Source organism: Bacillus sp. D7-8 (genome assembly GCF_052055895.1).
Taxonomy (GTDB): domain Bacteria; phylum Bacillota; class Bacilli; order Bacillales; family Bacillaceae; genus Bacillus; species Bacillus velezensis.
In genome coordinates this window covers 1,682,425-1,797,767 of the sequence record NZ_CP179922.1, presented here as the reverse complement: position 1 = coordinate 1,797,767, position 115,343 = coordinate 1,682,425, and the positions used below count along the sequence as shown (strand labels likewise).

The window sequence follows — 115,343 nt, the reverse complement described above, 5'->3', positions numbered from 1 at the left end:
CAGCGGGATCTGGAGCTTCTTTTTTCATTATACCTGTAAAATGTATTGGTTTAATATCGCTTTTAACCGCTCCTGTCTACCTGATTCGTTTTTAATTGGCTGATTGTTCAGCGCATATTGCTCAAGTGTCTTAAAATCAGCTCTTCCTTCTGCAATTTCAAGCCCAATCCCTTCAGTAAAGCTGCGGTAACGGTGTTGAATCACATCTTCAAACACACGATCTTCGATTAATTTGCGGGCGGCTTTCAATCCTCTTGCAAATGTATCCATCCCTGCAACATGGGCATATAGTAAATCATCAGGCTCAAAAGAAGATCTCCTGACCTTTGCGTCAAAGTTTAATCCTCCGCTTCCAAGACCGCCATTTTTCAGGATTTCGTACATTGCTAATGTCGCAGAATATAAATCTGTCGGAAATTCATCTGTGTCCCAGCCTAAAAGCGGATCACCCTGATTCGCGTCAACAGAGCCAAGAAGGCCATGCACTCTCGCCATGCGTAATTCATGTTCGAATGTATGCCCGGCTAATGTGGCATGATTGGCTTCGAGATTTAATTTAAAATGATTGTCTAAGCCATATTGCTTTAAAAAGGCAATAGTTGTTGCTGCGTCCGTATCATATTGATGGGTGGTCGGCTCTTTTGGTTTTGGTTCAATCAAAAACTGCCCTGTATACCCGATTTCCTTCGCATAATCCACTGCCATATGCATAAATCTGGCCATATTATCAAGCTCAAATTTTAAATCGGTATTTAACAAAGTTTCGTACCCTTCACGTCCGCCCCAAAATACATAGTTCTCCGCGCCAAGCTCTTTTGCTGTTTCTAATCCTTTTTTTACTTGGGCTGCGGCATACGCAAATACATCTGCGTTACAAGAAGTCGCCGCACCATGGACGAAACGGGGATTCGTAAACATGTTTGCAGTATTCCATAATAACTTAACGCCGCTGGTTCTCATGTAGTCTTTTATCATATCCACGATTAAATCCAGATTTTGATTTGTCTCTTTTAACGTACTTCCTTCCGGTGCGATATCCCGGTCATGAAAAGCAAAAAATGGCGCATCCAGTTTTTCAAACAGCTCAAACGCTGCATCTACCCTCGCTCTCGCCAGATCCATGCCTTTATAGTGATCCCACGGTCTCTGCATCGTAGCTGCGCCAAAAATGTCTGTGCCGTCAGCGGTAAATGTATGCCAATAGGCAATAGAAAATCGCAAATGCTCTTTCATCGTTTTTCCGCCAATTACTTCTTGAGAATTATAGTATTTAAATGCTAAAGGATTCGTGGATTCTTTCCCTTCGTAAATCACTTTGTTTGCGCTTTCAAAATAGTTGACCGAACCGGAATGAGAGTGAGCCATGTGTGATTTCCCCCTTAAAAATAAATTCTAAACATGATCATTCAAATACAGATGCTTTTATGTCATGTTGCACATTAGTTTGTTGCCCAAACAAACTAACTTATTTTCATCTTATATAACCTCATCAGTATTTTCAATATTTTTTTTAGTTTTTTACGAACACATTAGATATAATAAAGGTTGGATTTGCTATGTACTGCGTTTCGCACGATAACACAGAACGTTCAACTTAATTTAAAGATTATACAAATGGAGTGGATGAAGTGGATATCGCTGATCAAGCCTTTGTCAAAAAAGTTAACCAAAAGTTATTACTAAACGAAATACTTAAGAATTCTCCTATTTCAAGAGCAAAATTATCTGAAATGACCGGATTAAATAAATCAACTGTTTCGTCACAGGTAAACACATTAATGAAAGAAAACCTCGTATTTGAAATCGGTCAGGGACAATCAAGCGGCGGCAGAAGACCTGTTATGCTTGTTTTTAATAAAAAAGCAGGATACTCCGTAGGAATAGATGTTGGCGTGGATTATGTTAATGGCATTTTAACAGATCTTGAAGGAACGATCGTCCTTGATCAACACCACCATTTGGAATGCAATTCTCCAGAAATCACTAAAGATATTTTAATTGAGATGATTCATCATTTTATTGCAAAAATGCCGCAATCTCCATACGGTCTTATTGGTATAGGGATATGCGCGCCCGGGCTGATTGACAAAAATCAAAAAATTGTTTTCGCTCCGAACGCCAACTGGAGAGATATTGACTTAAAATCTTTCATCCAAAAGAAGTTCAATGTGCCCGTTTTTATTGAAAATGAGGCAAATGCCGGCGCATATGGAGAAAAAGTATTTGGTGCTGCAAAAAATCACGATAACATTATTTATGCAAGTATCGGTACAGGAATAGGGATCGGCGTTATGATCAACAATCATTTATATAGAGGGGTTGGCGGATTCTCTGGAGAAATGGGGCATATGACAATAGACTTTAAGGGTCCTAAATGCAGCTGCGGAAACCGAGGCTGCTGGGAATTGTATGCTTCAGAGAAGGCTTTAGTAACATCTCTTCAGACGAAAGAGAAAAAAGTGTCCAGCCAAGATATCATAGACCTTGCCCATCTGAATGATGTTGGAACTTTACAGGCATTACAGAATTTTGGTTTCTATTTAGGAATAGGCCTGACCAATATTTTAAATACATTTAATCCGCAAGCCATCATTTTAAGAAACAGCATCATTGAATCGCATCCTATGGTTTTACATTCAATTAAAAGTGAAGTGTCATCCAGGGTTTATTCCCAACTAGACAGTAGCTATGAATTATTACCATCTATCTTAGGAAAAAATGCACCCGCTCTAGGAATGTCCTCCATTGTTATTGATCATTTTCTCGACATGGTTCATAACTGAAATGTACATACTTCTATGTTTTACGCTCATCTTTAAAGATGGGTTTTTTTATTCTAGGAATATTTCTGAACCAATACTGACATGGGCACCTTCTAATATGAAAAAGGAGTTCTAAAATAGAAATCTCCTTTTTCATGTGCTAATTATTTTTCTTTATAACGGAAATATCTGAAGTCGGCCGGAATATGATGACCGCTCGTATCTTGGCATTGCATCCCTACAAAAGCTCCTGTAAAGAATCCCCCGCCGCGGATGTAATCATCTGATAATTTTTTCGATTCTAATGCAATGTCGATTTTGTGCCAATCTTCTTTGTTAAATGAATACAAATAATAATATTTTTCGTTTTCAATATTCACTTTTAAATAGACATACTTGACTTCACGAGGAATCACAATTTTATTTTTTAACGGTTGTGAAAAAGAAAAGTTATCACATATCGTTAATTCAAGAATACGGCCAAGTTCTTCATCATACGTGACTTGAAGAGCCGTCCAATTCTCTGTATTGTAATAGTTCACCAAACCAGCGGCTTGCTGAAAATTTTCCGGATAAAACGCAACAGCCGTTTCCGCTTCAAAATGGAGGCTTTGCCAGCGTCTGGCTACAAATGCCTGAGTAAATGTCGAAGTTAAGGATTCATGGCCGTATAATCGTAAATGATTTGGCACTTGAGTTAATGATCCTAATTTCTCCGTAAACGGAATTCTTAACGTTTGAAAATTAATATTTAATGTTGCATCCTCAAATTCATCAACTTCCGGATACGTGTCTTCAAACATTGTTTCAGGTATAGAAGGCGCATCCACTTCCAAGCTCCCTTCTTTTCCGCCTGCTACATAAGGCCAGCCATCTTTCCAATAGAGCTTTTGAATAGCTGTTTCTCTGCCCAGAGGACAATATCCTCTCTGCTGAAAAATTGAATCATCGTCCGGATGAATGGGACGTCCCGTTAAATGAGCTAAATACCACTCACCTGTATGTGTTTGTACAATGGATGCATGTCCGCATTTTTGCAGCGGATTTTCCGGCGCATGCCATGACGTTAAGATAGGATTATCAGGATGAACTTCATATGGACCCTCAATATTTGCAGAACGGGCAATTGTAGCAGCATGTTCGAACCGCGTTCCTCCTTCTGCGGTTAATAAATAATAATAGTTCCCGATACGGTAAAGGTGCGGCGCTTCTGTCAGCTTTCTTTCAGTTCCTTTAAAAATCACTTTCGGTTTACCGATTAGTTTTTGCTCCTTATCAGAATATTCCTGCATGACAATGCCTCCAAAGGAGTGCCGATCAATACGCTGATCCCATAACATATTTAATAAATATTTTTTCCCATCCGTATCATGGAACAAAGAAGCATCAAAACCCGAGCTGTTTAATGGTATCGGCTCCCCCCAATCACCATCAATCGTGTCACAAGTCACTAAATAATTGTGGCAATCTTTCCAGGCGCCATCTACAACCTTAACATCCGTATAGATCAGCCAAAACTTTCCGTCGCTGTAACTTAAACATGGCGCCCAGACCCCGCCTGAATTAGGATTTCCTTTCATGTCTAATTGCGAAACTCTCTGTAATGGATGTGCAACTAAGTGCCAATTGACTAAATCTTTTGAGTGGTGTATCTGGACTCCCGGAAACCACTCAAATGTAGATACAGCGATATAATAATCCTCTCCAACCCTGCAAATACTCGGATCGGGGTTGAATCCTTTAAGTACTGGATTGATAATCTTCATTTTGAACTCCTCCTCAGCTATTTTCTGTTGACTCATCATGTTTTAAGCTTTGAAATCGTCAATATGATCCAAATAAACTTTGTCTCTATTCTCTAATTCTCGAACCATGCTTTTGTATTTTTTCTCATCTAAGTTATAGAAATTAATATCAATCATGGCCAGAACCAGTAAGAACACGGGAATAATGGTTGTTGTAATTAAAATTCCCGTCAATGCCTCCGGCGTTTGCACCTGATTTGCCACATATCCAAACTGATCTAGAACCAAACCCGGTACAACCCCTCCCAAGGCCATGCCGAATTTAAAGAAAAATCCGATAATAGCGTATATGAGACCGCCCATTCTTTTCCCGGTCTTATACTCTCCATATTCTATTGTTTCAGGAATAAGCGCCCACATATATCCCCCGGCAGTGAGACTTCCTGCAGCGGCCAGCAATCGAAAGGAAAGTATCAGGAATACATTACTTGACGGAACGAAAAGTAAAGCTAAGAGGCCGATCATATTCAGTAATAATGCATAGTTTAATAATTTCTTCTTCCCTAATAATTGATGAAGCTTTGGAATAAACGGTAAAATGACCAAAGCAGGCAAACTCCCCAACAAACCGTACCACTTCACTAAATCCGCTCTTTCTAAATTATACGTTACGTAATAGATGCCAACCGAATTACTGATTGAATTCACTCCAAAAATAATAATAAAGAAAATACTTAATACAACTAGAGGCCGATTAACACGAAATTGCTCAAATATATCCGAAAATTTAATTTTTTCTTCCGATTTTTGAAGCGTGACACGCTCTTTTGTGCTTTTAAAACAAAAGATTAAAAGGCACCCGCCAATAACTCCCATAATACCCATGGTTAGCTGCCAGCCAAGAGATTCGCTGCCGGAATTATCGCTTAAATAAGCAGCCAGTAAAGGAACAAAAAATGCAACGACAAGTCCTCCAAGATTCGCAAATAACATACGGACAGACGTTATACTAACAACTTCTTGATTATTTCTGGTCATTGCAGATGTTAACGCGCCATATGGCACGTTTATCATGGTGTATGTAAGCGATAGGCCGACATAGGTGATATAGGCATATATTAATTTCCCCATATCCGAAAAATCCGGGGTTGTAAAACAGAGTATTGCCAATATGACAAAGGGAAAAGCTCCGAATAAAAGATACGGTCTGAAGCGGCCAAACCTGCTATTTGTTCTGTCAACGATTGTTCCGATAAAAGGATCAGCGAGAGCGTCGATGATTCTAACCACTAAAAACATCGTACCGGCTGCTGCTGCCGATAAACCAAATACATCTGTATAGAAGAACAAAAGATACGTAGACACTGTTGCATAAATTAGATTACAAGCAAAATCTCCAGACGCATATCCAACTTTTTCAACCATGCTGATCTTCTTTACATTTTCACCGAGCATGATTTCCTCCCCTTTTCGATCCTTTACATAAGGAACATGATGAAATGGTATAACATTTTATTTAAAATTATCGGCCAGTGAGCGGTGTATAAAAGCGCTTTCAAAAAATGATAGCGGTTTACTTTCACAGAGCATTTTCAACATCCAAATGGTGATCAGATAGCAGTGAACAGGATAAAAGCTTGGCTTTCGCTTTTTATATACCTCCAATTAAATCGAGCCTCTTATCCCCCTCCCATTTAAGACCTTTACATGATGGACAATTAAAGTGGTTTTATTAGTTTGTTGACCGAACAAACTAACTTGATTTCATATTATAAAATCTTTTCTGCTTTTTCAACTCTTTTTTCAGAGAATTTAAAACCGACCAAAGGACATACCATGTTGTAATTGCCGACTGCTTCGACAGACGTTAAGTAAACCCCCCTGTGTCACCTGACTGACTTATTAAATGATAAGAACTTCCATCATCTTTTGTTTAGAAAAACTTATTAAGAAACATGCACTAGAAAAAATGCGAATCATATATAAGTGATATCCCGTTTATTGGTTGAGGAGGATATGATGAAACCTATGCTGCCTTTTGAAAAATATTTTGGGGATTTAGAACTGGTTTATGCATTTTATGGAGCTATGCCTACTGGTGTTACTGTTTCAGAAACTGGTCGTATTTTCATTTGTTTTCCGAAATGGGGAGACGATGTTAAATTTACGGTGGCGGAAATAATTGGGGATAAATTGCAGCCTTATCCTGATTTACAAACCAATTTGGTTAACCCTGAGAATATCAAAATGACTTTCATCAGTGTCCAAAGTGTAGTTACTGATGGAAGAGGAACCCTTTGGGTACTAGATACGGCGGCACCCAATTTTTCTGAACCAATTAAAGGCGGGGCAAAATTAGTCGCTGTTGATTTAAAAACCAATACAATCAGAAGAGTTTATACCTTTACAGAAGATGTTGTCCTTCCAACAACTTACCTGAATGATGTCCGATTTGATTTTCGTGTTGGAACTGCAGGTTATGCCTATATAACGGATTCTTCTTCCAAAGGACCAGGAGCTATTATCGTCGTGGATTTAGAAACCGGAAACGCATTTAGACGGTTAAATGGAGCAAATCCAACTTCACCGGATTCCTATTTTATACCGAAAGTAGAAGGCAAAATTTTGATGAATCGTAACAGAGATGGTTCAACTTCCCCGTTTAGGCTGGCATCCGACGGTATTGCGATTTCTCCTGACGGAAAGGTATTATTTTTTTGTCCACTGACCAGCCGTCATCTGTTCTCGATCTCAACAGAAGCCCTGAGAGATAGAGATATACCGGACATGGATTTACTTTATCATGTGGCGTATTGGGGAGAAAAAGGCGCGTCTGATGGAATGATTACAGATGCAAAAGGAGCCATTTATGCCGGAGATTATGAGAACAATAGTATTCGAAAGATGCTGCCGAATGGCACAATGGAAACCATCGCACATGATCCGAGAATTTTATGGCCGGATACTTTTTCGATTGGTCCGGATGAATACTTATATGTCATCGTGAACCAATTACATCGGCAGGCTAGATTTCATTATGGAAAGGACTTACGACAGAAACCTTATAGTTTACTTCGTATCAAAATTGATGAATTTCCTGCTCCTGCTTTTTGAAATAAAAATGGCCGGTTCAATTTTTTAGAACATAATTGGCTTCATTTAGCCTTCATCCTAAAAGAAATCAAATTTCAAAAGAAAATGAAGGAAATCATATAATATCCTCATTTAAATATAAATGGTTTATTCGAGCCGTTTATAACGCAGTGTTGACGTATATAAGAAAAAAACAGACCTCCCTTGAGCCTCAGAACCTGAAGGAATAGGTCTATCAGGAATATCAGATGAGCAAGCCCTTTGATGGGCAGCTTTTATTACAGAGCCGGGGTGATACCCCGGTCTTTTTAATTAAGGGAAAAACACTGTAACCCGTCTGTATTTTACAGTTTGTCACGCTTTGCTTTTTTTGAATCTGGAGCAATATTGAAATTCGCACAGGGAATATTTGGACCTAAAAATATAACCATCACTTCCGACGTGTACTCCCATATCTCAGAGAAACTTGAAAATTCGTCAGTTGATTGTTATGAAGAATATATAGTCCCCCCTTTTCTCCCCCATTTTGTCCCCTGTTTTGTCGGGAATTTGTCGCTTATTTGTCGTTTTCACACCCAAATAAAATAAACAAAAAAGAGCAGACCGAAGTCTGCTCCCTTCAAAAGTTATGATTTGTCATTATCAGATAGCCTTAGAACCGTAATACTCAATAATATTAAGCCTATAAACGTGCCGTATTTTCCGGTATCTATATCTGTGAGTGGAGCTACAATATATTCAATCAGGAATATAATAATAGCTATTGAGACTAATATACGATTCATTTGACATTACCACCTTAATAATTAACCATTTCTCCAAGGTACAACAACTGGGGTACCAATTATCCAATTATAAGAAATTCCGTACTTTCCATTATCGGATACTTTTTTTATGGCATACTTACCAGCAAACATTGCCCCTGCAATTGCTCCAGCATATACTGAAATCCCAGGTATTTTTTTTATCAATGCTGCTATCCCGGCGATAGCCCCTGCCATACCGTCAGCATCCTCAACAATATCTAAGAATTTTTTAATTACACACGAATTCATGCTCACCTTGACTATAGGAATTGCTACCGAAACACCTTGTTTCCCTCTACATTTTGCTAGAGTTGACATCTCACTTGATTCATCGGAAATATTAACTGTAGCAGAATCGACTAGTGTTCGATGGCCATCAGTTAACAAATATTGATCAACTTTAATCGACTCTTTAGAGGTTCCTTTATCTAGAGTTTTTTGATCAATAAAATACTGTTTTCCGCCATATTCGATTGTATAAGATGCTTCACCTTCAGACTGACTTATAACATTCATTCCAGAAACATTGGTTTTTACCTTTTCATTCATCGATGTCTTAGCATAAGAAGGAAGTGCAAATCCGCAGACTAAACTCAATACAAGAAGCAAGCTTACTATTTTTGTTTTCAAATTATTATCCCTCCTTTAAGGAGACTAACATAGTCATAATGAAAAATACACCATATAACGTTAAAATAGGAAATCTCACCTATACAACTGCTTACTACAAAAAAGCACTCAGATTATTCCGAGTGCTGTAGCAATGCGTAAAATGGCACGCTGTTTCATAATAGGTGTCCTTCTTCATGCCGAGTTCCATATAAATATGAATGTCTTTCGTTTGGCTGGCTGCTAAGTATTTTTTCTCAATGATCATGCGTTCTTCATCGTCCAGGCTGTTTTCTAACGCCCTTTCCATCTGCTTAACCTTCAGTTCATTTAATATGAAAGAATCTCTGATTGAAGGAAACGGGCTGATACCAGCGTCAACCGATTCCTTCAAAAATTTAAAGAAGAGTCTAAGTGTGGTTTTTCCACAAAAAAGAGGTTCAATTGGCTGTAGCTAAAAAAGAAAAACGAATGGATCATCAACCCTACTATTTTAAAAATTATCTGCAAGACTGGTTAAAAGAGTATAAATTAGGATCAGTGCGTAAAAACACTTTTGAATTACATAAACGAAACATAAGTAATCATATCATTCCGTACTTCAAAGACATTCACATTAGACATAAAATCAATCCTCTACCAAAAATTTATCAACCACCTTTGCGAACAAAATATAGTAAATGAACCATCGAAATTATCCATGGAACAATGCGAAATACGATGGAGAAAGCAGTAATATTAGGAAAGCTTGAAAAACCCTTGTTATGGTATCGAGATTAAAACAAATAAAAAACGAGAATACAATATGGAGTTTATCAATAGCGATGACATACCTTTTTTTCGTGTAGCATATGAATGAGGATTATATCTCCAAATTATGGAGTAATTTTTTATTGTTTTGTGGGTGATACTTGATTTATATTAAGATGTTAAACTTGTTAAGAAACCAAAAAATCCCCTGACACCAATAGTGCCAAGGGATTGAGAGATTAATACTGAGACATGTATTGTTCGCGCTCCCACGGATGAACCTGTGTGCGGAACATATCCCATTCGATTTCTTTTGCTTCGATGAAGTGTTCGAACAGGTGCTCGCCGAGTGCTGCAACCATGACTTCGTTTGATTTGAATTCGTCGAGAGCTTCCGCCAGTGTCGCCGGAAGATCTACGATGCCGTTTTCCATGCGCTCTTCTTTGCTCATGACGTAGATGTTGCGGTCAATCGGAGCCGGTGCTTCAAGTTTGTTTTTGATTCCGTCAAGGCCTGCTGCAAGCAATACGCTTAACGCCAGGTACGGGTTTGCCGCCGGGTCTACGCTGCGGACTTCAACACGCGTGCTGATGCCGCGGGAAGCCGGGATACGGATCAGCGGGCTTCTGTTTTGCGCGCTCCATGCCACGTAGCAAGGTGCTTCATAGCCCGGAACAAGGCGTTTGTAAGAGTTCACTGTCGGGTTTGTGACAGCCGTAAAGCTTGTCGCGTGTTTTACGATACCGGCAATGAAATGTTTTGCTGTTTCACTCAGCTGAAGATCAGCGTCTTTATCAAAGAACGCGTTAACGCTATCTTTAAAGAGTGATAGGTTGCAGTGCATACCGGAACCGTTTACGCCGAACAGCGGTTTTGGCATGAATGTCGCATGCAGACCGTGTTTGCGGGCGATCGTTTTGACAACCAGTTTGAAAGTTTGGATGTCGTCACAAGAACGGATGGCACCGGCATATTTAAAATCGATTTCGTGCTGACCCGGAGCAACTTCATGGTGAGATGCTTCGATTTCAAAGCCCATTTCTTCAAGCTCAAGCACGATATCGCGGCGGCAGTTTTCTCCCAAGTCAGTCGGAGCCAGGTCGAAGTATCCGCCTTTATCGTTCAATTCAAGCGTCGGTTCGCCTTTTTCATCTAATTTAAACAGGAAGAATTCAGGCTCAGGTCCAAGATTGAAATCGCTGAAACCGAGTTCTTTCATTTCTTTCAGAATCCGTTTGAGGTTGTTACGCGGGTCACCTTCGAACGGCGTGCCGTCCGGATTGTAAATGTCACAGATGAAGCGTGCTACTTTACCTTTTTCAGCCGTCCATGGGAAGATTACAAATGTGTTCAGATCAGGATATAAGTACATATCAGACTCTTCGATACGGACGAAACCTTCGATGGAAGAACCGTCGAACATGCATTTATTATCAAGTGCTTTTTCAAGCTGGCTCACAGGAATTTCCACGTTTTTAATCGTTCCGAGAATGTCTGTGAATTGAAGGCGGATATACTTTACGTTTTCCTCATTTACTAATTTTACGATGTCTTCTCTTGTGTACTTTGCCATTTCGTAAAACTCCTCCTCTAAAAGGTAAATGTATATAGCAAAACAGTTGCTAACGGATTAATGAAAGAATCGGGACATGTCACCTTGGCGGAAAGTATTTCCCCGCTGGAAACGGCCTGCCTGCATCAGTTCGTTTTTCAGAAGCTTTCTGAGTTCGTCATCAGACAGATTGTGCTTCATCGGTTTGGCGGTTTTTTCGGATTTTTCTTCCGGTTCGGCAGATGCCTTATCCAGAATTTGTTTGATCCCCGCCATATTGACGCCTTGTTCAATCAGATTTTTGATTTCTAACAGTTTATCTACATCATGGAATGAAAATAATCGTCTATTTCCTTCGCTTCTCGCTGGAAATATCAATCCATTTTCCTCATAATATCGAATTTGCCGGGCAGAAAGTTCTGTTAACTGCATGACAATCCCAATTGGAAATAAAGGCATTGAGCGGCGAATGTTATCACTCATCTCAATTTCCTCCTTTTCTTATCTTAGTCTCATTATAGGTGATGTTATATTTTGTGTCAACACAATGTAAGGAATCTTAACATCAAATTCTTTGAAAATTGCAAACGGCCTAAATCAGCTCTTTTTCCATTAAAGCATTTACGGCGCTGCAAATCGCATTTTTCACGTGCGCGTAGGTTAATCCTCCTTGGACATACGCGACATAAGGCGGTCTGATAGGTCCATCTGCTGATAATTCAATGCTTGCTCCCTGTACGAAAGTGCCCGCTGCCATAATGACATCGTCTTCATATCCCGGCATATAGCTCGGATAAGGCGTCACATGCGCATTAATCGGTGAAGCATATTGTATCGCCTGGCAAAAAGCGATCATCTTATCAGGGTCCTGAAACTCAACTGATTGAATCAGATCCGTTCTCGGCGCATTCCATGCAGGGTTTGACGTAAAGCCGAGCTTTTCAAGAAAACGGGCGGTAAATACCGCTCCCTTCAAGCTTTGCGCCACTACATGCGGAGCGAGAAAGAAACCTTGATACATTTCCTGCAGTGAATAGAGCGAAGCGCCGGCTTCACTTCCGATTCCCGGGGAGGTCATCCGGTAAGAGCAGGCCTCAATCCACTTGGCTTTCCCTACAAGATAGCCGCCCGTTTTAGCAAGGCCGCCGCCCGGGTTTTTGATCAGGGAGCCGGCCATAAGATCCGCTCCGACGTGGCAGGGTTCCCGCTCTTCTGCAAATTCTCCGTAGCAATTGTCCACAAAAACAATGACATCTTCTTTGATTTCCTTTACGAAACGAATCATCTCTTCAATTTCATTTATTCTGAAAGACGGACGATTCGCATATCCTTTTGAACGCTGGATGCCGATCACTTTTGTATTCGGCTGGATTGCAGCCCGGACCGCTTCAAAGTCCACTCTGCCTTCTGATGTTAAATCGACTGCATTGTATCCGATTTGAAATTCCTTAAGCGAGCCTGAATACTCCCCGCCTCTTACTCCGACGATTTCCTCGAGTGTATCGTAAGGCTTGCCTGTGATATAAAGCAATTCGTCCCCGGGTCTCAGCACACCGAAGAGCGCGATTGAAATCGCATGCGTTCCGGAAATGATTTGCGGCCGCACGAGTCCCGCCTCTCCTCCGAACACATCAGCATAGATCTTCTCCAGTGTATCTCGTCCGATATCATCATAACCGTATCCGGTTGAAGGCGTAAAATGCGTATCGCTTACTTTATGTTTTCTGTAGCTTTGCAGGACTCTCCATTCATTCCGTTCACTGATTTCTTCTATTCTTTTATGAACGGCGGAGATTTCCGCTTCTGTTTCTTCGGCGGTTTTTTGTAAAAGAGCGCCGTGGGTCAGTGTGTCAAACATGTTGTGTATACCTTCCTTACATGAATTTCTTCAATTCTCCGAGTATGCTTTGTTCTTCCTGTACATAACCTGAGACTTCGTAGCGTTCATTTTCTTCATTAAAATAAAGGCTGTCGATCATGGTCTCTGATTTGATGCGTGACATCAATTTGCCTTCGGCGGCAGGCACATGAACTTCATACGGCGTCATCAGCTCCCGGCGCAAATAAGCTTCGATTTCCGCTTTTAGTTTTGCTTCATCCCCGGCGATTCTGGCGCTGATCATGATGTGGCCTTCTCCCGCTGTCGGGATGAAGTCAGGAAGTGTCTCATCACGTTTGTTATAAGCGGTCAGCACCGGAATATCATCTGCCTCAAGCTCTTTTAACAGACCGAGGACCGTCTGTTCATGCCCGGCATAATCTTCATTGGATGAATCAATGACATGAATGATCAAGTCTGCTTCCTTCACTTCCTCAAGCGTTGAGCGGAAAGCGGCAATCAGCGTCGTCGGCAAATCCTGAATGAAGCCGACCGTATCAGACAAAAGGACGCTGTAGCCGCTTGGGAGCGCCATCTTTCTCGTCATCGGATCAAGCGTTGCAAACAGCAGATCTTCTTCATAGCTGTCAGAGCTTGTTAATTGATTGAACCATGTTGATTTTCCGGCATTGGTATACCCGACGAGTGCAGCCTGAAGCACGCCGTTCTTTTTACGTCTCTCCCGATAACGGCTTCTGTGGCGGGTAACCGTTGACAGCTGCACGTTAATTTCGTGTATGCGGTTTCTAATGTGGCGCCGGTCTGTTTCAAGCTTTGTCTCACCGGGCCCTCTCGTCCCGATTCCGCCGCCTTGTCTTGAGAGATTGATTCCTTGTCCGCTCAGACGCGGCAGCGCGTATTGAAGCTGGGCCAATTCGATCTGAAGCTTTCCTTCTCTCGTCTTCGCCCTTTTTGCGAAAATATCCAAAATAAGCTGCGTGCGGTCGATGATCTTCGCTTCAATTGCAGTGGCGAGTGATTTAAGCTGGCTCGGTGACAGTTCATCATTAAAAATGATCAGATCTGCTTCAAGCTCTTCACACAGCGCCTTCAGCTCGTCTACTTTCCCCTTGCCTATATATGTAGCGGCATCCGCTCTGTTCCGTTTTTGCGTAATCCGGGTCAGCACCGTTCCGTCAGCCGTTTTTGTCAATGAAGCAAGCTCTTCCATAGAATGTTCAAAGTGCTCATCTGTCATGTGCGGAAGCTGGCAGCCGACCAAAATGACCGTTTCTTTTTTTCCTTCCTGTTCGTTCAAATGGATGTTCCTTTCTGTGTCGTATTGGGCAGTAGTACTATCATACCAAACCCGCAGGGCGTATACCACACATCCGGCGGGTTTTAAAGAGAGAAATAAAAAATAGACCCCTCAAACCGGCTGAGAGGTCTATTCGTGAGCTGCCGCCTCATCTTTTATAAGTAAATCCTGGCTCTTGATCGTCATTAAATCGTTTTTTAAGTATTGGTCTCCCATTAAAAGTCTCATGGCCTGAGCGCGGATTGATTTTTCAATCACGTTTCTGACAAAGCGCCCGTTGCTGAATTTAATGGGGCTTGTCGTGCTTTTCACTGTCATTAAGTAATCTTTTAACTTCCACTCGGCTTCCTGGCTTAATTGATACTCCCGCTCTGCTATCATGCGCTTTGCGATGTCCATCAGCTGAGTGACAGAGTAATCCGGAAAGTCGATGCTGATAGGGAAACGCGATTGCAGGCCGGGATTTAATGACAGGAAATGTGTCATTTCTCTCGAGTACCCTGCCAGGATCAGAATAAATTCATGCTGTTTGTCTTCCATATGCTTGACAAGCGTATCAATCGCCTCTTTACCGAAATCCTTTTCTCCGCCCCTTGCAAGTGAGTATGCTTCATCAATGAATAAAATGCCCCCGAGCGATTTTTTAATCAGATCTCTCGTTTTTTGCGCCGTGTGTCCGATGTATTCACCGACCAGATCAGCACGTTCCGCTTCGATCAGATGTCCTTTGGAAAGCACGTTCATTTCGAAGAAAAGCTTGCCGATCAGTCTCGCGACGGTAGTTTTCCCGGTGCCGGGGTTCCCTTTGAACATCATATGAAGAGCTTGTTTTCCGACTTTCAGCCCTTGTTCGGCCCGTTTTTGGTTGACGAATATCCACGCGTAAATTTCTTTAATGTTGCGTTTCATTTCTTCCATACCCACTAATGTGTTCATTTCTTTTTCAATTTCTTTCAGAATGCTGTGTTTGGCTTCATTTTTTTGCAGGGCGGCCTGATATTCCGCCTCAGCTTCCGCATTTGTCAGCACTTGCTTTTGGCCATTAAGAATGATGTTAATTTGTCCGTTATTTTTATAGGTTACAGCGCGCTCCAACATGCTCACCTCTCTGTTCTCTCTTTATCTTACTCATGATGAAGCGGTTCTGTGACATCCGCCTATCATCATGAGACCCGTTTTCCTCTTTATCTGTCACTTTTTCCGTTCTCTTCGGGAATGATGTTGAATCCTGCGCTTTCCCGAGAAATATTTTTCATTTCTTATTGTATTCAGCAGAAACGGGAGGACAAACCATTTATTTTTATTTTCCGGGAAATGTTGGGGATATTTCTCATTTTTTTTATGAATGACAGCCGTACAAGCACCATTTGAATATCATCATATGCTGTAATGAGGTGATGGAGAATGGTTAAAATTTTTATAGACCCCGGTCATGGCGGAACTGATTCAGGTGCAACCGGAAACGGACTTCAGGAAAAAGCGGTCACGCTGGAGATCGCGCTGGCTTTGCGCACGATTCTGACGAATGAGTATGAAGGAGTTTCTGTCACGATGAGCAGGACAAGCGATAAGACAGTCAGCCTGACGGAGAGAACGGATGCCGCCAACAGCTGGGGCGCAGATTATTTTTTATCCATTCATATTAACTCAGGAGGCGGAACCGGATTCGAAAGCTATATTTACCCCGGTGTCGGAGCGCCGACCTCGACTTACCAATCAGCCGTCCACACGCAAGTGATTCAAGCATCGGGTTTTAATGACCGAGGAAAAAAAACAGCCAACTTCCATGTGCTGCGGGAGACAAGTATGCCGGCGATTTTGACGGAGAATGGTTTTGTTGATACGTCAGCTGATGCAAACAAACTGAAAACAGCCAGTTTTATTGAAAGCCTTGCAAGAGGACATGCCAAGGGCTTGGAGCAAGCTTTCGGTCTAAAAAAAAAGGCTGACTTATATAAAGTGCAAATCGGTGCATTCAAAGTGAAAGCAAATGCTGATGCGCTTGCCGCCGATGCGGAGTCTAAAGGTTTTGACGCGATTGTGCTTCCAAAAGGCGGCTTATTTAAAGTGCAGATCGGCGCATTCTCTTCCAGAGATTACGCTGAAGCGTTGGCCGCGCGGGCCGAAAAAGCCGGATTTGATGCCTTCATTATGCAAGACTAAATGAAAAAACCCCTGCTTTCCCTTTTTTGGGACGAACGGGGGTTTTTTGTTATTGAAGTATATCGGCGACAAACTGAGACCAAGCTTCAAGACGCTGATACACATTTTCCTCTTTCAGTTCGCTCAGTTTCATCCAGCGCCCGGCGATTTGATCTTTTTCTTTCACTTCGACTTGTGCCGCAGACGCTAACTGGAGCGCAGAAAGGATGCCGATATGCACCTTCCCTACATCGTTTTCATCATCATTGATCAGGCCGAGTGTGACAATGTTTTGTTTGTCCTCCTCGCGAATGTACAGTTCTTCCGCCAGCTCCCGGTCGGTATTCTGTTTCAGCACTTCCGAAAATGAAGCCGCCCCTTCCATAGGGTTCATGTGTCCGCCGAAGCCGAGAGAAAGCTTATTATGGAGGCGCGATTCCCCTCCGCCCGCAAGCCGTTCATACACAAACACCTCATCATCGCGGCGGATGACGACATACGGAATCGGCTGTTTAAATCGCGGGTCCTCTTCCGCGTCGCCTCTTCTGATTTCAAAAAAATGCGCCTCAATTTGAGCCATAATGTTTACGATACGTTCATCCTCGCTGTTGACTCCCTGAAATGTCAGCATTTCGTTTTGAAAGACGTCACTCCGCGGTGCAGCCAAGATGATTTCATCCATTTTATTCATGCCCGTTCCTCCTGTCTTACCTCTCCACTCAAGCCAAAAGAGCAGATATTATATCTGCTCTTCATCTTGGCCAAAATAAAAATCTTCGTCCTTAATCGGTTCTACCGTCGCCTTTTTGTAGCCGTTCCCTTTCATGGAGAAGAAATCATGTGATTTTGTTTTGGTGTTTAATCCGTTTAATACGATCGGATTAATATCCTCTTCTTCAAAGTAAGGATCGAACCCTAAGTTCATCAAAGCTTTATTGGCGTTATAGCGGATGAATTTCTTTACATCGTGTGAGAGTCCGACTTGATCGTACAAGTCCTCTGTATATTCAAGCTCATTTTCATATAACTGATTCAGAAGGTCAATCGCAAATTCACGAAGCTCTGCTTTTTTCTCTTCTGTCTGTTTATTATAAATTTCCTGAGCAAGGAGACCGACATACACGCCGTGAATCGCTTCGTCACGAAGGATCAGGTTAATGATCTCACCGCTTTGCATCAGTTTTCCTTGTCCGTAGAAATATAACGGATAATAGAAACCGCTGTAGAAAAGGAAGCTTTCCAGATAGACGGAAGCAACCATCGCTTTGAACAGTGAAATTTCATCATCTTTTTGAATGGCTTTGTAAAGCCCGACAATCATTTGCGCTTTTTTCTGCAAATATTTATTTTGTTTAACCCATTCAAATACTTCATTAATCGTTTCAGTCGGAGCAAGCGTCATAAAAATATTTGAATATGATTTTGCGTGCACCGCGTTTTCCATCATCGCCATGAAATTAAGAACCGCTTTTCGCTGATGACCTTCGACGTGCTCGGCCACAATCGGCATGCCCGTGTTCCCCTGCTCTGTATCAAGCAGTGTCAGGCCGGCGAGCACCTTCATGTACGTATCCTGCTCATTTTTACCCAAATACTTCCAAGTAAGAAGATCGCCGTTTAATGCGATCTCTTCCGGAAGCCAAAACTGCTTTACGTTTTGGTTGTAAAACATTTGGGTGAAATCATCTTCATGCTTTGACCAGTTTGCTGCGTCATAAATTTTTGTCACTGTAAACTCTCCTTTAATCAAACGACACAAGAAAGACAGCTGTCCTGCCCGGTATCTTTCGTTCTTGCATAGTAAATGGTTTTGATGCCTCTATGGTGGGCATACAGATCAATACGGTTCAGATCACGAGTTGTCATCGTATCTTTCAAAAACAGGGTAAAGCTGATTCCCTGATCGATATGCTGCTGGATTGTCGCGATCATATCCACCACTTTGAACATGTCCATATCATAAGCTTCTTTGTAGAAGAACCAGTTATTAGACGCTAACCCCGGCATCGGGTAATACGTTTTTGAATTTCCGTATGTTCTTTCTTCGATCCGTTCCATGATCGGCATAACGGACGCCGTGCTGGATTGGACGTAGGAAATGGAACCTGTCGGCGCGATGCACAGTCTGTAGCTGTGGTACATGCCGTTTTCAGCGACAAACGCCTTCAACTCTTTCCAGTCTTCGATTGTCGGAATGTGCATGCCTTCAAAGAGCGCAGCGATTTTTTCGTATGCCGGTGAGAACTCTTTTTCGATGTATTTATTGAAATATTCTCCCGTTGCATAAGTGGAGCCTTCATAATGCTCAAACGTTTCGCCTTTTTCTTTCGCAAGCTCAGCTGAACGCTGGATGGAATAAAAGTTCACCATCATAAAGAACGTATTCGCGAAATCTCTTGCTTCCGGGCTTTCATACGCGATGCCGTTTTGGGCCAGGTAGCCGTGAAGGTTCATGGCGCCTAAACCGATCGACTTCATCGCTTTGTTCGCGCGTCTGACTGCCGGCGCGTTGCGGATATCCGTCGTCTCAGATACATGAGTCAGGGAATCCGTCGCGAGTTTCACCGTGCGCTCAATCGATTTATGTTTCATGACATTCAAAATATTTAATGAACCAAGGTTGCAGGAAATGTCCAAGCCGATTTCGTCTTCTTCATCATAATCTGTGTAAGCCGAAACTTGTGACGCCTGAAGCACTTCAGAGCAAAGGTTCGAGAATTTCACTTTTGATACGTGGTTATTCGCGTGCTCTTTGTTTACGTTGTCCTGGAACATAATGTACGGATAACCTGACTCAGAACGGAGAACGGCAAGCTTTTCAAGCAATTTGCGCGCATTCACTTTTTCTTTTTTGACACGAGGGTTGTCGACAAGCTCTTCATACATCGCCGTCATGTCCATTTCGTCCATATGCTGGCCGTATTCTTTATAAATCGTATGCGGATAGAATACATAAGCCGCTTTATCCTCACGTGCAAGCTCAACGAACTTATCCGGAATGACGACACCGATAGAAAGCGTTTTGACGCGCACATCTTCATCCGCAGAAATCTTTTTCGTATCAAGAAAATCATTGATATCGCGGTGGAAAATATTTAAATACGCCGCGCCTGAGCCTTGTCTTTGGCCCATTTGGTCAGCGTAACGGAACGCATTATCAAGAAGCTTCATGACGCCTACAACACCTTTTGTGGCGTTTTCAACATCTTTAATCGCTTCGCCTTTCGCGCGAAGCTTGGACAGATTAAGAGAAACCCCGCCGCCCAATTTAGACAGCTGCATGGAAATATCGATCGCCCGTGAAATATCGTTTAAGGAATCATTGACTTCGAGCAAGAAGCAGCTCACCAGTTCTCCGCGGCGTTTTCTGCCGGCATTCAAAAATGTCGGTGTACTCGGCTGATATTCCTGGTTGATCATCAGGTTTACATATTCTTTTGCTTTCTCAGTGTCGCCGTTTGCGAAGAACAGCGCGACGATTGAGATTCGGTCCTCATAACGCTCGAGGATTCTTTTCTTGTCATTCGTTTTCAAAGCATAGTCATTATAAAATTTAAACGCACTCATGAAGGAAGGAAAACGAAACTTCTTTGCGTAAGCTGTCTTAAACACTTCTTTAATGTCTTCAAAAGAGTAAAGGCTTAAGAATTCCTCTTCGTAGTATTGGTTTTCAATCAAATAATCCAGCTTCTCTTTTAAATCGTGAAAGTAAACTGTGTTTTGATTGATATAGTCAACAAAATAGCTATGTACAGCCTCTTTATCTTTATCAAACTGGAATTTTCCATCTTGTTGGATCATGATTTCGTTATTTAACTGGATCCATTTTGGCACTTGATTTTGTGACAACTCTTTCTACCTCCTGAGTAAACAATTCAACGTCTTTAGATGTGCCGCTGAGTTCAAATTTGTGCAAGATCGGCACCTGATATTGTCTTGAAATGGTATCGGCGCTTTTTGCAAAGTTATCGCCCCATACTTTGTTGCCGCTCGCAGCGACTCCTAATAAGAGATGGGCGTATTTTTCGAGAAATGATTGTGTTGATGCCGGTACCTGACCGAAGTTTGTCGTGTAGGTGACCAAAACAAACGGAGTGTCCACGTGGTCCGTTTCGTCCACCTTGCGGATCAGCTGAAAGTCTGTTTTATTCACAAAACGCTGAACATTCCCTGTCTTTGAATCAAATATGATTTGAACCATCCTTATCACGACCTATCAAAAATAATGAATCTCTTAACACTATATATAGTATACTAACCTCTCAGAAAAACACAACATATTGAGATCGATTTATAAAAAATTCATATTTTTGAAAGAGCGGACTTTGGCTCTGGCCCGATTAACGCCCAAAAAAGAGAGCAGAACGAGAATCATCTCTCATCCTACTCAAGGTGTCATGTGTAAGCCGATGTCTATCATAACATGAAAAAAAACTGCTTAGTAGTCTAGACTTTTATTCTTATTTTTTGTAAGAATCACATTTTTTTTCGCTTTCAACGGTTTCTTCAATCTCCACATCAGCACCGATTTCTTTCAGTACGGCTTTCAGAGCGCTTGTGATGGAAGCCTCTCTGATCAGTTCTTTGCCGTCAACGATGATGCTGGTTCCATATTCATAGCAGGAATCATCTTCACAGGTTTCTTCCCAATGGTTGATTATCACCTTGTGTTTCAATCGTCTCACCCTCTGCATGATCAATGTCAGTACTTAGTGTAGCTTGTGCGGCCCGCTTTGTAAATTCGAACGCTTGTGAAATTTATTCAAGCTCATCCAGCGCCGTTTCTTTTTTCAGTTCGATTTTATTCGTTTTTTCATCATAGCGGTATATTTTTAAGTAACCGTCCTCGACGATGCCGAACCGATTATGTTCCAGCTGCACCATGCCTTCTGTCTGCGGTTCGGCATCCGTTGAGCCGCCGTCATCATCCGTCACCACCGTCTCATGATTGCTGCAAGCTCCAAACAGCAAAAAAACAGCGATCCAAACGAGCGTAATCCTGATTCTTCTCAGTTCATTTTCACTTTCGAACACGATTTTCCGAACCCCCTTTTATGATTCCGATATACAGCCTGCAATATACAGAGATGCGCATAGAAAAAGACCATTGTTCATGGTCTTTTTCAAAAAGTCTATTCAAGCTCAAGCTGGACGTTTTTTTGCGGGGCGAACGTGGAGATGGCATGTTTATAAATAAGCTGCTGCTTCCCCTCCGTTTCGAGCAAAACGGTAAAGTTGTCAAAGCCTTTTACCTGGCCGCGAAGCTGGAAGCCGTTGAGTAAAAACACCGTGACGAACGTATTGTCTTTTCGGATTTGATTCAAAAACTGATCTTGAATATTAATCGGTTTCATGTTTCGTCCTCCTTGGTTCTCAATACAATACTGTTTCGATTAAATTTCCAGTTTTCCTGCTATGCACTCGAAAATTTCCTTTTTTTTCTGCTCAATATCAACAGGCGGCGTCATATCTGTCCATGAAACGGGCATTTTATTGCGAAACCAGGTCAGCTGGCGTTTCGCATATCGCCTAGAATTTTGTTTTAATTGTTCCACAGCCTGAGGGAGCGGGACTTTACCATCAAGATATTCATACAGCTCTTTATAGCCGATCGCCTGAATCGATTGGCTGTCCCGTATATTCATATCATACAGCCGCTTTACTTCGTCAAGAAGGCCGGTTTCCAGCATCAGGTCAACGCGCTCGTTAATCCGGCCGTACAGCACTTCTCTGTCCATTGTAAGACCGATAAGAACCGCATTGTAAAGCAGCTCCCGTTTTTGGGTTTTAAGATGCTCTGACATTGTTTTTCCCGATACATGCAAGATTTCGAGCGCGCGGATGACTCTTCGCGTATTGTTTTGATGAATGGCCGCCGCCGCTTCCGGGTCGGCTGCCGCAAGCTTGGCATGAAGCGCTTCCGCCCCTTCTTCAGCCGCCAGTTTCTCCATGCGCTCCCGGAATACAGGGTCGCCGGAGTTTTCCGTGAACGTATAGTCATACAGCACGGACTGAATGTACAGACCCGTCCCCCCGACAATCATCGGCAGCTTTCCTCTATCGGCAATCTCGGTGATTTTTCCCCTTACCATTTTCTGATAATCCGCCGTTGAAAAAGTGTCGGACGGCTCCAAAATATCAATCAGGTGATGCGGCACGCCTTCTGTCTCTTCTTCGGTGACTTTGGCCGTTCCGATGTCCATCCCTTTATATACCTGCATGGAATCTCCGCTGATGATTTCCGCATTCAGCATTTTCGCGAGTCCGATGCTTAGTTTTGTTTTTCCGACTGCCGTCGGTCCGACAAGTATGACGACAGGCTGTTTTTTATTTTTCAATATGTATCACTCTCTTTTATAAATCTCCCCCTAATTATAGCATTCATTTCTTCAGGCACCTATCCATTTTGCCCTTTTTCCTGAGCGCTAAACGTCCGCTACCACCCGATCGGCTCGTTTCCGACAACCTCTCTCGTTTTTCCTTTGAGTGTATGGCGGTGCGTTTTCCGTCCTTCCTCCCGCGGATCGTAAACGACGCCGCCGTGCTGGATCTGAATCGGCTCATTGTAGGCGGCAAAGGTGGTCTCTGAAAGCTCATGGTAATGTGTTCCGTCAACCCTCGGGATGGCAGGGCCGGAAATGCCGTAATACCTATGAAAATGGCCGTTTTCAAACGAGGTGATGCCCGTATAGAAATGTGTATGCTGATCTGTATTGCTGCCGTTCTCCGGCTGCGAAAAGCCTTCGATCAAATGGTAATGCCCCTGCACTACATCCGTAACCGCCCGGTATGCGTGTGTGTGCGGAGGTTTTTTTGACCAATCGGACTGATACAGGCCCACAAAAGCTCACTCCTTTATTTTTTTGATAAACGCCCAATCAAAAAGTGGTAGGCTGAATACTCTGTTATCATCTCAAATTTATTCTTGGAGGTACCTAAATTATGAATGAAGAATACGCATATGTTGCAGATAGTGATATGAGACCGTTTGGACGGCCCGGATTTGGGTTCGGACGGCCGGGCTTCGGGTTCGGGCGTCCCGGATTCGGATTCGGCTTTGGGCGGCCGGGTTTTGGATTTGGCCGGCCTTGGTTTGGCTATGGATTCGGACGGCCGTTTGGATTTTTCGGCGGACCGTTTGCCGGAGGGCTTGTCGGAGGTCTGGTCGGAAGCGCTTTATTCAATCCGTACCTGTACGGGGGTTACGGCTACGGCTATCCGTACGGAGGTTATCCGTATTACTATTGACGAATCAAAAAGGCTCCTCCCCGGGGGCCTTTTTATATAGGCCTAATGTCTTGACTTGGCGGGCAAAGTTCGGATATTATTTTATTTTACTGCCTTTAAACAAAAGGCATAAGGATTATGATGAGAGGGGGATTTGATATGATTCTGGGTTATATCTTCCTCACAATTGCTATTTTATCAGAGTCAATCGGCGCGGCCATGCTGAAGGTCTCCCGCGGATTTACGCGGTTTTTGCCGAGCGCGCTTGTAGTGGCAGGCTATTCATTGGCCTTTTATATGCTTTCACTGACACTGAATCTCATTCCGCTCAGCTTATCCTATGCAACATGGAGCGGAGCCGGAACGGTGCTCGCATCCATTATCGGAGCGAAATGGTTTCATGAAAAACTGGACAAGCAGGCCGTCATCGGACTCTTTTTCTTATTGGCCGGTGTCATTTTGATGAATTGGTAGAAAGGAGAGGCATGCTGATGAAAGGATTACTTTGCTTGGCATTAGCCATTGTATCAGAAGTGTTCGGGAGCACGATGCTGAAGCTGTCGGACGGTTTTACGCACCTGTGGCCCGCTCTCGGCGTCATTGCCGGAATCGGAGCCTCTTTTATGTTTTTGAGCTTCTCATTGAAAAGCCTTGATTTATCCGCCGCATACGCGACATGGTCAGGTGTCGGCACCGCTTTAACGGCAATTGTCGGCTTTTTTGTTTTTAAGGAGGCCATGACAGTCAAAATGATGATCGGGCTTGTTTTGGTCATCACGGGCGTCATCCTGCTGAACCGTTCCAAGTCTCAAAAAGCTAAAAAAAATCAAACGGCCCGGAGCTGACCGTTTGAACTCGTCAAGCGCGGGCAGCTTTTACTTCAACCTCAAGCTCCATCTCCACGTTTCCTTGGACCGCTCGTGAAATCATACATGAGGACTCTGCTTTATGCGCTAACTTCCTGGCGAGCGTAAAGTCCGTTTCGGCTGCATCCGGCTTTAATAATATAAACGGGCGGTGAATGATTTTCTGGTACGTGAACACACCGTTCGTGACGTCTACAATTCCTTCAGATTCCATATGTAGATCTTCTTTATCCAGGCCGCTTCTTTCCATCATCGCCGCAAGCGTTATAATATAACAGGTCGCGGCCGCTCCAAGCAGCATTTCATCAGGATTTGTGCCTTCTCCGGGTCCGTCCATTTCCTTAGGAATGGACACAGCCGTTTCCAGCCGGCCGCTTTTAATATCGCCGACGTCATTGCGATTTCCGGGCCAATTTGCCTTTAAATAAAAGTGATGTTTTGCCAAGGGACAAACCTCCTTTTTTTCAGTTTACTCATCTTTCACTCGTTTGTCTTTTTTTAAGCTTACGAATACTCTTGATTGATCACTCTTTTTATCGTACGGACAAACCGGTAAAATTCCTCCGTTTTTGTGAATTCCCTTTCGCGGTAATCAAAATTATCAAAAAACGCTTCCCGCTGTTCTCTGCTGATCTCAAGCTGTATGCTCAGCCCGGTTTGCGCCTGGTTATTGATATTTTCGGTGTCAACCCCGGCCAGACCGGTTTTTGTGGTTGCCAATTCTGCAGAAAATCCGTTTCGTTCGAGAGCTCTCACCAATTTTTTCGCCCGCTTCCGGTCGCTTCCTCCGACAAGAGTATTTTTCTCGTCGCCCTTATAACCGTGAACTGCGATAACATAATGGTGCTGCTTAATGCTTTCGACTGCTGAAGGCTCATCGAACCTGGTGCTCGTAATATGAAGAGTCTGGTTATCATGCGTTTTTAATCCCTCAAACAGATAGGTTGAGTAATCATCTCTGAAAGAGCGGACGATCTCGCTCACCCCGCCCTCAATTCTCCCTCCGTGCGGCGACATGATCAATACGGGGCTCCCCTTTCGCTTATTGTACGATATATGATAATCATCGGGGTCTTCATGTTCAGCCAAATCTTTAAAATCTGTGTATGTATCAGAAGAATTCGAGGGATCAGGGTCTGACGCATAATGAGCACATCTTATTAGTAAGACCATTGCTACGATAATGATGACATTAAGTAAAATTCTTTTCATCAGCTCTCCTTCTTTGCTCCTTTCTGAAAAATGACATGTTCATTATATGGATTTTTGTCAATAGGTCTTATCTTAACATTCTATTAACATTATCATCAGTGAAAAACTTCCCGGTTTCGAAAAATCAATGGATTGTCACGGTTCAAGCGCTCAAATGCCGGGCATCAGTGAAAAAAGGTTGAGAGAGGGCAAAAAAAAAGGGAGGAACGCCCGAATTTTCAGGGGCGGGAGATTCACGGCCGGAAACGGACGGCATCAAGAATACGCTTTTAAAAATGAATATCCGCCTCCCGAAGCAAATGCACAGGACAGAATGGAGCCAGTCAAAAAAGTTCTCATCTGCCTTTTTGTACAGCAAAATGCCGTTACAGCCCGCTCATCCCCTTTTTTTATCATAATGGTCCGTTTTGAAATGGAGCCGTCTTTTTTCATATATATAATATCAATCGGAAGCTGTTTTTCCAAGGAATGTCTCAATATTATGTTCATGTATATACCTCCTTCCGCCGGCTTCATTATAAACGAACAAAAGTTCCATCCCAACTCGATTTCTTCTCCTGAAAAAGCCGCAAGTAACCAGCGCTCCTGAAGGACAAACAAACTGACCGAACATACGGCCTGTTCATATGGTATAGAGAGAATCGCCAGAATGGGAGGAAAAGTATATATGTTTGGTTACTCAATGGTACAAATGGTGCGGTCAAATGCTCATAAGCTGGACTGGCCGCTCAGAGAAAACGTATTACAGTTATATAAACCTTTCAAATGGACACCTTGCTTTTTGCACAAGTTTTTCGAAAAAAAGGTGAAAAACAGAAAGAAAATGTCAGTCATCATTGAATTTGAAGAGGGCTGCCATGAATCCGGTTTTCACAGCACAGGACAGGTCTTATCAAAAGAAAAACGCTGCACCATAAAAAAGCAGTTTCAAACAATCAATTGCTGCAGCGCCGAAGTCACTCCGTCCGCCCTTCACATGCTTCTTTCGCAATGCCGGGATATCCGTAAAATCTATTTAAACCGTGAAGTAAAAGCGCTCCTTGATACGGCAGCTGAATCGTCTCATGCAAAAGAAGTGACCCGTAACGGCACCGTATTAACAGGAAAAGGCGTAACCGTCGCCGTTATTGATACCGGAATCTATCAGCATCCCGATTTAGAAGGCAGAGTTATCGGATTTGCGGACTTTGTCAACCAAAAGACAGAACCGTATGATGACAACGGACACGGCACCCATTGCGCCGGTGATATCGCAAGCAGCGGCGCTTCATCTTCCGGTAAATATCAGGGGCCGGCGCCGGAAGCCGATCTGATCGGAGTCAAGGTATTAAACAAATCAGGATCAGGAACCTTGGCTGATATCATTGAAGGTGTGGAATGGTGCATACAATATAATAAAGAACACACAAAGAATCCGATCAGAATCATCAGCATGTCACTGGGCGGAGATGCGCTCAGATATGATAAAGAAACGGACGACCCGCTCGTCAAGGCCGTTGAAAAGGCATGGAATGAAGGAATCGTCGTCTGCGTCGCCGCGGGCAACTCCGGTCCGGAAGCTCAAACGATTTCAAGCCCCGGTGTCAGCGAGAAGGTCATCACAGTAGGCGCCTATGATGACAATGATACGGCCGGCAATGAAGACGATACGGTCGCTTCTTTCTCAAGCCGCGGCCCGACGGTGTACGGAAAAGAGAAGCCTGACATTCTTGCGCCCGGGGTCGATATCGTATCTCTCCGTTCTCCGCGTTCATATCTTGACAAATTACAGAAATCAAACCGTGTAGGCTCCTTGTATTTCAGTCTGTCGGGCACGTCCATGGCCACTCCGATCTGTGCGGGCATTGCCGCCTTAATCCTTCAGCAGAACCCGCAGCTTTCGCCTGACGAAGTGAAAACACTGATCAAACAAAGTCCGGATCAATGGACAAATGAAGATCCGAACATTTACGGAGCGGGCGCAGTAAACGCTGAAAACGCCGTGCCGAAAGAGTAACCTTTTTATCATGAGAACGGGGTCGTCTGCACCGGCAGATGACTCCGTTTTTCAGGTGAACAGATGAAACATTTATAATGAAGGAACTCGGAACGCTTCAGAACCGGCTGTCAGAAAAAAAGATCAATGCAAGGCAGTGTATTTCTAAAAAAATAGGGAATAAGTATGGTGTAGATAAAAGGAGGAATCACAATGGCACTTACAAACACCGAATTGTCTGAATGGCTGCAAAAACAGATCGGACAAACGCTTGATATCAGAAAAGGAGAGCTGACAGACAGCCGAAACGAGATTTCTGATATGGATCAGATCATGCTTCACCTTGATGATGTTCTCGTCCGCCGGACAAACCATCCCGATGACTATGTAGCGGACGAAGAACTCGTCTTAAAAGGGCACGGCACAACCTATACGGAGGAAGGAAATGTCCCGCTTCCCCAAGATGCGTATGAAATCCCTCTGCTAGGCGACATTACCATCCAAAAGGAGCAAGACGGATTAAAGGTACATACAGATCGGGCCGTTTATACAATCGGGACCCGGAAAGAGCAATAAAAAGAAAAAACGCCCTGAATCAGCGGCGTTTTTTTATTGGTTTTTTTCTTCAGAATATCCGTGGAACATCGTGAATGCGCAAAGCATAATGCCTAAAATAATGATAATCGGGAGCCAGATCACGGCAAACTTATAATCCGGTTCGGCAAAAGCGCCTATAACCGCCCCAAAGCAATACAGCACCAAGGCAAGCGCGCGCAATACAGCATCTCTCGTAAACTGCTTCCGCTTGTCCGCTTTGTAAAACCTTGCGGTGAGATCTTCAAAAAAATTAGCGAGCGTTCCCGTTAATACGGTCGTGGAAATCCCCGCTACACCAAGTTTTCTCGCGGCTGTCGTCTGCATTCCCATTGCGAAGCTGAGCAGCATAATCAGCACATAAACAGAAATGGCATCTGCAAAAAAGCAGGAGAACAAAGCAAACAGCAGCAAAGCAGCTCCTTCAATAGCTAAAGCGGCAGTTACCGCAGGGGGCCAGAATGATTTCTTTTTATTGCCTACAAGCAGGGCCGCGGCAATAACGCCGGCAATAAATCCGATTAACGAGGTTAACGATTTGAGTACGGCAAGGTGCCATGAGTTGCCGACCGCCAGGCCGAACAGAACGATGTTCCCCGTCATATTGGCGGTAAAGATATGTCCCAGGCTTAAATAACCGATCACATCCACAATTCCCGCTGTTAAACAAAGAAGTAAAAGTGCAATATTTCGGTATGTAGTCACTGTCAATGTGATCCAATCCTTTCTCATGCTGATTCCAACATATAAGTTTACTCTTTGCCATTTCATATGTCCAGCCGGCGTGCCGCTTTTTCAGAGCATAAAAAAACTCCGGCGAACCGGAGAAGCTACTGAACGATAAATAATACTCTCGTGCCGTCGGAATATCCGCTCATTTGATTTCCAACCCATGAACCGGCCCCGCGGTTATCCGACGGGGTTACATATCTGATATCAGCCCCCGCCCCGCCTTCTGTGCAGACTGCCATGGGCCATTCATCACGGTCAAACCCGGGCTTTGTCGGAATTCCTTTCAATGATTCTTTCCTTCTATTTTCCGCTCCGCCCCGATCAATTGTACAAATCTCAGAATGACCTGCCGAAATGGCGTCTTTTATATGATTTCCCGTCTCCGGATATTTTGACAGCGGGAAATACAGCACCTGATCGTATCGGGATGCGGCACGAGCAGCACTGTCCGAATGGATGCCGGCGCCCGTAAAGCCGAACTGAAGAGAGATCACCAAAAGCAGACTTGCCGCCCATTTCATAAACGCATTCATTCACATCCTCCTTAAGAAGTTGATATGAAGCGTAAATATGTATATTAGCCGGATTTAACACACATGATGAAATGGCAAAAAAAGTTTGCTGTTTTGTTGATAATCAACGAAAATGGCGTCTTTACGATTTGTCTATTGAACCGGCTTCTGTTTCCTTATATATTTTAGACATACTTATGAGCCGTTGTGATCAGTGTCTTCGGCAGATAAAAGGAGGAATGCCGTCCGGTCGGCAGGCACCGGCTGTTTGTTATGTCGTTTCAAAAACATGAAGGCGGGGAAATCCAGATGGAAAAAACAATGTTTCACCCACACTCACCCGAGTTTCACGAAAACCCTTTTGCGGTTTTAAGCAGATTCAGAGAGCAGGACCCCATACATAAATTCGAACTGCAGCGTTTTGGAGGCACCTTTCCGGCTTGGCTCATCACGCGTTATGATGATTGTATGGCGTTTTTGAAAGACGGCAGAATTACGAGAGATGTAAAACGGGTCATGCCGAAGGAGCTGATCGCGAAGCTGAATGTCAGTGAAGATATCGATTTTGTCTCAGAGCATATGCTGGCAAAAGACCCCCCGGATCATTCACGACTTCGATCTTTGGTGCATCAGGGGTTCACTCCCCGGATGATTGAGCAGCTTCGCACCGGGATAGAGCAGATCACAGAAGAGCTGCTGGATGAAATGGAAACAAAAGCAGACCCTGATATCATGAGAGATTTCGCCGCACCGCTTCCGTTTATCGTCATTTCCGAACTGCTCGGGATTCCGAAAGAGGACCGCGCCAAATTTCAAGTGTGGACAAACGCAATGGTCGACACGTCAGAAAGCGGACAAGATGCGACCAACCAGGCTCTCAAAGAATTTAAACAATATATGAAAACACTGATCGAAGAAAAAAGAAAACATCCGGGTGAAGACCTGACGAGCAAGCTTATTTACGCTGAAGAGGACGGCCAAAAACTGAGTGAATCAGAGCTGTATTCCATGCTGTTTTTGTTAGTCGTTGCCGGGCTTGAAACAACGGTTAACCTTCTCGGCTCCGGCACCCTGGCGCTTCTTCTGCACAAAGACCAGATGGAGAAGATAAAGCGGCAGCCGGAAAATATTCAGACGGCGGTCGAAGAGCTTTTGCGTTATACCTCTCCCGTCATCATGATGGCAAATCGATGGGCGATTGAAGATTTCACTTATAAAGATGTTTCTATTAAAAAAGGCGATATGATATTTATCGGCATCGGTTCAGCCAATCGGGACCCGGAATATTTTGATGATCCTGATACATTAAATATAGCGAGAACACCGAACCGTCATATCTCTTTTGGATTCGGCATTCATTTTTGTCTCGGGGCTCCGCTCGCCCGGATGGAAGCATCCATTGCCTTTACTGCGCTTTTAAAACGGTTTCCGAATATAGAGCTGAAAGGCGCGGCCGAGGATGTAACATGGAGAAAAAATGTGTTTTTGAGAGGGCTTGAAACATTGCCTGTCAGATTTTAATATCGCCCCCCCTGTTTATCGGGGGTTTTTTTAATGTCTTATAAACAGAAATCAATATCACATTGAAGATTTAGTACATAGTTAATTTAGTTCTATATAGATAAAAAAGCGGCCGGATTGCTCCGGCCGTTCTCTATTACCGTTTTACCAACTCATTTGTTTCGTCCAGCTTTTTTCTGAAAGATTTAAGGAAATTTGCGCTGATCGTTCCTTTGTTTGCGTACAGTTTTTCGCAGAATGCCTTAATGGCGTTTTGCGGCTTCGGTTCCGACAGCATCGTGACATGATTGGAAGAGTGGACGTCCAGCAGGTGAAACTGTTTCATCTGGTGTTCCCATTCTTTCCAATACGCATCATGGTCTAACGGAATTTGTTCTTCCTCTGCCGTCAGATAACGTTCAAGATCTCCGAGGAACAAACCGCTTTTATTACGGAAGTAGTAGCATTGCAGCGCTTCCGGATGAGGCAGCGGCTTCATGTCATACTCTTCCATTCCGTAAGCGAGCTGCGTCTTCATCATTTGCTCCAGCTGCATCCGGATCGCTTCTTCGGATTTTGGCAGACCGCGCTTTTTGGCAAGGCCGATCAATTCTTTCAATACTTCTTCTTCCTCAGCCTGGACGGTAATGTCTTCTCTGCTGATTAATGCCTCTTCAAGGTTTTCAGGCTTAAGATATGCTGTAAGCATCGTATTGATCGTTTGCAGCATGACTGACTTAACAGATGGTTTTCTTTCTTTCCATTTTTCACTGTACGGAGTGTCGATCATGACGGCGCTTTTTACCGTATGACCTTCCTCCTGCAAGAGGCGCGCGGTTTCATATGCAAGCATTCCGCCCAAGGAATATCCGCCGAGATCATAAGGGCCTTTCGGCTGTACCGCTTGGATGATTCTCTTATAAGAAGCGGCCGTCTCTTCGATTCCTTGCAGCGGCTCTTTCCCTGTCAAACCTCTTGCCTGGATGCCGTAAAAAGGTCGCTGACTCTTTTTGGCGAATGGCTGGTATGCTTCCACGCCTCCCGTTCCGCCGTGAAACCAAAAAACAGGACGGCCTTTTTCTCTTTCATTCAGCTTGACGAGTTCGGGAAAATTCCGGCCCGTCTCCTGTGGTTGGTTCGTTTTTAACAGCATGCCGATCTCCTGAAGAGTGCTGCATTTCTGAAGAGCCTCCAGACTGATGCGGCTGTCTCCGTCCTCAAGTTTTTTCAACAGCTGAATAGAGGAGATTGAATCGAAGCCGTATTCAGTCAGCGGCTTATTTTGATCAATTTCCGCTGCCTTCATCCCCAGAATGTCAGCCACAATGTCAGCTGCGCTCTCGCGGCAGAGCTGAGGGTCCTGTGAAACCGGTGCAAGGCTGATGTCTTCTGGCTGACCGCCTTTCCAATACTTATGGTTTTCAAAAGGATATGTCGGAAGCGGCACTCTTTTAACAGATTTGCCTTGGTGGAGTCTGTCCCACGGTATATCCGCACCTTTCACCCAGCAAAATGCAAGTTTTTCGAGATTGTTTTCAGCCAACAGCGTCTCCGTGACGACTGTACCGAGAGTCCCTTCCAGTAAAATGCCGATATCTCCTGATCCAGTCTGCTGACTGCCTGTAAAGAAGCTTTTCATTCCATTGCTTTCTTCGGAAAATGCTCTGTACTCTTTCAGTTTTTCCAGCAATTCATCTTGATTGCGGGCAACGAGTGCCAGGCGGCCGTTCATCGCCTCACGGCCGGTCTGAAGCGTATAAGCAATATCCCGCAATGACGGAGTATCTCCAGTTTGCACAAAATCAGCCAGCTGACCTGCGGCCGCCTTAAGACGCCCTTCGCTCTTAGCAGAAAGCACGATAAGCTGCGGTTCATGCACAGATTCTTTGTCTTTATGGCTCGAGCTGTACTGTTCCAAGACGACATGCGCATTCATGCCGCCGAAGCCATAGCTGTTAATTGCGGCCCGGCGCGGGATCGGTCTGCCCGTATGGTCGGTGAGCTGTGTCCATTCCTGATTGTCTTCGGTGAAACGGAAGCGGCTTTTCTGAATGGCCATTTGCTCATTTGCAGCTGTAAATCTGGGAATGCCCGGGATGGTATGATGCTTCATGGCCATCGCCACTTTTATAAGGGCGGCCAGTCCGGAAGCGAGTTCGCCGTGCCCGATGCAAGGTTTCACGGTGCTGATATAACAAGGCGCGCTTTCCTCTTGATTTGCAGACTCGCCGTAACCCGCTTTGATTGCATTAAACTCCAGCGCATCTGCCATTTCAGAGGCAATGCCGTGCGCTTCAATATAAGTGACAGTTTGCGGATCAACATCGGTGTCTTCGTACGCTTTTTTCATCGCGGCCTTCATTCCCGCCGGATTCGGTGCGTGAAGCGACATGCCTTTACCGCCGTGAGACACTCCTGTTCCTTTAATGACCATGTGAATATGATCGCCGTCTTCAATTGCCGCCTCAAGCGGTTTGATGATGATAACGCCCGCCCCTTCGCTTCTGACAAAGCCATCGGCATCTTTTTGGAACGATTTCGCCCGGCCGTTTTTGCTTAAATACCCCATTGAATCAAAACCGATAAAACCCTTCGGCGACTGCAGAATATTGGCGGCGCCCACGACAGCCTGCTCACATTCGTTATGACGGATTGATTGAACCGCCCTGTGCAATGCCACCAGCGTTGACGTGCAGGCAGCCTCGTAATATTCACTCGGTCCTTGTAAATTCAAGGCATATGATATTCTGTTCGGAATGATGGACGGGATGGCTGTTCCATTGTTCGGATCGCTGTTGCCCGCGGCAACGAAAACGCCTGTCGGTCTGCTTGATAACGCCTTATTTGTCAGGCCCGCATCCTCCATTGCCTTCCATGTATGCATCAAAAGCAGAAATTGCTCCGGCCCCATTTGTGATGCCTCTTTAGGGGAAATTCCGAAAAAGAGCGGGTCAAATTCGCCGACACCGTCAATAAAACCGCCCCATCTGAGACTCGTGTCATTCTCATCACCGGCGTAACGGCGCCAGTCCCAGCGGTCCGCCGGAATTTCGGTAATACAGTGATCCCCGTTTACGATGTGCTCCCAAAAAGACTGGATATCCGGGGATTGCGGAAACTGAGCTGACATACCGATAATCGCGATTCCTTGCTTGACATCGGCGTTATCACAAGGCGGATGCTGTTTCCTCGGTAAAGTGCGCTCTTCTGTTTCCGTGACCCTGGCCTCTTCTGAATGCTTATGATCGGCAAGCAATTGAGAAAACTTGCTCTCATATGCTGACGCGAAGTGGCGGGTCAGCTCCTCCGCGGTCGGATACTCGAAAAACAATGTTGGATTCACATCGATGTCCGCCTCTTGGCCGATCTCTTTTGTCAGCCCGATCAGGCTCACTGAATCAAGTCCCAATTCCATGATATTCGCGTCAGAACGGAGAGATGGCGCGGGTTCATCCATCGTCTTGGCGAGCTTGCCAAGGACATAGCTGCGGATATCATCTGTCAGACTGCCGGCAGAAATCGGTGCTCCTGCATTCTTAACAGCCGTTCGGGCCGGCTGATTCATCTGTTCGGTTTTCGGGCGGAACCGTTTCAGGGCATAGCCTTCAAAACGCATCACCACTTCCGATCGCCTGCTGATGACATCTGCGTTAATCAGAATCATTTCCCCCGTTTGTTTGGCCAGCTTGATGTGCAGCCAGCAATCGGTAAGATCTTCCGGGCTGCTGAAGGTGACGGAATTAATGCCGAACGGCAGATAGCTTTCCGCCTCCGTTTGGTCCAATAAAGAAAGCGAGGCCAAGTAAGCACTGTTGGCGATTAACGGATTTACGGCATAATGATGCGCTTGTTGTGAGTCGCTATTGTTCAGGTTCACTTTCGCTAAAACGGCATCAGAGCCTTTGTACAGGCGGGTGATCGTTTTAAATTCTTCTCCCCACACGACAGTTCCCGTTCCGTCTCCGTATAACTCATCTATCCGGCCCACTTCCCGGTAAGAGCGCTGAATGGCCGCCAGATCCGCGTGCTGCTTTTGAAACGGATACGGGCTGCACTCGGCATACGCCGCTATGCTCCAATCAGGAGACGTGCGGCTGCGGTGCATTATGCTCAGTTCAAATCCATCCCCGTTTTGTTTCGATTCTGTTTTCAGCTCGATGCGATCGCCTTTTTTTACGGTAATGGGGCTCGCGTAATTCAGTTTTTTAATTTGTCCTCCTTCCGCTTCAGGAAAAAGATCACAAAAATGATCGACTGCCAGACTGTTATATGTAGCGCCGACGAGTACTGGTTCTCCGCTGAATTGATGCCCTTTCACGTATGGGTCGTCATCACTGTATACCGCCTGAACGCCGGCAGCGTTTTCTGATTCACCGAATTGAAAAGAAGTCCCGTGGTCAAAAGCGTAGGCCGGCAGATGAACGGCGTGCTCTTGCTGCAACTGATCAAACGCGATATTCTCTCCTTTTTCCCATTGCCGCGCACGCCGGCCAATATCAGATTCAGAGAAATTGAGATTCCGCTGATCCATGCGGTAAGCGGCCAGCTTTTCCAGCAGTTCCTGAACGGAAGCAGCCGTAAATGCCGCCCGATACTTCGAATGATGCGTTCTTTTTTGCAACGCGGATGCGATGGCGGCCGGATGAAGAGGTGGCGTCTTTTCTAAAAAGGCCGTCAGTCTGTCAAGATAGGCTTCAAAACTCCATTTTGTTTTCGCTGACACAGGGAAAATATATTCCTCATCGCCGTGACGGGCCTGATCGGAATTTGGGCTGATATATTCTTCTACGATGAGATTTGCATATGCTCCGCCTGCCCCGAAGGAATTAATCATGCTTCTCCGCGGGATGATGTCCCCCGTTTCGGCATCCCTCATACGCTCCCAATACTCGGTTTTTTCCTGCAGGTAAAAAGCCGTTTGTTCAAGGTTGATATTCGGATTTTGCGGTTTTGCATTAATCGTCGGGACTAATGTTTCCCGCTCCATTTGCAGCAGCACTTTCGCGAGCTGGGACATGCCGGAAGCCGCCTCTAAATGACCGAGATTTGACTTGACGGATCCAAGCGCGCAAAAACGTTTTTTATCAGTATATTGCGCGAACGCATTTGTCAGGGCAATGACCTCAATCGGGTCTCCCAATACTGAGCCGTTTGCCGCTGATTCAACATAACTGATTGTTTCCGGATTGATTCCGGCCTTGTCGATGGAAGCCGCCATGAGCTTCGCCTGCTGTTTCGGATCCGGAGCCGTGTACATCTGCCTTCCGCCGCTATGGCACAACGCGCTGCTTTTAATGACCCCGTAAATATGGTCTTTGTCGGCAAGCGCTTTGGAGAGCGGCTTCAAGAGCACCGCCCCGACTCCTTCTCCCGGCATCAGGCCCGTGCCGGTTCCGAAGCTTTTGCTTTCACTTCCCTGTTCAAGCAAATTCGCCCGTTCGAGCGCATCATATTTAGACGGTTCAAGCGTGAGATTGACCCCTCCGGCAATCGCCATGGAACAGCTGTTAAGCTTCAGGCTTTCACAGGCGAGATGAATGGCGCTCAGTGAGCTGGAGCATGCGGTCGTAACGCCCATGCTCGGGCCCGTTAAATTGAAAAAGTGGGAAATGCGGTTGGCGATATGCCAATCCCCTCCGTTAGAGCTGAGCGCAGCTTTTTCCAATGACGGGATATTCCAGAAATATTGATTGTACATACTGCCCATAAATACACCGATGCCGCTGTCTGATTCCTGCCATTCGGTTACTCTTTCTAACGAGTAGCCTCCGTTTTCAAATGTTTCCCATACAGTTTCAAGGCTTAGACGGAGCTCAGGCGTCATCTCCATCACATGGTCTTCCCGGATGTCAAACAAGTGATGGTCAAAAGCGTCAATATGCTGCAGAAATCCGCCGTACCGTGTTTTGCGTTCTTCTTTTCGTGTTTCTTTTGCCATTGTTTTCAGAAGACCGGATTTCCATCTGTTTTCCGGAGCTTCCGTAATACAGCTGTCTCCGGCTTTTAAATGCTCCCACAGCTCATCGAGGGTTTCAGACTCGGGATAGCGGCCGCTGATGCCGATAATGGCAATGTCGTCACGATCAGAACGATTAACGGTGACGGTTTCTGTTTCCGGCTTTGGCGCTTTTGGTTCAGTGATAAACCGCCGCGTTTCCGTGACAAGCGGCACCGGTTCATTCATTGCAGGTTCCGGATGCTCCGTTTCAGGAGGAACTTGTTCGGCTCCGAATGCCTGTTGCAGCTTATCCGGGTAATTTTCCAGCAAATACTCGGCAAGTTCTTTCGTATTCGTGTGTTCAAATAAGACCGTTTTCGGCAGCTCGCCCGTCAATGTTTCCAGTTCGCGGATAAAATTCACCTGCAAAATGGAGTCGATGCCGTATTTTTCAAAGCTGGTTTCCGGCTGAATGCGCTCGGGAGCAAGCTTTATGGACTTGGCTAACGTTTCTTTTATGAATTGCACGGTCCGGTCTGTGACTGAGAAAGACGGTTCTGTGAAATCAGCCGGCTCTTTGGAAGCCGCAGTTTCTTCAACCGCCTGCGCGTCCGGCTGCTTTTGCCTGATAACACCGTCGCTTTCTGCCGCCACGATCTGCTGGCCGAGGTGATGTGACGATTCCGCCATAAATGTAACGTACCGATATCCCTCGCTTTCCAGCGCAGACTGCCACGCTTCAGGATACAGCCCCGGGCATCCGGGAATGCGCAGTTTGGCGTCTTCATACAGCCACCAGCCTTCCAAAAGGCCGAATGTCAGGTGAGAATAAACCGAATGGCTGCTTATCTCATTTAATAGCAAAATCCCATTCTTTTTAAGCACCGCTTTGGCATTGCGAAGTGTCCGCCGAATATTTTTTGTCGCGTGAAGCACATTTGCCGCAATTACCGCGTCATATGCGCCCGCCTCTATACCCTGCAAAGCCGGGGGCTCTTCCACATTAAACCGCTTATAAGTCAAATACGGATTGTCGGGACCGTATTTTTTTTCAGCATGCATGAAAAAGGCCTTTGACAGATCGGTGTAGCAATATTCTTTCACATGATGTTTGTACTCTTTTAATCTTTTGAAAACAGCCGCACTCGTCCCGCCCGTCCCCGCTCCGATCTCTAATATCCGGATTTCCGCGTTCGGGTCTTCTTTCAGGCGTTCTTCAATGAAAGCCGTCAATGTGTCAGCGAGCACCTCATTAAAGTAGTCTGCCGTTTCATTGTTTTTATAGATTCCTTCAACCAATTCCATTGAGGAATCAGGAAACAGAACATCAGTGGCAGAAACTCTGCCGGATAAAATATCCGGCAAAGCTCTGAGAGCGGTCTCCACTAAGGTGATCATCGCCTGTTTGCTGCTGTCCTTGAGTAAAGGAGCTTTCTTTTCATCCCATTCTTGCCACAGAACGTCCGCACGCTCTATCGGATCTGTTAACACATACGTACTGCCTGACTGTTTCAAAAAGCCTTTTTGTACCAAGATGGAGATGCTTTCTTCCAGCCACCTGCCGTAAAACCCCTGCATGACAGGCTGCGTTTCGTTTTCCGTAAAAAATCCGACAGATTTCAGCTGGCCTGCCAATAGTTTGTAAAGAAGATCTTCAGTGTTTTGCAAAGCCGTCCCCTCCTTAACTCAATTGTTGTACATGTCTTGTTACTTTAGGCTGATAGCTTCGCAGTTTTTGCATCGCCGAGCCGTGATGTTCAGGGTATACTTCTATCATTTCTTCCGGTTTTTCCTCCGGCTCTTCCGCCTGTTTCATCATGACGAACTGATTCAACGGGCCGCCGAGCAATCGTTCAAGCGCCGCCATTGCTTCCGGCGCTTCAATTGATCCGACTCCCGCCTGTTTCATCCGTTCTTGATAGTCGGCAGATGATACGATTCCGACACTGCCCCAGTAGCTCCAATTCATCACTGCCGCCGAATACGGCCGAACTTGAGCCAAATGAGCGGCAAAGGCATCTTTGAAACTGCATCCGGCAGCATAATTGCTTTGTCCGGCCGCTCGTGCAAATGATTGAACAGATGAGAAGAACAAAGCAAAGTCCAGCGGCTCATTTCGGAACACGCGGGCCATATTCACGCTGACATTGACTTTCGCAGCGAGCACGCTTTTCAAACGGCTTTCCGGCATATTTGCCAGGCTCTGATCCTCTAAAACAATTGCGGAATGGATAATTCCGTTAATTTGCGGGTGCGTGCGTTTGATCGTTTCATACGCCCGTGTGAGCTCATTCGGATTTGCCGCGTCAGCTTCAATATAAATCGGCGCCGGGCCGAATTGGCTGAGTCTGTCGATTTTTTCCTGGATGGCGCTGTTATGTTTTCGTCTGCCGATCCAAACGACTCGCGCCTGATACGTTTTCACGGCATATTCGCTCCATGCCTCGCCGATGCCCCCCGCACCGCCGATGACGACATAAACGCCGCCTTTTTGGTAGGCGGGCCGGCTTGACACCGGCTGCTGTACAGGAATGAGGCGCTGTTTGTACCAGTGATTGTTCCGGTACGCCCATGTATTGCCTTGCTCATCAAACGGCGCTGAGAACAGCTCCGCCTTTGAAACGTCTTCCGGACAGCCGGCATCAATCAGCCTTGTTTGCCAGTTCGGATACTCTTTTGCGAGCGAGCCGACCAAACCGTGAATGCCTGCATGAGCCGGATCAATAATGTCCGCCGGCTGTACGGACTGTGTTTTTATTGTGACTGCAGTCAAGCTGATTCGCTTGCCTCCATATCCTAAAGCAAGCATGGCCTTAATCACTCTGTACATCTGGATGACGCCCGCATCCTGAGCTTTTACCATGTCATCAGCGCTGTGAAAAGGAGCGATCCATACGATATGCCCGAAAGACCCTGTTGCTTTCAGTTCAGCCGCAACAGCCTCTATTTCATCCTCCGGGGTGATATGAAGCCGTTTCGCAGAAGGATGATGCAATTGAAAAGCCGCGCTTTCCTCATCCCCCGCGATAAAGACAACCTCTTCCGTCTTATATGCCGGGCTTTGATCACGGAATTCCGCGAGATCCCACACCGGAGCCAGAAGGTTTGCTCCATTTAATGATGTTTCCGGCGCGGGGCCTTCCATCATTCTGGAAGAAATCCCTTTAATTCTGACACAGACCCGGCCTGTCTCATCGCATAAGTCAATGTCCATACGCTGTATTTTTTCATCCGTTCCCCGGGAGCTGACATACGCCCACATGCTTGTCGTGCACGGGCTGAAAATGTCCAGTTCTTCAAGGGCGAACGGCAGTGACAGCTGGTTATCATCTGCGTGCAGCTTCAGACCGATTGTCGCTTGTAAAGCTGAATCAAGCATACACGGGTGAAGAACGTATTGATCTGCCGTTTCTTCGAGGAAGGAAGGCAGCCGGAGCTCAGCCAATGCTTGATTGCTTCCGATATGAATCTGCTGAATTCCTTGTTGTCCGGGACCGTAGTCAATGCCGATTTTGCTGAATAAGCCGTAACACTGTTCAGAAGTCAGTATACTGAGGCCGCATTGAGCTTTCAGTGCGCCTATATCACGGTGCGGAGCCTCCCCGGCGCTGAGAATGCCGGCAGCCCCCTGACAGTGTATCTGCCTGCCGCTTGCTTCTGTTTGTGAATTCGTGTAAACGTCATACACGATTTCACCGTTTTCCCTCGGGTTCAGGCTGATTTGCGCTTCAATCGGGCGGTTTCCCGCTTCGATCGGCCGAACCCAAACGATGTTTTTCAGGCGGGTGACAGAAGGACGTTCCTTTTGCCCTTTGACTGCCTGAGCAACCGCCGCCCTAGCCATTTCCAAGTAGGCAACGCCCGGCATAACCGGCTTGCCCTTAATAAGATGATCGGTGAAAATCGTCTCTTGTCCCGTAAATTCGGATCGGTACCGCTGCTCTGTTAAATCTGATACATTTTCGTGAAGCAGCGGGTGCAGCACCCGCGACGTCGGCACAGCTTGCGGTTTCTCTGCTTTCGGCCGATTGTCCGTAATCCAGTACCGCTCTTTCGCAAACGGGTAAGCAGGAAGACTCAGCCGTTGAGGCTTGATATCAGAATATAGGCCGTCCCATTTGATATCCGCGCCCTGCACCCATAATTCCGCAAGCTTGTCATTCTCTCGGCGGCTTATCAGCTCTTCGATATCCGCTTCGCCGTTTGCGCCTGCCAGAATGGATTTCAGGGAGGTTTTACCCGCTTTTCCTTTATAAATGCCCGCTATATCATAACGTCCTTTCGCACAGCTCTTTAGCTTGTCCCGCAGTTCTTCAGCCGAGGAAGCGATGATAGCCGCTCTTTCTTCCATGGCATCACGCCCCTGCTGAAGCGTGTAAGCAACATCGGTAAGATCCGCATCCGTAAAAGAAGCTTGCGCCAGCTGCTGCGCCTGTTCCTGCAGACGTTCTTCTTCTTTGGCCGACAGCACAAAGATTTGAGGGTGTGTGAAAACAGCTGTTTTTCTTTCTTCCTTCGGGATATATTCTTCAATGACGACATGGGCGTTTACGCCGCCGATGCCGAAAGAACTGATTCCCGCACGGCGCGGCAGATGATTGCCGTTTTCGTCTTTCAATGCCGTCCATTCTCTTTTTTCCTGTACGATGTAAAACGGACTGTCTTTCAGCTTGATATACGGGTTGATGACCTCGCTGTGGAGGCTTTTTGCAAGTGTTTTATGCTTCATCTGCATCAGCACTTTGATCACACCCGCGACACCGGCTGCTAGTGACAGGTGGCCGATATTGGTTTTAGCCGATCCCAGACCGCAGTGACTCGCGTAAACGGCGGGATCGCCTGTTTTTTCGTACAGCTTTTGAAAGGCCGATTTCAGGCCGTTGATTTCGACCGGATCGCCAAGCTCCGTTCCGGTTCCGTGCGCTTCAATATAAGTGACTGTTCTTGGATCAATGCCTGCTTTGTCATAAGCCGTTCGGACGACTTCCGCCTGGGCTTTCGGATTCGGCGTCGTCAAGGAGTTCGCACGTCCGCCGTGATTGACCGCGCTGCCTTTAATGACGCCGTAGATATGATCGCCCGCTTTTTCCGCTTCTGACAGCTTTTTCAAAAACAGAATTCCGGCACCTTCACTGACGGCAAATCCGTCCGCCCTGTCGGAGAATGTTTTACATTTCCCTTCTTTGCTCAGAGCGCCGGCTTTGTCATAAGCGATGTGGCCTTGCGGTGTGACGACGGTATTCACGCCGCCGGCGATCGCCATATCGCAGTTCCCGTTTTCAATGGCGCATACGGCGTGATGAATCGCGACCAGCGAGCTGGAACAAGCCGTGTCGATCGGTTCACTCGGCCCGTGCAGATTAAGCATATAGCTGACGCGGTTCGGCCCCGCTGACGGACTCATATTCGCGGCTGACGCACCGCCGATATCCAGGTCGGAAAACAGTGAGCCGTATCCGGTATTCCCCGTGCCGATATACAGGCCTGTTTTCGTGCCGGAAAGGCTTTTAGCGGAATATCCCGCATCTTCTATCGCCTTCCACGCATACATCATTAACAAGCGCTGCTGGGGATCCATCTGTTCGGCTTCCAGCGGTGAAATTCCGAAGAACAGCGGATCAAAATCCGCAACTCCGTCAATAAATCCGCCCCACTTTACATTTGTTTTGTTGGCTTCATTAAGCGGGTCACCGTAATACTCACGCCAGTCCCAGCGATCCGCCGGCACCTCTGTTATACAATCTTTTCCTTCTTCTAAGTTGCGCCAATACTCATCAATATTTGCGGCCTTCGGAAACACTCCGCTCATGCCGACAATGGCGATCGGTTCCGGTTTATGTTCAGCCGCCGTCTGAACAGGCTGTACGGCAGTTTTTGCAAATCGTTTGTTCCCCGCCAGTCTGATGCCGCCATCATCTGTTACACCGCTTTGTTTTTCTTCTTTCGGCTGTGTGCTGCCGGCAAATTGTGTTTGATAGTCTTCTGCTAAATGATGCGCCAAGGCTTGAATCGTCGCATATTCAAAAAATACAGTCGGTGTCAGATCAAGCTGATAAGTGTCATTCAGCTTGTTGGCGAATTCCGTCAGCGTAATGGAATCAAATCCGTATTGATTAAACTCCAATTCGATATCGATTTCTTCAATGTTTATTTTCAGAAGCCCGGAAACCTCTTTTGCCAGCAATTCCTGAAGTTTTGCCGTCAGGTCTTTAGGCGCAGGCATTTCACCCGTTTTCTTAACCGGTGCAAAAGCGGATGCAGGAGTCTTTTGAAGCAGCTTTTCCCGCATTACGGCGCGGTTTCCTTCCATGACGAGCACGCTTGTTTTTCCCGTGCTCCATGCTTTGTAAAGAGCTTCTATTCCGGTCTCAGTGCGCATCGGCGTTACGCCGGTTCTTTTTTCGGTGAGCTTCGCCATTTCTTCATTGACTTGCATTCCGCCGTTTTTCCACAGCGGCCAATTGACCGACAATGTGTGACCGTGGCGGTACATTGCGGTAACCAGTGCGTTGCGGTATGCCGCATAGCCGTCCATAAATGCGTTTGCCGCCGCATAATCCGCCTGTCCCGCATTCCCGGTGACGCCGGAAATGGATGAGAAAACGATAAAAAAGTCCAGCGCTAAATGCTCGGTTGCTTCATCAAGGTTGACAAATCCGTCCGTTTTAGGAGCCAATACACTGTAAAACTCTTCGGTTGTTTTCTTTGCGATATATTGATCTTTCATCACACCCGCGCTATGAATGATGCCGTGAAGGCCGCCATATTCCGTCTCAATTGTTTTGACCAGGTCTGCCGCAGTTTGAGCGTTTGTTACGTCAGCCTGCTTGTATTCCGCTTTTGCTCCGAGTGATTCAAGCGATTGCAGCTGCATCCGCTGATTCTCGCTTAATGCGGAACGGCCTGTCAAAACCAGTGTCGGCTCTTTGACTTTGCGGGCGATTTCTTTCGCGAAAATAAAGCCTAAGCCCCCGGCTCCTCCGGTAATGAGATATATGCCTCCGTCGTTCCATGGAATGCGTATTTTGCCGCCGGACACGGCCGTTTCTTTGACATCTGCGCTGTATCGGATGCCGTTTTCATATTTGATATGGCTGTCATCAGCCCGTGTTTTATTTTCTCTGATGATGTCTGTGATTCTGCCGTTTTCCGCCGGTTCTATTTCAATCAGCTGGGTTTTCAGTTTTTTATGTTCCAGGCCGGCTGTTTTTAACAAAGCTGAAATGCCTGAGAGCAGCTGATGCTTATCTGTTTTAGAGAGAACCGTCTGGATGAGGACGTCTCCATCCGTCTCTTCCTTCAGCAGTTTTTGCAGCGTCTCCAATATCCGTCCTGTATAATCACGGAAGCGCGCCGCCGCTTTCCCGTGCTGGGAGGTCATTTCAATACATTCAGCTCCCGCGGCTTCAACGGCTTGTTTCAATCCGCCGTCTGTGTCACAAAGCAACACGATATGCCGGGCAAAAACCGGTTCCGTTTGAGTAGCAGTTTCATCGCTTCGGGTCCATACCGGCTCAAGCATGAGCGTTCCCGGAGCTTTTTCTTTTTTCTCAGGTTCTTTTTCAGCCATTCTGAATGACAAACCTTTCAGCCTTACGCACACCTTGCCGTTTTCATCACAAATATCAAGATCGCGTTTTTCAATCTGGCCGGCTTTGTGGTCTTCAGAAAGTCTGGCGTAAACCCACATCTCGGCAACGCATGCGCTGAATACTTCAAGCTCCTGAACCGCAAACGGAAGCATCAGTTTTTCATCATTTGTTCCGGTTAATATGCTTGATGCCTGCAATGCAGAGTCCATTAAGCCCGGATGCATGACATACTCCTGTACTGTGCCCGCACAAGCCGCATCAAGTGACAGTCTGCCCAATACGAAATCATCACCTGTATAAATCGCTTTGACACCCCGGAAAGCCGGGCCGTAATCAAAACCGATTTTGCGGTACATATCGTACACTTCATCTGCAGAAAACGGTGTCTCGGCGGATTGTGATCTCAGCTTTTGGAGATCAATGACCGGTGCCTCGGCGTCAGGGCGGACTGATACTGCCCCTTGGCTGTAAACGGACGGCTGATCTGTTTCCCGGCCGCTGTAAATGTCGAATTGAACGTCATTTGCCGTTTCAGGAATGAGACGGATGTTGACATGAACCGGCTCGTCTTCAATGGTGATCGGCCGCACCCAAACCGTATTCTTAAGCTTGACGCTTCCTTGTCCGGCCGGAACTTCAGATGCCTGTTCCATTGCTGCGCGCGCCATTTCAAGATGTGCCACTCCCGGTAAAATCGGTACGCCTTTTACAACATGGTCCGCAAGGTAAAATTCTTTTCCTGTATAGATTGAACTGAACCGCTGTTCTGCAAGGTTTGAAGTATTTCTGTGCAGAAGCGGATGAAGCGCGTCTTGTTTTCCGGCAGATACAGTGCTTGTTTTTTCGTGTTTTCCGGTGCTTTTTGCCGCCCAATAGCGGTCTTTTGCAAAAGGATACGACGGCAGGCTCATGCGTTTAGGCGGCCGGTCTCCATACAGCTTCGCCCAATCGACGTTCAGCCCTTTGACCCATAATTCAAGCAGCTTCGCGTATTTGCCGCGTGCCATCCATTTTTCAACGGCTTCTTGAATTTCTTCATCTTCCGTCAGCATTTGCAGCGTGCCTTTGTCTATTCTTCCTCTGTACAAATCCGCATGCTTATCTCCAGTGATAAACTGTGACAGTTTTTCCTGCAGTTCTTCTGCGGATCCGGCAATAACCGCCAGGCGTTCTTCCATGGCGTCCCTTCCGATTTGGAGGGTATACGCCATAGAAACGAGGGAGGATTGATCGTACCGTTTTTCAGTAAGCGCACGTTTCAGCTGTTTTGCCTGCTCTTTCAGGCGTTTTTCATTTTTGGCGGACAGAACGAAAAGACATGGGTCGATATGAGAGTCATCTGCTTCCTCTCTGTCTTCTGGGATGTATTCTTCGATGACGACGTGGGCATTTACGCCTCCGATGCCGAATGAGCTGATGCCCGCGCGGCGAGGCTGTTCGTTTCCGCGTTCGTCCGTCCGCGTCTTCCATTCCATCGTCTCCCGCACCAGATAAAACGGGCTGTCTTCAAGCTGAATGTACGGATTTACCGTCTCACAGTGGAGACTTTTTACTAATGTCCGATGCTTCATCTGCAGCAAAATTTTAATAATGCCCGCTGCTCCTGCGGCAAGGGATAAATGGCCGATATTCGTTTTAACCGACCCTAAACCGCAATAGCCGGCCGCTTTCTCTTTTCCGTCTGCAAACGAGCTGAACGCTTGTTTCAGGCCGTTAATTTCAACAGGATCTCCCAGTTCTGTTCCGGTGCCGTGCGCTTCGATATAAGAGACTGTTTTCGGATCAATGCCCGCTTTTTTGTATGCGGCTTTAATGACTTCCGCCTGTTGTTTCGGGTTAGGCGTTGTTAAAGATGCCGCGCGGCCGCCGTGATTCACCGCGCTTCCTTTAATAACGCCGTAAATATGGTCCCCATCCGCCTCAGCGGCTTTCAGCTTTTTGAGGAAAAAGAGACCGGCTCCTTCACCATGGGCAAAACCGTCAGCCTGATCAGAGAACGTTTTGCATCTTCCTTCTTTACTCAGCGCGCCCGCTTTATCAAAGCTGATATACACATCCGGAAGAACAATCGTATTGATTCCTCCCGCCAAAGCCATGTCGCACGTTCCTTCTTCAATTGAAGAAACGGCATGGTGTATGGCAACGAGCGAGCTTGAGCAGGCGGTATCAATCGGCTCGCTCGGCCCGTGCAGATTGAGCGTATAGCTGACACGGTTCGGTCCGACAGACGGACTTGTATTCGCCGCGGATGACCCTTCAATCTCCGCATCGGCATTGGCTAAAAGAGAACCGTAGCCGGTATTTCCGGTCCCGATAAACACACCTGTCTTTGTGCCTGAGAGACTCTTTGACGCATACCCGGCATCTTCGATCGCTTTCCACGCGTACGTCAGCAAGAGGCGCTGCTGAGGGTCCATTTGCTCCGCTTCCCGGGGTGAAATCCCGAAAAATAACGGATCAAATTCAGCAATTCCGTCAATAAACCCGCCTTGGTTGACGTTTGTTTTATTGGCTTCTTTTGCGGGATCCCCGTAATAGTCCCGCCAGTCCCAGCGGTCTTTCGGAATCTCGGTCATGCAGTCTTTGCCTTCTTTCAGGTTCTGCCAGTAAGCTTCAATGTCTTCAGCCATCGGGAAAATCCCGCTGATGCCTACGATTGCAATCGGTTCCGGCCCTTGGCCCCGCTGCACTGTCTGCGGAAGTGTCTCAGGCAGAGTGCGGCGTCGCTTAACGGCCGGGCGCGTGATTTGAGTCTCTTTTACCGGTCTTGCCGATTGAACCGTTTTTGTATTCACCGCAAACCGTCCGGCAAATTCCTCTTCGTATTCACTGATTAAATGAACGGCAAATTCATGGATTGTCGGATGATCAAAGAAAATCGTCGGCGTTAACGTAAGCCGGTACGTTTTGTTTAACTGGTTCGTAAACTCAGTCATCGAGATAGAATCCAGCCCGTATTTTGTCATTTCTTCATGAGGATCAATTTTGTCAATGTTTACTTTTAACAGTGAGGCAGTCTGCTGTTTTAACAGATGCTTCACTTTTTCAAGCAGGCTGTCAGCATCAATGTCATGACGTACGCCGGTCTCTACTTCCGGACGATCATTCTCTTTGCGGAACAGTTTTGCTTTCATGTGTTTCACATCTCCTTCAAGAACCGTCATCCGGGCTGTCCCGCTCATCAAGCCTTGATATAAAGCCTTGATGCCGGCATCTGTGCCGAGCGGTGCGATTCCCGCCTCCTGCATCAGCATATCTTCCGTCTGCTTTCCTGCCTGCATTCCGCCTTCTTTCCATAACGGCCAGCTGACAGAAAGCGTCTTTCCGTATCTTTGTCCTGCGGCTTGTAAAGAACGGCGGTACTCGGCATACATCTCCATAAAGACATTTGCAGACGCATAATCAGCCTGGCCGACGCTTCCAAGCACACCTGATAAGGATGAAAAGACAATAAAGACATCTAATTTCTCATGTTGTGACGCTTCATCAAGATACACAAGGCCCTTCACTTTCGGAGCGAGAACGTGTTGGTATTCCTCTGCCGTCTTCTTCACCATGTAGTTGTCTTTTATAATGCCGGCACTGTGAACAATCCCGTCCAGCCTGCCGTGCCGTTTGCGGATATTGCGGATCAATCGGTATACTTCTGCTTCGTCCGTGACATCGGTCTGCTCGTAGAAAACAGAAGCGTCGGCAGCACGTACTGTTTCCAGCATGTCTTTCTGCTTTTCTCTGAGAGCGGACCGGCCGGTTAGTATGATGACGGCATCTTTTGTACAGTTTGCGATCTCTTTTGCAAAGATCAGACCTAAACCTCCCGCACCTCCTGTAATGAGATAAACGCCTTCGTCTTTCCACGGAATGTCTGGCTCCGCTTGAGAAATATCCATATCTTCCCAATCAGCGGCAAAGCGCTTGCCGTTTTCATATTTCACATGGACGCTTTCGGCATGCATACGGTTTTCGGACGCTTTTTCCGCTATGCCTTCAGCACTTTCTTCCTCCTCGGCTTCGATCATTTGACAGATCAGCTTGGAATGTTCAAGGCATGCGGTTTTGAAGAGGCCGGTAATGCCTGAGAACACCCGCTGTAAGCCTGCTGACCGCGTAACAGCCTGAAATAGAACGCGGCCCTTCGGCTTGCTTTTCATTATGGTTTTGATATGGTCAAACAGCTGACCCGCATAAGAATGATACCGCTCTGCAATGGATGCGGGACGAGCGTCCAAGATAATGACGCTTGCATGTTCAAGCTTTGCTTCCACGGCCTGTTTTACGGCTTCATCGTACTCACAAAGGAAAATAATATGCTCTTCATACGAAGGCTCGTGATCGGCCGGTTCCGGCTGCTCTTTCCAGACCGGTTCAGCTAGCAATGTGTCCGTACGGCTGACCGAAACGCCGGCACCCGCGTTTTCTTCCATGATCCGTGTTGAGAAACCTCTCATCCGCACACAAAGCCCGCCGTTATTGTCATATAAATCAATATCGGCTTTTTGAATAGGATCGCCGGCTTTATTGTTCGCGCTGAATGTGACGTGCACCCACATATCATCAGCGCACGGATTCAGAACGTCCAGCTCCTCTAAAGCAAACGGCAATGCGGCTTTGAATGGTTCCCCGCTTTCTGCAAGCAGCGCTCTCGTCACGTTTTGCAAATATTCGGCGGCCTGAAGCGCACCGTCCATCATACTCGGATGAAGGATATAATCAGCTTTTGTATGAGAGACGGATTCAGGAAGCTTCAATTTAGCAAGCAGCCGGTCTTCGCCTTTGTATACAAGCTGCACCCCTTTGTATCCGGGCCCGTAATCAGCACCGATCATTCCTTTGTAAAACGCTTGAGATTCGATTGTTCCCTGCGTACACCGGCGCTTCAGCTGCTCAATATCCGCCGCTTCCTCCGGTTCCTTCCGGATGATTTCAGCGATGCCCTGATTATAAAGAGGAGCTTCTTCACCTATAGAATCGTTACCCCCGTACATTCTGTATTGAATCTGTCCGTCCTCTTCTTCATAAAGTCCGATATGGACACGGACAGCCTCCTGATCGGCTATCACCGGACGGACCCATACAATATTCTTTAAGCGCAGGCCCAGAGATTCCTCTGTTGCCCCGCCGATGCTTTTCTCCGCCGCGGCCCGTGCCATCTCAAGGGTAACGGCAGCCGGCACGATCGCCATTCCTTTAATGATATGCTCGGCAATAAAATACTCTTTTCCCGTGAATTCCGAACTGAACCGCTGCTCCTGCAAGACGGATGTATTCTGATGTACCAGCGGATGCAAAAGTTTGGTATCCGTTTGCTTCACAGTTTCCTCCGGCCAGAAGCGCTCCTCTGCGAACGGGTAGGTCGGCGCACTGATTCTTTGCGGCGCGGAATCCGGATACAATAAGCCCCAATCGACACGCGCTCCTTCAACCCAGAGCGCCGCGAGTGCTTTCAGCTTTTCATCCCGTGTCTGACATGCCGCAAGCTCTTCCATCTCCTGAGCTGACACTTCTCTGCTTCTCACTTTTTCGCCCCGTAAGATGTTTTGGTCATTGCCGTTGATGAAATCCTGCAGCTGACGATTCAAATCGTGACGATCATGACTGATAAAAACGGCTCTCTCTTCCATCGCTTCACGTCCGGTCTGATACGTATATGCCAGATCATGCAAGGAAACATCGTTTTCGGCTTCATCCAGAAAGCCGGATAAACAGGATGCATAGGCAGTAAGACGCTGCTTATTTCTCGCTGACAGCGGAACGATATAAGGCGGCTGTCCGTCATTTGATCCGCTGATCGTTTTGTTTTCATACTGTTCAAAAATGGCATGTGCGTTTGTTCCTCCGAGTCCGAATGAGCTTAACGCTGCGCGGTGCGGCGTCTCTCTCTCCGGAAGCGTTTTTCTCTTATCCGCCACATAAAACGGCGAACCGCTGAATTTGATATTCGGATTCGGTGACGTGTAATTAATGGTAGGCGCCAGCTCCCGATGATATAAACTCATGGCGACTTTGATGCACCCGGCCAGACCTGCTGCTGTATCCAAATGTCCGATATTCGTTTTTACGGAGCCGATCCCGCAATACTGCTCCCGGTCCGTGTAACGTTTATACACTTGCTGCAGCGCGGACATTTCAATCGGATCACCCAATGTCGTTCCTGTGCCGTGCGCTTCGATATAGGAAATCGTCTCCGGGTGAATATTCGTGCTGTCTAAAACATGCTGGATGACGTCAGTCTGGCCTTTTACACTCGGTGCGTAAAAACCGACTTTATCCGCTCCGTCATTGTTCAGACCGATGCCTCTGAGCATGGCGTATATGTGATCTCCGTCCTGAACGGCTTGTGACGCCTTTTTCAGCAGAATGACGGCAGCTCCTTCTCCGCCCGCCATACCGTCGGCTGAAGCGTCAAATGCTTTGACATGCCCGTCGCTTGAAAAATTCAATCCGTTTTGGTGCACATAGCCGATGCTGGTCGCTGCATGCAGAGTTGCTCCGCCGACGAGCGCGTATTCCGATTCTCCGCTCGTTATGCTTTTGTAGGCTGAATAAAGACCGACTAATGATGATGAGCAATTGGAATGAACGAAATAGCTTGGTCCTTTTAATCCGAGCTTATGGGAAACCATCGTCGGAATCGTGCCGCTCTGCGCTAACACCCATGACACATAGCCGTCGGGAGATTCATGGCCTTCTGTCGTTTTTTCCGGCAAAAGCGACCGATACGAATTATTGCTTGCCGACATATATACGCTTGTCTTCGGAATCTCTTTCGATACATATCCCGCATCCTCGACGGCTTTCCAAGAATGAAGCAGCAGAAGCCGAAGCTGAGGATCCATAAATTCTGCGTCTTTCGGAGAAATGTGAAAGAACTCAGGGTCAAAGAGATCTTTTCCTTCTATCGTCGATAATGCCGGCACATAGTCGGGATTTTCGATCAAATCTTCAGGCACGCCGGCTTCCCGAAGTTCTTCTTCCGAGTAGAACCGGACGCTTTCCTTTCCTTCTCTTAACTGCTTCCAAAACTCATGATGATTTTTCGCGCCGGGGAACTGGCAGGAAATCCCCACTATTGCCACACTGTCATCAAAGTAAGACGGCACCCCGTTTTGCGGTGTTTGTTCTCTTTCTCTCTCATCTTGGCAGGACGCCTCTGATTCAGCCGCCTGTTTTGTTTCAACAATAAATCGGCTGATCGCCTGAATGGTAGAGTGTTCGAATAAATCGGTGACGGTAAAATCGCATTCCAGCTCCTGTTTAATGCGTTCTGCTGCCGCAACAGCCAGAAGCGAGTCGCCTCCCACATCGAAAAAGCCGTCTTCGATTTTGATGCCCGCCGTATTCAGCAGGTCTTCCCATATTGCGGTCACTTTCGCTTCCGCTTCTGATAACGGCAGTCTGCCCGTCTTTTCAGACCGGTGAACGATTACCTTGCGCTGTTTTAGGTCTTTGCGGTTCACTTTTCCGCTCGGTGTTAACGGCAGTGCATCCAGACGGATAAAATGGGCAGGCGCCATATAATCCGGCAGACTCGATAAAAGATGGTTGCGGAGCGCTTTTTCGTCTGCCGTATGACCGGAGCGGGCCGTATAATAAGCAATCAGCTTTTTATGTCCGTTCTTTTCCTGAACCACAACCGCCTGGTCAAGGATATCCGGATGTTCGCTCAATTTCGTTTCAATCGCTCCCAATTCGATGCGGAAGCCGCGGATTTTCACCTGACTGTCAATCCGGCCGGCATATTCTATATTTCCGTCAGGCAGCCATCTGGCCAAATCACCTGTCTTGTAAAGTTTTTCTCCTTCACTAAACGGATTATCAATAAATGATGCCGCCGTCAGCTCAGGCTGATTGTAATAGCCTCTGGCCAGACCGGCGCCGGCCACGCAAAGCTCCCCGGCCACACCGTCAGGGACGGGGCTGAGCTTTTCATCAACGATATAAAGCCGCGTATTGTGAATCGGTTTCCCGATCGGCGTATTCCTGCTTGTGATTTCCTTTTGGCCGCAGCTGTAGTAAGCGGCATAAATGGATGTTTCCGTCGGGCCATATATATTTTCAATTCTGGCATGTTTGAAGATGGAAACTGACTTTTTAACTAAATCTTTCGGAAACGCCTCACCGGCCACCATCACATATTTCACAGGGCCGTCTTCTGTAAATGCCGTATGCCGCTTTACCGTTTCCAGAAATACATTAAACACGGCGGGCGCAAAATTCAGATGCGTGACCTGGTGGGTTTGGATATATTCCATGCAAAGCTGCGGATTTTTTTCTGCACCAGGCGGCAAAATGACAAGCCGTCCGTTTCCGATAAACCAGCCGAATAATTCAGAAATCGAAACGTCAAATACGTAATTCGTTTTTAACAGATAGGCATCCTCTTGAGCGACCGGATACTCAGCTTCCAAAAACTGCAGCGTATTCATGATGGCTCTGTGCTCAACCATGACGCCTTTCGGTTTTCCCGTGCTTCCGGACGTATATAGAATATAAGCGAGATGATGCGGTTTTGAACGCGGCGTCAGTTTAGCCCCGCTGACAGAACGTCCGCTGTTTTCAATTTCCACCGTGCTCACACCGCCGATGGCCAACTGTTCAATCATGCCGCGCGTCTTTTCCTGCGTTAATACGATTGACACGCCGCTGTCAGTCAACACGTGCGCCATCCGTTCGTTTGGAAAAGCCGGGTCCAGCGGTACATACGCGCCTCCCGCTTTTAAAATGGCGAGGATGCCGATGACCATCTCAAAAGAACGCTCCGTACAAATGCCGACCGGGCATTCCGGTGTGACGCCCTTTTCTTGCAGGTACACAGCGAGCGCCGTGCTTCGTTCATCTAATTCGCGATATGTAAGACTGTTTTCACCGAATGTGACGGCTTCTCTGTCAGGGTGGCGTCCGGCTTTTTCCACAAACACTTCATGAATGCAGCGCTCATTCGGCTGATGGGATGAACGGCTTTCATCCCGTTTTTGATTGAGCAGGCCGGAACAGGCTTCAAAAGCGATCTCCGGATCAGAAAGCACCTTTTCTGCCAGTTTCATATAATGCTCCGCCATTCGTTCGATGAAAGAAGGGCTGTAGACATCCGGGTTGTACAGAAATTGCAGGACGGTTCCCGTTTCTTTTTTATAGACTTCAAGCGCAAGCTCAAATTCGCCTTCCTGATGAATGTCTTCTATCATTTCAATGCCGAGTGATTGATATAGTTCCGCCAGCTTTTCCGCTCCTTCTGTCCGGAAGAAGTTTTGATAGAAAAACGCGGTTTGAAAAACAGGCGACACCGCAGGCGAGCGTTCCGTCTTCAATTCTTTTACAAGCGCGGGAAACGGATACGCGGCATGGTCCAGCCCTTCTGCCAGTGTCAGCTGCAGCTCCTTCAAAAACGACGTAAAAGATTTGGCGCCCGTCTCCCTGCTTCTGACCGCGATCATATTAATGAAGTATCCGATGACAGACTCAAATTGAGCCTCAGAACGCCCCATCGTCGGCATGCCTACGATGACATCTTCCTGATTCGTATATTGATAGAGCAGTCCTTTGAAAATAGCGAGATACACAACGGATTCATTGACATTATGTTTTTGGGCGCAAACTTTAATCTGCCGGTTCAGTTCATCAGGAAGCAAGCGCTGATACGCCTGCCCCCTGCACGTTTGGACCGATGATCTCGGGTAATCCGACGGAAGCTCAAGCACCGGCAGCGGTCCTTCCAGCTGCTTTTTCCAATAAGAGAGATGCGTTTTTCCCGCTGCGCTTTCCAGCAGCTCTTTTTCCCATTTCACAAAGTCATGATAATCTGCGGCCTGCTGAAGCATGACAGGTTCTTTGCCTTCACTTGCTTTTGCATAAGCGTCCAGCAGCGCCGACATGAACGTCATAAGAGAGACGCCGTCAAAAATGATATGGTGAATGGTGATTAACACAATCGGCTCCCGCTTCGCCCGCCGGAATACTTGAACACGCAGGAGCGGCCCGGTTTCAAGCGCGAACGGTTCTTTTGCTTTTTCTTTAATAAACGAAAGAGCGTCACGCCCGCTTAATTCAGAAAGATCCATTTCTTCAATCGGAAAATGCCGATCCGTATCTTCTATCTGATACGGAAGGCCGTTTTCCTCTTTTATCACACTGGTCAAAATAGGGTGCTGGCGCTGCACGGACAAAAGGGCGTTTTTGAATGTCTCGATATCCAGCTTTTGAAAACGAAAGCATAACGGAATGTTATATGCGCTCATCTCCGGAAACATTTTCTGAAGCATCCACAAACCTTTCTGGCCTTCAGAAAGCGGACGTTTTGCAGTTGTCCGCTTGAAAGCCTGAAGCTTTTGTTCTACTTCAGCGATGGTGAGCGTTCCTGATCTGTAGGCATCGAGAAGTTCTTTATGATTCATAGGTCTTACTCCCTTCTATGATGTCTTGCACTCTTTTAAAATCTAATGTCCCCTCAGAGACCTGTTTCATCATGGCGATGATCTCCTGATCCGTATACTCCTTGCTTTCCGGAGCGGCGGCTTCTGTTTCGGTTTCTTCCGTTCTGTAAAACGTTTCGATCGTTTCTTTATGTTCTGTCAAGTAATAGCTGATGACGTCTCCGAGCGTGGCATAGCTGTAAAATAACGCCGGAGTGACTTCAATGCCGTAATGACTCGTCAAAAGAGCGGCAAATTTGGCTAAATAGATGGAATCAAATCCGAATTCCGCCCAGTTTTTATGCAGGACGAGTTTATCTTTGGATATTTTCAGCAGACTGTGTATCAGCTCTTTCAAATCCGCTTCGAGCCGTTTTTCCGTGCTTTCTTCCGGGATGCGGCGGCTCACGGTTTCCAAAAGCGCATCCGGTTTTGATGAATCGTCCCGCCGTATGCCTAAAAATCGTTCGGCACGGCTTCTTTCGCCGGCAATGACAAGGCACTGGGTGTTATCTTGAGAAATGATGCGCTCAAAAAGCTCAATGCCTTCATCTGTTTCTAACAGGCGCTGGCCGCTTGATTTCAGGTACATGCCCGTCGTCTCTTCACCGCCGACGTCCATTCCGCCGTTTTTCCAGACCGGCCAGTTGATGACAAAAGTGTTTCCGCTTTCGGATTGTTCGTTTTTATAGTTGGCATACGCCATTTGGAACCTGTTCGCGACCGCATAATCACAGCAGCCGAAATCCCCTAAAACAGCCGATGTGGATGAAAAGTAGCAGATGAAATCCGGCGTTTCGTTTTTCAGCCACTCGTCAAGAAGCAGGCTTCCGTTTATTTTCGGTTCAAGCGTACTGCGGAAATTCCCGATTTCATTTTCAAAGACGGATGTTCTGCTTTCGATGCCCGCCGCATGAATGACGCCGTGAATGGCTCCGAATCGTTCTTTCGCGCGCTTGATGCAGTCGCCCATTCCGATCGGATCACAAACATCGGCTTCGGCGTAAAGAACACCCGCGCCGAGATTTTCCAGGTCTTTCATTTTTTCTTTCTTTTCCTCATTGATCGGCGACCGCCCCGTGAGAATGACATTTGCCTGGTAGTTCCGGGCGAGATGGCGGGCAAATAAGTAGCCGAGCCCTCCTAATCCGCCTGTAATGAGATATGTTCCGCCGGTTCTGATCCTGCTGTTTTCTTTCGTTAGTCTGGTTGGTTCGGTGTGATAGACATATCGTTTTCCCTCTTCCAAGAAAACGGTTTGGTCTGTTTCAGCTTTCAGCTCGTCCCAAATGGTTCTCATCCAGTCCGTTATGGCCGCACCGGCTTTTCTGAAGTGGCCGGTAACACTTGTTTTCGGGAGAACAATGCCGAGCGAACGCTCAAAGCCGATCCATGATTCCAAGTAGCACCTTTCCAGACCGGATGCATATTCCCCCGCCAATAACAGCCTTTCCGGCTGCAGACCGGTCTCAGCCATTGCTTGGAGAATATGGACGATACATGAATAATCTTCGATGCAGCTTTTATCTTCAAGCGCCCATAAATACAAAATGGCAGAAGCTTCACCGTACTCTTTTTGAATATCCGCAAAAGCGTTCACATATGATTGCGGATCTTCCCGCACCACTTGGCAGCGGCCGGCGGACAGAGCCTCATACCGGTCTCCCTGAGCGATAAAAATAACGTCAATGTCATTGTCATACGATTTGATCATAGAGATGGCTTCCTGCTGCTTCTTCTGATCAGATAAGAAAGAAATCACCGTTTTGACTTGCTTATCTCCGGCTGCCGGCAGAGCCTGTTCTTTAAGAACTTCTCTAAAAGCCATTACTTCAAATTGTTCCGCCGGATCACTTTCATCAGCCGGCGCGTTAACGGGCGCGGCCTTGCTTTGTACAGGCTGCTGATGCCAGAAGCGTTCTTTTGCAAACGGATAAGCAGGCAGGCTGATGCGGGCCGGAGGACGGTCTCCGTATAATTTCGTCCAATCGATGTCCAATCCTTTTACCCAAAGCTCAAGCAGCTTAGAATATTTCCGTTTGCTGATCCAAGCGTCTATGATTGTTTCCAGATCATCATCCGCCGAAAATACGGCAAGCATCCGTTTGTTTTCTTCCGTGCCGTCACGGTGCAGTCCGGCGCTGTTGTGTCCGGCGATAAATCCATTCAGTTTTTCCTCAAGTTCATGAAGTGAATGGACGATAAAACCGAGACGCTCTTCCATCGGCACCCGGCCCGTCTGAAGAGTAAAGGCTATGCTCATAAGGTCGCTGCAGCTGTATCTTTTTTCACGGATGGCGTCTCTGAGCTGTTTTGCTTTTTCAGTGAGCCGTTCGCTGTTTTTCGCAGACAGGACGATGATGGCGGGCTGATCTGCCGGCATCTCATCAGGCTCTTTGTCTGCCGTATATTCTTCTATGACGAGGTGGGCGTTTGCTCCTCCCGCGCCAAAACTGCTTAACCCCGCCCTTCTCGGTAGCTCTTTGCCGCCGATGACGGGACGTTTCCACTCACCGAGCTCCTGCTGAACGGCAAACGGCGTATACGCGAAATCAATATTCGGATTCAGCTGATCCGCGTGCAGGGACGGCGCAATTTGTCGGTCTTTGAGCTGGAATAATATTTTTGTCAGGCCCGCAATGCCCGCGGCGCTTTCACAATGGCCGATATTTGATTTTGCGGAGCCGATGGCGCAAAACTGTTTGTCTGTTGTATCCTCTTCAAATGCTTTCGTTAATCCGGCGATTTCAATCGGATCTCCTAATGCGGTCCCCGTACCGTGGGCTTCAATATAACTGACGGTGCGCGCCGGGACGTTTGCCCTTTCGAAAGCTTCTTTTATTAAGGCGGCCTGCGCATTCGGATTCGGAACGGTGTATCCGTTCGTTTTGCCTCCGCTGTTAATGGTGCTTCCTTTAATCACACCGTAAATGTGATCGTTGTCGGCAATCGCTCGGTCCAACGGCTTTAATACGACCGCTCCTACCCCTTCTCCGTCGACAAAACCATCCGCGCGGTCTCCGAACGATTTGCACGTGTCGCCTGCGGAAAGCATGTTCATGACTGACAGATTCATATAATGGATCGGGTCGGTCACTATGTTTACGCCCCCGGCAATCGCACATTCGCTTGAACCGCTGTATATGCTCTCAAGCGCCAGATGAATGGCCGTCAAAGAAGAGGAGCAGGCTGTATCAACGGCAATGCTCGGCCCTTGGAAATCAAAAAGGTAAGATACCCTGTTGGCAATGGACCAATAGCCGTAGCCTGTCGGGTAGTTTTTGTTCATCGCGCCGGCAAAAACACCGATTTTTCTGCTCTGGCACAGGTTGTCAGGCGTATAGCCGGCATCCTCGATACTCGCATACGCCGTTTCTAAAAATAATCGCTCCTGCGGGTCCATTCGCTCCGCTTCCAAAGGAGAAATCTGAAAGAACAGCGGATCAAACTTGTCCATATCCTCAATGAAGCCGCCCCATTTCGTATAAATAGAGCCTTCTTTACCTTTCTCTTCATCGTAGTAATCCTGCCAGTTCCAGCGTTCCCGCGGGATTTCTTCTATGCAGTTTTTTCCTTTTTTAATATTAGCCCAAAGCTCAGCCGCTGTTTTTGCCTGCGGGTAGCGTCCTGAAACACCGATGATGGCCACGTCGCGAACCGAAATTTGCCGGACGGTCTCTTTGGCTGCCCGTTTTTCCCTCCGCCGCCAGTCAGTGCGAAGCGGCTTAGCAGGCTGTACAGCCTGCGGTTCTGGTGATGCCTTCCGTTCTTCCTGAACAGGCGTTTGTCCCGTCAGTTTGATCATCGCGTCTTTTTTCGTTTTGATTAAGTGAGCGACGAGCGCCTCAATCGTCTGATATTCAAAAAATAAAGTGCTGCTGACTTGGTCCAATACATTTCGTAAGGCGTTTGTCAGCTGTACGACGACGATAGAATCAATTCCGTATTTTTCAAGCGGCGCTTTCGGATCAATTTGAGCCGGCGGAATTTTTAATGTTTCTCCGATTAACGTTTTCAAGTACTCGGTGCTTTTTTCTGTTAAAGACGTGTCGCCTTTTTGCACCGTTGTTTGCGCCTGAAGTTCCGGCGCATGTGCTGCTTTTGGCGGAGAGGTCCGTTTTCCGGCCCCTGCTTTAAGCGTTTTTTGGCGAACAATGCCGTTGCTTTTTGCCGCTATAATCTGATGGCTTAATTCATGTGCCGCTTCTGCCGGGAAAAAGACAGAATGCCAGCCTTCACTTTCTAACACGCGCTTCCAGCTTTCCGGATACAAGCCCGGGCACCCCGGAATACGAAGGGCAGAATCTTCATGCAGCCACCAGCCTTCAAGCAGTCCGAAAGTAATATGCGGGAACAGGCTGTTTCCCGCCATTTCATTTAAGAGCAGCAAACCGTTGTCTTTTAAAACGGCTTTGGCGTTTCTCAGCGTCTGGCGGATGTCTTTCGTCGCGTGGAGCACATTGGCCGCAACGACGATATCGAATGCGCCCGGCTCTATGTCCTGGCCGGCAAGCGGCGCTTCTGCGTTAAAAAGCTTATACGTCAGATAAGGATTCCGTTTGCCGTATTCCGTCTCCGCATGCACGAGAAAAGCTTTCGATACATCGGTGTAACAGTATTCTTTTATATGGTTTTGATACGGCCTAAGCTTTTCAAATATGCCTGCGCTTGTGCCGCCTGTGCCCGCTCCGATTTCCAGTATGCGGATCTCGGCTTTTGAATGTTTGCTGATGTTTTCTTTCACATAAGCCGTTAATGTATCTGACAGGGCGCTGTTAAAGTAATCCGCGACTTGATTGTGCTTATAAATTCCTTCAACAAGTTCCATTGAAGAGTGCGGGAACATGATGTCTGTCGCCGGCACGTCTTCGCGCAGAATGTCCGGCAGTGCTTTAAGCATCGTCTCGGCTAAAACAGTCATCGCTTTTGTATCGGCGTTGTTGAGCCATTCCTCTTTTTCCCGCTCCCATTTTTGCCATAGCGCGGCGGTTGTGTTTTCGGCTCGCGCCGACAGTTTATATGAATCCGCATTCCCTTCCAGATAGCCATGTTCCAGAAGGAAAGCGATCGTTTGATTGAGCCATTTTTTAAAGTATTCATGTTCGGGCTCATACGCTTTAAGGCTTTGCGGCGTCAGCAAGTCTGCTTCTTTAAGCTGGGCGATCAACAGCTGATACAGATAATCATCGAGCTCCTGATGTTCAGCCTCTCTAACAAGACGTGCGCCGGGCGGAGCGACCTTCGGCTGTTGTGAAAAGACAAGCGGCTGAGGCGGATAAACGGAAATCTTTTCTCTTTCATTCATCCCTTCGACTGCGACCGGTTTTGTCGTATGAATGAAAGCCGCCTGATCAACCGGCAGCGTCATAAGGGTTTCAAGCGCCTCCATTGCAGCGTCCGGTTCGATCAATCCCAATCCGATCTGATCCATCAGCTGAATAAAATCCCCGTCTTCAGCCGCTTCGCTGTTGCCCCAATAGCCCCAATTCATCACTTTGACCGGACAATTCCATGTCTGATCAAGTTCTTTCGCAAATGCGTCACTGAAAGCGCATCCCGCGGCATAATGGCTTTGTTTCACGTTATGAATAAATGCCACAAGCGAGGAGAAGAAGAGCGCAAAGTCAAGCGGCTCCCGTCCAAATACCTCCGCCATGGACACACTTACATCGGCTTTTGCCCGCAGCACCGATTTGAACTCTTCTGTCTTCATATTATTTAAGCTTTGCTCAGACAGATCCATTGCCGAGTGGATGATTCCATTCATTTTTGTGTGGCGCTCTTTTATGAACTGATAAGCCCTCTCTAAGGAAGCACTGTCGGCGGCATCGGCGGAAACATATTCAGGCGCCGGGCCGAATGCGCTGAGCCGGTCGAGTTTCGCCTGTATGGAATCATTCAGTGTGCTTCTGCCGATCCAAATGATGCGTGCTTTGTAGCGGCGGATCATGTATTCACTCCATGCCTCGCCAAGATACCCCGCGCCTCCGATCACGGCATAAACCCCGCCTGTTTGGTACAGCGTGCCGTTTTTCGGCATATTGTCAAGCGGTATCAGCTGCCGCTCAAACAGCTGCTGATTGCGGTACGCCCAAATTTGACCGTTTTTTCCGGCAGAAAGACTGAGCGCCTCTTCGATCGGCCAGCTGCCGTCCGTTTCTGTGTCAATCATGCGGATATGCCAATGCGGATATTCTTTCGCCATTGTTCCGGCAAGTCCGCTGACTGCGGCTTGTGACGGGTCGGCGCTGTCTTGATCCGAAAACGGCTGGGCATTTGCTGTGACGATGCACCAGTCCAAACGTTTTTCTCCGTACCCTAAGGCAAGTAATGCTTTCATCAGCTTGAACACATGAAGAACGTTTCTTTCCTGTTCCTTGAGGCTGTCCGCACTCTCAGCCTGCGGAGCAAGCCAAATGATTTGCTCCAGTTCTTTTTGTCCTTCAAGCATGTGCGTAAGAGATGTGATATCATCCGTACCTCTGATCGGATAATAAGAAGCGTTCGGCAGATGTTCTTTTATGCGCGTATGTCTCGAATCCGTTCCGCCGAATACTGCCGTCTGCTTATCCGCCGCTGCTTCCCCGGCTTTTTCAAGCGCAACAGGCTCCCAAGCCGGAATCAGCATCGTATGGCCGACAGGCGCCTCCGTGGTTTCTCCGCCCGCTGTTTGGCTTGTGTCAAGCGCCCGGACGGACGCGCCTTTCATCCTGACATAAACCGTACCGGCATCATCACACATATCAATATCAAATTTTCTTACGTTGTCATCTGCTTTGCTGCCTTCTGTGTACCGGATATATGACCAGATATGTTCAGGGCACGGCCCGAACACTTCCACTTCCTGCATCGCAAACGGCAAAGCAAGCTCGTGGCTGTCTGCATCGTCATGTATCGAGCGGACAAGCAGACCGACGGATGCGTGAAAAGCGGCGTCCATCATACTCGGGTGAAGCGTATACTGTTCTTTTTTGTCATGTACGGCAGCTGGGAGTGAAATACGGGCCAATAATCGGTCTTCTCCGATCAGCAATTGCTGTACACCCCTGTATGCCTCTCCGTAATCCAGACCGATCTTCTCAAAAGCACCGTAACATTCTTCCGCAGTCACGATTCCTAAATTGCAGGAAGCTTTGACAGACTCGATATCTATCTGAGCGCTGCCCGGTTCGGTAATGACCGCTTCACCCTGGCTGTGAATAACCGGATCTTCGCCGTTTTCTGCCTCACTGTATATTTCATAGGTAATCTCACCATTATCTTCTGGGTAAAGGGCAATATGTATTTCTTTCGGTTTGTCTTCAATCATGACCGGCCGGACCCAAACAACCTGTCTGAGTGTGACGCTATGGTCTTTTTCCGTCACGGCAGCAGCCTTTTTGACCGCCTCTGCGGCCATTTCCAAATAGGCGACGCCCGGCAGTATTTTTTGTCCGTTGACGACATGGTCAGATAGGAAAAATTCATCTCCCGTAAAAAGAGACGTGAAGCGCTGCTGCGAAAAATCTGACGTATTTTCTTGTAAAAGCGGATGCAGTACTGTGCCTGACGGGCTTTTCTCCTGTTTTTTCTGCTGCGGAATCCAATAGCGTTCTTTTGCAAACGGATAAGTCGGAACGCTTGTTTTACGCGGTTTACCCGAACCGTACAGCTTATTCCAATCTACTGTTTTCCCTTCTGCCCATAACTCGGCAAGCCGTATCGAATCATCCGTTTCGGGAGCGGTTTCGCTCATCTCCGGCAGCTCGGCTTGTCCGCGCCAAAGACCGGGGATGTTTTCGTTTCCTTTTACGAAATCATTCAGCTTTTGCTTCAAGTCGCGGATGTCATTTACAAGGAAGACAGCTCTCTCCTCCATTGCTTCACGTCCTGTCTGAATTGTATAAGCCAGTTCAGACAGCACCGTCTTTTCTGAAAGCGATCGGGCTAGTTTTTCCGCATAGGCCAGAAGCCTGTCTTTATTTCTTGCTGACAGCGGGATGAGTTTTGCTGCCTCGTTCTCAGGTGCAGGCGCTTTTTGTTCAGGCTGAATGTATTCTTCTAAAATGATATGGGCATTCGAACCTGATGCACCGAAGGAACTGAGCCCGGCCCTGCGCGGATAATGTGTGACTTTACCGTTTTCTTCAGCTGACGGCTGCTTCCACGGAGCAGTCTGCTGCTGTACGTAAAAAGGAGATTCCTCAAATTTCAGGTAAGGATTTAATTCCGCAGAATGCAGTGATTTGACAAGCGTTTTGTGATGAAGCTGCAGCGCCGCTTTTGTTAACCCGCTGATCCCCGCCGCTGATTCTGCGTGACCGATATTTGATTTGACCGAACCGATGGAACAAAATTGCTGATCCTGCGTCCCTTGGCTGAACGCTTTTGACAGACCTTCAATTTCAATCGGGTCTCCTAACGAAGTACCCGTGCCATGGGCTTCCACATAACTTACGGTCCGCGGGCTGATACCTGCTTTTTTCAGACAGGCCTTAATGACTTCTGCCTGTGCAGCAGGACTCGGGACGGTAATTCCGCTTACTTTTCCGACGTGGTTAATGGCGCTTCCTTTAATGACCGCGTAAATGCGGTCGCCGTCTTGTTCGGCTTTTTCCAGCGGCTTGAGCAATACAGCACCGACTCCTTCTCCGGAAACGTAGCCGTCCCCGCCCTCGCCGAATGTACGGCAGCGGCCGTCACTTGAGTGCATGCCCACGCTTCCGTAGCTGAGATATTTCGCCGGGTGCAGCGACAAGTTCACCCCTCCCGCAAGCGCGGCCTCACATTCGCCGCGGCGGATGCTTTCAATGGCCAGATGAACGGCGGTCAATGATGAGGAACAAACGGTATCCACCGCGATGCTCGGCCCGTGGAAGTCACAATAATAGGACACTCTGTTGGCGATCTGCGCATAATTCAGTGAAACCGGAAAAGGATCAGTTTCAGATAATTGTTCTGCGCCGATTAAGGAATAATCTTTATGCATCACCCCTGCAAATACGCCGATCGGATGCTGTTTCTCCCCTTTATTCCCCAGCGTTTCAGGCGTATACCCCGCATCTTCAATCGTTTCCCAGCATGTTTCTAAAAACAGGCGCTCCTGCGGGTCCATCGTTTCCGCCTCACGCGGTGAGATTCTGAAAAACTGCGGATCGAAGCAGTCGGCATCGTCAATGAAACCGCCCCATTTTGATACTGTTTTTCCAGACGGGGACGTTACGTTTTTATATGTTTTCCAATCCCATCGGGACTTCGGAACTTCAGTGATGCAATCCGTGCCTGCCTTCAGGTTTTCCCAAAACTCCGCCACACTTTTCGCTTTCGGATAGCGGCCGGCCATTCCGATAATCGCGATGTCTCCGGTGTTTTTATGATGTTCTGGCGTGTCCGGCGCTTCAGCTTCAGACCGTGATGGTTCGGCTGCACGTTCCGCACATTCAAATGAAACGGTCTTTTTCAGATAGGCTGCGAGTTCTTTTATATTTGTATATTCAAAGAGAAGAGTGGGCGCGAGGTCCGCACCCGTCTTTTTACTGATATCCTGTACAATCTCAAGCAAAGAAGATGAATCCAGCCCAAGCTCATAGTAGCCTGCAAGAACGTCCAGCGTCTCCCAAGGCTGCCCAAGCTTATCAGCCAAAAGCTTCTTTAAAAACAGAATGATGTCTTTTTCATCTGCGCTTTCCGGCTCAGTTGCAGCCTGTTGATTCTGTTCGGCTGTATTCTCGTCTTCTTCGAACCGAACCGCTTTTCCCGTAATGTTTTTAAGCTCCGCCACCTTTTGTCCGGATCGGCTGAAGTACTCGATCGTCATCGTTGTGAGTTCTTTTTCCTGACGGACGCCGGAAGCGGCGATACGCGCCGTGCACTCAGATTGCAGTCTGTCGGCGGCCGTGAACGATTCATAATATAAAGGCAGATGAAGCCGGTTTGTTTCAGAAAGCAAACCGCTCGCCCCGATTCCGCTTGCATCCAAAAGGGCAGGATGGAATAAAAAGAAACCTTTTCCTTCTTTGCAAGAAAGCTCAGCCAGCATGCCGTCTTCTGTTTCGTACAATCGTCCGTTCGATTTCATCATGCCGGAATGAACCAAGTCATGATCCAGGCAGCGGTTATACATGTCATCAAGATTCAGAGATCTGCCTGACTGCTTCACATCGCCGAAATCAATGGTTTCGTCAAATGTCACAGCGTCTCTTTTCACCATTTCAGCTGTCGCATATTGTATATTGTCTGACAGCTCGTCACCTTGCTGTTTCTGCCCTGAAAGGGAGATGAGCCACTTTCCATCTCCGCTATCAGAACATTGAATGGTCAGAATGATTGCAGCCGTTTCACTTACGGTTAAAGGCTGATAAATCGTAACGTGCTTCAATTCGAGCTCATTGTATACATAACCGTGTTCCTGAAAAACCTGATAAATCAAATCGATATAAGCAAGACCGGGCAATACCGCTTCACCAAAGACCTTATGGCCCTTCATGATGGGATGATCCAGTGAGATATTGATTTTTTCCGATATCATTCCTTCCCACTCCTCTCTCATTTAAATGCTTTCCAGAACATTTTTTTCGCAGGAAGCTCTTGTTTCTCCGCCGGTGCGTCAGGCTCTTTTACCAGAGCCTTACGTCTTAATGACGGTACCGGCAGCGGCTTTCTTTTCATTCGGGTGTCTTTTTCTTCCCAAGCTTCCAGAATGACGTGGGCGTTCGTTCCGCCGTCGGCAAAGCAGTTGATGGCTGCTGACGGTCTGGCTGCATCCCATTCGCCGGCTGTTTTATGAAAATGAAAATCTGTCTTTGTTATATCAAAATGCGGCATCGGTTCATCTCCTGAGAGGAACGGAACCGTTTGTTTATGCTTCAGCATTAATACGACTTTAATGAAGCTTGCGATGCCTTCTGCGCAAAGCGGATGCCCGATGTTCGGCTTAATTGACCCGATGCCGAGCGGAACATGCTGGCCAGAACGGTATACGGATTGAATCGCCTTCAGCTCAAGCAAATCAGTTACAGCGGAACCCGATCCGTTTGCTTCGATATAACTGATGTCTTCCGGCTTTTTGCCGCTTTTGAAAAGCGCGCTTTGCATGACATCTTTTTGCGCCTGCATATTAGGAGCTGACGGGCCTGCCGTTCTGCCGTCATTGTTCATGGCGGCGGCCTTAATGACCGCGTGTATCGTGTCGCCGTCTTTTTGCGCCTGGCTTACTGTTTTTAACAGCACCATGCCGACGCCTTCACCGAGGACAACTCCGCCTGAACGCTTGTCAAATACGTGAAATGCCGGCTTTTCGTTTAACAGCCCGCGCTCTTGGAACATCCGGTGCGCCGCATCCGTGTTCAGCAGGCTGACGCCGCCAACTACCGCCGCTTTGATATCGCCGCTTCTCAGTGCCTGAACGGCCATGTTCATTCCTGTCAAAGCCGATGAACAAGCCGTATCAAGCACGATGCTCGGCCCGCGCAGATCAAAAAATTGCGAAACGTTTGCCGCTAAATAATTCTGCCCGCCCGCAACGATCGGGTTGCGGGTATTCGCAAGAATTTCAGGATCAGGCTGATGCTGGCTTCGGCCTCCGATATACACACCGGCCTCTATACCCTTGATTTCTTCACGGGAATAGCCGGCATGGCACCAAAGTTTCAAGCTCTCTTCCAACACCGCCAATGCCTGAGGGTCCATCGCTTTCGCGTCGTTTTCCGGAATGAAAAAGAATTCGGAATCAAAGTGATCCATATTGTCAATCAATCCCGCAACGTATTGATTTGCATATCCGAAACGTTCCGCCGGGACGGAGCCGATTGCGGACCTGCCGCTTCTCAGCAAGTCCCAATATTGTTCTAACGATTCCGCTCCCGGAAAACGGCAGCTCATTCCCACGACGGCAATGTCTTCAGTTACGGCATCACGCTTTTGTTCAGTATGAACCGTTTGTACGGCAGCCGGAAGCAACATTTCTGTATCAGGTTCCTCCCTTTCTGCAAGCAGCGGCTGCCCATTGGATACAAGCCATTCGGCAAACGCGTCAATCGTCGGATGTTCATATAAAACAGACGGATCTAAGTCCTCTTTGAGCGCTTGATTCATTTGCTGTAAAAGCTGCGCTAAAATGATCGAATCAACCCCGTAATCCTGAAACGGTTCGTCTGTTTCCAGTTCTTCCGGAGCGATTTTCAGCTCATCGGAAAACAGTTTCACAAGCCACGCCTTCGTATCAAGAAGCAGTTCTCTGTCTGAATGTTTTTCAGCGGCTTTGCCGTTTATTACGGCTTCAGTCTCTTTTTGTTTTTTCTCTTGACAGAGCAGCCTGTCAGGATGCCATTCGCTCCGATCAACGATAGCCGGCAGAACGGACGGGCGGATGTTTTCAGATAAAATGCGGTCCAGCAAGTCAAGTCCTTCCGCGTTGGACAGTCCCAGCAGCCCGGTCTGCTTCAGGCTTTCTGTGCGGACTTCACCCAATCCGGTTTCCTTCCAGTTCGGCCATTGAATGCTGACTAACGGATATTGATGCTGATGAGCCGCCGCGAAATAATCCATGTACGCATTTGCCATCGCATAATCCGACTGTCCCGCCGCGAGCGCCGGAACGACTGCAGATACTGAAGAAAATAAGACAAAAAATTGCAAAGGATCATTTGTGAAAAGGCTGCTTAATGTTTGAAGCCCGGCGACTTTCGGTTCCAGCACTTCTTGTATATCTTCAGCAGTCTTTCTGATAAATGCCGGATTTACTGAATTAACCGATCCCGCACAATGAATGACGCCGCCGATCGGTCCCATCGTGCGCCGGATCGTTTCAATTTCCGCTGCCGCCGCATCATGATCAGACAATTTCAGACTGATCACCGCCACTTGCACTCCTTTTGCTTCAAGCTCTTCAATCGCCCGTATCTTCTCTTTCAGCCTCGTATTAACGGCTGACCGTTTATGACGGGGAGGAATCGGCTCCCTGCCTGTCAGCACTACTTTTTTCACGCCGTGTTTTTCTGTGAAATGGCGGGCGCATAAGAGACCCAGTCCCCTCGTGCCTCCGGTAATGAAAAGCACATGGTCTTCAGGAAACGGTGCGGGCTTATGTTCTGCTCGCTTCCCGCTTGGAATCTCCCTGAATAAAGCACGGTATCTCTGTCCGTTTCGGCGGCAGATTTCCGGTTCTGTGCAGTCCGCCGAAAATTCATCTGCAATCTGTTTGGCAAGCGTCTGCTGATCCGTATCTTTATCGGCATCCATGTGTCTGGACGTCACGTTTTGATACTCATTTTGAAGCATTCTGTACAGGCCGCTTTTTGCCGCGCCTGCAAGATGAATCGTTTTCTGCTGAAATGGCTCCAAGCCTTTTGTTACATATAGCAGCGTCAGCGGCCGCGCTTGCCGGCGGCTTGTATCAATCAGAGTCTGGAGCCGGCTGATCCCTTCCAGTGAAGGGTCTTCGTCTCCGCATCCCGTCAGATCGATTGCGCCATCTATGTGATTCCAATCGCTAGCTGCAGTGTCAGCGGAATCGACCGGGAGAATGAACGAGTCAGCGAAATGTTTTGCAGTCTCTTCGGCTAGCTCCGCTGTTCTTGCATCAGCCAGAATCATGACCGTCCTGCCGCTTTTCTCACCGGCCGAATCGATCTCACACGGAACCCATTGCTTTTCTAAAAGCACAGCCTCGCGCCGGTCTTCTGTTTCCTGCGGTATGACTTTCGGCTCAGGCAGCCAGTACGGCTCCTTCGCAAATGGATAAGCCGGCAGACTGATTCTGCGGGGTTTTTCGCCTTGATAGAGTCTGTCCCAGTCCATCTGGAGCCCTTTGGCCCACAATTCCGCTATTTTGGCGTATTTTTTCTTATCGAACCATGACCTCACAAGCTGCTTCAGGTCATCGTCCGTTTCAAATGCTTTGATTTCTTTTTTAGCCGTTTTGATATGGGCTTCATATATCCCTTCACCCGTATTTCCGTTTACAAAATCGGTTAAACGGCTGATCAGTTCTTCTCTCGAACCGGCTGTAACCGCAAGACGGTAATCCATCGCATCACGCCCGGTTTGAAGCGTGTACGCCATATCTGAAAGATTGATATTCTGATCGGCTTTTGCAAATTCGATCACAGACTCGGCATAGGTTTTTACCTGGGGCGCTTTTTTCGCCGACAGCACAAAAATGTTTGTCTCATCAGGCTTACGGCTTCCCCGGTCTTTCGGCTGATACTCTTCGATAACGAGATGAGCGTTTGTGCCGCTGTAGCCGAATGAGCTGACACAGGCCCGCCGCGGTGCTCCGCCTGTTTCCCAAGGTTTGAGTTCGGTATTGACAAATAAAGGCGAGTCATCGAAATCAAAATGTTCATTCGGCGTGCTGAAATGTAGGGTCGGCACAAGCTGCTGATGCTTCATCGACAGCAGAACCTTCTGGACGCTTGCTACACCTGCCGCCGCCGACGTATGCCCAATATTCGATTTAACCGAACCGATGGCGCAAAATTGTTTGCGATCCGTTTTTTCCTTAAATACAGAAGACAGGGCTTCTAATTCAATCGGATCCCCCTGCTTTGTGCCGGTGCCGTGCATTTCCGCATAGGTGATGCTCTCAGGGTGGATGTTGTGCGCTTCATACACTTGGCGCTCTAAATCCATTTGGCTTTTCGCGCTTGGTGCGGTAATGCCGTTGGTTTTTCCGTCCTGGTTAATTCCAGATCCGATAATGACTCCGTAAATATGGTCTTGATCGGCTTCCGCATCTTTCAGCCTCTTCAAAACGAGCGCCCCCGCGCCTTCGCCAGGCACAAATCCGTTCGCACTGTTATCAAATGCTTTACATTGGCCGTCAGGAGACAGCATTCCTGCTTCACACATGCTGATGTATGATTCAGGCGTTAAATACAAGGTCACACCGCCGACAAGCGCCATGTCAATTTCATGATTCAACAGCGCCTGACGCGCCAAATGAGCCCCGACGAGAGATGAAGAGCATGCCGTATCGATCGGAATGGCCGGCCCTTTCAAATTGAGATAATAAGGCAGGCGGGCCGCCGCGATGCTGAAACTGTTGCCCGTCGCGCTTCCTCCTGTCTGATGTTTGTTTAACATCATGCCGTATTCATTGTTCATAATCCCCAAATAAACGCCGCAATTTTTCCCGTTTAATTCTTTTGAGCTGTAACCCGCATCTTCAAAGGCTTTAAAACCTTCCTGTAAAAATATCCGGTGCTGAGGGTCCATAAGTTCCGCTTCAGACGGAGATATATTAAAGAACAGCGGATCAAACTCTTCAATGTCGTCAAGCATACCGATTGATCTGCAGTATACTTTGCCCTTCTTGTTTAAGGCCGGATCATAGTATTTGTTTACATCCCAGCGGGAAAGCGGGATGTCGCGAATGGCGTTTTTCGCACGGGCTAAGTTGTCCCAATATGTCTTTAGCTCCGGCGCATCCGGGTACTTGCCCGACATGCCGACGATGGCTATCGCGTCCGCTATCTCGTCTTTAGGCTCCCGTTTGGCCTGCACCGGTTCAGGTTCCTTTTGAATCGTTAATCTCTCCGGCTCGGCAGGTGTTTTCTCCTGCGGGGCATGTTGCTGCGTAAGCGGCTTTGGACGTACGGGAACCGCCTGTTTTTTTCTGCCGCGGACGGACGGCTGCGCACGCAGAAAATCGGCAAATTGACGGATTGTCGGATAATCATACACTTTCGTTACGTTACAGTCCGTGCCGTACCGTTTATTGACGGCTTTTATCCATTCAAGACCGGTAATCGAATCCATACCCAAGTCAATAAAGGCCTCATCAATATCTACTTCATGCCGCTCCATGTACAATACATCTGCCAGTGCTTTTGATAACTCGTCATGCACCGCTTCAATCGGTTCTTCCGGTTCGGCGGAAGCTGCCGTTTCAGACATCGCCTCCAGAATATCCGCTTCTGCTTGTATCACATGTTGCTTATGAGCGTTTAAAGGCTGCAGCATGATGTTTGACGGTTTTTTCACGGCCTCTGTTTTCTGCGGTTCGGTTGCTTCCTCAAGGATCGGTTCTGTCCCGAGCTCTTTTTGCAAGAAAGCCGCAAACTGGCGGATTGTCGGATAATCATATACTTTCGTCACCGTAAGGGACGTGCCGTATGCTTTATTAACAGACTTTATCCATTCAAGACCGGTAATTGAATCCATGCCGATATCAATAAATGTGTCGTCTGCGTCGATATCGTCGGCATCCATATATAAAACGTCTGCCAAACTTTCGGTCAATACGGCACTTACTTTTTCAGCGGAAACCGCCGGACGGGAAGCGGGCTGTACGGTTCTTTTCGGTTTCGCGCCGCTCAAAGTCTGCAGTGTAATGTTTGACGGTTTTTCTTTGACAGTCTCCTCGTGAAGAGTTGTTACTTCAATGACCGGTTCCGGGGCGGCCGCCGGTGCGATCGGCGCAGACTGTGTTTCGGCCGGTCTTTTGACAGCTGCATCAGCTGATGTGTCGATCCAATAACGGTCTTTTGCAAACGGGTAGGCCGGAAGACTGATTTTTTGCGGTCTGCCCATTTGATACAGCTTATCCCAATTCAGCGGAAGGCCCTTCACCCAAAGCTCTAATACCTTTGCGGCTTTGCCTTTTTCAAGCCACGCCTCAATGGTTTTTTCCATGTCCTCATCAGCCGTAAACAGCGCCATCGTGTCTTTATTCTGTTTGACTTGTCCGCGGTAGAGCTGGTCAATTGACTCCTTGCCGCCCGTAAATTCGTCAAGCTTCTCTTCAAGCTCGCGCAAATTGCTGACAATCATTCCGAGACGCTCTTCCATCGGTTCACGTCCGACTTGAAGCGTATATGCGATCCGGCTCAGATCCGCTTCCCGGTAACGCCCGCTCCGCAGTGCATCAAGAAGACGTTTCGCCCGTTTTTGAAGCCGTTGCTCATTTTTCGCGGAAAGGACGATCATCGACGGATGAGGTGCGGCAAAAGCCGTCTCCTTATCCTCATCAGCGGAATATTCTTCGATGACGATATGAGCGTTGACGCCGCCGGCTCCGAATGAGGAAAGCCCCGCGGTTCTCGGCAATTCTTTATTTACTCCATTTTCATTTATGACCGGTCTTTTCCACTCTTCAAGCGTCTGCTGCACTTTAAACGGCGTAGCGAGAAAATCAATATTCGGGTTAAGCGTCCGGGAATGCAGTGACGGTGCGAGCTGCTTATGTTTCATTTGCAGGAGCACCTTCGTCAGACCCGCGATGCCCGCCGCGCTTTCACAGTGCCCGATATTGGATTTCGCTGAGCCGATGGCACAAAACTGTTTATCTTGTGTTTGTTCTGAAAAGGCTTTTGTCAGACCCGTGATTTCAATCGGATCGCCGAGTGAAGTTCCGGTGCCGTGGGCTTCGATGTAGCTGACCGCCCTCGGATCGGTTCCCGCGTCTTTTAACGCCTGTTTGATCACCGCGGCTTGGGCGTTCGGATTCGGTACGGAATACCCGTTTGTTTTTCCATCATGGTTCACGGCCGTTCCTTTGATCAGGCCGTAAATATGATCACCGTCCGCTTTCGCTTTAGAAAGCGGCTTAAGGAGTACGGCTCCCACTCCTTCACCGGGCACATAACCGTCTCCGCCTTCTCCGAAACTTTCACATCTGCCTTTGCTTGATAAAAATCTGTTCTGGCCGAGCATCAAATATTTATTCGGATGAACGGATACATTGACGCCCCCGGCAAATGCTGCCTCGCATTCCCCGTTCCGCAAGCTTTGGCATGCCAGATGAATGGCTGTTAAAGAAGAAGAGCACATCGTATCCAGAGCCATGCTCGGGCCGTTAAAACCGAATACATAGGAAGCCCTGTTCGCAATTGATGACGGATTTCCGGTCAGCGCAAGCGATTTTCCGCGCGCCTGTTCTTCGGCTCCGTAAAGCTGATATTCCTCGTACATGACGCCGACGTAAACACCGACATTTGCACCAAGCAAATCACCCGATTTTTCCGTGAGCTTTTTGCGCGTGTAACCGGCATCTTCCATCGTTTCGTAGACACATTGCAGGAATAACCGCTCCTGCGGGTCCATCAATTTTGCATCACGGGGCGAAATAGAGAAGAATTGCGGATCAAATTTGTCCACGTCTTTCAAAAATCCTCCCCATTTTCCGTACGTCTTGCCTTCTTTATCTTTATCAGCGTCGTAATAAAGACTGTGATCCCAGCGATCGTTTGGAATTTCGGTTATGCAGTCAGTGCCTTCACTCAAATTCTTCCAAAATTCCTGAAGATTTTCGGCCTGCGGATATCGTCCTGATATACCGATTATCGCGATATCTTCACGCTCTGTCAGCTGCTGATTTTCCCGCGTGTCTGGACGGACTTGCGCAAAGCCTTTTTTGCCTTCATTCCGTTTGAAAACGGGCTTTACTTTCGCTTTCTCAGACAGCGCAGGTTTGGCTGCAGGGGTTTCTTCTGTTTTCATCCCGGTCACTTCCAGCAGCGTGTCCCGGTGTGCTTTCATAAAATACTGCGTCAGCGATTCGATATTCTGGTACTCGAAAAACAATGTTTTTGATAATGAGCCGAAGCTCTTTTCCAGCCGGCCCGTCAAATGCATAATCATAATCGAATCAATTCCGTAATCTTCCATAGGCGCCTTGGCATCAATTTTGCCGACAGGAAGTTTGGTCACTTCCGAAAGCACTTGTTTCAAGAAATGCTCCGTTTTTTCTGCAAGCATGTTCTCTCCGCTTGCTGTAAGACCCACCGGTTCTTCGGTTTCGCTGCCCTTATCCGGCTGATCATCCGCTGATTTTTTCAGAAACGCCCGGATTTTTGCGGCGTAGCCTTCCGTCACCATGACTTGAGATGTGTTTGCCGCCCACCCGCGGTATAAAGCCTGAATGCCGTTTTCTGTTTGCATAGGGACCATGCCGCTTTCTTTTGTCAGCATGGCTTCCGTTTCAGCATCAACCGTCATGCCGCCGTCTTTCCAAAGCGGCCAGCAGATTGAAAGGGTGTGTCCATAGCGTTCATTTCGGGCTTTTTTACGGTTTCTTTTTTCACTGAAGGCGTTCATAAACGCATTGGCCATCGCATAATCAGCCTGGCCCGCGCTTCCGGCGCTTCCGGCTCCGGAAGAGAAAAGAATCAGAAAATCAAGCTCAATGTCCTTTGCCGCTTCATCAAGATGAACCAGCCCGGAGACTTTCGGCGCCAGTACATCACGGATTTCATCTTTGTGCTTTTTCAGAATATAGTTGTCTTTTATCGTTCCGGCGCTGTGTATGATACCGTTTAATCCGCCGTACTGCCGACAGATGTCCGCTGTGAGCGATTGAACTTCTTGTTTTTCCGTCATGTCCGTTTGTTTGTACACAGCTTGCGCGCCGAGATCGGACAGTTCTTGAAGCTGGGCTTTTTTACGGTTATCCAACAGAGAACGCCCCGTTAAAATAAGAACGGCGTCTTTTGCATGTCGGGCGATTTCTCTGGCGAATAAAAATCCGAGTCCGCCCGCACCGCCTGTGATCAGATAAACACCTTTATCCTTCCACGGCTTTTCGGCGCCGAACTGTTCAAGACCCGTTTCCTGCCATTGTGCCGTATAGCGCCTGCCGTTTTCATAGCGAATATGCTTGTCATCAGGATGAGCGCTGCATTCTTTTACATATCGGGACAGCGTGTCTGCCTTGACGTCCGGCTCCGTTTCAATCAGCTGGCCTGTCAAGTTCGGGTTTTCAAGCGCCGCTGTTTTCAAAAGCCCTGTTAAGCCGCAAAGGAGCTGCGTATCCGCTTCTTGAGGCACGACAATCTGAATGAGCTCGCGCCCGCCGGAATTTGAAGCGAGGATTTTCTTCACTTCTTCGAACGCCTGAAGCGCACAAGCTTCAAACCGTTCGTCTTCACTCTTATGCTGATCACGGAGCACATGACAGCTGAAGTCCGTCTGTATGCTGTTCATTTGATCCGTAAACCGGTCAGATATCATCACGTGACGGGCTTTGAAATGGATCGGCGCTTCTTCATGTACAGCGGCCTTCTCTTCCCATACGTGTTCAAAATAAAGTGTATCTGTTTTATCCGTTTCAATTTCCCGTGCGGAATAACCAGTCATTTTCACACATACATTGCCTTGTTCGTCACATACATCAATATCCAGCTTCTGCACGGCATCTTCAGGCTTGCTTTCGCCGCTGTACGCAATGGAAACCCACATATCGCTTTTACAGCTTTTCAACACATCAATCTGTTCGAGAGCAAACGGCAGCATCGGCCGTATGTCAGTCCCGTCTCTGTCAAGCATTAACCCGATTGTCGCGTGGAAGGCCGCATCCAAAAGGCTCGGATGGAGGACAAACTGATCTTTTGTATGAGAAATAGATGACGGGAGTGAGAGCTTCGCGAGCACTTTGCTGTCTTTTGCATAGATTTCCGTGACCGCTTTGTGAGCATCCCCGTATTCAATCCCCATTTGTTTGTATGCCTGATAGCAAGCGTCAGGTGTGATCAGCCGGCGTGACTCTCTTAATTTGTCAATCTCGATTTTGGCCGGTTCGCCCGCTCGGACAAACGCTGCGCTTCCTTGCGCATAGAGAACGGGCTCTTCTTCCGAGGAAGCCGATTCACTGTAAACCGTAAATCCCATCTCCCCATTTTCTTCGTCATAAAGACGGAGATACAGATCTGCGGACTCATCCGCCGCTGTAAACGGACGTATCCATACGACATGTTTCAGACGGACTGTTCCTTCTTCCTTCGTTTCTGCCGCATGTTCAACGGCCGCCCGGACCATTTCCAGATAAGCCGCGCCCGGTAACGTCCGCTCGTTTTTGACGACGTGATCTTTCAGGAAAAATTCTCCGCCGCTAAACGAGGACCGAAAACGGACGCCTGACATGTTTGATACATTTTCATGCAGGAGCGGATGCAGCATGCCTGCATTTTTTTGCGGCAGCGATTCTCTTTTCTCCGCCTTCGGTACCCAATACCGGATTTTTTCAAACGGATATGTCGGCAGGCTGATCCGATTCGGTTTGTTTTCACCGTATAAGAGCTTCCAATCCATCGTTCCTCCGCCGGCCCACTTTTCGGCAATCATCTCCAGACTTCCGGAAGAAAGCCATTTATGTATCAAGTCCGGAGCAAGCTCTGCCTGTTTGCTTTTATCGGCTCGGTTCCGCCAGCACCCGCTGACCGTTTTACCCGCCAGAAAGCCTTCCAGCCGCTCTTTGAGCTGTGTCATATTCTGAGCGGTGAACACAACCCGCTCCTCCATCTGTTCACGGCCGATCTGAAGTGTATACGCCGCATCCTCAAGCGGCAGGCCGGGATGAATAAATGCAGACAGCTTCGCAACATACTCTTTTAGCCGTTCTTCATTCCGGGCTGAAACCGGGAAAATGAATGTCTGTTCTTCTGCCGGTTCAGCATTTGTTCCGTGTGATTCTTCAGGGATAAATTCCTCCAGAATGAGATGCACGTTTGAACCTGTCGCCCCGAAAGAGCTGATGCCCGCACGCCGGGGATATACGGTTTCGTTTCCGTTTTCCGTCACTGATGGCTGCTGCCATGCTTCGGTATGATGCTGGACGTAAAACGGTGATTGTTCAAAATCTAAATACGGATTCAGCTCCTCCGAATGAAGAGACGGCACCAAAGTTTTATGGTGAAGCTGCAGGGCAACCTTGCTTAAGCCGCTGATGCCCGCAGCCGATTCCGCATGGCCGATATTGGACTTCACGGATCCGATCGAACAGAACTGTTTGTCCTGTGTGTACTGGCGGAACGCCTTGACAAGGCCTTGAACCTCAATCGGATCGCCGAGAGAAGTTCCCGTCCCGTGCGCCTCAATATAACTGACCGTGCGCGGATCGATGCCCGCTTTGTCCAGGCATTCTTCAATCAAATCAGCCTGCGCGACAGGACTCGGCACGGAAATTCCGCTCACTGTCCCCACGTGATTGACGGCACTGCCCTTTATCACCGCATAAATCCGGTCGCCGTCTTTTACCGCCTCTCGCAGCGGTTTTAATAAAACGGCACCGATTCCTTCAGCCGGTACATAGCCGTCTCCGTCTTTCCCGAATGTATGACAAACCCCGTCTGTTGAAAACATGTCCCATAAACCGTATGTCAGATATTTATTCGGATGCAGCGACAAGTTGACGCCTCCGGCAACCGCCGATTCACATTCCCCGCGCCGAATGCTTTCCGCAGCAAGGTGAACCGCAGTCAGCGAAGATGAACAGACCGTATCGACCGCCATGCTCGGCCCGTGAAAATTGCAAAAATATGAAACTCTGTTTGCGATTTGCGCATAATTAAGAGAAAGCGGGAATACATGATCTTCAGAAGAAGCTTCAGCCCCGACCAACGTATAATCCTTATGCATCACCCCTGCAAAGACGCCGACGCGCTGTCTCTTATTCCGTCCGCGCGCCTCTGCGAGCGACTTCGGCGTATATCCGGCATCCTCAATCGTTTCCCAGCATGTTTGTAAAAACAGCCTTTCCTGAGGGTCCATTGTTTCAGCTTCCCGCGGCGTAATCCGGAAAAATTGGGGATCAAAGCAATCCGGATCATCAATAAATCCGCCCCATTTTGAGATGCTCTTTCCGGAAGGCGACTTTACATTTTCAAACCGGCGCCAGTCCCAGCGAGACTCCGGAATTTCGGTGACACAGTTTTTTCCTTCTTTCAGGTTTTCCCAGAATTCATGAATATTTTCGGCCTGCGGATAGCGGCCGGCCATGCCGATAATCGCGATATCTTCATCTTGCGGAACACTGCTTTTCCGTCTTCTCTCTGTTTGCGTCTCAACCTGCTTCTCCATTTTTGCCGGAGACGCGCTGAAATGGCTCCCGTACTGCTCAGTCAGGAAAGCTGCCAGCTCTGCTGCCGTCGTATATTCAAACAGCAAAGTCGGAGAAAGGGTTTCGCCGATTTTTTCGCTGATCGTTTCGACGACGTCAAGCAGTCCGGACGATGTCAGCCCCATTTCATAGTAGCCGACTTGAGAATCAATCTGTTCAAGCGGCTTGCCGATTTTTTCCGCCATCAAATTCATGACATACCGCTCTGCTTCCTCATGCGGGTGTCCGCCTTCAAGCGATGCCGCAACTTCCGGTAAACCGGCTTTTTCAGGAGACTTCTCAGCAGTCTTTCGTTCTGTATTGATCAGCTCGGCGTCCCGCACGAGCTTGCTTGTGAAATCTTTCAGCTCGGCTACTTTCCGGCCGGATGCGTTAAAAAACTCCAGTGTAATGTAAATGAGCTCCTTTTCCTGCCGAAGCGACGAACGTTTGATTCTCGTGATGCAGCCGGCCTGCAAAGGTTCGGAAGCTGTAAAAGATTCGTAGAAAAGAGGCAGAAACAGCCTCTTTTCCCCATTTAACAGCGATGAGATCAATAGGTTTGCGCCGACGCCGCTTCCGTCAAGGAGAGTCGGATGGAATAAAAACCCCCCGGCCTGTCCCATCGCGTCTTTTCCGAGCGATACATCAAAGGTGACGCCGTCCCGCTCCTCAAACACTTCTCCTTCTGCTTTCATATATCCGCTGTGAACCAATTCCTGGCTTCTGCATTGTGCATAAAGCTCATTTAAATCGATGGTGCGTTCCGCCTCGCGTTTGACAGAGTCAAGATCAAGCGTTTCACTGAAAATTGCGGGTGCCGTCTCGTGCATTTCCGCTTTGACGTAAATACGTTCTTCCGGCTGTACTCGTCCGCCGCTGACCTCAGCCCCTTTTGCGGTAAGTTTCCAGCGCCCTTCTTTTACCTTTGTACATTCAACCGTAAGCTTGACGGCGCTGTCTTCTTTCGCAATAAGCGGCTGATATATGGATAAATGGCGCAGCTGAAGCCCGTCGTATGAATAGCCGCGCTCTTTGAAAATCTGATAAAACATATCAATATAAGCCAATCCCGGAAGGACTTTTTGTCCGTAAACGTCATGATGTAAAATAAACGGATTTTTCAGCGATAAAGTGATTTGCTTATTGAAGTTCTTCACGTTAAACCTCCACTTCATAGGTATCCCAGATGTTTGCCGCAGCTTTTTCGTTCGTTTCTTCTTTGCTGTCCGGCGAAATCAGCCGCTTATTTAATGCAGGCGGTGTTAAAGGATGGCGCTTGATTCGGCGCCCTTCGTCTTCCTGCCACGCTTCCACAATGACGTGGGCGTTTGTTCCGCCGTCGGCAAAGCAGTTAATTCCTGCCGCCGGTATTGGTGACGGCCAGTCTGCCAGAGTGCGGCTGAACTGAATATTGGCCTTTTCTCTATCAAAATGTGTATTTTCATGCTCGCCTGATAAAAACGGGATAAAGCTCTTTTCTTTCAGCATGAGAACAACTTTTATGAAACTTGCAATTCCTTCCGCGCAAAGCGGGTGCCCGATGTTCGGTTTCACAGAACCGATTCCGAGCGGGCCGGCGTCTTTTGAACGGTAGACGGATTGAATGGCCTTCAGTTCTAACAGATCCGTCACGACCGTGCCTGAACCGTTCGCTTCAATATGAGTAATGTCTTCCGGCTGTTTTCCGCTTTTTTCAAGAGCCGTCTTCATGACGGATTTTTGCGCTTCCAGACTCGGCGTAGCCGGGCCTGCCGTTCTTCCGTCATTATTGACGGATGCCGCCTTCACTACGGCATAAATAGAATCTCCGTCTTCAATCGCCTGAGACACGGTTTTTAATAGAACCATTCCGACACCCTCGCCCAGCACGACTCCATCGGCGCGTTCGTCAAATACATGGAACGACTGCGCTTTACTTAATATGCCGCGCTGTTCAAATAATTTATGGGTTTCTTCTGATTCAAACAGGCTCACGCCGCCGACGACGGCCGCTTTTATTTCTCCTGATACAAGAGCCTGCACGGCCATATTCATACCGACTAAAGCAGAAGAACAAGCCGTATCGAGGACAACGCTCGGGCCGCGCATATCAAAGTATTGAGAGAGATTGGCGGCCAAATAATTCTGGCCCAGCGCGACGATCGGGTTTTTCGCGTCCAGCAGTTTATCTTCACCCGGTCTGTGACGGCTGCGTCCGCCAAGATACACACCTATCGCTTCTCCCTTTATCTCATCCGGCGTATAGCCCGCGTGATACCACAGGTTAAGGCATTCTTCCAGAGCGGCCAAAGCTTGAGGGTCCATTGCCTTTACATCTTCTTCAGCCAGTAAAAAGAAGTCCGGATCAAATTGATGAATTCCATCAAGCATTCCCGCGTAATAAGGCGTCTTCAACCCCCATCGTTCAGCCGGAACAGGACGGATAGCCGAACGGCCTTCAGCCAAAAGCGACCAGTACGCCTCTAAGGAAGCCGCTCCCGGAAACCGGCAGGACATGCCGACGACCGCGATATCTTCCCGGTGAATCTGTTTTCCGGCCGGCTCTTCTTGCACCTTAACGGCTTGTGTTTCAATTACCGGCTCAGCCGGATTCTTCTTAACAGGCTCCGCCGCCAAATCAAACCGTTCTGACAAAACTTCTGTATATCCTTCGAGAAGCCAATTTGCGAAAGATTGAATCGTCGGATATTCATACAGAATGGACGGGTCAAGCGATGCCGAGAGATTCCGATTGATCCGCTGCAGAAGCTGAGCAAGGATAATGGAGTCCACTCCGTAATCTTGGAATAATACGTCTGTCTCAAGCTGATCCTGGTCAATCCGCAGCTCTTCAGAAAATAATTCTTTCAGCCATTCTTCTGTTTTCCTTGTTAATTGAGTGTTGTTCTCGGCAGTATAAGCGGTTTTTTCCGCCGGTTTTACCATAGCCGGACTCATTGGCTGATCCTGCCTGCTCCGCCGCAGGAATCGCTCCGGCTTCCACAGCTTAGGATTCAGAACGGCCGGCAGCACCGGGCCCCTTGCTGATTCAAGAAGTATGCCGTCAAGGAGCTGTAATCCTTCTGCATTCGTGATGCTGTATAGCCCGCTCTCTTTATAAGCTTTGTTCGTTACTTCGCCCATTCCGGTTTCTTTCCAGTTCGGCCACTGAATGCTTACGATCGGCAGCTGCTCTTTGTATGAGTTTGCAAAATAGTCCATATACGCATTGGCCATGGCATAGTCGGCCTGTCCTGCCGAAAGCGCCGGTATCGCAGCTGACACGGAAGAGAACAAGACGAAAAACTTCAGCGGCTCTTCGCTGAGCACACTGTATAACGCCTGTAGCCCGTCTACTTTCGGCTCGAGCACGCGCTGTATGTCTTCATCGGTTTTTCTGATGAATGCGAGCGTCTCTTTATCGGTCACACCCGCGCAGTGAATCACGCCGCCGATAGGTCCGAGCGTCTGTTTTATCTGACTCAGTTCCTGTCTCAGCCCGGCTTCATCAGCTAACGGGACTGACAAAACCTTCACTTGTACGCCTTTGGATTCCAAGTCGAGAACAGCTTCAATTTTCGCTTTTACAGAAGCCGGCACCCCATTCAGTCCGCCCGTCCACTCACTTCGCGGCGGAAGGGTCTCACGGCCTGTAAGCACCAGTTTTTTCACTCCGTAATGTTCGGCAAAATGGCGTGCGCATAAAAGGCCGATCCCCCTCGTACCCCCGGTGATCAGAAGCACATGGTTGTCCGGAAAATCAATTCTCTCGCCTTTCATATTCATATTTTCTGCTCCGCTCAATACGGCGCGGTAGCGCAAGCCGTCCCTCCGGCAAACTTCCGCGTCATCAGTACGGGCATGAAACTCATCGGCAATCTGCTTCGCCAGTTTGTCATCCGAAAGCGCTCCTTCAAGGTCGAGATGCCTTGAAGACAGGTGACCGTACTCGTATGCCAGCATTCTGTACAGACCGGCCCGTTTTGCTCCTGTTGTTTGATTGGCCTCTTTATTTAATGACTCAAGGTCTTTCGTGACACAAAGCAGTGTCATCCCTTCTTTATGCCCATGCTCAATCAATTGCTGAAGCCATTTGATTCCGGCCATGTCTTGAGAATCTTCTTTCGCTGCGCCGAGGAGGTCGATGACTCCGTCAAACGCCTGCCAGTCATATTCACCGGAAAGGTCTGATGCGGTGATGATACGGTGATTCGGCATATGCGCTGCGATCTCTTCTGCGAGATTGATCGTGTCCCCGCCTGTCAAAATCGCAACGGAACGTGCGCACGGTTCACGCAGTTCGAGCGGGCTCAGTTCCCATTGTTTCGTCAGAATACGTTTCATCCGTTCCTCTGTATGGACCTTATTTTTGTCAGGATTCTCCGGCACCCAATACGTGTCTTTTGCGAACGGATAAGACGGTAGACTGAGTAAACGCGGCGTACCCTTTTCATACAGCCGGTTCCAATTAAATACGCCGCCTTTCACCCATACCTCTGCCAGCTTGGCGAATTTGCCTTTTTTAATCCAGGCGTCAATGACGATGTCCATATCTTCATCTGCCGTGAACAAGGCAAACGTATCTTTATTGCGGTGAGACTGGCCGGTATACAGCCCGGCGATGTTTTTCTCATTTTTCGTAAATGCTTCCAGCTTTGTTTCCAATTCCGCCATCGTCGCTGCAAGAATGGCCAAGCGCTCTTCCATTTCGTCCCTTCCGGTTTGCAGTGTATAAGCGACGCCCGCCAAGTCTTGATCTGTATACGGCGTTTGACGGATCGCTTTTTGCAGCTGCTGCGCCTGTTCAAACAGTTTTTCTTTTGATTTGGCGGACAAAAGGATGATTGCCGGATTTTCCGGGCTGTGCTCAGGCTGAGCGGCTGCTTTCGGGACATACTCTTCAATGACGATATGGGCGTTGACTCCGCCGATGCCAAATGAGCTGACCCCGGCCCGGCGCGGAATGGCATTTCCGTTTCTATCTTTTGCTGCCGTCCATTCCTGATTTTCCCGCACGATGTAGAAAGGACTGTCATCGAGCTGAATGTACGGATTGATCGTTTCGCAATGCAGGCTTTTCACCAGCGTTTTATGCTTCATTTGCAAAAGCACTTTCATGACGCCTGATACTCCCGCGGCAAGCTCTAAATGGCCGATATTGCTTTTGACCGAACCGATGCCGCAGCGGTGACCGGAGACTTCAGGCTCTTGATTTGTTTTCGCCAGCTCGTGAAACGCCGCTTTCAGACCGTTTATTTCAATCGGGTCGCCCAATTCCGTTCCTGTACCGTGCGCTTCAATATACGTGACGGTGCTCGGGTCCACTCCCGCTTTCCGGTATGCTTTCACCAATAAATCAGCCTGCAGTTTCGGATTCGGCGAGGTTAACGTATTCGCCCGGCCGCCGTGGTTTTCAGCCGTACCTCGGATCACGCCGTAAATCGGATTGCCGTCACGTTCTGCATCTGACAGTTTCTTCAGCATCAGAATTCCCGCGCCTTCTCCTCTGACATACCCGTTGGCATCTTTGGAGAAGGTTTTGCATTTTCCGTCTTTGCTGAGCATGCCTGCTTTGCTGTAGCTGATATGCGCTTCTTCCGTCAGAATCGTGTTGATTCCCCCGGCAATCGCCATGTCGCATTCTCCGTTTTCTATCGCGGATACCGCCCGGTGAATCGCCACAAGCGAGCTTGAGCATGCCGTTTCAATCGGCTCGCTCGGCCCGTGAAGATTTAACAAATAGCTCAAACGGTTCGGACCTATGGAAGGAATCATGCTGCCTGTCGCCGCATGTCCTTCCGGCGCAAGACCTGCCCTTGTGAACAAATCTTTATAACCGGTATTTCCGGTGCCGATAAAGACGCCCGTATTTGTACCGGAAAGGCTTTCCGGCTTACAGCCCGCATCTTCTATCGCCCGCCATGCATAAGTCAATAACAGCCGCTGCTGCGGATCTAAATATTGGGCTTCCCGCGGTGAAATCCCAAAGAACAGCGGATCAAATTCAGCTATTCCGTCGATAAAGCCGCCCCACTTGATATTCGTTTTGTTCCCTTCAAGATTCGGGTCGCCATCAAACGCTTGCCAATCCCAGCGTTCTTTCGGAATGGTTGTGATCGAATCCTTTCCTTCTTTCAAATTGCGCCAAAATTCCTCTATATCCTTCGCGCCCGGGAATCGGCCGCTGATTCCGACAATGGCAACCGGGTCAAAGCGGCGCGGCTCTTGTGTCGCTGCCGAAGCGTTCATTACCGTTGCGAAGCGCTTTTTCCGCTGCATTTTCGGTTTTTGGGCTTTTGGCTGCTCTTTTTTCGGAGACTCTTTCTTCTTTTCGCCGAAACGGCCCGGATGCTCTTTTGCCAAATATCCGGCGAGACCGCTGATCGTTCCGTGCTCAAAGAAAATCGTCGGCGCCAGCTCCAGCTGATACGCTTCATTTAATTGATTCGTAAAGACGGTAAACGATACGGAATCAAAACCGTATTCACTCAATTCCGTATCTGTCTCAATGTCCTCACGGTCAACTTTTAAAATGCCGCTTACCATGGCTGTCAAAGCGGTGTGAAGCGTTTGAAGAGATTTATCTGCATCGTGTTTTTCTTCCGGCTGAGAAGGAAGGCCGGCTTCTGCCTCATCCGTCAAATAATCTGCTAAACTGCGGATCGTCCCGTGTTCGAAGAAGATCGTCGGCGCCAGTTTCAGCTGATACGCTTCATTTAATTGATTCGTAAAGACGGTAAAGGATACGGAATCAAAACCGTATTCACTCAGTTCCGTATCAATATCAATCTCGTCTTGGCCGACTTTTAAAATTGAACTGACCAATCTGATAAGCGCACCGTGCCATTTGTCTCCCGAAACGGCGGATACAGGCTCTATTTTCTTCACCTGCGGCTTTTCAGTTTCAGAAACGGACAGGAACGACTGTTTTAATTTTGCAGCGTGTCCTTCAGCTGCTAAAAGCTGCGGCTTTTCCTGAGCCATTCCTTCATAAAATGCAGCCAGGCCTGACGCCTTTTGAAGCGGAACCATGCCGAAAGCTTTTTTCATCATTCTCTCCGTCTCGTCTCCCGCCTGCATACCGCCATCTTTCCACAGCGTCCAGTTAAAGGCGACCGTTTTTCCGTGCCGAAGGCCATTCTCCGTAAGGGATTGCCTGTAAGCGGCGTATGCATCCATAAACGCGTTGCCGGCGGCATAATCAGCCTGCCCGACATTGCCGAGAACGCCGGAAACACTGGAGAACAATACGAAAAAGTCAAGATTGCAGTCTTTGCTGGCTTCATCTAAATAAGCGGTTCCGATGACTTTCGGATCAAGCACTTCCCTGAACTCTTCCTTCGTTTTTTGCAGCAGGAAGCGGTCTTGTATCACTCCCGCAGCGTGAATAATTCCGTTAAGCTTTCCGAATTCCGCCGTAATCTCTTTGATCATCGCTTCATTTTCCCGCCGGTCTGCCGCATTCAGCTTTTTGTAGACGACATTTGCGCCTGAGTGCTGAAGCATAGCAAGCTCACGCTGTTTGGCTTCTGTCAGATTTGAGCGGCCCGTCAGAATGATTTTCGGATGTTTTACGCGACCTGCGATTTCTTTTGCGACCATCAACCCCAGGCTTCCTGCCCCTCCGGTAATCAGATATACGCCTTCGTCCTTCCAGACGATGCCGCCCCCTGCGGGATGCATTTCTTCCCAAGCCTTCACATACCGTTTTTCTCCTTTATAACGGATATGTTTATCATGCGGCTGATGACTGTCGTTTTTCAGTTTTTGAGCGACAGCCGGCATTTCGCCGATTGATTCCATTTCGATGAGCTGACAGTCAAGTTTTCCGTATTCCAGCTCGGCTGTTTTTAACAAACCTGTTAACCCCGCAAACAATTGCTGGCTGCCGTCTGCTGAGATAACGGTCTGAATCAGAATGCGGCCCTGCCTTTTTTCGCTGATGATCCGCCGGATGTGTTCGGCGATTGTCTGCGCATAGCTTTGGAAGCGTTCAGCGGCTGTTTCACCCTCACCTTCTGCAATCAGCAGTTCGGCGTCTTTCAGGCCGGATGCCGTTTCATCTTTTATACGGCAGGCATCTTCACAAAGTATGATCAAATGCTCATCAGCACGGACAGAAGCTTTCTCGGATGCGGCGGCTTCTTTCCAGACCGGTGCAAACAAGACCTTTTCCGATCCTGATGGCGGCTGAGCCGATTCTGCATCGCCTTCAAGCACTCTCGTAGAGAATCCTCTCACCTTCACGCAAAGCGCTCCTGTTTCGTCGAACAGGTCAATGTCGGCTTTCTGCACGGAATTACCGGTTTGATATCCATCGCTGAAACGTGCATGCGCCCGCATAGTCGGCGTGCATGCTTTGATGACTTCAAGATATTCCAACGCAAACGGCAGAATCAGCTTTTGTCCGGAAAACTCCTGCATAATGCAGATCGTCGCCGTCTGAATAGCCGAATCAATGATGCTCGGATGAAGCGTAAATTGTCCGTTCGTGTGAGAAACAGAATCCGGAAGCTGTATGTCCGAAAGCACTTCTTTCTCGCCGATAAAGGCGGACTTAATGCCTTGGAAGGCTTTTCCGTGGAACATCCCCCTGCTCCGGCCCTCCCGATAAAAGGCCGCCGGATCAAGAATGTCCGCTGTGCACCTGTTTTGTATGGCAGAAAGGTCGGCCTCAGGCTCTCGTTCAGCCTTTATGATCTCGGCCCGTCCTTGGCTGTGCAGCACTTCTTCGCCGTCAGCGTTTACGCTGTAAATGTCATATGAGATGATGCCGTCCTCTTCAGGGAACAGCGCAATATGGACTTGGCGCTCTTGTTCGTGAACGACGATCGGTTTCATCCAGATGGTATGATGGAGCGTTATTCTGTCTTGGTCTTTTAATAAGCCGCCAAGCGCCCGTTTTACCGCTTCATAAGACATTTCCAAATATGCCGCTCCCGGCAGCACCGCTTTTTCCCTGACCACATGATCCTTTAGGAAAAATTCTGAGCCTGTAAACCGTGAGCTGAACCGCTGAACGGCCAAATCTGACGTATTTTGCTGCACGAGCGGGTGTAAAACTGAGACTCCGGTGTGTGCGGCAGATGTGTTCTTTTCTGCTTTTTTCGGCCAGTACGGCTCCTTTGCAAACGGGTAGACCGGCAAGCTGATTCGTTTCGGATGCTTGTCTTTGTAAAGCTTGTGCCAATTAATGGCGACGCCTTTACTCCACATTTCACAGAGCTTCGGTCCTTTTCCTTTCGCAAGCCATTTCTCAATGAGTTCAGCGCTGTCATCATCATCAGAAAGCCAGGCAATATCTTTCGCCTGCTGTTTTTCTCCTCTGAAGCAGCCTGTTACAGCCGGCTTATCATTGATAAAATCGGCAAGCTGCCGCTTCAGCTCCGCAGTGCCGCTTGTGATAAAGGCCGCGCGCTCTTCCATCGCTTCCCTTCCGACTTGGAACGTGTAGGCAAGATCAGCGAGGTCTGTGTCCGTTTTTCTTTCCAGAAAAGCCAGCAGCTGTTTTGCGTACTCCTTCAGACGGTCTTTTTTTCTGGCAGACAACGGAATGATGAACGGACCGGCAGCGTCTGCTGCTTCAGATGCATCCGGATATTGTTCAAAAATCGCGTGTGTGTTTGTTCCGCCAAGACCGAAAGAGCTTAAAGCCATGCGGTGCGCTCTGTTCTCACGGGTTAACTCTTTCTTTTCTTCCGCTACGAAAAACGGAGAGTCTTCTAAATGAAGATTCGGGTTCGGCTCTTTGTAATTGATGCTCGGCGCGATTTCCTGATGATATAAGCTCATGACAACCTTGATGCAGCCCGCCATTCCGGCCGCTGTATCCAAATGCCCAAGATTTGTTTTGACTGAACCGATGCCGCAGTATTGTTTTTTATCTGTATATCGGCCGTACACCGATTGAAGTGCGGAAAGTTCGATCGGATCGCCGAGTTTTGTTCCTGTGCCGTGAGCTTCGACGTACGCGATCGTTTCGGGATGTATGCCCGTCTGATCAATGACCTTCTGAATGACCTCAGCCTGTCCTTTGACGCTCGGCGCATAAAATCCGACCTTATCCGCTCCGTCGTTATTGACGCCGATTCCGCGCAGCAGCGCATAAATATGGTCGCCGTCCTTAACGGCATCAGACGCTTTTTTCAAGAGCACGGCGCCGGCCCCTTCACCGCCGATCATTCCGTCAGCATCCGCGTCAAACGCTTTAATATGCCCGTCGCTTGAAAAATTCAGCCCCGGCTGATGAACATATCCGGCGCTTGATTCCGTATGAAGGGTCGCACCGCCGACAAGGGCGTACTTAGCTTCGCCGGACTGCAGGCTTTGAAAAGCCGAATGCAGGCCGATTAACGAAGATGAGCAGTTGGCGTGGACAAAATAGCTCGGCCCTTTCAACCCAAGTTTATGAGAAATCATCGTCGGAATCGTACCGCTTTGGGCAAGCACCCATGACACGTAGCCATCCGGCGTTTCCAGCTGTGCTGTCGTCTCCTCCGGCAGCAGGCTGCGGTAAGAGTTCGTGCTGGCAGACATATACACGCTTGTTTCCGGAATTTCTTTGGAGATATACCCCGCATCCTCGATTGCCTTCCATGAATGGAGCAAAAGCATTCTCAGCTGAGGGTCCATATATTCCGCATCTTTCGGTGAAAAGCCGAAGAAACCGGGATCAAACATTTCTTTCCCCTCTAAAACTGATTTAGCCGGAACGAAGCCGGGATGATCAGCCAGTTCTTCAGAAATACCGGATCGGCGGAGCTCCTCTTTTGAAAAGAAGGTGATGCTTTCTTTGCCTTCTTTGATGTTATTCCAAAATTCATAATGATCTTTCGCTCCCGGAAACTCACAGGATATACCGATAACCGCAAGACTGTCCTCGTAATAATCGGGAAATTCTCCCGCCGGATGTTCCCGGTCTTCTGCATTCACTTTCTTTTGCGGTACAGGAGCCAAAAAGGCTTCTTTCGGTTTTTGTTCTGTGATGTACCGGCTGATGTCTTTTACCGTCGCGTATTCAAACAGCTCCGTTACACTGAATTCACAATCCAGTTCCTGCGTCATCCGGTCAGTGACAGTCACGGCAAGAAGCGAATCTCCCCCCGCATCAAAAAAACGGTCATCGAGCTCTATATCTTTGCTTTTCAATACATCCTGCCAAATCGCCAGCACCGCCTGCTGGATATGAGATGATGAAAATGTTTGTGTGTCCGGCTGCTTTTCCGTCAGATCGCGGGCAGCAAGAAGCTTGCGGTCCACTTTTCCGTTCGGCGTAAGCGGCAGCTCTTCAAGACGGACAAACGAAGCTGGCGCCATATAGGCCGGCAGCGCTTGTTTCATATGCTTGCGCAATTCCTTTGCAGACGGAAGCGGCTCTCCGTTTTTCCGGATATAAAACGCGCAAAGCTTCTCATTTCCGGAGTGATTGTTCACAACAACTACACTTTCCTGTACGGCCGGATGGGCATTCAGCCTGCTCTCAATATCTCCGGGTTCAATCCGGTAGCCGCGGATTTTGACTTGGGTATCCATCCGTCCCATGTATTCAATGCGGCCGCCGGGGAGAAAACGCGCCATATCACCTGTTTTATAAAGCTTTGATCCCAGTTCGAGCCGGTGGCTGACGAAAGCTTTATCTGTCAGCTCAGGCTTGTTGAAATACCCTCTTGCCAATCCGTCTCCCGCAATACAAAGTTCTCCCGGCACCCCTTCTAAAACAGGGTTGAGACCGGAATCCATAATATACACACGGGTATTGGCGATCGGGCGCCCGATCGTAAGCGCGCTCTCATTTTCCGTTATCCGCTGCACCGCGGACCAGATTGTCGTCTCTGTCGGCCCGAACATATTCCAAGCCTCGCTTTTCGTATCGAGAAACTGCTGCTTCAATTGTTCGCTAAGGGCCTCACCGCCGCAAAGGATTTTCACATTTTCTTCATTTGACCATCCGGAATGAAAGAGCATTTTCCACGTAAACGGCGTCGCCTGCATGATCGTCGGTTTGTACTCTTGAATCAGCTCTTTCAGCTTCCGTGCGTCTTTTGTGACTTCTGTCTTACAGATGTTGCACTCCGCTCCTTTGATTAAAGGAAGGTAAAGCTCCAGTGCCGCGATGTCAAAGCAATATGTCGTGACGGCAAGCAGTTTGTCTTCGGACGAAAGCCCCGGTTCATTCGCCATCGAGATTAAGAAATTGGTCAGCGCCCGGTGCGGAATCATCACGCCTTTCGGTTTGCCCGTGCTGCCCGACGTGTAAATGACATACGCCAGATCGTCAGGTGTCACTAACCGCTTCAGCGACGTTCTTTCCGCGGCTGTACTTTCAATATGAGACCAATCGCGGTCAATGGCAGTTGTCTGCACGCCTCCCCAGTTCAAAGAGTGCTCTAAATCAGCTGTCGTCAGGCACATTGAAATCCTGCTGTCGGCGATCATATATTCCAATCTGTCAGCGGGATAAGAAGGATCAAGCGGCACATACGCTCCCCCGGCTTTTAAAATGCCGAGAAGTCCGACAGCCATATGCAATGAACGGTCTGTATAAATGCCGATGAGATCATCAGGGCCTGCACCGTGCGCCTGCAAATAGAGCGCCAGCTTCGTGCTTTTTTCATCAAGCTCACGGTACGTCAGCTGTTGCTGTTCATACACGACCGCACAAGCGTCCGGCGTTTCTGCCGCCTGACGTTCGAATAATTCATGGAAGCAGGCATCCGGATATTCACGGCTTGTTTCATTCCAAGTCTTAAGAATCATGTGCTCCTCTCTTTTTGTCATGAGAGAAACGTTCTCAAGCGGCGTATCCGGATTCGCCGTCAAAGCTTCAGCAGCCTGTACAAATTGGCTGAAAAGTCTGGCCGCCCCCGCTTCGTCGAATAATTCGGTGCTGTATTTAATCGTAAGATCCATGCCTGATGCTTCTTCCCACATTTCAAATACAAGATCATATTCCCCCTCCTGATGAATGTCTTTTACAAACTCACAGGAGAATTCCTTGTATTCATCAAGCATCGATTGATAGCTTGAATGCTGCAGAAAGTTCTGATAGAAAAAGGCATTGCTGAAAACAGGCGAACCGTTCTGCAGGGGTTTCGCATGCACATCACGCACCATTTTCGGAAACGGATAAAAGGAGTGATCCAGTCCGTCCAGAACGGCATCCTGCACCTTTTGAACAAAGTCAGCAAATGTTTCTTTTCGTCCGGCTCTGCTCCGTATGGGAAGCATGTTGAGGAAATGGCCGACCACTCCGTCAAAGCGTTCTTCGGGTCTGACCATTGCAGGCATGCCTGTCACAATATCTTCCTTATCCGTATATTTGCTTAAAAGCACCATGTAACAGCTCAGCATGACGGTAGACAAATGAATCGAACGGGATGCGGCAAACGCCGTTATATTATTCAGCAGCCGTTCGGGAAGACGGCGTGTCAGCGTATCTTCTGTAAACTCCGGAACACTGCTGTCCGTGCGCATCGGCGGAAGCTGAAGATCAGGCAGATCGCCCTCGAGCTGTTTCATCCAGTAAGCGCGGGCAGCTTTGCTTTCGTCACCCGCTAAATACCGCTTTTCCCAAGCCGCGAAATCGGGATGAATACCGGGAGCGGCAGCCGTAAACTCTTCTTTTCCCTCCAGCAGTGCCTGATAATGATCCAGCAGACTGTGAATAAATGTAATGGATGAAATGCCGTCAAACACGATGTGGTGAATGACCGTCAAAAGATAATGTTCCTCGGCGGATTTTGAAAGCAGCTGCACGCGCAGCAAAGGTCCGCCTTCTTTGACAAACGGCTCTTTCACTTTTTTCCGTATCAGAGCGGATATTTGTGTTTCATTGACGTCAGAAATATCTTCTTCCGAGAATACAAAAGGATCTGCCGCTTCTATGAAATAAAACCCGCCGTCTGTTTCATTCACGGCGCTTTTGAGCATCGGATGCTGCTTTAATACGAGCTGAAACGCCTGTTTCAGTTTCTCTTTGTCGATTCCGGATGTGAATCGGAAACAGAGCGAGACATGGTATGCAGTCGTTTCAGGCGACATTTTCTGCAATGTCCACAGCCCTTTTTGGACTTCTGAAAGCGCTGGCGCCGTTTGCCGTCTCTCCCGTTCTGCCGGCGGTTCGGCTTTTTGGGGATGATGCTCCGCTGACATGTTTGCCGCTTTTTCAGCAGTATAAGCCGCTAAAGCGCCAATCGTCGGGTTTTTGTGCAGCTCTCTTGCCGTCAGCCGGATGTGATACGTTTTTTCAATTGATCTGGCGAGTTTCATCATCTTGATCGAATTGACGCCAAGACTTTGAAACGGTGTATTTGGATCAACGAGCTCCTCCGCGATGGAAAGTTCCTCTTTCAGAAAACGGATAAAATCCCGTTCAATTTCTTTCTCTGCAGAAGCCGTGTCTGAATTGCCGCCTTCTTGTCTGTTATTATGTAATGAATCAAATTGCCCTTGTTCAAATGAATGTTTCAGCTGAGTGCGCTGGATTTTCCCGATCGCCGTCTTAGGAATGTCTTCTTTTGCGACCGGAAGCAGATAATCAGGGGTAACGCCGATTCTCTGTGTCACGTGCTGGTGAATGTGATGAAGAAGCTTCGTCATGCGGTTCTCATCCAACGGAACAGATGTCACAAAGAAAATCGCCAGCTCATCTGTCGTGCTTTGATTCGGCCGGACGGCGCATGCCGCTGTATATGACGTTTCAATTTCCGGCAATTCCTCAACGGCTGATTCAATGGCATGGCTGTAATAATTCACACCGTTGATAATGATGGCATCTTTTGTGCGCCCCGTTATCGTCAGGCGGCCTTCACGCAGAAATCCGAGATCTCCCGTTTCAAACCAGCCGTCTTCTGTAAAGACACTCTCATTTAAGTCCGGGCGCTCATAATATCCGCTCGTTACAGTCAGACCCGACACTTGGAAGCGGCCGATTTCTCCTTCTTCCACCACTTGATTGCGGTCATCCGTAATTCTCATATTAAATCCCGGGATCGGCAGACCGATCTCGACGAAACGATCGTCGTCATTCGTGTTTTCCAGTGTAAACTCATCTGAGAAAATAACGCCCGAAGACGTTTCGGACATTCCCCATGCGGGACGGATGGCATTAGCCGGCAGACCGTGCGGCTCTAAAAGCTCCATAATTCTGCGTCCGACTTTCGCAACCGCGGCCTCCCCGCCGTTCAGCATGTAACGCATGGAAGATAAGTCCCATTTCCGCGTTTGAATCTCTTCTGCAAAATCAGCAAGCAGCCCAAAGGCAAAATTTGGGGCCCACGTGACCGAAGCGCGGTAATGATCAATCAGGTCGAGCCATTTTAAAGGGTCCATCAAAATGGATTCGCTCGGTATGTTGATTTCCTCACATCCGAGATAAACATCACGCAGATGAAGCATTCCGATGCCGCCGACATGGTCAAAAGGCATCCAGTTAAACGTGACATCCTCACTTGTATAGCCCTGCATCTGAATATTTCCTTTGACCATGCAGACGATGTTTTCATGGCTGAGCATCACGGCTTTCGGCGTGCCCGTGCTTCCCGAGGTCAAAAGCAGCATCGCCAAATCTTCGGGACGGGGATGATGACAGTCCGTATCCATTTCGTGCGCACTGAGATCTTCTGCCGCCAAAGCGCAAAACCCGGAAAGCCCCTGCTCCTCCGCCCATTCAGTCATCTCCGGCAGCACGTCACGGCTTGTGATGACATACGGCTGATTCAAAAGCGTCCAGGCGTCTTTCAGTTTTTGCGTCCCGCTGTTCATTTCTGTATAAGCCGGAGCGGCCGCAAGCGGAACCGGGATCGCTCCTAAAAAAACACAGCCCCAAAAAGCAGGAATCAGCTGGGAATTGTCACTTAGCTGTAATATGACTTCATCCTGAGCCTTCACTCCTGATTGGCGGAGCCCTTTCACAATCGAAAGAGCGATCTTTTTCAGGCTGCTGTAAGTCTGGTACACTTTGGTGCCGTCAGGCTGTATATATGTGATGCCCTTTTGATCTCCCGCTGCCGCGGCGGTTTTGTGCAGGACTTCAGGAATCGTCATCGGCTGATCCGCTGAAAGCCGCAATGATTTTCCATAGCTGACAGATGGCTTGAGTAACCCGCTTGCCTTCATATCACTTTTCATAGAGCTGCCTCCATTTCATCTGTATGTAAGATGTATGTCTTATACTCCGTACATCGTCGTGATTCGTTTTTTCACTTCATCATCATGAAACGTCTCATCGTGCATGATTAACTCCTTCTCAATGACGGCCGGAAGCTGCTCGCGAAACGGCGTCACCAAGTGCCTTTTCAATGTAATTAAAGAGTTTCTCGGTTTTTCCGCAAGCTCACGGGCCAATTCCTGCGCATAGTCTAGTACTTCCTGCCGAGGAAGCACCGGAAAAGGCACCCCTCTTTTCTCCAGGTCACCGCCGCGGTAGTGGCCGCCGTTTAACAGCATTTCATGGCCGAGGCTTGCCCCAAGCTTCTCCGGAACGATAAAGGTAGCGCCCATTCCGGGGGTGAAACCGTATTTCATAAAGTTTGCGGTATACACGCTTTCTTTGCTTAAAATGACAAAATCACTGAAAAGCCCCATGACAAACCCGCCTCCGATTCCGTGGCCCTGCATGGCGGAAATGACGGGAATATCACATTCCAGCGCCAAAGAGTACATGCGGTCTTCCGTAAACTTCGTGATGCCCTGCTGAATCCTGAGCAGGCCTTCCTGTGTGCCTCCGGAAGCAAAGTAATGGCCGTATCCTGTTAAAATCACAGCTTTATAGACTGACGATTTTTTTATACGGGTGAATGCTTCCATCAATCCATCCGTCAGTTCTTTGGAGAAGGCGTTTTTATGGGCTTTATCCTGCATTGTCACTTGGATAATATCCGGTTCAATTTCGAGCAGTTCAACTGCGGCGTTCGGCATGATATCCTCCTAACTGTTCTCCGTTTCCCAAGGAAGCCGCCCCGTTTCTGCATAACGGAAGATGGCTGATTGGTTATCCGGATCTGAAAACATCGCTTGATTTTCGGCTAAAGCAATGGATTTCGAACGATGAACAAGGTCGTTTAAGGAATCCATGTATTGTTTATAGCGGATGACTGCTTTTTTCGACAGCGGGCGAAGACGCAGCAAATGCTTTCTCAGCTCTGTTGCTGAGTCCGGGACGCATACGTCACAAAGTCCCCATTCAAGCGCCTGGCGTGCCGGCACGGGCTTTGTCATGATCGTCATATAATGCGCCTTTTGAAATCCGATTCTTTGAATTAAAAACGGCAGAACGCAGGCTGGATAAAGTCCGAATAACAGTTCAGATAAACTGAACGAAGCACTCTCCTCTGCAATGACGATATCGCACGCGGCGGCAAAACCTACACCTCCCGCATTTACTTGTCCGCGGACGCGGGCGATTGTGATGTACGGCCCGGATTTTAATGCCAGCCACAAACGGTAAAGCGGCTCCTGCGATTCCGCATGCTGCATTCCCTGCCTCATTTTCCGGTACATCTCATCAAAATCCGCCCCGAAACAAAATACCTCCGGCTGCCCTTCAAGCACTACGGAGGTCACGGAGTCTTCACATTCAGAAAGAACGTGCAGGCATTCCTCCACTAAACGCTCATTAATCGTATTGTTGGCTTCAGGCCGATCAAAGGTGATGAAGCAGACATTTTGCTGAAAACGGACGTTTATCGTCTCATAGGTCACGATATCCACCTGTATTTCCGATGAAATTCCGTGATTTCTTCCAAATACAAACGAGGGCTTCCGGTATGATGGTCTAAAATGTTCGGAATCATATTCACATCCAATTTGACATTCCGGGTTCCGAACTTCACCAGACCGCTGCCTTTAAACAGTTCTTCATACTCTTCCATGGACAGCCTGTACCTGTTGTTCAGATGCTCTTCTATTTTGAAAGAATGCTGCCGCGCTTGCCCTTCAGGCGTCACAACGCCGCTGTAAAATTCTGAACAGCATCCGGAGCCGTAGGAGAAACAGCCGATCCGCTTAGAAGTGTCGAATCCCCCTTGGTCAATCGTGCTTGCAAGAGCCAGTAAAGAGGCTGCTCCCATAATGTTTCCGACTCTTTGGCAGTAGCGGAGCCCCGGCTCTACTCTGGTTTGAAAATCCTGTTCGATCTCAGCGTTTTTCGCTTTTGCAAGCTTGCGCATCATCGTCCGGTGGGCTCCTTTTACCATGCCGCCAAACGGTGTATGGAAGGCTAGATAGTGAAACGTCTCTTTATAGTCAGCGCCCGGCACACGGTTTTTGTACTCGCGAAATGTCTGTTCACAGCAATCGAGGTAAGACATCAATGACAAATCGGCATCACCGGCTTCACTGTCCGGGATCGGACGGCATGTATCCATCACCTCATAGCCGTAATAGCCGTTGGCGCCCGCATCCGCCTGAAATACGATGGGATTTTCACCGATCAATAAGGCGACGGCACCCGCTCCGGCGCTCGGTTCTGCGTAAGACCAATCCTCGCTTAACGCATCGCCGCCTTCGGCAATTAAAAACCGGGAAATATCCGTCGCGACGACAAGCGCCTTCGCTCCGGGGGATGTCTGCGACAAAATAAAATTAAGGGCCATCTGCAAGCCCGCCGTTCCTGAATAACAGGCTTGTTTCAGTTCAAATAAACGGCAGTTCCGGTTGAGGCCTAAGTGATCATGAATATATGTACTGAGTGATTTTCCGAAGTCGATGCCGGACTCCGAGCAGGTAATCAGCAGCTCGATTCTGTCTTTTTCAGCCTCTGTCAATCGGTCGATAATCGGCTTTGCCGCGTTAACGCCGAATGTAACGGGGTCTTCGTACGGAAGCGCCACCGCTTTTTCTTTCATCAGTAAATTCTCAAATCTGGCAGGGTCTAAGTTTCTGTACTCCGCCAGCTGCATGACATCAAGGTATGCTGTCCCGCCAAACACATTTATCGCTTCTATTCCGGCAGCCGCCATGAACTTCGCCTCCAATATGAATTTTGAGTTTCCGATTTTTCCACCGTTTTATCAGACAGCCTGTACCTTTTCATAAAGCTTTTCCGCCAATTCGCCGATGTTTGACACTCCCGTCAGCTCAACACGCGGGATCTGCAGTGATAATTCTTCAAGCATCATCGTGATAATTTCGGCGCGGTCCACTGAATCCGCCCCCAGATCAACTAACCGGTCTTCCTGTGAAAGCTGTTCGCCTTCTAAATCAGGTAAAACCTCGTAGATTGTGTTCTGCAGCAATTCAAAGATTCTTTCTTTACTCATTGTCAGTTCCTCCCTGTTTCATCTTTTATGAATATTCCATGTTTTCAATCTATCATTTCGTCTTGTCAACACGTTTGCAAAAATGAACCTAACTTCTGATTCAGAAGCGAGGCCGTCTCTTCCATAAGCCGCATGCCGATACCATCGGCATGGCGGTTTTTCCAGGACTCCAGCTCCGTACCTTTCACCCATTGATTGAAGGCGCCTAATGCCGGGCCGCAATGAATCTGGAAGTCTACCTTGGCATCCGGGTCTCCTTTAATCGCCGAAGCAGAGCTTTGCCTGAAATACCATTTGAATATGAGCGCCATTTTCTCTTTCGGATTCCGTTCGGCTTTTGAAATGTCTTCATTCGAATAATGAGCCTTCACTTTGTCATAAATACTGCTTACACTTGCCTTAAAATACTTCTCTTCTATTTGTCTGAGTGTCTTTTCATCAATTTCTTCAATTGAGCGGTGACGCTGATACAGTTCATGCAGCTTAGAGGCGCGGGTCGGAAAGAACAGCCCTTTCTTTAATACCTGCACCTTGCTGCCTGATTCAAACATATCGCCGGCCGGCGCGTAGGCCGTGTCCTGTACATTCATCTGCTGCAGGAGGTCCTTTACGAGGCCGCTCGTCGCTGCTTCAACGGTGCATTGGTTAATAGATCCGGTCACAATAAAATCAGCGCCGAGCATAAATGCGGCCATGGCAGCCTCGGGCGTTCCGATTCCCCCTGCGGCTCCGATGCGGACGGTTTTGCCGTATCGGTATTTTTTCATCATGTCATCTCGTAAACGGATGATCGCCGGCATGAGACTGTAAGCAACTCCGCCGTCAGTGTGGCCGCCTGAATCAGCCTCTACGCAGATGTCATGCGCAACGGGTATTTCTCTCATCAGACTTGCTTCTTCAGCGGTAATTTTGTTTTCGGCTGCAAGTTTCTGCAGAATGTGATCAGGCGCCGGGCTGAGAAACGCTTCCGCTACTTCCGGACGGGACAGCTTGGCGATAATCCGCTGACGCGCTATTATTTGGCCGCCGGCACCGCGTTTTAACCCCTTAGCGCGAAACCTTACTAAAGCGGGAGTAACCGTTAAAAACGCTGATGCTTCCAAGTTCTGAATCCCATGCTTCAGTAAAAGATCAATCATTTTTTCTTCTGAATCTGTATGCTTCATGTTATGTACAACATTTATGCCGAAGGAACCGCCGTCACGAAGCTCATGCTGAATTGACAAAATGGCGTCCTCAACGTGCGCGATGTTCAAACCGCCCGTTCCGAAAAAGCCCATCATTCCTTTTTCAGCCAGTTTGACAACCATTTCCTTCGAAGAAATTCCGCGGTACATGCCGCCAGCCAAGTAGGCGTATTTCAATTGATAATCGCGCTTAAACTCTTCATTTCCTAAAGACGCCGCCGTAATTGAGCTTTTTCCAGCCTCAGCCGGGACTTTGATTTCATCTGTTATCGGCTCCGCTTCAGCCGTAATTCTTTGTATCAGCCCCGTCAGCACTTTTCCGGGACCGATTTCCTCAAAGCTCATGTTCTTTCTTCCCATTAAGAAACGGATGCTGTCTGTCCAGTTCACCGATCCCGTTATTTGTCCGGTGAGTGTCTCTTTCAGCTCTCTCTGCTCATAGGGTCTTGCCGTCACATTTGAAATGACCGGGATGGACAGCGGCTTAAAATGGAAAGATTCAATAAACCGTGAAAACTCTTCCTTCGCTTCCAGCATGTATCTGGAATGAAAGGCGCCGCTGACATTTAAGCGGTGAACCATTTTTACGCCGTTTACGGCTTCAAAAACGGATGCTGCTTTTTCAATATCTTCTTTATATCCGGAAATGACAATTTGTTGCGGTGTGTTCATGTTGGCGATATCAATCATATCCAAGTGATTTTCTCTTAAAACATCCGTCACCTGCTCATGAGTCAGGCCGATCACCGCTGCCATGCCGCCTCCTTTTGCGCGGCTCATCAGTTCGCCCCTTTTTTTGACCAACTGTAAGCCTTCTTCAAAATCAAAGGCGCCCGAAGCGTATAACGCGTTATATTCGCCCAAACTGTGCCCAGCGGTAAAATCCGGTTTCAAGCCGGTTTCTTCTGTTTTTTTCAAATAACTGAGGGCATTGACGACATAGAGCGCCGGCTGAGTGAATTGAGTCTGATTGAGACGTTCTCCGTCCCGGCACAGCTCCTGAATGGAATATCCGAGAATGTGATCGGCCTTTGCGGTTAATTCAGGATAGCGGCCGAACAGGTCCTCCCCCATCCCTATTCTTTGCGAGCCTTGGCCTGGAAAAACAAAGCTGATCATCTTACAGTCTCCTTCCGGGCGGTGATAAAATGCTGTCTTCTATTTGCTGCAAATGTGTTTGTTCTTTATGAAACGGCGTCATAATGGCACGGATGCGTTCAGCCGATCCTGCAGGAAGAATCTGTTTGGCAAATGCGGCCAATGTTCCGGAAGGCCCGGCATCAATATACAATCCTTTTTGGCGGCTGTCTGCGAATTGAAGCGCTTCGCGGAATCGAATCGGCTTTCTTACGATATCCCAGAAAAAGTCCGCTTGTATATCGGTCTCAGCCTCTCCGGTCGCACTGGAGATGTACGGTATAAACGGAGTCCGGATTGATTTCTGAGCTAAAAAGCGCTTGTACGGCTGTTCCGCCTGATCAACCAGCGCTGAGTGAAACCCGTAAGATACCGGCAATAGCTGATGAGGAATCTGCTTTTCTCTCAGATCGTCCATGATCTTTTTGATATGTTCCCGCTCTCCCGAGATGACAAAGTGAGAATGATAGTTTACAGATGCCAATTCACTATGTTCGCCGAGCAGCGGATCATCTTGATATAAAGCCGGATCACCCAGTATCGCAAGCATGCTGCCGTTACGGCAAGTTTCCGTAACGATTCGGGCCTGTTCCAGCACGCAATCTAAAGCATCCTCGGCGCTCAGCACGCCCGACACAGCGGCCGCTGCATACTCTCCGAGGCTTGCTCCGATCACATAATCGGGACGTATGCCTCTTTGCTCCAAAGCATATGCAAGTGCGTACTCAGCCATAAAAATGGCAGGATGGCTGAAAAGAAGGCGGTCAAATGGATCAGACAGACGATTGCCTGTATGATACATCTCTTTTAGGACAGAGTAACCGAAACGACTGACTGCAAAATCGTCCAAGTCAAGCATTTTCTGCCGAAAAGCGGCGTTATGTGCAAACAGCTCTTTCCCCATTTGATAGTATTGGGAACCCTGTCCAGAAAACATGAAAACAATTGGCTGGTTCATTTGTTCTCCTTTTTGCTCTTTATTTTTTCGAAATATTGATTTGTGAGTTTTTCGTGATGTCGTGTGCAGGTGAAGTGGTCGTGATGTTGTATGGCTGGCACTATTGTGTAAGATAAGAATTTTGACTTGCGTTCCGCTACATGGCGGGTGAAGCTTCAGTTTCATTTTTGATGCGGTGAATAAGTCCTGTCAGCACATGGCCCGGGCCGACTTCTTCAAATTCCATCCGCCCTTTGTCCAGCAGATAGCGGATGCTGTCGTTCCATCGCACTGAATGGTCGATCTGATCGGCCAGAACGGAGTGGATTCCGTCTTGCTCATAAGGTCTGGCATGCACATTAGAAATGACAGGAATTGATATAGCAGAAAAATGAAATGACTGTAAAAATTTTTCGAACTCTTGTTTTGCTTCACTCATATACCTCGAGTGAAAAGCGCCGCTTACGTTTAACGGATGAAACATCGTAACGTCTTTTAATCCTTCGAATACGCTTTTGGCTCTTTCAATGTCTTCTTTGCGTCCGGATATGACAACTTGGTGAGGAGAATTCATATTGGCAATATCAATCGTATGTAATCCGTGCGTTTGAAGGGCGTCTGACACTTGAGCTGCAGTTAACCCCATAACAGCGGCCATTTTTCCGTCAGTGGCCATACTCATTAATTCACCTCTTTTACGGACAAGCTGCAGGCCGGTAATAAAATCAAAAGCACCTGCTGCAAACAGCGCATTATATTCTCCCAAACTGTGGCCGGCCACATAATCCGGCTTTATGTCATTGTCTTGGATTTTTTTCAAATAGCTTAACACGTTTACAACATATAAAGCAGGCTGGGTGAACTGCGTCTTGTGAAGGTTGGAATACGGATTCTCAAGACAAAGCCGTTTCATAGAATATCCGAGTGTTTCATCAGCCTGCTCCGTTAAGTCTTTAAATTCATCAAACAATGAGCTCCCCATTCCCTGCTTTTGAGAACCTTGTCCGGGGAATAAGTATGTGATCATTTTCTCAGCCATCCTTTCTCGGATTCAGATAAGAAGCATGTTCAAGTTGATAGTAACTTCACAAAAATACCATGTCAAGTTAATTTATCCTATGCGAACTCCTGAATAATACCTATTTTTCCCTGTCGAAAGGCAGACTCAGGGCTTTCGGAACAGGCGTAAGCAGAATGTCCCATCCGGCCTGCCCGGCGTTCTCTTCCGCAAACTCCCGTTACTCAGTCATTCATCACCAGAAATCTAGTAATAACTTCCATTCCATTTCAGAAGTTCCTTGCCTCAAAAGAAAAGCTAGTTAGATAGAACTAAATTACACATTACTTAAAATGAAACAGCCCTTTTTGATTTTTTCTGTTGCGGAAATTCACAAAATGTTCTTTTTTTTCAATCTGAAAGTAAATATTGTTTTTCAAAAGACTCTCCATTTTTTGACCCGGCTTCTCCCCGAAGGAGTGCCCCGGATACACACGCACATGTGGCGGAATGGAGGCTTTGATCCTCTGTATACTGTGAAACATATCTTCAGCTGAGCTGCCCCTGTCCCCACATATACCGCACCCTTCTGTAAACACGGTGTCACCGGTAAAAAGATGATCAGATAGCAAATAGCACATTCCCCCGGCCGTATGTCCCGGGGTCAGTATACTTCTGATGATAAACCCTCCGGCCGCAAAGGTTTGGCCGTCTTCAAGCGCTATTAAGTTTCTGCACCGGAATTGATAGAAATCGATTTCCGCCGACGACATGTATATATCAGAATGATAGATTTGCTGAAGCGGCTCCGCCAAGTTTACATGGTCATAATGCGAATGTGTTAATAAAATAGCTGATAAATCAACATCCAATTCATGCAGTTTATCGGTTATTTTATCGATTTCCCAGGACGGGTCCACCGCTATCGCAGATTTTTTTGAGCGGTCTGCGATAATATAACAATAGTTGGACCACATCTGGTGATAAGTTTTGATTTGATGCACTTCATATGTATGATCCATTGTCACCATTCCCATTTAAAAGATCCGGGCAGACTGCTGCCGCCGCCCAGCCGACTGTAACCACTTTACCAGATGACACCACGTTTTTCCATGGATTTTCCGGTAAAGTTAAAAAAACTTTCTGCTCCCGCCAAAAGCACCAGTCTGGACCTTTTTTACAAATTGCTATGCTGATATATAAGGAAATTAGAATATTAATTTAGATGAATTCTTTAGGGAATTTTATTCAGAAAATGAAGGATGAATATGAGTTTCGGATAAAAAGAAAACAAATTGAGCTTTTGTTTTGAAAAGCAATTGCCGAAGCGGCCGAAGGGGATAATCAGTTTTTAGAAATGACCCGCAATCAAGACTATTATTTTAATTATTTTCTTCAAGATAAACTAAACCACACGGGCTCTCGAAATATATCAGAATACCTTAGTTCTTACACCGAATTCAACGTTATGTTGACATTAACATAATTGAATTTAGAAAAGTACGGCGTAATTTACACTCTTTTCAAATCAGCCCTAGCTGCAACAATTCACGAAAGCGCCGCGCAGCTTTTTACTGTGCAAAAACAAAACTAACATAAAATCATTAAGTGTAAAAAGTAAATATTAAACATTAGACAAATAGACTATGTTATATGGGTCGGAGTTTACCGCTCAAGGTAAATTGCCCTGGGATGCAAAAGCACTAAGAGCAGATTGGGATGCAATACCTGCTAAAGTTAAAGCTGCTATGGGTGGAATCGGCGTTTTGAAATAATTCTTAATACGATCGACAATTTTACTGGTGCAGTTGAAGATGCGTGCTATGCGGGTGCTCTAAAAGAACTGGCAACCCAACAGCCGCTTGGCGGATTACTAAAACTCTTAGGCTTTTCATTTAAACGGGGCTATTGTTGGTGTTTAACAAATTTATCCTGTGTTAAGCTTTAAAGTGATTATTTTCTAAAGTGTTAAGACAGGAGGTAACTATGAAAGATAAAAGTAATGCTGAACCGAGCCCAAAAGCTATAAAAATTCTAACTTACATCATTCCTATAGTTTTAATAGGACTTATCCTTGTTCTTAAGAATATTAATACCGCAGCAGCAGAAATTTCATTTTATATTGTTGCTATCGGTGTGGTTCTCTTAGTGGTTTTCAGTTTGATCAAAAATAGAAAATACCGCAGGAAGAACTGAATGTAAGGGGGGCTAATTACTAGTCCCCCTTGACTGACTTGCGGATAGTATAACCCGCCAAATTCCAATTTTATTTAAATTCTTCACAAATAACATGAGAATTTTCAGGAACCGTTTTCTCCAATTATTTCACTATTAATGCAGTCAATTGACGATATAGACGGTTACACCAAACACAGGATACTACATCGCCACCCCAAATACTCTCCAAAAACAATTTTTATATGACAGAAAAGCAGCTGGATGTTAAACAAATCATTTTCTTGATTGACGGCATACCGATGCAACAATTATGCCAGAAATTAAAAAACTCAAAAGTTATCTCTGAAAGGCTGGGTCATTCAAACTAGTAAGGCTGCTAAATAACGGTTTAGTCTCACATAAACGTTGTTATTACATCACACGCTTAAACATTTTCTCCATCTCATACGTACTGTGGTGGATAATGATCGGCCGGCCGTGCGGGCATGTGAACGGGTCTGTCGTTCGGCGCAGGTCGTCCAAGAGCGCTTTGATTTCGTCGTTTCGCAAATGGCGGTTCGCTTTGATTGAGCCTTTGCAGCTCATCATAATGGCCGCTTCCTCCCGCAGTTTCTTAATATCGATCTGTTTGGCGTCAAGCACCTGCTGAATGATTTCTTCAATCAGTTCAGCTTCTTCCCCTTTTGGAAACCAGGCCGGATGGCAGCGAACGATGTAGCTGTTCGTGCCGAATGCTTCTAAAAATACTCCGACGCTTTCAAGCTCATGCTGATGCTGGTCAATGATCAGCGCTTCATTTGCCGCATAATGAAAGGTGAGCGGCACGATCATATCCTGCACTTCAGGCTCAACCTGCCCGACCTTCTCCCGGAAATATTCGTATTTAATCCGTTCTTGGGCCGCATGCTGGTCAATGATATACAAGCCGTTTTCGTTTTGAGCTAAAATATATGTCCCGTGCATTTGGCCGATCGGATACATCATCGGAACTCTTTCTTCCCGTATTTCTTCAGAGACAGCTTCCGGTTCCGGAGTATCGGAAACAGGCGCTGCCGTTTCGGGCATACCGAGCTCCGGCGGCACTCCGTGATCCGCTTCATTCGGGAGGATCTCTTCTTCTATTATTACCGGCTCAGGCTCTTTTACGACCGAACTCAGCTTCATTGGTGAGTAAGACGGCTCCGGCGTTTTTTCAGGAAGTTTCCGCTCAGGCGCGCTTTCCTCGAATGTCATAAATTGCTGTTCGTTTTTGGCCGGTGCCGGCGCTGATTTTTTCGGGAGCTGGGCGCTCGGAATAAGCCGCTGCTTTTGAAACACTTCCTTTATCCCGTCACGGATCAGCTCATGCAGCTCTGTCTCTTTGCTGAGGCGGACTTCAAGCTTCGACGGATGGACATTGACATCAACCAAAATCGGGTCCATCGTAATTTCGATAAACGTAATCGGATGGCGGCCGATCGGCAGAAGTGTGTGATAGCCCTCATGCACTGCTTTTACAAGCGGGAAATTCTTAATGTATCTTCCGTTAATGACAGATGACATGTAGTTTCTGGATGCACGCGTGATTTCCGGAAGCGCAATGTAGCCCTTGACTTCAAAATCAAGCGAGCTGATATGGAGCGGTATCATTTTTTTCGCAACCGCCGTCCCGTAAATTGCGGCCAGCACATGGCGCACGTCCCCGTTACCGTTTGTCTGCAGCAGATTTTTCCCCTGATGGCGGAGACGGATGGATACTTCCGGATGCGCAAGAGCGATCCGGTTGACAACATCCGTAATATTGCCGAGCTCCGTATGCACGGTTTTCATATATTTCAATCTGGCGGGTGTATTGAAAAACAGGTTGGTAACGATAATCTCCGTTCCTTTTCTGCTGGAGGATTTCTGCTCAGAAATGATATTCCCGCCCTGAAGAATGAGATGGGTTCCCGCTCCCTCGCCGATGCTCGTTTTGATTTCCAGATGAGAAACAGACGCGATACTTGGCAAAGCTTCTCCGCGGAAACCGAGTGTTCTCACCCGGAACAGGTCGTTTTCATCTTTGATTTTACTGGTCGCGTGGCGGCGGAAAGCCCGCTTGCAATCATCGGTTTCCATCCCTTCGCCGTTATCGAGCACCCGAATCGACGAAAGCCCCGCTTCCTCTATGTCGATTTCAATGACTGTGCTGTTTGCGTCGATGGCGTTTTCCACCAATTCTTTAACGACTGAGGCAGGCCGTTCGACCACCTCGCCGGCCGCTATTTTATTCGAGAGTTCATCTGACAGCTGGATGACTTTTGCCAAGTCCGTCACCTCTTTCTATTTTAATTTTTTTTGCAGCTTGTACATTTCATTCATCGCCTCAAGCGGCGTCATATCGAGAATATTGATTGACTTAAAAGCTTCAAGCACTTGTTTTTCTTTATTAGAAACAGCCGGTGCCTTCTGTTCTTTTTCACCGTCAGCAAAAAAGGACAGCTGTGCCGGTTCTTCTCTGACGGCGGACTTTTTCTCAGATACCGCCGGAAGCTCCGGTTTATCTCCCGTCTGCTCAAGCTGTTTCAAAATCTCCTGCGCGCGGCTGATCAGATCGTCCGGGAGCTCGGCAAGCTGGGCGACATGAATGCCGTAACTTTTATCTGCGGCTCCTTCTTTGATTTGATGGAGAAACACGACCGTTCCGTTATATTCCTCTGCGCGCACATGAACGTTTTTCAGCTGAGGAAGCTTATCTTCAAGCACCGTCAGCTCATGATAATGCGTGCTGAACAGTGTTTTAGCACCGATATGATCATGGACATATTCAATAATCGCCTGTGCCAGCGCCATTCCGTCGTACGTTGATGTCCCGCGGCCGATTTCATCAAACAGGATCAGGCTGTCTTTTGTGGCGTTCACAATCGCGTTTTTCGCTTCCAGCATTTCCACCATAAAGGTGCTTTGTCCGGAAATCAAATCATCCGCTGCCCCGATTCTCGTGAAGATTTGATCAAAAATCGGCAGAACCGCTTCTTTTGCGGGCACAAAACAGCCGATCTGAGCCATGATCGATAGAAGTGCGATCTGTCTCATATACGTGCTTTTACCTGACATATTCGGACCCGTAATCAGGAGCATTTCCCGCGAATCGCCCATCAGGCAGTTGTTCGGCACGTATTCTTGACTGTCCATCACCTTTTCAACGACGGGGTGTCTCCCTTCAATGACTTTTACTTCATTATCAGAAAAGACGGGCTTTGTGTAATGCCTGTTTTCACTGATCGTAGCAAAGCATTGCAGTGCGTCCAGCTCACTCATTTGTTTGGCAAGACGCTGCAAGCGCGGAATAAATTGTTTCACCTTTTCACGCAGTACGGCAAAAAGCTCATATTCCAGCTCGCAGATGTTGTTTTCCGCTTCTAAAATAAGCGCTTCTTTTTCCTTCAATTCCGGCGTAATGTACCGTTCGGCGTTTGTGAGGGTCTGTTTCCGCTCATACCGTCCGTCTTCAAGCAGATGAAGGTTTGCTTTTGTGACTTCAATATAATAGCCGAACACTTTATTGAAACCGACCTTTAATGAACGGATGCCCGTATAAGCGCGTTCCTGCTGCTCCAGTCTGGCAATCCAGTCTTTACCGTTTTTGCTGGCGTCACGGTACTCATCGAGCTTCTGATGATAGCCGTCTTTAATTAAATTGCCTTCTTTTAACGATAACGGCGGGTTTTCATGAAGGGCTTCTTCTAACAGGTCAAGCAAATCTCCGCACGGATCAATCAAGCCGGCGCGTTCTTTTGCTTTTTTATGGTTAAGAGACCCTACAAGCTCTTTGATGCTCGGCACTTGTTTTAAAGATTCTTTCAGCTGGATTAAATCCCTTGCGTTGACGTTTCCGAATGCGACCCGGCCCGCCAGACGTTCTAAATCGTATACTTCCTTCAGGCGCTCTCGCAGATCTTCACGCTCAAACAGATGATTGATCAGCGTCTCGACCATTTCCTGGCGTTCTTCGATTTGGGATGCCCTGATCAGCGGGCGGTCAATCCATTGTTTGAGAAGCCGGCCGCCCATCGCTGTTTTCGTCTCGTCTAAAAGCCAAAGCAATGACCCTTTTTTGCTTTTCGAACGGATTGTTTCCGTCAGCTCAAGATTCCGTTTTGAATACAGGTCAATTTTCATCGCTTCTTCCAATTCATATACTTGAACCGGCTGCAGATGATCCAGGCTCCGTTTTTGCGTTTTCTGCAAATACGTATATAAACGCATAAACGTCTCTGTCAGCTCTTCGCCCGGCAAGTGCTTTGCGATTTCAATGCGTTCTGTTATTTCCCCGTCTTCGATGGAAATCGTGGCGCCGCACCGTTCTTTCAGCTGAGCAGCTGTATGTTCGTTAAACTTGCTTGATACGACAATTTCCTTTGCGCTGACTGAGTAAATTTCTGACATGACATCTTCAATCCGCTCAATAAATACGGCCAGGTTTTCTCCAGTCGTTAAGTCCGATAAAGCGAGACCGTATCCGTCACGGAATTCGGAAACGGAAGCGATAAAGTTGTTTTCCGATTCATGAATGCCTTTTCCATCCATCACGGTTCCCGGTGTGATCAGCTGGACGACTTCTCTTTTTACAACGCCTTTAGCCGCCTTCGGATCTTCCGTCTGCTCACAGATCGCCACTTTATAGCCCTTTTTAATCAGCTGTTCAATATAAGCCGCCGCGGAATGATACGGCACGCCGCACATCGGAATTTTATCAGCCGAACCTCCGTCTCTGCTTGTCAGTGTAATTTCAAGCTCTTGTGACGCTTTTTTTGCATCTTCAAAAAACATTTCATAAAAGTCACCAAGCCGAAAAAATAAAAAGGCATCTTGGTGCTCTGCCTTTATCTTCAAGTATTGCTGTATCATAGGCGTGTAACTAGCCATCATTTAATCCCTCACTATGTATCTTCTCTTATCCGAATCCCATTATAACATAAACAAAAGAGTGATATCTTTATATATAAAAAAGAGACTTGGGGTGTTAAACTCCCCTAGCCTCAACTTATTCTTCAGGATCTCCGACTAAAAATTCAGGGTTAATGTCCTCTAATTCTTCATCAAGATCGTCTTCCCAATCATCATCATCGTCTTCTTCCCAATCAGGATTGACTTCGACGACGACTTTCGTTTCACCGACCACTTCTGCTAAAAATTCTCTCTCTGCCTGAACCACGATTTTATTTCCGTTAGGAGAAATGGTGACTTCAAGACAATTCGGCTGCTGCAGCACTTTGGCAATGACTTCGTGTTCGTCATCTAAGTAATTTGTGTCTCTGTATCTGAGTTTAATCACATCGACATACTTTACTCTCTCGGTTACAACTTCTGTTTTTGTATTATCGGCGTAAGAGTACCAGACGTTTATATCATAATACCCTTCAATTTCTACAGTCTTCCCGATCTTTTCGGCATCGTACTTGTGGTTGATAATCCAGCCGCCCAATATACTTGACGGTTTTTCTCCAGGTGAGATCGTGTTGGTGCATTGGGTGAATTTTCTTCCTTTCGCAACTACCGCTTTCGTAATAATTTCCCTGTATTCAGACATTCCGGCAGGCCTCCTTGTTCTTCTTCGTGTTATCTTATGCTGGGCATTTGTCTCATGTGCATTTTTATAATAAAAATATAAAAATACAAAGTTTCTGTTTCATTGTATGCAGCCCTGCCCAGAAACTTTACTTTTAAGTATGATAAAACTTTCCAGTAAAATGGGACAAAACGGTGAGTCAATGAAAATTTAGTACATATTACAATTAGTTCTCAAGTAACAAAAAAACACGGGCCGATGAAGGCCCCGTGTTTAAATAGAACAGCTGTTATTCGAATGTTTTACTTTTGAACCGGTTTCTCCCGTCAGCAGGTTGCCTCCGGTAGATGTAATGATTTCGTTTGTCACCTGATTTGAGATCGTATGTGCGACAAGCTGAAGAAGGTCATTGACCTCAATCTGGGAATCTCTGAATTCCTGAATGATCGGAATCCCTTCAAGCTCTTCCTGCAGGGCGTCAATTTTACTTTCCACTTGTTTCAGCGCTTCAAGCTTTTCGTAGTGCTTCAGGTTAACGGCTTGCTTTTGCAGGGTTTTAATCTGATTAATAATCGCAGAGACTTTTTCATTTTCGTTAATCTGCGCCTCGGCGCGTTTGAAAAAATCAACTTCTTCTGTTTCAGAAATCATTTTCGCAAGGTTCCTAGCCTGCTGTACAATGTCTTTCTTAGAGTAAAGCGTCATTATTATTTCACCTCGATTGCTTCTCCTGCCATCACACCGTCAAGCGACCATGTTTTCGCCTGTTCGATTTTGACGCGTACAATCTTGCCGATGGCGTCTTTCGGCCCTTTGAAGTTGACGAGCTTGCTTTTTTCCGTATAGCCGGCAAGAATGTCAGGGTTATTTTTGCTTTCTCCCTCAACTAATACTTCGACAGTCCTGCCTTCATATTCCTTCATTTTTTTGGCTGAAATTTCTTTCACCAAATCATTGAGGCGCTGAAGACGTTCTTTCTTTACCCTCATCGGAACATTGTCTTTCATCTTCGCTGCCGGCGTGCCTTCACGAGGAGAGTAAATAAACGTATATGCGCTGTCAAATTCCACTTCGCGATATAACGAAAGCGTTTCTTCAAATTGTTCATCGGTTTCATTCGGAAAACCGACAATAATATCGGTCGTCAGTGAAGCGTTCGGCATCGCCGCTTTAATTTTTCCGACAAGCTCCAGATAGCGTTCTCTGTCATATTTGCGCGCCATCATTTTTAACATCGCTGAGCTTCCTGATTGAACCGGAAGATGGATATGGTCAAGAAGGTTGCCGCCTTTGGCGAGCACTTCGATCAGATGATCATCAAAGTCACGCGGATGACTCGTCGTGAATCGGATTCTCGGAATATCAATTTTGCGCAGTTCGTCCATTAAATCACCGAGTCCGTACGTCATATCCTCAAAATCTTTTCCGTACGCATTCACGTTTTGACCGAGCAGCGTGATTTCTTTATAACCTTCGCTTGCAAGTCTTCTGACTTCCTGGATAATTTCCTCAGGACGGCGGCTTCGTTCTTTTCCGCGGGTATACGGTACGATGCAGTATGTGCAGAACTTGTCACAGCCGTACATAATGTTGACCCAGCCTTTAATTTTTCCGTTGCGGACTTTCGGAAGGTTTTCAATGACATCCCCTTCCTTCGACCACACTTCAATGACCATCTCTTTTGATAAATATGCCTCTGATAACAGTTCCGGCAGACGGTGAATGTTGTGCGTGCCGAAAATCATATCGACAAACGGGTGCTTCTTAAGGATGCGGTTTACGACTGATTCTTCCTGTGACATGCAGCCGCAGACGCCGAGAATCAAGTCCGGGTTATTTTTTTTGAGCGCCTTTAAATGGCCGAGCTCTCCGAACACTTTGTTTTCAGCATTTTCCCGGATAGCGCAAGTGTTTAATAAAATAACGTTCGCGTCATCAACCGAATTTGTCGCTTCATAACCGAGCGCCATAAAAATACCCGCCATGACTTCCGTATCATGCTCGTTCATTTGGCATCCGTACGTGCGGATATAAAATTTCCTGCCTTCACCGAGGCCTTTAAATTCTTCTGAGATTTTAAAATCGTTATGATATTGAACGGATTCTTTGCCCCGTTTTTTCGCATCTTTTAAAGAAGGCGGAATATATACGGCTTCAAAATACTTGCTGTAATCCTTTTCGGATGTTTTGTCCGCCGGATTCACTTGTCCGCTTTCCTGCTTTTGCTTTTCATTCATGTTCGAATGTCTCCTTTCAACCGAAACTTCCACCCTCAAGTATACTGGTTAAAAGCGTTTGGCACAACCGCCAGCCTATTATTGTACACCTTATTGAGAATAAGAATCAATAAGAAATAAAAAAGAGGGAATCATTTCCCCCTTACACAAGCTGAAGCTCTTTTGCGGCTGAACGGATAACTTCCAAGGCCCGGTCAAGCTCCTCATTTGTATGCTCCGCCGTAATAATGGTGCGGATTCTCGCTTTTCCTTGGGCGACCGTCGGATACACGATGCTTTGTGCAAACACGCCGCGGGTCAATAAAAGGTCTGATAATGCCTGGGCTTTTTCTTCCTCCCCTATTAATATCGGCACGATCGGTGTTTCGCTTTTTGTGAGGGTCAGCCCCATTTGAACCAGTTTGTCTTTGAAATACGCCGTGTTCTCCCATAGCTTTTCCATATGCTCCGGCTCTTCCAGCAGGACGTCAATGGCTTCTATGCATGCGGCTGTTACCGCAGGCGGATGAGAAGTGCTGAATAAGAAAGGGCGCCCTTTATGGCGCAGGTAATCGATCAGAACCTGGGACCCTGCGGCGTAACCGCCAAGCACTCCGATGGCTTTGCTTAATGTGCCCACCTGTATGTGAACTCTTCCGTCAAGCCCGAAGTGATTAACCGTTCCCCTTCCGTTTTTTCCGAGTACGCCGGAAGCATGCGCGTCGTCGACCATCACAAAGGCATCGTACGCCTCCGCAAGTTTGACGATGTCAGGCAAAGGAGCGATGTTGCCGTCCATTGAGAATACGCCGTCGGTGACGATCAGGCGCATGCGGTAATTCATTGATTTTTTCAGCACCCTTTCCAAATCGTCCATATCAACATGGCGGTACACCTTTTTATCTGCTTTCGTCAGCCTGATCCCGTCAATAATGGAAGCATGGTTCAGTTCGTCAGAGATCACGATATCCTCTTTTGTAAGAATGCTTGATAGGACGCCCTGATTCGTTGTGAACCCCGATTGAAAAACAAGTGCCGCTTCTGTTTTTTTAAAGTTTGCCAATTTTTTCTCCAGCTCATTGTGCATTGTGAATGTTCCGGCGATTGTCCGGACGGACCCCGTACCCGCTCCGAATTCTTCCGCGGCGCGTTTGGCCGCTTCGACAAGCCTTGGATGCGACGTCAAACCGAGATAATTGTTCGATGAAAGCTGTATCACGTTTTCGCCTTTGACTTCCACCGACGGACCCTGCTTCGTTTCAATTTGTTTCATTTGCTGCCACGTTTTATTTTCTTTCATTTTATCAAGCTCTGCTTTTAGAAATTCAAATTCTTTCATTATAGAACCCTCCCCTTATGGAATCAAAATGACTTTGCCGCACTGGCCCTTTCTCATCAGGTCAAACCCTTTTTCAAAGTCTTCAAGCGGCAACTGATGCGTGATCACCGGCGTCAGATCAACAAGGCCGGATTCAAGCAGGTGCGATACCTGCCGCCATGTTTCAAACATTTTTCTGCCTGTGATGCCTTGGACGGTAAGTCCTTTAAACACCACGTCATTTGTCAGGTCAACCGTCACCGGACGTTCCGGCAGACTCAGCATATGGAACCTTCCCCCGTTGGCCGCCATCTTTAATCCTTGTGCTATAGCTGCCGGGTGGCCTGACATTTCGCAGACAAGGTCGATCCCTTCTCCGCCTGTTAAGGTGTCGATCACCTCAAGCGGATCTTCCTTATCAGCTGAAATGGTGATCGTGGCTCCCAATTTCTTCGCAAGAGCCAGCCTATAATCATTTTTATCAATGGCCGCAATACGGGATGCACCGGCCGCTTTAGCCACTGCCACCGCCATCAGCCCGATCGGTCCGCAGCCGATAATTGCAGCGGAACCGCCCGCAAGCTGGCTGCTTTCCAACACCGTATGCACCGCGTTGCCAAGCGGCTCTTGAACAGAAGCGACGGCGGGGTCCATATCAGCGGGATTTTTCCAAACATTTCGAGCCGGCACTTTGACATATTCAGCGAAGGAACCGGCTGTATCTACGCCGAGGATCTTTGTATGGGTGCACACATGATGTTTTCCTGTTAAACAAGGGACACAAGTACCGCAGACGAAGTGGGTTTCAGCCGAAACGTAGTCACCTGTTTTGACATTTGTGACGTGCTTGCCCGTTTCCGCTACGATACCGCTGAATTCATGTCCGAATACTTGAGGTGTTTTGATTCGTTTCTGCGCCCATTGATCCCAATTATAAATATGCACATCTGTACCGCATATAGATGCGGCCTGTACTTTAATGAGAACTTCATTCTCATTAATGGAAGGTATGGGAATTTCTTTCAGAGTTGCTCCGAAAGCGTTTTCATTTTTGACGATAGCTTTCATCTTTCCTCCCAACACGTACACTCCTCCTCGAAAAAACACTGTAATAACTGGATTGTAACATGATATAAAAAGGAGGTAAATACCAGTGTCCACTCCAAGAAAACAACTGCTTCCGTCCGGAAAAATGGGCGGGATTTTTTTTGAATATTATATGAATAAAGCCATTTATCATCTCTTCGTACTATCAATATAATATTGTGAGAAAATATGACAACAATAAAAACAACCCGCTCGCCTTACGCAAGCAGGTTGAGAATGTCATGTTTTTGTTTTTAACGGGGTTCGACGATTAACTTAATCGCCGTTCTTTCTTCTCCGTCAATCTGTATATCTGTAAAAGCCGGAATACAAATCAAATCTACGCCGCTTGGCGCGACAAAGCCTCTGGCAATCGCAACCGCTTTAACAGCCTGGTTTAAGGCACCCGCCCCAATTGCTTGAATTTCGGCGGCTCCGCGTTCCCTCAATACACCGGCAAGCGCGCCTGCTACTGAATTTGGACTTGATTTTGCTGAAACTTTTAAGATTTCCATTTCTGCTCCCCCTTAGTTTTACAATGGATAAGTGAGTGTTCATTAGAACAATCATTATTAGATGTTGCTATCCAAAAAGCCATCCCCACAATGCTTTTCAAAAATAGCGGGCTACCTTCCATTTCTACTATATTCACTAAGAAGTTGCTATATTCCTGCTTTTCCTTTTAATATTTTTATAAAATAAACACATGATCACCTATTCAAAGAACATATGGTCATCATTGATTAATATCCGTTCGATATTTACGGCCTTTTTCGTTTGATCGTCGATGTCTATGAGCACTCCGCTCAGCGTAGTTTTACCTTCCGCCACCGTAAACCGGACGGGAAGATTGGTTTTAAACCGCTTGATGACGGTTTCTCTGTCCATACCGAGAATTCCGTCGTACGGACCCGTCATGCCAACATCAGTAATATATGCCGTTCCTTTCGGCAAAATGCGGTTATCTGCCGTTTGCACGTGTGTATGGGTGCCTACCACGGCAGAGGCTCTTCCGTCTGTGTACCAGCCGATCGCAATTTTTTCGCTTGTCGCTTCGGCGTGAAAATCAATAAAAATGTACGGCGTGCGCTTTTTCGCTTCTTCTATTAATTCATCCGCTTTAGCAAACGGATCATCAAGCGGCGGAAGAAACGTCCGCCCCTGTAAATTAATGACGGCAAGCTCTTTTCCGTTCGATTTAATATAAGTAATGCCTTTGCCCGGCGTACCTTCCGGGAAATTCGCCGGCCGGACAAGATGCGGCACATCATCAATAAAGTCGAAGATCTCTCTTTTATCCCATGTATGGTTTCCCATTGTAATGGCATCTGCTCCCGCTTCCATCAGGCTGTGGTAGATCTTTTCTGTCAGTCCTTTTCCGTGTGCTGCATTTTCTCCGTTAATAATTGTAAAATGCGGTTTATGTTTCGCTTTCAGTTTCGGGACATATTCTTTTACCATGTCGCGGCCCGGGGAACCGACAACATCTCCGATAAATAAAATTCTCATACATTCCATTCCTTCCTTTTCAGGGACTCAAAAAAATAAAGTGATGCGTTAAGCATCACTT

Annotated in this window: 57 protein-coding genes and 1 pseudogene (1 of these 58 running past the window's edge); 11 read left to right on the top strand and 47 right to left on the bottom strand. The window is 47.5% G+C overall.

The window, feature by feature from the left end; all coding sequences use genetic code 11:
• Positions 1-27: 27 nt before the first annotated feature.
• Positions 28-1,365 carry a xylose isomerase gene (gene xylA / locus ACKTRM_RS08810; RefSeq protein WP_012117621.1) on the bottom strand — a complete coding sequence of 446 codons (1,338 nt, stop codon included), beginning with the start codon at positions 1,363-1,365 and terminating at the stop codon, positions 28-30.
• A 263-nt stretch (positions 1,366-1,628) separates the two neighbouring features.
• On the opposite strand from xylA, the gene xylR reads away from it, so the two are divergent.
• Entirely contained in the window at positions 1,629-2,783 is a 1,155-nt protein-coding gene (gene xylR / locus ACKTRM_RS08805) for a transcriptional repressor XylR (RefSeq protein WP_012117620.1), read from the top strand.
• Between the two features lie 143 nt (positions 2,784-2,926).
• Here xylR and xynB read toward each other — a convergent pair whose 3' ends face one another.
• Together xynB and ACKTRM_RS08795 are read right to left on the bottom strand one after the other, a co-directional pair.
• The gene (gene xynB / locus ACKTRM_RS08800) at positions 2,927-4,528 is read right to left on the bottom strand and encodes a xylan 1,4-beta-xylosidase (protein ID WP_012117619.1); all 1,602 of its coding nucleotides are present in this window, start codon (positions 4,526-4,528) and stop codon (positions 2,927-2,929) included.
• Between the two features lie 42 nt (positions 4,529-4,570).
• Positions 4,571-5,962, bottom strand: coding sequence for an MFS transporter (locus ACKTRM_RS08795; protein ID WP_012117618.1), 1,392 nt, complete (start codon positions 5,960-5,962; stop codon positions 4,571-4,573).
• A gap of 564 nt (positions 5,963-6,526) precedes the next feature.
• Here ACKTRM_RS08795 and ACKTRM_RS08790 point away from each other — a divergent pair.
• Entirely contained in the window at positions 6,527-7,621 is a 1,095-nt protein-coding gene (locus tag ACKTRM_RS08790) for an L-dopachrome tautomerase-related protein (RefSeq protein ID WP_012117617.1), read from the top strand.
• Positions 7,622-8,406: 785 nt separating this feature from the next.
• Here the strand turns inward: ACKTRM_RS08790 and ACKTRM_RS08785 are convergent.
• Together ACKTRM_RS08785 and ACKTRM_RS08780 are read right to left on the bottom strand one after the other, a co-directional pair.
• Positions 8,407-9,036, bottom strand: coding sequence for a hypothetical protein (locus tag ACKTRM_RS08785; RefSeq protein ID WP_041482194.1), 630 nt, complete (start codon positions 9,034-9,036; stop codon positions 8,407-8,409).
• Between the two features lie 108 nt (positions 9,037-9,144).
• Positions 9,145-9,406, bottom strand: a pseudogene (locus ACKTRM_RS08780) (ArpU family phage packaging/lysis transcriptional regulator); the annotation flags it as partial.
• 53 nt (positions 9,407-9,459) lie between these two features.
• On the opposite strand from ACKTRM_RS08780, the gene ACKTRM_RS08775 reads away from it, so the two are divergent.
• Positions 9,460-9,699, top strand: a complete 240-nt coding sequence (locus tag ACKTRM_RS08775; RefSeq protein ID WP_225367696.1) for a hypothetical protein — start codon at positions 9,460-9,462, stop codon at positions 9,697-9,699.
• Positions 9,700-10,004: 305 nt separating this feature from the next.
• Here the strand turns inward: ACKTRM_RS08775 and glnA are convergent, their stop codons facing one another.
• The 5 genes from glnA to spoVK form a co-directional block, all read right to left on the bottom strand.
• Positions 10,005-11,339 (bottom strand): type I glutamate--ammonia ligase, encoded by a 1,335-nt coding sequence (gene glnA, locus ACKTRM_RS08770; RefSeq protein WP_007410365.1) that lies wholly within the window; start codon positions 11,337-11,339, stop codon positions 10,005-10,007.
• Positions 11,340-11,396: 57 nt separating this feature from the next.
• Positions 11,397-11,801 carry a MerR family transcriptional regulator gene (locus ACKTRM_RS08765; RefSeq protein ID WP_007410366.1) on the bottom strand — a complete coding sequence of 135 codons (405 nt, stop codon included), beginning with the start codon at positions 11,799-11,801 and terminating at the stop codon, positions 11,397-11,399.
• Positions 11,802-11,910: 109 nt separating this feature from the next.
• Positions 11,911-13,176: a methionine gamma-lyase family protein gene (locus ACKTRM_RS08760; protein WP_012117612.1), complete on the bottom strand. Its 1,266-nt coding sequence runs from the start codon at positions 13,174-13,176 to the stop codon at positions 11,911-11,913.
• Positions 13,177-13,192: 16 nt separating this feature from the next.
• Entirely contained in the window at positions 13,193-14,455 is a 1,263-nt protein-coding gene (hflX, locus tag ACKTRM_RS08755; RefSeq protein WP_012117611.1) for a GTPase HflX, read from the bottom strand.
• A gap of 129 nt (positions 14,456-14,584) precedes the next feature.
• Positions 14,585-15,553, bottom strand: coding sequence for a stage V sporulation protein K (spoVK, locus tag ACKTRM_RS08750; RefSeq protein ID WP_015417523.1), 969 nt, complete (start codon positions 15,551-15,553; stop codon positions 14,585-14,587).
• Positions 15,554-15,859: 306 nt separating this feature from the next.
• Between spoVK and ACKTRM_RS08745 the strand changes: the two genes are divergently transcribed.
• The gene (locus ACKTRM_RS08745; protein WP_012117610.1) at positions 15,860-16,618 is read left to right on the top strand and encodes an N-acetylmuramoyl-L-alanine amidase; all 759 of its coding nucleotides are present in this window, start codon (positions 15,860-15,862) and stop codon (positions 16,616-16,618) included.
• Between the two features lie 49 nt (positions 16,619-16,667).
• On the opposite strand, the gene ACKTRM_RS08740 is transcribed toward ACKTRM_RS08745, so the two are convergent.
• The 9 genes from ACKTRM_RS08740 to ACKTRM_RS08700 all read right to left on the bottom strand — a co-directional run bounded on the left by ACKTRM_RS08740 (position 16,668) and on the right by ACKTRM_RS08700 (position 23,438).
• Entirely contained in the window at positions 16,668-17,288 is a 621-nt protein-coding gene (locus tag ACKTRM_RS08740; RefSeq protein ID WP_012117609.1) for a hypothetical protein, read from the bottom strand.
• A 48-nt stretch (positions 17,289-17,336) separates the two neighbouring features.
• Positions 17,337-18,326 carry a class 1b ribonucleoside-diphosphate reductase subunit beta gene (nrdF, locus tag ACKTRM_RS08735; protein ID WP_012117608.1) on the bottom strand — a complete coding sequence of 330 codons (990 nt, stop codon included), beginning with the start codon at positions 18,324-18,326 and terminating at the stop codon, positions 17,337-17,339.
• A 17-nt stretch (positions 18,327-18,343) separates the two neighbouring features.
• Complete coding sequence (gene nrdE, locus ACKTRM_RS08730; protein WP_007611605.1) at positions 18,344-20,446, bottom strand: class 1b ribonucleoside-diphosphate reductase subunit alpha; 2,103 nt, start codon at positions 20,444-20,446, stop codon at positions 18,344-18,346.
• Positions 20,406-20,798, bottom strand: coding sequence for a class Ib ribonucleoside-diphosphate reductase assembly flavoprotein NrdI (nrdI, locus tag ACKTRM_RS08725; protein WP_003154061.1), 393 nt, complete (start codon positions 20,796-20,798; stop codon positions 20,406-20,408). The genes nrdE and nrdI overlap by 41 nt, the downstream gene beginning before the upstream one ends.
• 259 nt (positions 20,799-21,057) lie before the next feature.
• On the bottom strand, positions 21,058-21,273 hold the full coding sequence (locus ACKTRM_RS08720; RefSeq protein WP_003154062.1) for a hypothetical protein: 216 nt from the start codon (positions 21,271-21,273) through the stop codon (positions 21,058-21,060).
• A gap of 82 nt (positions 21,274-21,355) precedes the next feature.
• A complete protein-coding gene (locus ACKTRM_RS08715; protein WP_012117607.1) occupies positions 21,356-21,631 on the bottom strand; it encodes a YmzC family protein in 276 nt (91 codons plus the stop codon).
• A gap of 98 nt (positions 21,632-21,729) precedes the next feature.
• Positions 21,730-21,951, bottom strand: a complete 222-nt coding sequence (gene hfq, locus ACKTRM_RS08710; protein ID WP_003154064.1) for an RNA chaperone Hfq — start codon at positions 21,949-21,951, stop codon at positions 21,730-21,732.
• Between the two features lie 39 nt (positions 21,952-21,990).
• The gene (miaA, locus tag ACKTRM_RS08705; protein WP_007410375.1) at positions 21,991-22,935 is read right to left on the bottom strand and encodes a tRNA (adenosine(37)-N6)-dimethylallyltransferase MiaA; all 945 of its coding nucleotides are present in this window, start codon (positions 22,933-22,935) and stop codon (positions 21,991-21,993) included.
• A gap of 98 nt (positions 22,936-23,033) precedes the next feature.
• A complete protein-coding gene (locus ACKTRM_RS08700) occupies positions 23,034-23,438 on the bottom strand; it encodes a YmaF family protein (protein ID WP_012117606.1) in 405 nt (134 codons plus the stop codon).
• Between the two features lie 101 nt (positions 23,439-23,539).
• On the opposite strand from ACKTRM_RS08700, the gene ACKTRM_RS08695 reads away from it, so the two are divergent.
• From ACKTRM_RS08695 to erbB, 3 genes are all read left to right on the top strand, one after another.
• Positions 23,540-23,845, top strand: coding sequence for a hypothetical protein (locus tag ACKTRM_RS08695; RefSeq protein ID WP_023356905.1), 306 nt, complete (start codon positions 23,540-23,542; stop codon positions 23,843-23,845).
• Between the two features lie 138 nt (positions 23,846-23,983).
• The gene (gene erbA / locus ACKTRM_RS08690; RefSeq protein ID WP_007410378.1) at positions 23,984-24,298 is read left to right on the top strand and encodes an SMR family multidrug efflux transporter EbrA; all 315 of its coding nucleotides are present in this window, start codon (positions 23,984-23,986) and stop codon (positions 24,296-24,298) included.
• Between the two features lie 17 nt (positions 24,299-24,315).
• Positions 24,316-24,669 (top strand): SMR family multidrug efflux transporter EbrB, encoded by a 354-nt coding sequence (gene erbB / locus ACKTRM_RS08685; protein ID WP_007410379.1) that lies wholly within the window; start codon positions 24,316-24,318, stop codon positions 24,667-24,669.
• Positions 24,670-24,682: 13 nt separating this feature from the next.
• Here erbB and ACKTRM_RS08680 read toward each other — a convergent pair whose 3' ends face one another.
• From ACKTRM_RS08680 to ACKTRM_RS08670, 3 genes are all read right to left on the bottom strand, one after another.
• Positions 24,683-25,135, bottom strand: a complete 453-nt coding sequence (locus tag ACKTRM_RS08680) for an OsmC family protein (RefSeq protein ID WP_012117605.1) — start codon at positions 25,133-25,135, stop codon at positions 24,683-24,685.
• A 59-nt stretch (positions 25,136-25,194) separates the two neighbouring features.
• Positions 25,195-25,902 carry a poly-gamma-glutamate hydrolase family protein gene (locus tag ACKTRM_RS08675; RefSeq protein ID WP_012117604.1) on the bottom strand — a complete coding sequence of 236 codons (708 nt, stop codon included), beginning with the start codon at positions 25,900-25,902 and terminating at the stop codon, positions 25,195-25,197.
• A gap of 255 nt (positions 25,903-26,157) precedes the next feature.
• The gene (locus ACKTRM_RS08670; RefSeq protein ID WP_015239897.1) at positions 26,158-26,391 is read right to left on the bottom strand and encodes a hypothetical protein; all 234 of its coding nucleotides are present in this window, start codon (positions 26,389-26,391) and stop codon (positions 26,158-26,160) included.
• Between the two features lie 178 nt (positions 26,392-26,569).
• Between ACKTRM_RS08670 and ACKTRM_RS08665 the strand changes: the two genes are divergently transcribed.
• A complete protein-coding gene (locus ACKTRM_RS08665; protein WP_012117603.1) occupies positions 26,570-27,898 on the top strand; it encodes a S8 family peptidase in 1,329 nt (442 codons plus the stop codon).
• Between the two features lie 192 nt (positions 27,899-28,090).
• On the top strand, positions 28,091-28,453 hold the full coding sequence (locus tag ACKTRM_RS08660; protein ID WP_007410383.1) for a hypothetical protein: 363 nt from the start codon (positions 28,091-28,093) through the stop codon (positions 28,451-28,453).
• Positions 28,454-28,486: 33 nt separating this feature from the next.
• Here the strand turns inward: ACKTRM_RS08660 and ACKTRM_RS08655 are convergent, their stop codons facing one another.
• Together ACKTRM_RS08655 and ACKTRM_RS08650 are read right to left on the bottom strand one after the other, a co-directional pair.
• On the bottom strand, positions 28,487-29,242 hold the full coding sequence (locus ACKTRM_RS08655; protein ID WP_023356903.1) for a YoaK family protein: 756 nt from the start codon (positions 29,240-29,242) through the stop codon (positions 28,487-28,489).
• Positions 29,243-29,301: 59 nt separating this feature from the next.
• Positions 29,302-29,736, bottom strand: a complete 435-nt coding sequence (locus ACKTRM_RS08650) for a NucA/NucB deoxyribonuclease domain-containing protein (protein WP_012117601.1) — start codon at positions 29,734-29,736, stop codon at positions 29,302-29,304.
• A 288-nt stretch (positions 29,737-30,024) separates the two neighbouring features.
• Here ACKTRM_RS08650 and ACKTRM_RS08645 point away from each other — a divergent pair, with 288 nt between their 5' ends.
• Positions 30,025-31,236 carry a cytochrome P450 family protein gene (locus tag ACKTRM_RS08645; RefSeq protein WP_012117600.1) on the top strand — a complete coding sequence of 404 codons (1,212 nt, stop codon included), beginning with the start codon at positions 30,025-30,027 and terminating at the stop codon, positions 31,234-31,236.
• Positions 31,237-31,372: 136 nt separating this feature from the next.
• Here the strand turns inward: ACKTRM_RS08645 and ACKTRM_RS08640 are convergent, their stop codons facing one another.
• The 13 genes from ACKTRM_RS08640 to ACKTRM_RS08580 form a co-directional block, all read right to left on the bottom strand.
• The gene (locus tag ACKTRM_RS08640; RefSeq protein ID WP_012117599.1) at positions 31,373-38,821 is read right to left on the bottom strand and encodes a beta-ketoacyl synthase N-terminal-like domain-containing protein; all 7,449 of its coding nucleotides are present in this window, start codon (positions 38,819-38,821) and stop codon (positions 31,373-31,375) included.
• A 13-nt stretch (positions 38,822-38,834) separates the two neighbouring features.
• Positions 38,835-55,136 (bottom strand): non-ribosomal peptide synthetase, encoded by a 16,302-nt coding sequence (locus ACKTRM_RS08635; protein WP_012117598.1) that lies wholly within the window; start codon positions 55,134-55,136, stop codon positions 38,835-38,837.
• Positions 55,126-65,661, bottom strand: coding sequence for an SDR family NAD(P)-dependent oxidoreductase (locus tag ACKTRM_RS08630; protein ID WP_012117597.1), 10,536 nt, complete (start codon positions 65,659-65,661; stop codon positions 55,126-55,128). The genes ACKTRM_RS08635 and ACKTRM_RS08630 overlap by 11 nt, the downstream gene beginning before the upstream one ends.
• 17 nt (positions 65,662-65,678) lie before the next feature.
• The gene (locus ACKTRM_RS08625; RefSeq protein WP_012117596.1) at positions 65,679-79,106 is read right to left on the bottom strand and encodes a type I polyketide synthase; all 13,428 of its coding nucleotides are present in this window, start codon (positions 79,104-79,106) and stop codon (positions 65,679-65,681) included.
• Position 79,107: 1 nt separating this feature from the next.
• Positions 79,108-94,056 carry a non-ribosomal peptide synthetase gene (locus ACKTRM_RS08620; protein ID WP_012117595.1) on the bottom strand — a complete coding sequence of 4,983 codons (14,949 nt, stop codon included), beginning with the start codon at positions 94,054-94,056 and terminating at the stop codon, positions 79,108-79,110.
• 39 nt (positions 94,057-94,095) lie between these two features.
• Entirely contained in the window at positions 94,096-94,845 is a 750-nt protein-coding gene (locus ACKTRM_RS08615) for a polyketide synthase (RefSeq protein WP_003154094.1), read from the bottom strand.
• A gap of 9 nt (positions 94,846-94,854) precedes the next feature.
• Positions 94,855-95,628, bottom strand: coding sequence for an enoyl-CoA hydratase/isomerase (locus ACKTRM_RS08610; protein ID WP_012117594.1), 774 nt, complete (start codon positions 95,626-95,628; stop codon positions 94,855-94,857).
• On the bottom strand, positions 95,625-96,887 hold the full coding sequence (locus ACKTRM_RS08605; RefSeq protein WP_012117593.1) for a hydroxymethylglutaryl-CoA synthase family protein: 1,263 nt from the start codon (positions 96,885-96,887) through the stop codon (positions 95,625-95,627). Before ACKTRM_RS08605 ends, ACKTRM_RS08610 begins: the two co-directional genes overlap by 4 nt.
• Before the next feature lie 51 nt (positions 96,888-96,938).
• Complete coding sequence (locus tag ACKTRM_RS08600; RefSeq protein ID WP_012117592.1) at positions 96,939-97,187, bottom strand: acyl carrier protein; 249 nt, start codon at positions 97,185-97,187, stop codon at positions 96,939-96,941.
• Positions 97,188-97,252: 65 nt separating this feature from the next.
• Complete coding sequence (gene fabD / locus ACKTRM_RS08595; RefSeq protein WP_012117591.1) at positions 97,253-99,493, bottom strand: ACP S-malonyltransferase; 2,241 nt, start codon at positions 99,491-99,493, stop codon at positions 97,253-97,255.
• A gap of 1 nt (position 99,494) precedes the next feature.
• Positions 99,495-100,469: an acyltransferase domain-containing protein gene (locus ACKTRM_RS08590; RefSeq protein ID WP_012117590.1), complete on the bottom strand. Its 975-nt coding sequence runs from the start codon at positions 100,467-100,469 to the stop codon at positions 99,495-99,497.
• A gap of 136 nt (positions 100,470-100,605) precedes the next feature.
• Positions 100,606-101,475 carry an ACP S-malonyltransferase gene (gene fabD / locus ACKTRM_RS08585; protein ID WP_012117589.1) on the bottom strand — a complete coding sequence of 290 codons (870 nt, stop codon included), beginning with the start codon at positions 101,473-101,475 and terminating at the stop codon, positions 100,606-100,608.
• A gap of 314 nt (positions 101,476-101,789) precedes the next feature.
• Positions 101,790-102,467: an MBL fold metallo-hydrolase gene (locus tag ACKTRM_RS08580; RefSeq protein WP_012117588.1), complete on the bottom strand. Its 678-nt coding sequence runs from the start codon at positions 102,465-102,467 to the stop codon at positions 101,790-101,792.
• A gap of 964 nt (positions 102,468-103,431) precedes the next feature.
• Between ACKTRM_RS08580 and ACKTRM_RS08575 the strand changes: the two genes are divergently transcribed.
• On the top strand, positions 103,432-103,641 hold the full coding sequence (locus tag ACKTRM_RS08575) for a hypothetical protein (RefSeq protein WP_041482193.1): 210 nt from the start codon (positions 103,432-103,434) through the stop codon (positions 103,639-103,641).
• A gap of 393 nt (positions 103,642-104,034) precedes the next feature.
• On the opposite strand, the gene mutL is transcribed toward ACKTRM_RS08575, so the two are convergent.
• The 10 genes from mutL to rny form a co-directional block, all read right to left on the bottom strand.
• The gene (gene mutL, locus ACKTRM_RS08570) at positions 104,035-105,909 is read right to left on the bottom strand and encodes a DNA mismatch repair endonuclease MutL (protein ID WP_012117587.1); all 1,875 of its coding nucleotides are present in this window, start codon (positions 105,907-105,909) and stop codon (positions 104,035-104,037) included.
• A gap of 15 nt (positions 105,910-105,924) precedes the next feature.
• Complete coding sequence (gene mutS / locus ACKTRM_RS08565; RefSeq protein ID WP_041482253.1) at positions 105,925-108,510, bottom strand: DNA mismatch repair protein MutS; 2,586 nt, start codon at positions 108,508-108,510, stop codon at positions 105,925-105,927.
• Between the two features lie 118 nt (positions 108,511-108,628).
• Positions 108,629-109,174, bottom strand: coding sequence for an outer spore coat protein CotE (cotE, locus tag ACKTRM_RS08560; protein ID WP_003154111.1), 546 nt, complete (start codon positions 109,172-109,174; stop codon positions 108,629-108,631).
• Between the two features lie 252 nt (positions 109,175-109,426).
• Entirely contained in the window at positions 109,427-109,858 is a 432-nt protein-coding gene (locus ACKTRM_RS08555) for a RicAFT regulatory complex protein RicA family protein (RefSeq protein WP_003154113.1), read from the bottom strand.
• Between the two features lie 2 nt (positions 109,859-109,860).
• Complete coding sequence (miaB, locus tag ACKTRM_RS08550; protein ID WP_012117585.1) at positions 109,861-111,390, bottom strand: tRNA (N6-isopentenyl adenosine(37)-C2)-methylthiotransferase MiaB; 1,530 nt, start codon at positions 111,388-111,390, stop codon at positions 109,861-109,863.
• A gap of 142 nt (positions 111,391-111,532) precedes the next feature.
• The gene (locus tag ACKTRM_RS08545) at positions 111,533-112,711 is read right to left on the bottom strand and encodes a glycine C-acetyltransferase (protein WP_098081411.1); all 1,179 of its coding nucleotides are present in this window, start codon (positions 112,709-112,711) and stop codon (positions 111,533-111,535) included.
• A 12-nt stretch (positions 112,712-112,723) separates the two neighbouring features.
• On the bottom strand, positions 112,724-113,770 hold the full coding sequence (tdh, locus tag ACKTRM_RS08540) for an L-threonine 3-dehydrogenase (RefSeq protein ID WP_041482192.1): 1,047 nt from the start codon (positions 113,768-113,770) through the stop codon (positions 112,724-112,726).
• A 257-nt stretch (positions 113,771-114,027) separates the two neighbouring features.
• Complete coding sequence (spoVS, locus tag ACKTRM_RS08535; RefSeq protein ID WP_003154135.1) at positions 114,028-114,288, bottom strand: stage V sporulation protein SpoVS; 261 nt, start codon at positions 114,286-114,288, stop codon at positions 114,028-114,030.
• Between the two features lie 199 nt (positions 114,289-114,487).
• The gene (locus tag ACKTRM_RS08530; RefSeq protein WP_003154137.1) at positions 114,488-115,282 is read right to left on the bottom strand and encodes a TIGR00282 family metallophosphoesterase; all 795 of its coding nucleotides are present in this window, start codon (positions 115,280-115,282) and stop codon (positions 114,488-114,490) included.
• Positions 115,283-115,342: 60 nt separating this feature from the next.
• On the bottom strand, position 115,343 holds a 1-nt sliver of the coding sequence (gene rny, locus ACKTRM_RS08525; RefSeq protein ID WP_003154140.1) for a ribonuclease Y. Its footprint extends 1,559 nt past the window's final position; only 1 of the gene's 1,560 nt is visible here; the start codon falls outside the window, past its right edge; only part of the stop codon is in view: it crosses the right edge, with 1 base visible at position 115,343.

Coding starts and splice junctions, on each gene's coding strand:
- cotE (WP_003154111.1), bottom strand. CDS start 109,174: ATGTCTGAATACAGGGAAATTATTACGAAAGCGGTAGTTGCGAAAGGA.
- glnA (WP_007410365.1), bottom strand. CDS start 11,339: ATGGCAAAGTACACAAGAGAAGACATCGTAAAATTAGTAAATGAGGAA.
- ACKTRM_RS08670 (WP_015239897.1), bottom strand. CDS start 26,391: ATGAACATAATATTGAGACATTCCTTGGAAAAACAGCTTCCGATTGAT.
- fabD (WP_012117589.1), bottom strand. CDS start 101,475: ATGATCACATACTTATTCCCCGGACAAGGTTCTCAAAAGCAGGGAATG.
- ACKTRM_RS08765 (WP_007410366.1), bottom strand. CDS start 11,801: ATGAGTGATAACATTCGCCGCTCAATGCCTTTATTTCCAATTGGGATT.
- ACKTRM_RS08650 (WP_012117601.1), bottom strand. CDS start 29,736: ATGAATGCGTTTATGAAATGGGCGGCAAGTCTGCTTTTGGTGATCTCT.
- ACKTRM_RS08795 (WP_012117618.1), bottom strand. CDS start 5,962: ATGCTCGGTGAAAATGTAAAGAAGATCAGCATGGTTGAAAAAGTTGGA.
- ACKTRM_RS08655 (WP_023356903.1), bottom strand. CDS start 29,242: ATGAAATGGCAAAGAGTAAACTTATATGTTGGAATCAGCATGAGAAAG.
- mutS (WP_041482253.1), bottom strand. CDS start 108,510: ATGGCTAGTTACACGCCTATGATACAGCAATACTTGAAGATAAAGGCA.
- ACKTRM_RS08790 (WP_012117617.1), top strand. CDS start 6,527: ATGAAACCTATGCTGCCTTTTGAAAAATATTTTGGGGATTTAGAACTG.
- hfq (WP_003154064.1), bottom strand. CDS start 21,951: ATGAAACCGATTAATATTCAAGATCAGTTTTTGAATCAAATCCGAAAA.
- miaB (WP_012117585.1), bottom strand. CDS start 111,390: ATGAATGAAAAGCAAAAGCAGGAAAGCGGACAAGTGAATCCGGCGGAC.
- ACKTRM_RS08745 (WP_012117610.1), top strand. CDS start 15,860: ATGGTTAAAATTTTTATAGACCCCGGTCATGGCGGAACTGATTCAGGT.
- ACKTRM_RS08620 (WP_012117595.1), bottom strand. CDS start 94,056: ATGAAAAGTGATATGAAGGCAAGCGGGTTACTCAAGCCATCTGTCAGC.
- ACKTRM_RS08600 (WP_012117592.1), bottom strand. CDS start 97,187: ATGAGTAAAGAAAGAATCTTTGAATTGCTGCAGAACACAATCTACGAG.
- ACKTRM_RS08530 (WP_003154137.1), bottom strand. CDS start 115,282: ATGAGAATTTTATTTATCGGAGATGTTGTCGGTTCCCCGGGCCGCGAC.
- fabD (WP_012117591.1), bottom strand. CDS start 99,493: ATGATCAGCTTTGTTTTTCCAGGCCAAGGCTCGCAAAGAATAGGGATG.
- ACKTRM_RS08605 (WP_012117593.1), bottom strand. CDS start 96,887: ATGGCGGCTGCCGGAATAGAAGCGATAAATGTGTTTGGCGGGACAGCA.
- ACKTRM_RS08555 (WP_003154113.1), bottom strand. CDS start 109,858: ATGACGCTTTACTCTAAGAAAGACATTGTACAGCAGGCTAGGAACCTT.
- ACKTRM_RS08665 (WP_012117603.1), top strand. CDS start 26,570: ATGTTTGGTTACTCAATGGTACAAATGGTGCGGTCAAATGCTCATAAG.
- spoVS (WP_003154135.1), bottom strand. CDS start 114,288: ATGGAAATCTTAAAAGTTTCAGCAAAATCAAGTCCAAATTCAGTAGCA.
- ACKTRM_RS08740 (WP_012117609.1), bottom strand. CDS start 17,288: ATGAATAAAATGGATGAAATCATCTTGGCTGCACCGCGGAGTGACGTC.
- ACKTRM_RS08675 (WP_012117604.1), bottom strand. CDS start 25,902: ATGAAAAGAATTTTACTTAATGTCATCATTATCGTAGCAATGGTCTTA.
- ACKTRM_RS08615 (WP_003154094.1), bottom strand. CDS start 94,845: ATGCCGAACGCCGCAGTTGAACTGCTCGAAATTGAACCGGATATTATC.
- ACKTRM_RS08660 (WP_007410383.1), top strand. CDS start 28,091: ATGGCACTTACAAACACCGAATTGTCTGAATGGCTGCAAAAACAGATC.
- xylA (WP_012117621.1), bottom strand. CDS start 1,365: ATGGCTCACTCTCATTCCGGTTCGGTCAACTATTTTGAAAGCGCAAAC.
- xynB (WP_012117619.1), bottom strand. CDS start 4,528: ATGAAGATTATCAATCCAGTACTTAAAGGATTCAACCCCGATCCGAGT.
- ACKTRM_RS08590 (WP_012117590.1), bottom strand. CDS start 100,469: ATGAACCAGCCAATTGTTTTCATGTTTTCTGGACAGGGTTCCCAATAC.
- ACKTRM_RS08695 (WP_023356905.1), top strand. CDS start 23,540: ATGAATGAAGAATACGCATATGTTGCAGATAGTGATATGAGACCGTTT.
- ACKTRM_RS08645 (WP_012117600.1), top strand. CDS start 30,025: ATGGAAAAAACAATGTTTCACCCACACTCACCCGAGTTTCACGAAAAC.
- ACKTRM_RS08760 (WP_012117612.1), bottom strand. CDS start 13,176: ATGTTTGACACACTGACCCACGGCGCTCTTTTACAAAAAACCGCCGAA.
- ACKTRM_RS08635 (WP_012117598.1), bottom strand. CDS start 55,136: ATGAATCATAAAGAACTTCTCGATGCCTACAGATCAGGAACGCTCACC.
- nrdI (WP_003154061.1), bottom strand. CDS start 20,798: ATGGTTCAAATCATATTTGATTCAAAGACAGGGAATGTTCAGCGTTTT.
- erbB (WP_007410379.1), top strand. CDS start 24,316: ATGAAAGGATTACTTTGCTTGGCATTAGCCATTGTATCAGAAGTGTTC.
- ACKTRM_RS08630 (WP_012117597.1), bottom strand. CDS start 65,661: ATGATATCGGAAAAAATCAATATCTCACTGGATCATCCCATCATGAAG.
- ACKTRM_RS08575 (WP_041482193.1), top strand. CDS start 103,432: ATGAAAGATAAAAGTAATGCTGAACCGAGCCCAAAAGCTATAAAAATT.
- erbA (WP_007410378.1), top strand. CDS start 23,984: ATGATTCTGGGTTATATCTTCCTCACAATTGCTATTTTATCAGAGTCA.
- spoVK (WP_015417523.1), bottom strand. CDS start 15,553: ATGTTGGAGCGCGCTGTAACCTATAAAAATAACGGACAAATTAACATC.
- ACKTRM_RS08580 (WP_012117588.1), bottom strand. CDS start 102,467: ATGGATCATACATATGAAGTGCATCAAATCAAAACTTATCACCAGATG.